Genomic DNA, 115,343 nt, shown 5'->3' with positions numbered 1-115,343 from the left:
ATTTGAGCTTCTAAACAAAAAAATGGAGCAGATTGAAGATGTTCTGGCCAATGTAGAAGATCGCGACAACAACATATATAGGTTGTATTTTGAGGCGAACCCTATTCCTGATGAGCAGCGACGTGCAGGTTTTGGTGGGGTAAACAGGTATAAGGCACTAGAAGGCTTCAATAATTCGGAAATGGTCATTGCCACGACCAAAAGAATGGATATCATCAAAAAACAACTGGCCATACAATCAAAGTCTTTGGACGAGATTACCAAATTGGCCGAGGAGAAAGAAAAATTGTTGGCAGCCATACCGGCGATTCAACCAGTGAACAACGAAGATCTTACCCGAATGGCTTCTGGCTATGGGTGGCGAACCGACCCTTTTACAAAGGCACGTAAAAAACATTGGGGAATGGATTTCACCGCCCCGAAAGGAACTCCCATTTATGCTTCGGGAGATGGTACGGTCACTAGGGCGGACAATAATTCTTCGGGTTACGGGAAGCACATTCGTATTGATCACGGCTATGGCTATTTAAGCCTATATGCACATATGAGTCAATACAACGTAAAGAAAGGGCAGAAAGTAAAACGAGGAGATCTTATTGGATTCGTTGGTAACACCGGACGATCACAAGGACCCCATTTACATTATGAGGTCTGGAAGGACAACGAAAGAATAAATCCTATCAACTTCTATTATGGCAGTTTAACCCCCGAGGAATTCAAGAACATGTTGAAATACGCCAATCAAGAAAACCAATCCTTGGATTAATGCATATAGACTTGCCCGAGAAAAGATATTATGGTATTGGCGAGGTTGCCAAGGCATTCGGTGTAAATACCTCCTTAATACGTTTTTGGGAAAAAGAATTCGATGCTTTAAAGCCTAAAAAGAACGCTAAAGGCAATCGTAAATTCACTCCACAGGATATAAAAAACCTTCAATTGATCTATCATTTGGTGAAAGAAAGGGGATTTACGCTTGAAGGGGCCAAAACACATTTGAAAGAGGAAAAACAAAAAACCTTATCTAGTTTTGAAATCATCCAAAAATTGGAACGGGTAAAAAGTGAGCTTATAAAAATTAAAGATCAACTATAAATAACTATAAACACAAACGAACATGAAAAAATGGTTAATTCCCTTGATTATACTGGCCGTAGTAGCCTTTGGACTGTACCAATGGGGTGTAGGTTTTAACAATACAGCCATAAAACTGAAAGAAACATCGACAAAAACCTGGGCCAATGTAGAAAGTGCCTACCAACGTAGAAATGACCTTATAGACAATTTGGTGAAAACGGTACAAGGAGCAGCGGATTTTGAAAGAGGAACACTAACAGATGTTATCGAAGCTAGGGCTAAAGCTACATCGGTATCTATAGACCCAACCAATATCACCCCTGAGCAATTGGCAAAATTCAATGAGGTGCAAGGAGGATTAAGTGGAGCTTTAAAAAGTCTCTTGGTTACCGTTGAAAGGTATCCCGACTTAAAGGCCAACCAAAACTTTTTGGAATTGCAATCCCAGCTAGAAGGAACTGAAAACCGAATCAATGTTGCTCGGGACCGTTTCAATGCCACGGTTGAACCCTATAACAATCACATAAAGACCTTCCCCAATTCCTTATTGGCAGGGTTATTCAATTTTGAAGAACTATCTTACTTCAAATCAGAAGCGGGGGCAGAACAAGCACCAGACGTGAATTTCGATTTTAAATAGACCTTACCATGTCTAAAGTAGAAGATTTATTAACGGCGGAAGAAGAGCAGGAAATTATCCAGGCCATTGTAGATGCCGAAAAGAAAACTTCTGGGGAAATTCGTGTTCATTTGGAATCCAGAACGAAAATCGATCTACTTGACCGTGCCAAGGAGGTATTCCATTTACTGAAGATGGATAACACCAAGGAAGAAAACGGAGTACTTATTTATGTTGCGGTAAATGACAAAAAGTTTGCCATCTATGGCGACCGTGGCATAAACAATGCTGTTCCTGAGGATTTCTGGAAATCTACAAAGGATATAATTGAGGCCCATTTTAAAAACGGAAGATTCAAAGAAGGGCTTATAGAAGGTATAACAAAAGCAGGAAAGGAGTTGGAAGTACATTTTCCATGGCATCATGGAGATGTAAATGAACTGAGCAATGAAATATCTAAAAACTAGTTTACTTGTATTGTTTTTGTTCTGGGGATTGGGTTCTTACTGCCAATTCCAGATACCCGAAAAACCTAAAAAAGAAACGAGTGTTTACGACTACATAGGTCTTTTAGGTGAAAACCAAAAAAATAACCTAGAACAAAAACTCATACGATATTCAGATAGTACCTCGACCCAAATAGTCGTAGCCATTATCAGTTCTACCGAAGGTGAGGAAATAAAATACTTGGCAACACAATGGGGACATTCCTGGGGAATTGGTCAAAAAGGCAAGGACAACGGTATTTTTATTTTATTAGCTAAAGACGATAGACATATAACCATACAAACAGGTTATGGGGTTGAAGGTTCATTGACAGATGCCATGTCTAGAAGAATCATAGAAAATGTCATTATACCCCAATTTAAACAAAATGATTTTTACGGTGGACTGAACAACGGGGCCGATGCCATTTTTCAGGTTTTGAGTGGAGAATTCAAAGAAGAACGAACCTTAAACGACAACCCGGGCATACCGTTTGATACCTTTTTACCCATCATCATTTTCATAGTGATCATGATCATACTTTCCAGTCGTAACCGAAGAAACGGAGGTGGCAAAGGTGGTGGCAGAAAATCCGGACTCGACCTATGGGATGTTATCATCCTTAGTAATATGGGGCGCGGAGGCAGTTCCAGTGGCGGATTTGGTTCAGGTGGTGGCTTTGGTAGTGGTGGTGGTTTCAGTGGTGGCTTCGGCGGAGGCGGCTTTGGCGGAGGCGGGGCTTCTGGTGGTTGGTAATCAAAACTTTTGTTTTTTCCTTAAGGATGAAAAGCAACCCTTTCCTCATTTGTTTATCTTCTCAATAAAAATACATATGGTTTTAAAGAAGATTTTTATTGGTTTCCTCTTTTTATATTTTATATTTTCTTGTGAGGACGAGAAAACCGATTGTTCCGCAGTTTTATGTTTAGGCACTCCTTCTATAGGTTTTGATATTCTGGCTGATGGCACTACTATTTTTTCCAATGGAGATTATACTTTAGATAATATCACCATTGAGGGAGAAACAGCCTTGGAAACGAATATTTTCCTTGAGTCGGATTTAGATTCTACCCAAAATCCCATTCTTTTTATTCAAAATCCTAATTGGACCGAAAGCGAATATGAATATACCGTGCACTTAGGAAATGAAGAACTATTTCAAATGAAAGCAACCTTCATTGAATCAGAGGCCCAAAACAATTCTTGCTGTGGTAATGTGGCAATAGTACAAAGTCTGGAGATTAACGGAAGTCCACTTGAAAAATCCAACGGATTCTACATTATTTCCCTAGACTAAAGTTGATTTGACTACTTTTTTCTCATAAAGACCTTGATCGGTACTCCAGAGAAATCAAAATTCTCCCTCAGTTTATTCTCCAAATACCTCTTATAAGGCTCACGCACGTATTGCGGTAGATTGCAAAAAAATGCAAATTGCGGATATGGCGTTGGCAATTGGGTACAAAACTTGATTTTCACGAACTTTCCTTTATACGCAGGAGGCGGATAATTTTCAATGATTGGCAGCATAATATCATTGAACTTACGGGTGGGTATTTTTGTATTTCTATTATTATACACCTGCACCGCTGTTTCTATTGCCTTATAAATACGCTGTTTGGTCAGTGCAGAAATAAAAAGAATAGGAACATCTGTAAAAGGTTCAATAGCCTTTTTTATCTTTTCAGTGTACTGTTTCATGGTATTGGTCTCTTTATCCTCTACCAAATCCCATTTATTGACCAATATCACTATACCTTTATTATTTCTATGAGCCAACCAAAAGATATTAGCGACCTGACCGTCAAAACCCCTTGTAGCATCCATGACCAACAGGCAAACATCACTATGCTCAATGGCCCGAACGGAACGCATGACCGAGTAGAACTCAAGATCTTCCTTTACTTTGGATTTTCTACGGATGCCGGCAGTATCGACCAAATTGAATTCAAATCCAAAACGATTGTATTTAGTATCGATACTATCACGTGTAGTACCTGCTATATCGGTAACAATATAACGTTCTTCCCCGATCAACGCATTTATAAATGAAGATTTACCTGCATTGGGCCTACCTACCACAGCAAATCTTGGCAATTCACTTTCTTCCTCCTCAATTTCCGGTAACACCTCAACCAACGCATCCAATAACTCACCTGTGCCACTACCATTGATACTCGATAGCGGATAATATTCCCCTAATCCCAGTCCATAAAATTCTACGGCATCTTCTGCCCTTTTGGCGTTATCAACCTTATTCACGGCTAAAAAAACCGGTTTTTTCACCCTACGTAATAATTTGGCGACATCTTCGTCCATACCGGTGACACCTGTCTCCACATCGACCATAAAGATTAAGGCATCGGCCTCCTCAATAGCCAATTCAACCTGTTTATCTATTTGTTGTTCAAAGATATCATCACTACCTACCACGTAACCACCGGTATCGATCAATGAGAACTCTTTGCCGTTCCAATCGCTCTTACCATAATGTCTGTCACGAGTTACGCCACTTACAGCATCAACAATAGCTTCCCTCCTTTGGATCAAACGATTAAAAAAGGTAGATTTCCCAACATTTGGCCTTCCAACAATAGCGACTATAGCACTCATACAACTTTATTTTGGCGCAAAGGTAATATTAATTAATATGCCAAAAAGTATAACTTAGGCCAAAAGGTATTAGATGTCAGTAGATTGATGAAGAAGCTGATCAACCAAAACTACTTACAATTGATTTTACAACAGGATATGGAATTTTAAATTTTCCAAATATGCGTGGATTTAATTGATTCAAATCAATAAGGCAAATGATTGGTTTCACCTGAATAAAAAGGCATGATTGAAGTGCCACCAAAATATGACGCATTGATATCAGCCTTCATTAGCTACAACACGAAGAATATTCCTGCACTATCTTTCTAACGAACTTAGCTGGATTTCCAACCCACAGTTCTCCGTCAGGTATATTTTTAGAAACAACACTACCTGCCCCTATCATGGCATTTTCACCAATAGTTATTCCCCCTAGGACAGTAGCATTTGCACCAATTGATGCTCCTTTCTTTATTATGGTTTCCTGGAACTTCTTTGGATAACTCTTTGACCTAGGATATTTATCGTTCGTAAAAGTAACATTAGGTCCAATGAAGACATCATCTTCAATCCTCATTCCGTCCCAAAGATAAACTCCACATTTAACCGTAACATTATCCCCTACAACAACATTATTTTCAATAAAGGTATGACTATTAATATTGCAATTTTCTCCAATTCGGGCATTCTTTAGAATTACACTGAATTGCCATACTTTGGTTTTGATACCAATATTACTGGTCTGCACATCGGCCAATCTGTGTATAAAAATCTTATTTTCAAGTGTTTGACCTTTGAATGAATGGAGATAATCATTTTGCACTACCATTCTACCATTACTTACCGACAAATTTCTTTCTGTACTCAATGTTGGCAGATAAGAGGATATAAAATTAAAATCGGGGATAATCTTTAAGACCCTGTCAACGACCATACTTTTCTCCCGATCGTCTTTAATTGCTACTATTCCTCCATAAATATTATGCTTATCAATAAGATAAGGAAGATCTGATTCATTCCCAAGAACAGGGAATCCATTATGCTTTCTACCTTTTTTTTTAAAAGAATCTACATAGCCAATAAATTCGTAATTCTCTTTACCAACTACAGAATCCAAAACTCTACAATGCTCTCCTGATGCTCCAATTATGACAATATTTTTCATTCCAAATGGGGGTTTTGGTATTTCAACGATGATATTAACCACTTAATCGATTACTCAAATATAGAAAAAAAAGGGCATAAGCAGTATCTTTTGGCTTTTTTTGTTAAATTCCAGAATACTTAAAAGTCATACATGAGCATTTTACCGAATGAGATAGTCCTGCGTCCTAGGTTTCAAATTGAAGTGGCCAAATCCAAAGATTCAATTTTAAATTCCTTTGAAAAAGCAGACCTACCACCCTTTTTGGTGAAGCGAATAGATGACCACGTATTCATAAAGTTCAATAGGAAAAAAGTCCATTTTTGGTCACCACAATTACATTTGGAAATAAATGAATCCGATCAAGGTGGCAGTAAAATTTATGGCCTGTTTGGGCCAAACCCTACGCTATGGACCTTTTTTATGTTCCTTCATTTTGGGGTAGCCACTATTTTTATAGGATTAGGTGTTTGGGCCTATTCAAGTGCCTCATTAGGTAGGCCATTGACCCTTCAAATCGGATTAATGGTTTTTATGGTTGTACTCTGGTTTGTTTTATACGCCTTTGGAAGGGCCGGAAGAAGCAAAGGAAAACCTCAGATGCATGAATTACACCAGTTTATGAATCGTATTTTGGAAATATGACCTTTATTTTTTATTGTAACCAAAACGTTTCAATTGTCGGGCATCATTTCTCCAATTCTTATTTACCTTAACATACAACTCTAAATGTACCTGTTTGCCGAAAAACTTTTCCAAATCCTTACGGGCCTCAATTCCGACCCGTTTTAGCGCACTACCTTTATGGCCGATAATGATTCCTTTTTGGGACTCACGCTCAACCATAATTACTGCTCTCATGCGAATGATTTCAGGCTCTTCAAAAAATTCCTCGGTTTCTATTTCAACGGAATATGGAATTTCTTTCTTATAAAAAAGAAGTATTTTTTCCCGTATGGTCTCATTTACGAAAAACCGCTCAGGCTTATCGGTAAGTTGATCCTTGGGGTAATAGGCCGGAGATACGGGAAGTAATTCAAGAATACGTTCAAACACCCCCTTAACGTTAAAGTTGTTCAATGCCGAAATTGGATGTATCTCAACTGATGGCAATTGTTCTTGCCAATATTGCACCTGTTCTTCCAGTTCTTCTTGGGTGGAAGCATCGATTTTATTCAACAATAGCAAAACAGGTATTTTACTGTTTTCTATTTTCTTGAAGAACTGCTCATCTTTTAATGCCTTTTCCCCTATTTCGACCATATATAGTAATACATCCGCATCTTCAAAGGCCGACTTTACAAAATCCATCATGGACGATTGTAATTCGTAGGCTGGTTTTATGATTCCAGGTGTATCGGATAAAATCATTTGAAAATCGTCTCCGTTCACAATACCCAAGATGCGATGACGGGTAGTCTGTGCTTTAGAGGTGATAATGGAAAGCTTCTCACCAACGAATGCATTCATTAATGTAGATTTACCCACATTGGGGTTTCCTATTATATTTACGAATCCTGCTTTATGCTCCTCCATTCTTCAACTTTTTAAAATATTCATTTGCAGCCTTATTCACTTTTGGTGCCAACAATAAGACTGCTATCATATTGGGAATCACCATTAAAGCATACGATAAATCGATAAGGTTCTTTACCAATTCCAACGAGGCAACCGCTGCGAATACAATCATGACCACAAAGTACCAATTATAGAATTTACCGATTTTCGCATTGGTAAGAAACGACAAACACTTAACACCATAATACGAATAGGTGAATAATGTAGATAGCGCAAATGCGGTTACGATCAACATCAATAAATCATCACCAAAACCATAAAGCGTCTTTTCAAAAGCGGAAAGCGTCATTACAATACCACTTTGATCTTCAAGATACGCTCCACTAAGAATAATAACAACAGCGGTAAAGGTACAAACCATAATCGTATCTATAAAAGGCCCCAACATAGCGACAAGCCCTTCCTTTATCGGGTTATCCGTTTTTGATTGCCCGTGGTACATTGGCGCACTACCTAGACCGGCCTCATTCGAGAACATGGCCCTACGAACTCCTATAATCACCAACCCCCAAAAACCTCCGGTTACTATGGTATTAAAATTCCAGGCTTCAGTTATTATCATTTTTAGAGCAGGCATAATCTCAGAGGCATTCAATGCCATTACCACAACTACTGCTATCAAATAAACCGCCACCATAAAAGGTACTATGGCAGAAGCCACTTTGGCTATTTTGGTTAAACCCCCGAAAATCACAATAGAGGTTATCCCTGCCAATACAAAGCCTATAGTCCATTTCCAATTAACATCACTCATCGCATAAATCGTCTGTGATGGCTCTATGACACTCATAAAAGTTTCAGTAAATTGATTGGCCGTAAAAACCCCCAAAAAACCAAAAAGTCCGCAAATAGCAAAAAATATAGCCAAGGGCCTTGCTTTTTCACCCAAACCTTTGGTAATATAATACATAGGGCCACCTTGCAGATTACCATCGGCATCGGTTCCCCTGAACATTATTGATAGACTACAGGAATAAAATTTGATGCACATTCCTATAAGAGCGGTCATCCAAATCCAAAAAACCACGCCTGGCCCACCATCGTGAATGGCAATAGCAACTCCAGAAATATTACCTAAACCCACAGTGGCCGCTACCGCGGCAGAAAGGGCCTGAAAGGAACTCACATCCCCTTTAGCATCTTTCTTATCATGTTTGCCCATAGTGATGGCTATGGCATGACCAAAATAGCGGTAAGGCAAAAGTTTGGAATAAAAAACAAGAAAAAGTCCGCCTAAAATAAGTAGAATGAACATGGGCCATTCTGTATAAGGTAACATTTTTGCAATAAAATCATTGATAAGGTCCATGGGCTATAAAAATTCGAAGATATGGAATTTTAAGAGTTTTAACTTAAGTGGGTTCTTAAAAAGATTATCGCAACAAGTTTTGATTATACCAAGAAACCGTTGTATATTTGTCGCCCGTTACAAATAGTAGCGCTCATCTTGTCAGGGTAATGAACTGAAGTTTCACAACAAGAAAGATGAAACCCATATCGCGGGGTAGAGCAGTAGGTAGCTCGTCGGGCTCATAACCCGAAGGTCGCTGGTTCGAGTCCAGTCCCCGCTACTAAAAAAGCCTTTCAAAAATGAAAGGCTTTTTTTATGGAGTATACCGAATAACAAGAAACTCTTATTCTGAATACATTTTATCGATCAGTTCTTTATATTTTTTCTGTATTATTTTCCTTTTCAATTTCAAGGTTGCGGTAATTTCCCCGGCCTCCATACTGAACTCCTTGGGGAGTAAAGTGAATTTCTTGATTTTTTCAAACTTGGAGAACTCTTTCTGCAGCTCTTCGAATCTTTTTTCAAAAAGTTCTATAATCTGATTGTGGGCAATTAATTCTTCAACATCCTTAAAAGTGATCTTATGCTCCAAGGCGTATTTTTTCAAATTCTCAAAACTAGGGACGGCCAATGCCGTTACATATTTTTGTTGGTCACCTATTACCGCGATCTGTTCAATAAACGAATCATTGATCAAAGCAGTTTCCAATTTTTGAGGGGCAATATATTTTCCGCCGGAAGTTTTCATTAAATCCTTGATCCTATCTGTAATCACTAAGTTGCCTTTTTCATCTATTCTTCCGGCATCACCTGTATAAAACCATCCATCTTTAATGACTTTGGCCGTCTCTTCCGGTTTTTTATAATATCCCTTCATAACACCAGGGCCTTTAACCATAATCTCGTTGTTATCCCCGATTTTAATCTGGGTTCCTTCAATAGTCTTCCCTGCTGAATTAAATTCAAAATGTGAGTCCCCGAACAAAGTAACCGTTGCCGTGGTCTCGGTTAATCCATATCCGCATTTAATATTGAGTCCAAAAGAATGAAAAAACGAAACCATATCAGCCGCCAAAGGCGCACCTCCGCATGGCATGAACTTTATACGTCCCCCAAAAACGTCCCGTAATTTACTGAGGACCAATTTGTCTGCAATTTTATATTTTAATTTTAGCGCAAAGGGTACTTTATTTTCAAGCCGTTTGTGCTTGTTATAATAATTGTTGCCTATGCCCAAGGCCCAACTTGCCAATTTCATCTTAGTTGGTGAGGCCTCTTTTCTTTTATCTTGTATGGCCGCAAAAATCTTCTCGAAAATACGGGGAACGGTGCACATTAATGTCGGCTTCACTTCTTTCAGGACATCAGCTATCTTTTTAGGATCTTGATTAAAATAAATTTCTATTCCCTTATAAAGACAAAAGAATACCCAGCTACGTTCGTAAACATGGCTAAGCGGCAAAAAACTTAAGGAAACATCCTTTTCGGAAACGTTCAGTTCAAAATCATGCGCAACCAAGGAAGACCCGAAATTTGTATAGTCTAACATAACCCCTTTGGGTTCGCCCGTAGTACCGGATGTATAGATGATGCTTGCTAAATCGTTTATATCGCGCTCGTAATACCTTTTCTGTAGCTCCGTTTCTATTTGTCCATTAGGTTCTATTGTTACAAAATCTTCTAAATAAACCGAATTTTCCGAAGATCGCAATTCTATTGTATTCGTTAAAGCGACGATTAGCTTTAAGCAGGCGGAGGTTTCCAGAAGCTCATAAGCCTTATCATACTCATTTTGATTACCTACGAAAAGAAGACTGACCTCCGCATCATTTATCACATATTCCGCTTCTTTTTTTGAGTTTGTGGCATAAATCGGAATCGATACTGCCCTAACACCCATAATTGCAAGATCCGCAATTATCCAGTTTGGCATATTTTCAGCAAAAATCGCAACGTTTTGTTGTTCCGATATTCCAAAATGCAATAGTGCCTTTGACAGTTTTTCTATCCGATTCCCAAAATCGGTCCAAGAAATACCTACCCATTCATTGAGCGTGTTATCTTTATAATAAATGGCGTTTTTACTTTTAAAACGCTGGGCATTTTGTATTATACTTTCTACTAAGTGCTTATAATCCATACACTATTATTGGTTCCAAATTAATATAGGAACATGTCCTGATCCAAACAAACGAAGTTACGAATAATTGCCCTCTTATTCTTAAAATGAAGGTTTTTACAATTTAATTATGACAGCTATTTACCATGCTAGAAAATCATTTATTCTGGCCTATGATCGGGAAAATTCCATGCCATATTAATTCCGCAATCAAAATTCATGGAGTATTGTAGCAAAGGAACCAAATCCTTACCTTTCCAAATTATTAAATACCAACCATATAACTATATGAAGAGTTTATTTTTAACCGCTTTAACAATTGGCCTAACTTATATCTGTACCGCACAAACAAATCCGAAATGGGCACGTTACCCTTCCATTTCCCCTGATGGTAAAACCATTGCTTTCACCTATAAAGGAAATTTGTTTTCGGTCTTGGCCGATGGCGGTGTTGCAAAACAACTGACTTTCCATTCTGCCCACGATTACGCACCTGTATGGAGTAAAAATGGCCAACAATTGGCATTTGCTTCCAATAGATACGGTAATTTCGATATTTATGTGATGGATGCCCAAGGAGGACCGGCCAAAAGATTGACCTATCATAGTAGTAACGAAACTCCCTATAGTTTTTCTGCGGATGACACCCGAGTTTTGTTCGGGGCCAGTAGATTGGATGATTTCTCCCACAGACAATACCCTACCAGTACGCAACCTGAGTTATATAGCGTACCAACAATTGGCGGTAGGGTAGACCAGTTATTGACCGTACCTGCCCAAGATGTCCAAATAAATAGTGATGGCACAAAATTGGTTTACCATGATAAAAAAGGGTATGAAAATCGTTTTAGAAAACACCACGTATCCGCTATTACAAGGGATATTTGGTCGTACGACCCAACCACTGGAAAACACCTGAAACTAACAGCTTTCAAAGGAGAAGACCGTAACCCGGTATTCGCAAAGGATGATAATACCATTTACTTTTTAAGTGAACGGGAAGGAAGTTTCAATGTCTTTTCAATGTCACTGGACAACACTTCGGAAACAAAGGCCCTCACACATTTTAAAACCCACCCCGTACGCTCTTTGAGTATGGGCAACGGCAAATTGGCTTTTAGCTATGACGGGGAAATTTACACTCTCATACCTGGTGAAGAAGCAAAGAAAGTCGACATCATAATCAGAACCCAGGAAGACCATAATTCAATAAAACATATTTCAGTAAATGGCGATGTACTAGAAATGGATATAGCTCCCAACGGAAAAGAAATTGCATTCATTAGTAGAGGGGAAGTTTTCGTCACCTCTGTAGACGGTTCGCTAACAAAACGAATTACCAATACACCGGAACAAGAACGTTTTGTCAAATTCACTCCGGATGGTAAATCGGTTGCCTATGCCAGTGAACGCAGTGGTAAATGGTCAATTTTCAAATCTTCAAAAGTGCGTTCACAAGAACCTTATTTCTTTGCGGCAACACTTTTCAAGGAAGACTCTTTAATTACTGCCAAAACGGATGTTTACCTACCCGAATTTTCACCGGATAGCACCTATATCGCTTATATCGAAGATAGAAGAACACTGAAAGTCAAAAACCTCAAAAATAATGAGGTGCATACCTTATTGACGCCTAAAGAACTAATTCATATGGAAGATGGCGACCAATATTTTCAATGGAGCCCAGATAGCAAATGGCTCTTGGTAAACTGGCGCGTATCTTTAAGTAATTCTGAGGTTTTATTAATTTCGAAAGACGGAAAACAACGTAAGAACCTAACACAAAGTGGATACTCCGATATTCTACCGAAATGGGTGAACGATGGCAATCAAATCTTATATTTTACCAATCGTGACGGATTAAAAAGCTACGCGACCAGTGGAAAGACTGAGATGGATGTGTATACCATGTTCTTGAACCAAAAGGCATGGGACAAGTTCAATATCTCAAAGGAAGAATATGAGTTAACGCAAATGATAGAAGAGGCTGCGAAGGAGAAAGAAGAAGAAAATTCTGATGACAAAAAGAATAAGAAGGAAAAAAAAGAACCCAAAAAGGTAAAAAACCTGAAATTTGATTTAGAAGACATTGAGCGAAGAAAGTCACGGTTAACCATACACTCTTCGTTACTTGCCGATGCCGTTCTTTCTAAAGATGGGGAAAAACTGTATTACCTCACCCGTTTTGAAAAAGATTTAAATCTCTGGGAAACCGAAATCAGAACAAAGAACACGAAAATGCTCATTTCTTTGGATGCAAAAACAGGAAGCCTACAATGGGATGCCAAAAAGGAAAATCTATTTCTATTGGCTGATGGTAAAATAGCCAAAGTTGACCTTACCATGGCCAAAACAGAACCTGTTGAACTAAGTTCAGAAATGTTATTGGATGCCGATGCGGAACGCAAATATATGTTCGACCATATTTGGCTTCGTACCAAGGGTATTTTCTACACTTCAACTTTTCACGGTGTAGATTGGAATGCCATGCGTACTGAATATGAAAAGTATTTGCCACATATCGGAAATGACTACGAATTTGCAGAAATGATATCTGAAATGCTTGGTGAACTGAATGTGAGCCATGCAGGAGGTGGTTTTTCCGACAATATCGAGAACGGCGATAAAACGGCTTCGTTGGGTATATTTTTCGATTATGGTTATAAAGGTAACGGCTTTAAAATTACCGAAATAATCAAAGGCGGCCCCTTGGATAAGGCCGATTTCAATGTTAAACCCGGAATGGTAATCGACAAAATCAATAGCAAGACCATTGACAATTCAATAGATGCAGCATTTTACCTAAACCGGATTGAAGGAGAATTCACCTTATTGGATGTTTTGGATGAAGCCGGAAAGCGAAAACAAATCACCGTAAAACCCATTAACTTAGGCGAAGAAGGTGCTTTGTTATATAAGCGTTGGGTAAAGAACAATGAAAAGGAGGTCTTGAAAAAAAGCAACGGAACCTTGGGTTATGTGCATATTCCAGGTATGAGCGATGAACCCTACCGTTCCATTTATGATGAAATGCTAGGCAAATTCAATGACAAAAAAGGTGTAATCGTAGACACCCGATTCAATGGAGGTGGTGATTTAGTCGCGGATTTGGCCATGTTCTTTACCGGTGTACCATTTTTATCCTATGAAACTGAAGATAGGGTTGTGGGTGGAGAACCTACCTCCCGATGGACAAAGCCTACTCTGGCAATTTTCAATGAATCAATGTACAGTGACGGCTCCTGTTTCGCAAGTGGTTATGTAGATTTGAAAATAGGTAAAACTGTAGGTATGCCCGTACCCGGAACCTGTAGTTGGGCCGGTTGGGAAAGATTACCAAACGGTGGGCGTTGGGGTGTTGTGCCCATAAGCTCAAAGAACAAAGCTGGGGAATGGATGGAAAACAATGAAACGAATCCGGAAATACTTGTCAAAAATCAACCTGAGGTAATTGCCAAGGGTATAGATGAACAATTGGAAAAATCCATTGAGGTATTGATGAAAGAAGTTGAATAGGTGTTCAAATAGATAGAATAAAGACCAGAATACTTAAATGAATATGGCTTTACTATTCACTTCTACCCATTAATTCTTTCAATTTTTCTTTCCAGTTAGTTTAAAAGATTTAAATTTGCCGAAATATTGATAAAACGCAGTATGTTCTGTCGTACATGGTTTTATTTTTTTTGCTTTAATGTGAAAAATGGTCGCGTAGCTCAGCTGGATAGAGCATCTGCCTTCTAAGCAGACGGTCATAGGTTCGAATCCTATCGCGATCACTACAATTAACCCCTTGATTTTCAAGGGGTTTTATATTTAATCCTTCTTCATTATCACAATAATCAGAATCTCTATTTACTTCATTTTTAGTCAATATTTATCATTTTAAGGCAAATATTATGCAAATATTATGAGCTTTTTTTACCTTTAAAATAAATAAGAAGTTGTGTATAGTGTATCGTTATACTTAGATAATCGAAAGAAGTCAAAGAAAGGCTTCCCAATAAAAGTAGTACTTTACGATTCAAAATTACAAAAACAAAGACAGTTTAGTATAGGGTCCTACTCAAATAGCAAAGTCTTGCGCATGACTACTGAACTGAATAAAAAACTTAAAATTTACCAGGAAAGAGAGGCTTATTGCAACGAACATCAGCTTTCTCCCGAACAAGCTATTAATGTAATTAAAAACGGTTACGAAGGTGATGACCTGCAGGAAATCGAGTTCTTAAAACGTCGTTTAGCCCTATTGGAGAAGAGACAGCCTACAGAATTCTTCGGTTTTGTCCAAAAACTAATAGAAGAAAAGAGACTTAGCGGGAAATCCATTAGACACTTTGAAGAGGCCCAAACCCAGGTAATCAATTACTTCGGAGAATCAACCTTAGATATTAACGATATTAATTATGAATTTTTAAGAGGTTTTGAAGCCTTCAAGCGAAAGACTACCAAAACTAATGGTACAATGATAAAAAAAACCATTAGAACGCTTAGAACAATATATAATGAAGCAAGAAGGCGAGGTAAAATTCATAACGAAAATATTGACCCCTTTGACGGGCTAGACATTCAAATTTCGAAAAAAGACCCTGAAGAAAATTGGAAAGTAGAAGATTTAAAAAAGCTGTTCAATTTTGAACCCAAGAAATCTACATCCAAAGCAAGTAGAACGAATATGCTTAGGGTAATTGATATGTTTTTCTTTCAAATAGCTATTGGAGGTCATGATTTGGCAGATATTGCCAATTTAAAATGGGCCTGCATTAAAGATCAAAGGTTGAAATTCCAACGTTTTAAATTAAGAAGCCAAACTTCAAGATTATGGACCAATAACATGATTTCACCATTCGCCCAGTCAATTATTGACAAACATGGAGACAAGCATAGTGAGAGGATTTTCACATATTATGCAGACCCAACTACAGAAAAGTATCGAATGCAGAATGGTTACCACTTGAAAACCCTAAATAGAATAACCACAACATTGAACATTCCAAGAATCAAAACCAAATCCCCACGCTATATTTTCAGAAGTTTGGGAGGAAAAACAGGTGTAAATGACTTGCTACTTATGCAAATTATGGCACATAAACCAAGTAGTGTTTCACACAGATATCAAAAGGATTTAAGTTTAGAAGCACAGGATGAAGCACATATGAAAATATTGGATATACTTTTTGATTAATACGCATGAAAATCGAATAGATTTAATAGGTTGCTGCTCTATTCCGCAAAAGTTAGCCCATAACTTCCACCACCCCGTCCAAAAGGACCTTGTTAAAAAAAGAGAGGAGTTTTATTGTAAGTGTATGATTTGGCTAACTAATAGAGTCCATTTTAAACACAGTTTCTATATCAAGGAACTGGACAACCTTAGTTTTAGATTGAAAGTTAAACATGACAAAACGGAAAACCACTTAGGGAGAAAGCGATACGTTTTATAATCAGGCCCGAAAGAGTTGGTTTGTGGCAATGAGGCCTGTTCTTATTGATTTTGGACAGAATACCTTGTTCTGAGTCAAAGAGGGAATGGAACAATGCACAGGAATGGATTGTTTTTCATAAAGGCCGTTTTACATATAAATACGGGGAAGACTTCGGACAGTTTAGTGAAAATTTTTAAAGGTGAAAACAAAATTCACCTTTTGATGAAGGTTTGAATTCAGATAACTTAATAGAACTTGAAAGGCTTATTTTACTTGATGAAAAGTTTATTTCCCTAGGAGTAGTTGAGAAAGCAATTGAGTTCGTTAATACTGTGGCAAATTCTTTTAAAGTTGGGGATGTCATAAATAATTATCAATCGAAAAATATTATTTAACATTATACTTTCTACTACTTTGTTGTAGATACTCTTATCTTTAGTTTTTGCAAAAAAACGAAACAATTTTAAATGGAACCAATAACTACAGGATGGATGATGGCGACTCTGCTGAGTGGCTGGATTGGTAATAGAGGAGATTTTTGGCTTTGTCAAGGATTTAACAAACTCAACCAAAAGATTGGTGAAAATATTAATGAACCTGTCAATCATCATATCCATCGCGCTATTCGAAAATCCTATTTGAATGCTACGTTGCTAGCTGTAATACATATCCAAAAAAAAAGGAGTTGGTTCTCACTAACAAGTAGAAGTTGGGAGAATCTAAATGATATTAAAAACTTCATTAAAAATGAAATTGAAAGCACTAAAAAGGGAAAAATATATGTACCTAATTCTACTTTAGATAGTGAATATCGAGATATCCTTTTTCCAAAAGAAGGAACTACGGCCGAAGAAAGAATACCTGAACTCATTAAACAACTCAAAGACAGTATCATCCACGAACTTGAAGGCAATGGACTACTAGTTGAATCAGAGCTAACAATTTGTATATACGATGGTTGGAAAGAAGGCAGTAAGGATATGGATTTTTACAAGATAGTCTGTGCATTTTTCACACAAGAACTCAAAGACAATTCTCAACTCTCAACCTTTATTCAGACAGAGTACTTAGATCATATTGCGAATGACGTTGGCGATGTTGGCCTAGAAATTCATAGTCTTAAGGAAAGTCTGCGTTCTCATTATGAAGCATACAAGGACCTTGTAGCTAAAACTAACGAAATACTCGAAGGACAAAAAGAGATATTGAAATCAATAGATGAAGTTAAAGACAACCTTTTCGCGACTTCGGCAAAAACTGCTCAATTAGTAATACAAAGCATTGAGAATAATATTATTACCTATAAGGAAATAACGGTTTCTGAAGAATACAAAAGAAAATTAGAGGCTCTTAAACAGATAGACATTGAAATGGTCGCTTTGCAATCTCAAATAGGCGGCATACATGATGCCATCTCCCAAGTAGATGAAAGCACTAAAAACATTTTACAAAAAAATAGCTCCAATCTCGAAATTCAAATTCTAGCACTAGGAGTTGAAAAAAATAAACAAGAAACTGGACTTACAGAGTTTGTAAATAACGTTATAAATCTTGCAAAGCAGCTCCGCTCATCTAAAGATTTTAATTCTGATAGATTGAATAAATCGAGGGCATTATTTGCTCAGGCCAGATATGATGAACTAATCCACACACTCAATGAAAATGATATTGACAAAGATATTGCGCTTTATAAAGAACGAGGGGAAGTCTTAGCAAGCGAGCTTATTATAAAAGCACAAACCATTATATTAAGAATAAAAACCGATAGGTTTGAAGAAGTTAATCGGCTCTACCACAAAGCTATGATCTTAGTAGAAAACTACGATACAACATTTTATTATGCTTTATTTTTACAAGAAAACAAACAAATTTACAAAGCTACAGACTTGTATGAAAAAGCTTTGCTTCATTGTTCTAGTGATGAAGAAAAAGCAATTACACTGAACAATTTAGGGCTTTTGCAACAGAAAAAAAATGAATTTGAGAAGGGTGAAAAATCGTTTCAAGATGCATTAGAGATATTACGAAAATTGGCTGAAGACAACCCTAATACTTATCAACCTATAGTTGCAACTGCTTTAAATAATTTGGCAATGAATCAGCAAAAAATGAACAATTACATAGGTTCCGAGAAATATCTAAAAGAGGCGTTAGATATTAGAAGAATATTAGTAAAAGACAATCCTCAAGTTCATTTGTTCGACTTATCCACAAGCTTAAATAATTTGGGGATTTTGCATCAGAAAAAAAATAAATTTGATAAGGGTGAAAAATCGTTCCAAGAAGCATTGGAGATTTTAGGAAAATTAGCAATGGATAACCCACAGAAGTTTTCACCATACCGAGCAACTACTTTAAATAATTTAGGGACTCTGTATTACGACAAAACCGAATATGAAAAAGCAGAAGAATCCTTGTTAAAAGCCTTAAAAATTAGAAGAAAATTGGCGCAAGTTAATCCTCAAAAACATTTGCCTGACATTGCTTCTAGCCTGAACAATCTGGCAGTTATATACGAAGAAACAAATGATTACGAAGAAGGAGAAAAATCAATTCAAGAAGCATTGGAGATATCAAGAAAATTAGCGATAGACAATCCCCAAACTTATTTGCATGGAGTAGCCACTAATCTGAACAATTTGGGGCTGTTACAGGTTGCCGAAAATAAATTTAAAAAAGCAGAGGAGTCCTATAAGGAAGCATTGGGTATATCCAGAAAATTAGCGGAGGACAATCCCCAAACATATTTATCAACTTTAGCCACGAATTTAAACAATTTGGGAAGTTTTCAGTCGTCTCGCAAGAAACATAAAAAAGCAGAAAAAGCCTATGAAGAAGGGTTGGGGATTTTATATAAGTTAGCAGAAGATAGCCCCGAAATTTACCTAAAATATTATGGAGAGGCTTGTATTAATTTAGCTCTATTTTATCGAAATAGTAGAATTGACAAAAACAAATCAATATCGAGTGCCAAAAATGCGCTTAATGCTTATAGAGAATTACCGCCAAATACCATCAATGCTGAGAAATACATTAGTGTAGCTGAATACATTTTGACATATTGGGAAGAAAATACATAGAAAATACCATTGCCAGTACACCACAGAAGTAATCGTTGCACAAGCCCTTGAACAGAAAAAAAAGACCTCTTTTAAGCCCATTTTAGGGGCTTTTTGTTTTTAGGACACTGGGTAATCTCGATTCTATTGGAAACTTAGAAGTGACTTTTCAACTTCATATAGCCTATTTTTCAAATAAAGTGATATTTTAAATTTCTTTAATTATGAATAAACAGTATTGATTATCTTTGGATGAATAATCATTTGAATGTAGAGATTATGGCTACTTGGTTAGTGCTGCACAAGAAACATTCTGGATATGGGGATATAGTCGGTGAGACCTATGAATATCCCGTAGGTATCGCGAACTCCCTACAAATAAAGGCTGGTGACTATATAGTATTTTGCCTTACTAAAAAATCTGCCAATAATGACAAACGTCTGCTTGGATACGGCAGGATAAAAGAACTGGAGCCGAAACCACCTTTAGAAGACGATCCAAAAAGAAGGGGTAGGCTAGCCGCGCACTTAGAGGATTACCATAAATTCGACCCTCCCCTTTCATTTGATGATATTGGTGGCGACCCACGGACGAACTTCACCAATTCAATATCCAGAATTGAATTTGACTTTGGGAAATTCACCAGCATTGAGATAGCCGCACCGATTAATGACGACTTCAATGAAAAACAATACTTTGCCCGAACCATCAGAAGAGGGCAACCGAAACTCAGGGAAAGTCTTTTGAAAGCTTATAATCATAAATGCGCTATTAGTGGCCATGGACCAGAAAGTGTACTGGAAGCATGTCATATAGAGCCTCATAGCATATCTGGGAACAACCAGCTAGAGAATGGGTTGTTATTAAGATCTGATATACATTGCTTGTTTGATGATGCCCTCATAAAAATCAACCCGAAGACTTATATGATTGAAGTTGATGATTCCATAATAGACTCCCCATACGGAAGATTCCACGGTCAGGAATTACATAAAAGGATTGATGGAACATTTCCGTCCAAAAAGTATCTTAATACGAGGTATAAAGGTTAACTATTATCAAGGCCCATAGGATATATTTCTTACGTTTATATTTGGTGATTCTTATTTTTGTCCTTTCTCACAATAATCCAATTCATTGCGTTAAGCTGCTTCAACACCTTTGCTTTCATGAAGTTCAGGGACAGCCGCTTTTAAGGATTCCCAATACCTTTTAACAGTTGAACGGCTAACCCCCGCCATTTCCCATAATTGCTTCTGGGTCATCCCTTTTTTATAATAAGATTGTAGTAATTCAAAAGTCTTATTCTTGCTTTGTTTACCATTGTATTGATTGAAAATTAGGCTTTTCTGTTCACTAGTAAAGTCATAATCAGGATTCCAGATGATATTAGTCGTTACAAACCTGCCTTTGATAGGTCTAGGTTCATTGACGACCTTATTAATAATCTTATCTATCTTATTGAAAGATTCATTACGGTATTTATTCCCTATAACCTGCACTTTTTTAGGAGCATAGTGGTGAAAAAGCTCATTTGACAATTCCTTCAAACAGCCATAGCCTGGTTTTCTGCATACATTATACCCATTCAGGATAGCTGGTAGAATTCTATAAAAATCAACAAGGGTCGATAATCTATTTTGTGGTAACAAAACTTGTTCATATCCAAAGGTTCCCTTTAAGAATGGATCGCCATTAAAATCATACTCTTCGATAACATTATCCAAACTATCGCAAATTACATTGTTATAAGGTTTAGTAAAATTGTTTTTAGTAAATGGTATAAACTCAATGCTTGAATTTGGCATTGTCTTACCCTGTTCAAACAAACTCTTAACATTTTTCAAGTCATCGACATGAGTTGATGGGTCTTTTGATTTTTGTGATGCTACTGTAATCTTGGTATATAGGGGTCTATTAAGGTAGTAGGGACTTTTGGAATCATTAAGTTTAGAATCTATTTTCTTTAAATATGACTTGACATTCTCAACTTCGCTTAGTTCACTTTTAAGTAGTGCCCTTACTTTGTCCTGTTGTATAATATTTAAACTCATTAATTGCTTTTTAGCCAAATCATTGAACCACCTTATTAATGAGATAACAGGTTGGCACCCTTTAGAGGGATTCTATAGATTTATAAATGTTAATTTATAATTTTAATTAGTTTATTACAAAATAATATTTTAATTTTGCAATTCTTATCATCATTTTGCAATATTACGTATTATTTTCTTAACATCCAAGTGTATTAACTATTTTTTTGTGCCGACTCTTTTGATGGTTGTATTAAAAACTACATAATGTTATATTTAAAACATTATGTTATTTTAAAATGTTAAAAAATAGGTTTTATCGCTTTATTAACATTATGTAGGGTGGATGAACCCTTGCAAGGATGCTTCTAACTGATATGACAAACACAAATTTAGTTTTGGAACTCTATACGCCCTTCGGGCAGTTAGGAAATTCGATATAAAAGTAGGATTGACTTTACGCCCTTCGGGCAGTTTGGGATTGTACTTAATCTAGTTGTACGAATAATAAAGCTATAATTTAAGCTTATTGTGAAACAAAAACTTATTGCAGGATAGTCTATAATACTTTTCTTTAAACTTTAAAAAAGATCTATTACCTACTGTAAGCAGTCGTTCAGCAACAAATAGTTAAGATTAATAGCTTAAAGAATTTTAACAATGGTTTCTTATTGTTTAACAAAAAGCCTAATAGCCCCTAAAAAGTAATAGACTATTCGCATCCAGATTAAGAGGTCCTTTCACTAAAAAAAATGAGTCAAATAAGGTATTATAGGCTATTAAATCTTTAAAATATATCGGTAGTCAAGATTTTCAAACCATATAAGCTTAAAAGGACAAAGTAAATATCATTTTCAGCTATTCCAACTTAAGGCATATAGATTGGCACATTAGAAAAAATTATAATTAGCTATAAAAATCGGACAAATACTGAATTTAATATTGGGATTGTTTCATTTTAGCTTGGAGGCCAAACTATTTGTTCCCGCCACATGTATTAGAGGAAAACGATATTATACACTCAATGGGCTGTATCAGAAACGTTATGCCAGGGAAAGGGGAATAATAGACTAATAGTGTCTTTATAAAAAAATAATCAAAAGACAAACGATAAGTAAAAACGAAACTGAGATTAAAACATATAAATATTGCTTTTCCCTGGTCTTAAAAATTTGTTCCAATTTCTCCTTGTCCTTTTGTCCCCTCAGTATCTCTTCCTTAATGGAATTCTCCGCCTTTAGTAGTCTTTCCTCCCTATCCTTGGATACTAAAGCTAAGTCTTTCTCCAGGACGGTTATTCTTTCATTCAGAGTGGTACGGTCCTTTATTTGATTTCTGTATCTGTTATTTGATTTCTGTATCTGTCCACTAGGTTCTGCAGAAATGAGCCGAATGCAGTAGGGGTACCAAAACCTTTATCAGCACATTTTTCTAGCAAGGTAACGTCCTCCTTGTGCCCAATAGCAGTAACAAATGGCATAGAGCATTCCAATGAAGCTTTACATAAAGCTACGTCGTTGAATATCTCCAGTCCACTTCCACCACCTCTCATAACAATTAGCATATCCGACTCTACTTTTGATAAGAGTTTGATCTTTTTACTAATCTCTTGACTGTTCGAAAGGTTAACCTGGTGCTCGTTTATAGTGTAAAATTCAGAATCAGTTAACTGACCTCTATAATCTTCGCCAACTATAGAAGTAGAACCTGTTATAATGTTTATCACGGGCTTCTGATTGCTTAAAATCTTTTCTAACAGTAGTTGGTCCAAAAAGGGAATTGGGCGTTTAAACCGCTCCTGTACTACACTGAATTCAGCCTTGGTAATGAATTGAAATTCGTCCTTTCTACCTTTAACCTTAGTGGCCTTGAACTGTAGTTTGATGATACCGTCATTAAAGTTGTTCGTAGTTTTATTAAGATGACCTTCAAAAACATAATATTGTTTGGAGACTAGGTCCTCCCTTAACTTTGCAGGTACTACCAGGGTGAATTTACTAAGCTTATTTTCATCATGTAAAACATCATAATAGACGCCACCATATTTCTTGTTGTTTCCTGGCGAATAAAAACCCTCTAGTTTTATGATTCTCTCCTCTATTGGAGATGTAAAAGTGTTCTTGCAAATTTCGGTTAGTGAATCTACAGTAAAGGATAAGTCCTGCATTTATCGAATTTTAAACACTAAGTTAAAACGTTTTTAACTAATTATTATTTCTTAAACCATCCAGAACTGGCATTGCAATTGAAAATGTTGATGATCTCACCGTTATTTACTTCGAAGACATAGGCGAACCTCGGGGTTGGTCCATCACTGTAGAATTCACTCGTGCGATGTCCTTTCACGCACATCTCACACCTTCCCTCCTTAATGATCATTCTCTTTATGCCGCTTTCCCTGGCAGAATCGAATTGGGACTTGAGAAACGCCAGAAATCGATATTTGTCAAGATCATCGAAGTACTGATCGTCATGTATATATGGCTCTATCCTTGAGGCATCTAAAAAAACACACGCCTCTACAAATTTTTTCACTATGATTATTGCCTGTTCCCCACTAGTGTTCTCTGTTTTCAATTTAAGCTTGATTACTTCCATTATCGATTTTTTAAGTTTGAACACAAAACTTACATTTACTTAAATAGGATCCAAACCTAGGCGGTCATTTTCGATCAATGGAAGGTTAACTACGATCAAAGGAAATTTTATCGTGCATTATGGGATATTTTATACTGTATTGCTGTATTATAGGATAGTTTATACTATATATAAAATATTTAATAATGTATTATCTAATAGTTTATGTTTTGTTATGGGATAATAAGCTATATAATTGTTTTTATGTTCATGTTTCATCTTTTAAGGGGTATACCCATTGACCCTTTTAGTCCAAAAATTCTCTTCCGACGGAAATATGCGACATAAGACGTATTGTAATTTTGATGTATCAACGAAAAGGATGTGTCTTACACTTTCATGGTACCCCATCACTTCAATTCTCACTTCTCCCTACCCCCCCCTTTTGATAGAGGAATCTTTATATTAGGATTTACCTACCAAGACTCTACTAACTATAATCCCTTTTTAAACCTTACCTATCAACTAACATTTTATATGTAATAAACAATATTTGATGGGCCTTACTTTAGCTGGATGATTTTACCCGAAATAATTCAGTCTTAATTCCTCTTTTAAAGTGTTCTAATAGAGTTGTTTTTGTTAATTATTTGTTAATTTAATAACACATTCTAGTTGATTGACAACCTAGTCTAATTAAAGTTGTATTTAACCTACTCATTACTAACATTTTAAATTATCATCCTTTTTCACATTAGTTTAATTAAACTACATTGACTTGTTACCCCGTTAGTTCCCTTGTGTAATATATTTATTTTTCATACATTTACAATGTAACAGCGATTAATTTCAGCTTTACTCAAATAAAAGTTCAATCTGAATCTGTAGAGTTTCTCTTTTATAGAGAACGCCAACCTAGCGATTAGCATGCCAAGGTGGTCCAATGATTCGCCTAACAAGGAAAACAAAATGCTAAACAATCCTTTTAATTTATCCGAAGTAATTGATTTAAATGGCATGCAGTGCTATTTGATCACAAAAGAAGTGCTTGATGAACTTATCTTCCTTAAGGAATCATCAAGAAGGAAAAACACTGCCCGAAAGCTAATGCCGAAGTCTGAAGTTTTGGAGCTACTGGGTTGTTCGGAATCTACCCTATATCGCAGAATGCGAAAGAAGGATTGTAAGATTCGCAGGGGAAGTGTCAATGGCACATTTATTACCCAATCCGTACTGGACGAATTGAATTCCTCATGACCGTCAATCAAAGCCTTAAATAAGCACTAAGGTAAAATCACAAACCATTTACCAAATATGCTTTTCAAAGGGGCCCTAAAAGCCTCCATGGCACACCCTTGCCAAATTCCAGCTGGGAAGGAAATAGAAAAAACCAATAATTAAACAAAATCTTCCTAAAGTAGCATGATAACTGGAAGACATAAAAATTACAAAAACAAAAATAGTGTAGGGCCCTAGCACTAATTTTAGGGTCAAGACAAAAATTAAATATTATGAAAAACATTGAATTTAAAACAGTAAACGGAAAAGCAAACAATATTATTACAATGGGAGTATTCCTTAAAGAAGGTCAACCATTCGCATATGGTCATTTTGACAATAACGAAACGAACAGTGATTTGTGCTTGGCGTTTCCTGAAGATTACGCAAACACAATTGATATTTCCTCATTTGTGCTGGCCGTCCATAAGGAAACTGGTTTATTTAAAGGACTCTATTGTTCTAGGGTTACTTACAACGATATTATTGTCAACAGTACAATTTCAGCTTACATGGAACAAAAAAAATCAACTGAAATGATCTCGTAGGCTTAAATAATCGTAAAGATTATAACATGGTAAATTTAACCCTGACATTTATGTTGGGGTTTTTTACTTGCGGCCAGTATTCTATTTATACAGTTACCTAGGATATTATAAAAGGCCCATTTGCTGGGAACAAATCACCAAACGTAATTTAAACCAATCTATCAAAGGATCAATCACCAAAAGTACAATTAACCCTCTTATTGACAATCATGCAGTAGATGGCCTTAAAAACGGTTCAGTTAGCTTATTGACCAATTAGAATATTAAGGTTTGGGAATTATATTAGTTAGATATCGTAATCCCGTTTGTGCTTTCTATTAAAGTTTATCATGCTACAATATGCTCCATCCTCGGGTATTGTAATTTTGATACATCAAAGGCCAGGAGGATATTTATATTTTTAAATAATATATTGGGATATATTCCATATTTTTGGATTATGTCCACGATAAAATATAGAAATTATGACTTAAAGGTCATTAAGGAGCTCCTAAAAGAGATAGGAAAACATCGTTATGAACAGGCGCTGGAGCATATGCAGGTTAAACAAAAACCTTTAGGGATGAAAGGATGGTACCTGGAAGCTACCAATAACTATCTAAGGCTATGCTATAAATACCCAAGTAGATACGTTCTAATGCTAATGGACGTTGATCGATACCACAACATTCCTGTAAAGGGATGGGAGAGAATAAAAGTGAATGAATTATATATAAATGTAAAGCTATAGCTAAGGGCTTATCAAAGTATAGTCCTATGACCGTTTCAATATTGACAAATTTCTATCGTTTATAGTGTTTTGATGGAAGGAGATTTTCAAAATTAATTAAGCTTATAAACTATCGGATTCATAAACAGCAATCAACATTTCGGCCTCATATAGCCTTTCCTTCAATTCGTTATTCTCTTTTTTAATATCAATCTTAAGCTGTTGTAGTTCCCTTTCCAATTGCTTTAATTTATTCCTGTCCTCTAAAATATTTACATCAAAAGGTGGTTTTGGACTAGAGAATATTGAGATAGCCCCTAGAAACGTACTCATGATAATTGCCCCTATTGCTATCCCAATAGAATAATTGGATTGTTTACTTGCCTGTTTTGCAGCTATTCGGGATTCTTGTAATTCTTGGTAATCTAAATATTGTTTTGCAGCATTACCATTTAAAAACCATTTTACATTTTTTATTCTTTTACTTATTGATTGAGCTTTTTCCCGCTTAGACATATTCATGGGAACTACCATGTGCTTCAAATCGAGGTAAGTCTGAAAATCTGATTTCCATTCAATTGATAGTTTTATCTCATAATTTTGGGTCGAGTAATTATCTACAAACCAAAAATAAAAAGTCGCTTCAGTAGCAGCCTCCATGGAATAACCTAATGCTTCTTCCAACTCTTCAACTAAATCAAAATAAGAAATACCGTCTTTTTCATTGGCTAATCCAATTTCCATAGCCTTAATGTATCTATTCATATTCACCGAGTTGATTTTATTAACGTCAATAATCCGATATCTGACATGTAACTTGTTTCTCCATATAGCATGGAATATTTTTATTACTTGCAAATAAGAAATATACGTACATTGGTATATCATTTAAATTGTTGGCAATAATAAAAAAAATGACACTAAATAAAGAACAGTTAGAAAAAGTTAATGAAGGAATTAAAGCCCTTTTTGATTTTTGTCCAATAATTGGTGAAGATAATGAGGAGTTAATTTTTTCAGATGAGAGAATTAAAGAAATTATCGAAGAAAAAGAAGATATTAAAGGGCTCGATATTTGGTTTCCAGGAGAAGTAGATTATATTTTTTTTGAAATTGACGATTTCATTGATCTGGTTGACGAAATTAAAACCATTGAAATAGTTAATAGTTCTTATATAAAAACTAAACTAAGAAGATATTACTTAGTAGCTGCTAGTGAATTTACAGATGAACATATTTTAACTTATCATTCAACTCATACAAAGGTAAAAGGTATAACCTTAAATCTAATTCACGAATCAATTATTGTTGGAATGGCTTCCACGAAACTTGATGAATATGAAAAAGATGATTGGGGGGCTATCTCTCCTTATATGACAATTGAAATAGAGTATGAAACTGAAAAAGATGTTTTAAGTAAAGAAGAAGAAGAAAGTTTAATTAACTCATACATTTTCGAAATTGCAGACACTACCAATATAGCCATAACATTCTCTGAAATACGAAATCCAATTTATGATTTATACAAAATAACTGGAGAAATAGGAGAAGGAGATATAGCAGATTTAAGAGAATTAGAACCTTATAATATTGGTATGGAATTTTTTGTTGCTGCTATACAAATTAATGACCCTGAATTAAAATTTTTAAATTTCTATAAAGTTTTAGAGCATTTTTCGCCAATTGCCGTAAACATTGAAGCTAATGAATTAATGAGGAAGAAACTTGATGCGCCAAAAAGTTCTTTTGAGGATGGTGATTATATCAGGTCTATATTTGAATTGGCAAATTCTATGCGTGATAGGTTCAACGATGAAGATTTAATTAAGGCGTCTTTTAATACTTGTTTTGATATAGTTAGTTTATTTAATAAGCTTCCTGAATCAATAAAGAAGAAAATAAAAAAGCATATTGGTGCAACTGAATTAACTTATTCAACTGATAAGCAAAAAATTACAACATCTTGCAACATTGCTAGTAAAATAATTTATAAAACTCGTAACAAAGTAGTTCACGCTAAATCTAATTTCACATTAACTGGAGAAGAAATAACCTCTTCTGAATTTAATGAATTGAATGGTTTTATGAAAGAAGCTAGTTCCCAAGCAATTCGTTGGTATTCAAGACAACCGAATCATTTGAAACTTGAAATAATAAAATAACTACTGCCAATATCGGTAACCGTTGCACAAGCCCATGAACCCTTGACAGAGACTCCATTAACCGCATTTTATGTGTTTTTGCTTTTTAGTTTTAAATGGGATTTTTTGACACAACTCCCCACCTGCTAAAAAATAATACCAACCTTACAGATATCCGTAATGCCGCTCAAAATTTTATTACGATATTTATCTAGTTAAGCCCTAACGTTGAACCTAGTACATAGACCCCAAACCTTTTATCGGGTATTTTTAAGGTTTATCTAATTAGTCTTAGCTACCTAATTAATAATAGGAAATTTAAAGTATGTAAATAACATAAATATATACACTAGTGTTTATATACAATGTTGCGCATAATGCGAAAATCGAATTAAAAATTAACATTTGAACTAAAAAAGCCAGCCACACAAATAGCACATTTGGTTTTTTGCTAACAAATAAGCCAACGCTCAAAGACCAACTGAAAAGAGAATGAAAGACTTAATTAAATATTTAGAAGTACTTGATCAATTTTCCAAAAAAAAGTTAAAAGAACACTTTAAAATAAGAAAGTTAGAACTTGAGTCTTTTGAAACAATAAACTCTTATTTGATTTACCAAACTATTAGAGATTATAAGAACAATACGCTTCTCTATATACCCGATAAAGAAACCAAATCACAATTCTACATTCCTGCAATATTTACTCTTGCACTTTACAATTTCATTGACAATTTTATTGACGATACGACTGTTTATGAAATTGGAGATGTATTACAAAAAAGCGGAAATAGATATCAAATAATACGCAAGAGTGAAACAAACTTCACTTTGAGAGGTAAAAATGCAGAAATCACTCTAAAGAATTCTCAAATAAAGAAGTACATAATTACCACCGCAAACTTGAAAAACAGACAAGTAAAACTCAAGTTCAACTCGTACAAGGAATTTTTTAAAGATATTTTAAATTTAAATGAAAGCGAATTACCTTCAAAATTCAAATATAAATCTGTCATTGTTACCGATAAAAGCATCGTGTCCGAACTAAAAGCACATAAAATAAATGGTGAACAAATACATAAAGCTTTTCCCTTTCAATATGTAACAAAATCTGGCAAACAGACAGATAATATACCTATTGACCCAATGCTTTTTGTAGTTAATGATTATGAAACAGTTCGTAATCATATTTTAACACAAAACATCACAATACGAAATATAACTTTCATTGGAGAAAATAAATATAAAGAACATCATCTTGAAATTACAGAAGATTTAAATAATGGTAAAATCGAGAATTGTCTGCTAATTGGAAGTACAGACCTTTCTAATAATTCGATTCCGAACTTGCTTAAATGGAAATGGACTTTAGCTGAATTAGATTACTTTAATTATTTTACAACTTATCCAATCAATAAAATAATAACAGAAAATAGCCAGTTTACACTCGCTTTAAATGATTTCAATAATTCAATTAAACAAATTGAAGAAGAATATGGCATTAACTTAGATGAGTTGTACAAATATGTACGAAATATATTGCCAATAATAATCCCATCATCTAACAGCAGACTACTCACGCAATTGGATAATGCATTAATCTACTTTGAAAAAGAAGGAGAAGACATTGTAGAAACAATATTGTCTGATATAGGAGAATATGATTATGATGACATTTGGAACGAAATATCAGATAAGTTTTTAGCTCTAATTAATTCTAAAAAAACGGCTCATTACAAATTTCAAAAGATAAAAGATTTTCAAAAAATTGACTATTTAATTGCACCAAAAGAATATTTAGAAATTTGGCAGGAAGAAATAGATTTCTATAAAGTGAAAAATGTTATTTCATTCAAAGAGTTTAATTCTTTAACTGTCAAAAACAAAACAATCGTCTTTTTGGGCTTTTTCGGTTACAATCATTTAAAGTCAATGATGTATAGTTCTAACAAGATAAATATTCTTTTATATCCACAAGAAGAAATCCATTTCAATAACTGTGAAAACAAATTAAACAAGGAAACATATAACGAACTAAAAAGTGCAGACAGAAAGGCTATATCTGGTATTTCATTTAAAGAAATAGAACATATAGAAAATATTGACGAACTAATAAACCGACTTTTTAGTCAAGACGATGAAGCAAAAATAAATCCTGACTATTCAGAAAGTTTTGCTACGAATATTATTCGTGAGTTAACTTTTGAAAACGAAACTGAGAAGTTAGAATTAGACGAAAACAAAACTGTATTGCTAAAAATAAAACACCAAGAACGCTTCGAAAAAGTTAAAAACCTTAAAACAGGCGATAAAATTAGAATTTATGATAATTCGTCTAAAGAAGAATTATATCAAGTAGCGTTAGAATTTGATGTTAATGGAGAGTTCACCAAAATCGAAGAATTTTCTAAGCTGTGGAAATCAGAACTAGAATCATTTTATAAGGAGTATAACTCTCTGAACGAATTACACCAATTACTTGTAAAAAACGGTCTTTCAATTAAGAATCCTCTCACATTAAATAATTGGATAAAACCAGATAGTAATGTGAAATTTCCACAAAAGAAAAAGGATTTATCGGTAATAAAGAAAACAATAAACTCTGAATTATTAAACCATTATTACAATGATATTTTTAAATACAGAATTGGTTACAATCGTATAATGAAATCATTAGGGAGAAAGTTCAGCTCTGAAATATCAGATTACATACAACATAAAAGAAAAGGTAAATTACTAAAGCAGTTTACAGCAAAACAAATACAACAATTTGTTGACCAAAACGCAAAAGAAAGAATCATTAAAACAATAAAGGCAATTGATTATGAGCAGTAATCACGATACTATAGCACGAGATATTTTTCAAGAAAAAATCAAAAAAGGTCTGTTAGGTCCTGGTTCAGATATTTTTGTGGATGAAAAAGATAAAAATGAAGAGATTATATCAGATTATCCTTTACAAAGGTATTATACAGGTGTTTTATTTCCTGAACAAATAAAAAAAGATACTGCTGAGAGTGAAGTCGCACTGGAAACAGAAAGGGATGATGAACTAATTGAAATTGAACCAACGGAAGAAATCATAACAACAGATAAAAATTATTCCACTTCTAAAAAAGGAGATAGTAAAGATGACGAACTAAAAATATCTCAAAACACATTTTTCCCATCCAATATTGGTTTAACATTTTGCGTTGGCAATGGAGTTAAAGAACTTGATATTGAATTTAGTTTTGGTCTATATTCTCAAGTAACAAGTGATGTGAAAATCAAAATATCGAAAAGAGAATTTGATGAATTTGACAACCATCCTTCTTTTCCTTTTAAAAAGATTATAAGCTACGAAGATGGCTATATGATTTTGAAACCCGAATTAAGTGGAAAAAAGTTAAGAGGAAATAGCCGAAGTCCAAGAACAGAAGATTATGCAAAATTAGATGATTTTAAAAAGTCTGACGGTTTTAAGGATAGTACACTTCCACCGATTTTCCATAATTTTGAAAAGCTAATAGGTAGAACGTGGAAAAGAGAAAATATTGTTATTAATGAAAAAATACCTGTTTCAGATATTTCAAAGCCACGTACAATATTTGAACAAAATCTAAAAAAGAAAACAAGTGATTATTTAAGGGTTTCATATACAGTTAAAACATACCACATAAAGCAAAACCCTGAAAATACTTATGTCAAAATACAGTTAGCAAATACTTCAGACAAGCATCCATCAAACCAGTTTTCAAATGCAAAAGCGCTTTTAAACCAAAAATGTATTTTTCAAGCTAAAGTCAAAGCAAAGTCAAATGAATTAAGTCCTTACAAATCATACATAGAATTAAATCCTTTAGATAAGGAAGCCGAAGTATTAAATTACTTGTATAAAGATAAGTTAAGCTATGGAATTGGTCATAACTGCTCTGTAATTTGGGATAATGATAAAAGTACAATCCAAACTTCATTTTTACCGCAATATGACGTAAAAGACACAAAAAACAGTTTTTCCGAAGAAGATTTTAAAGACAACCCAAATGACTTTAATTTACTTAATAAAAGTTTGGACATTTATAGTCTTTCGCATTTTTCAAATGAAAAGAAAAACGAAGTAATCATAAGATTAAAAACCTTTGTCAATTTATATGGGAATTGGATTTCCGAACAAAAGAAAACAAACTCATCAAATAAAGAAAAAGAAATTGAAAACCATATATATAAGAATTTAGACTACAACCTTAACAGGCTAAAGTCAAATATTGAATTGCTAAATGATATTAAAATCTTCAGAGCATTTCAATTGGCAAATTCAGCAATGCTAATACAAATTATCATATCTAATGATGATGATTTCTCTGGGAAAGAAAAAGACTTATCAGAATTAAGCAATACAATTGATTACGATAATATTGACTATTTCAAAAATTACAATTTCGATAAACTTTCTTTTGGAAAACCTAAATACAGACCATTTCAATTAGCTTTTCTACTGCTTAATATAGACAGCATAACAGATTTGAAGTCAGAATCAAGAAACAAAGTAGTTGACCTAATCTGGTTTCCTACTGGTGGTGGTAAAACCGAAGCGTATCTATCCGTTGGTGCTTTTACAATAATCTATCGCAGATTAATGAATAAGACAGGATATGATGGAACTTCTGTAATAATGCGTTACACATTAAGGTTACTTACAGCCCAACAGTTTGAAAGAGCTTCAAGGTTAATTGTTTCGTTAGAATTTCTAAGAAAGCAATTTGAACAAGAATTAAGAGAAGAACCAATTACAATTGGAATGTGGGTTGGAATGTCCTCTACACCGAATTCGTTAAAAGAAGCAAAAGAAAAAGTTGAGGATATTAATGAAGAGTGTAATAGAAAAGATGGAATTCCTGATAACAAAAACGTGTTTCAAATCAGTTCTTGTTCTTGGTGCGGAACAAAACTCATAACAAAAAACGAACTAAGTAATTGGACGTTTGGTTTTAAAATTGAAGGAAAGAAAAAAGACACTAAGTTTAAAATACGATGCGTAAACAAAAAATGTCATTTCCATAATGAACTACCTATCCAAGTAGTTGATGAAATGCTTTATGAGAAACCACCTACGTTGCTTTTTGGAACAGTAGATAAATTTGCATTGTTAGCTTGGAAATCACAAGGAAACAGTTTTTTCAATTCATTAAATGACAGTTTACCACCTGACCTAATTATTCAAGATGAATTACACTTGTTAACAGGTCCATTAGGAACAATTACAGGGATTTTTGAAAGTGTTATTGAAATACTCTGCTCTAAAGATGGCAGAAAACCAAAAATAATTTCTTCAACTGCAACTACTCGGAATACGAATGAACAAATAAAAGCATTGTATGGTAATGATAAAATTGTGAATGTTTTTCCACCTTCTGGCTTGAGTTATTCAGATAGTTTTTTCGCAAAAGTTTCTACAACAAAAAGTAAAAGAAGGTATATTGGTTTTATTCCCACAGGAAAATCATCTATTGATACACAACTGCAAATGTTAGCCAATTTGTTCGTAGCACGATTAGAAGTTTACAAAAAATTGATTTTAAACGGAGTAAATGATTATGAAATATTTGATAAATATTGGACACTTATTTCATATTACAGCAGCCTAAAAGATGTAGGTAAAATTCATAATAAGGTTGGAGATGAAATTTCAACATTTACTTCTGCCTTACAAAAAAAGTTATATGGAGACAATCCGAACAACAAATTTAACCACGCTTACTTATACAATCGTGATGAAGAACTCACAAGTAGAATTGATAGCACAAAAATTAAACAAACGTTAAAACGCTTAGAAGAAAATACTTTTGATAAAGAAACCATTCAGAAGTCACAAAACGGAAATACCTATGTAAAAACAGGGATTATTGATTTGGTCTTAGCTACAAATATGATTTCAGTCGGTATTGATATTGAACGATTCAATGTGATACTTATGAATAGCCAGCCTAAAAACGTGGCAGAATATATTCAAGCTTCAAGTAGAGTTGGTAGAAAACACAAAGGTTTAGTAATTGATTTATTAGATGCAAATAGAGCAAGAGATAAATCTCATTTTGAACATTTCATCCCATTTCATCAAGCATTTTACAAAAGCGTAGAACCTGTAAGTTTAACACCGTTTACTGAAAACACCCTTGAAAAAATGCTTGCAAGCATTATGGTAACTTATGTTAGGCATAAAGTTACAGGAATGGCATCAAATAATTCTGCTCAATATTTTCAACCAGAAATGTTAGATGGATTAAAAACCGAAATGAAGAAACGATATTCAACTGATGCTAAAGTATATCAATTATTTGAGCGTAAATTAAAAGAACTTTCGGATGATTGGTTATTTAAAATAAATGACCCTGATATTGCCTTAAAATTTTATGAACATAAAACTGAACCTCATTTACTTTTGAAACCAGCAGAAAAGAGTTTTGACAATAACAATGACTTATGGTCTGTTATGCAATCAATGAGAGAAATAGATACAAATTCATTTATTAAAGTTGGATTACCAAATAGACGAAGAAATGGCTAAATACACAGAATTACAAACAAGAAAATTAATTAGTTCTTATGGTGGTGTTGGTTCAATAATTGAAACAATAGACGGTGCTTTAATGATTAAGGATTTTGATAAATGGAAATACTTCTTTTTAATTGAAAAAGGCACAATTGAAGTTGAAGACAATGAAATTATAAATGATGACCGATTACTTAAACGCTTAAAATTTTATTTCCCTGAGTTGAATCAAATAGTTAAGGTTCCTGCAAATACCTCAATGTTTAATTCTCAATTTCCCGATAAGAAAAACCACATCATTGATGCTGAATATTTTCCTAAATGGATGTATTGTAATAAATGTAATAGTATTAAGCATATTGATGATTGGTACAAAGGTTGGAAAAATGTTTTTTACAGTAAGGATATTAATAAAGCTAATGACGCTTTTACACCACCAAAATGCTACAAATGTTATAATAATGCGAAAAAGAATAAAGAAAAAAGAAGATATTATGTTTTAGAACAAGTAAGGTTTATAATGACCGCACCTAATGGAAATATAAAAGACATTCCTTGGCAAAATTGGACAAATTTAACAAGAGAAAAAGATGAAAACGGTCAGAAAAAAATCACTTTCAATGGAAAATGTTGCAATAAACAAGATTTAAGATATCTAAAAGATGGTAGAAATCCAGATTTTACAGGAGTACGAATACAATGTAAGAATCCTGAATGTAAAACAAATGCAAAACAAGAACCTTTAGGAGGTTTAATGGGTTTAAGAGTTCCCGATTTTAACGAAAATGGAGAAATAAAAACGATAGTAGATGCTGATGGAAATCCAGTTTTAGATGTTAAGGGTAACGAACAAAAAGTTATGTTTAAAGCTGTTATTCGAACAAGTAATAGTGTTTATTATCCACTAATTACTAATAGTTTGTATTTACCAACTATTGTAATCAAGAAAGATATTAAGGATAAAATTAAAACACTTTATGAAGATGCTGAATTTTCAGCAGAAAAAATACAAGGGAAAATTAATAATGAACAGCTTCAACTTACAATAAGTCAGATTGAAGAAATAATGTTTCCCGAAAATCAAGATTTTATTAAAGAAGTCGATTATAGATTAAGGGAATATCAATATTTAACAACTAATGATAGTCCTGACGACAAGAACCTTGTTTTTGAAGAAGTTAACTCAAACCTGTTAGGCGATTTTGGAATTAATAAATTACTAAAAATTAATAGGTTAAAACTAACATCAGTACAAACAGGTTACAGTCGTCAAGACCCAATCGATAAAGACCTTTTTGCGAACAAAACTATGGATGACTACATTCCAGTTAGTCAACACGCAGTAAAAGCTAAATACACAACTTCCAAAGGGAAAAACACAAAATTATTACCTGGAATAGAAAGCTTTGGAGAAGGAATTTTTATTGACTTTGATAAGGGAAAAATCAATAGTTGGTTTAAAAATTGTTCTAAAAACGAATCTTTTAAAAAAAGAATTGAAACATTAAAAAACAATGCGGAAACTTCCAATTTCACACCATCCGAAGAGAAACAAAAAATGCTTAATAATTTAGAGTATTTAACAACTTTTCTCTTCATACATACTTTTTCCCATATTCTAATTAAAGAATTGGAATTTTTAACGGGTTACCCAGCAACATCACTTTCGGAAAGACTTTATGTGAATGAAGAAGAAATGCAAGGCGTATTGATTTACACAATGGCAGGAGCCGAAGGAAGTTTTGGAGGTTTAGTTTCTCAAGCAAATCCTGAGAGGTTTTCGAAAATATTATATTCATCTTTGGCACGAGCTAAAGACTGTGCATCTGACCCAATCTGCTATCATTCCGAAGGACAAGGTGTAGGTGGACTGAATCTCGCTTCGTGTTATTCTTGTGGTTTACTTCCTGAAACATCTTGTGAGGAGTTTAATAGCTATTTAGATAGGGCAATTTTAATAGACGATGAATTTGGGTTTTATAAGGATAATTAGATAAAAGGAATACAAAAAGTCAACGTTCTAGCCAAAAATTGCAAAAGAGTATGGCTTACCAACGCTCACATTTGAACTAAATAACCAACATCGGCAAACCAAACTGAATGTGAAAAGCAATATGTACGATAAAAACTGAAGTAAAAAACAAATAAATTCTTCTTTAACCCGAGTTATTATCATTCTAGGCCCATCGATTCAAAATTAGATTCTTTGGACTTTTCCATTGTTTTTTTCTTAATCCAAACTGTTGTTTATATCTATACTACCAGCGTACCTATCCAATAATTTGCCAGTTTTAAAATGATTCTTACCAATGATCTTGTCCGTCCTGCAGTGAAGTTCAACCTCCACAAAGAAATCATAGAGGGCATATAAAGCATACTTCTTGTCAGCTTCTATATGGTGGGTAAGGAAAGTACCGTTCTCCCAAAGGTCGCTCCATTGCTCGGTATCGGATAACATCATGTACTCATATAATCCCATGAGTCAAATTTAATGATATTCCAAATTATCATAATTGAATGTGTTACACTTTCTAAAGGTACCCTGGGCAAGATCCAGGGATAAATTGGTTTTTTGGGGGCACCCCCCTTGTTTGATTACGAAAACCCCTCCAAATAAAATGCCTTACTTCTTCAAAATAAAAAACTTTGACGATATTAGAATTGACTTTACCCCTACCTCATTTTACGACTCAACTCTTTTAAATGTTATATAGATACCAAAAAGAAAAGATAATCGATTATTTGTCACACGCATGACCTTATTTTGGATTCTATAGATAAACAACCTGGACAGGAAAACAAGTATTGTTGTTTTCTATTCTCAGAGTTGAATTAATTTTCAACTTAAGTTGCGGTCACATTGCTGATGATATCATTCTTTGTGTTTGGTATAAGACTAAATTATGATTGAATGAATGAATAGGCTTTAGAATTAAAGTACGGTGGCCCAATACAGCCCCGTAGGATAGTTGATATAATGTAGTTAAGGACATATGGGTTGGTCAACTCAAAGTATCAGAGAAATTTTATACTTTGGTAGTATGGTATCTTTAGAAGACCTGATCAACCAAAATATTAAAAGGGAACAATTAACGGAGCGGATTGAGTTCTGTCAGCAGCATTTCGATGAATGTATCTCGAATGATTCCCCTCTGGCCGCTAAATACAAAGCTAAAGGAATGCTTGAGGCGGCTAAGGAAGCATTAATATCATATGACAAGTACTGGGGAATCACAACCCTTTAAAGCTGTTTATTCAATTAATATCTAGTCATTGATAAGACAAATGTTCATACCCCTGTCGTATAGATTAATTAATCTCTTTCCAACCTTGTTGCTTATAGATAAACCCTTCCCATGAAAATTGATTTTCGTAACCAAATATCAACAGGAAATTCTCTAAGTCGGAGTTAGTCTTAGAATTTCTATTTCCTTTGATTATTTCATGAAGTGAATTCAATGTTCCTATTGGTGTATCAGAAGGAGGGTAAGCTACCAACACTCTAAGATCACAATTTGTAATCAAAAGATGAGAGACTTCTTGGTAAAGCTTATTGTTGAAACTATTCTCATGTTCAAACGCTATTCGTATGTCCCTGAACCAGAAATTACCTTCTGCTAGATGAGGAACTAAATCTTCTTGCTTATAGAATACCGTATCTATAGAATAATAGTCCTGCTCATAGGTTTTTAAATCCATTTTATGACCGATTTGACTTATAATTGAGTTATCACTTCCCTTAATATAATATGTGAATTCGGTTGGATTTCTCCAAAGACCAAGTAATTCAGCCTTATTTTCAGTAACAGTATCTATCCATAACCTATAAAAGTCCCGTGCGCTGATATTTTCCATTTTTAGTTTAATTTATTTTTGTCACCTCCCAATAAGTTGACGAAATTAAATTTTTAAAGTCTATTCCATATTTATTATATAAGGCTTGTCGCGTTGCTTCCTTCTCCTTTGATGGTCCTAAAGGATTATTATGAGAAACTATTTCAACACTCATTCCCTTCTCCATTCTCTTACCGCCCCAACTTCCAGTCTTCTTTGCTGTAATTTTATATAATCCCATGATTTTTATTTCAAATCTATCAAATATAATTTTCATTCGTTTACGGCTTTCCGTAATTGACTTAAAATTTATTCTATTATACAGATTCTTTCTTTAGAGTGAATTTTACCTTCTGGACCGTTCCCAAGGAGACGTCGCAAAGCTTAGCGGTATTTCTTAAGCTCTGACCTTCCTTTAGTCGTTTGATTACTGTGGGATACTTGGCCAGAATTTGCTCCCTGGATTCCTTTGAGCCCCTAACCCTGCCTTTGTACTTCCCTTTGGCCTTCGCTATATCGATGCCCTCCCGCTGGCGTTCCAACATCGTATTACGTTCCATTTCGGCAATGTTGGCCAGTACCGACACAATCAACTTAAAGGCTGGGTTGGGTTTTCCGTCAACCAATGATTCAATGCCCAGGTTCTCTACCTTTAGTTTAATCCCATGATCATCAAAGTGCTGGAGTGTCATTAATATATCCAGGAGGTTTCGTCCCAGTCGATCTATTGCATGTACCGATACATAGTTTAGATCCATATCTTTTAAAAGCCTTTGCCCTTCTGCCCGTTCATTGAAGGGTATGGAGCCACTACATATATCTATGAAGAGCTTTTCCCCTGTGTGTTGCTTTATAAGCTGTCTTTCCAATTTCTGGTCTGGTGTGGATATTCTTATGTATCGTGCTTTCATAAAAGAAAGATCCGAAGAATATTCAAGTGGATCAAATTTAGGGAGGGTATAATTGATACATTTCGATCAACTGCAAATAGCTTGGATCAACTACCTAAATCTGTACCACAGTTAGAGCATGGTCTATTTTTGCAATAAATGCTTACAAACGTATTTTACATGTATTATAGTTTGATATATGTCTGACCCTCAATAAAGATGGAATACCCATATTACCTGTAAATAAGAAATATGCGTACCTTAGTAATCATATACAATTGTTGGCAACAAGCTACGAACCCAATGACTATTATGAACATAAATGTTAATATCTTGTTGCTTACTTTGCAAGTAAAGTCCATACTATTTCCTGAAAATCAGTTAAATTTGTCAAAAAAATAAACCTACAGGTTGATTTAATGAAAATAATTAATACATTTGCAATAGTAAAAGACAGTTTATATTCAGTTCAATATGATACTGAATTGTTAAATGAATTTGCAAAATGTTTTGAATTATGGAACGATCCAATCTATTTAAGAGAGTTTTTTGAAGAGCATAAGGAAGATCTAAACAACAAGTTCTGGAATGGCATAACTATTGAAGAAGCTATTATTAAAACAAAGGAAGACGCTAGACTTTTCGAAGAAGAATTATTATACATAGCAGAAACTGGAAAAACTGAACGACTTGAAACATTATCTGCATTATTTGAACCCTTATCAGAAGGAGTTATTGAGGAAAATCTTGAAAAAGACAAAGCCAAAGGAATAAAACGACCTAGTTGGCTTCGGATTTACGCAATAAGAATTGAAGCCAATCTATTTGTTGTTTGTGGTGGTGCAATCAAACTTACACGTACAATGAATGAAAGAGACCATTTAATTTTGGAATTAGACAAACTAGAATTCACACGCAAATATCTACAAGATGAAGATGGTGAAAATTTAGAATTTGTCGAATTAAATTAAAACAACCTAATAAATACCAATGAGTATTAACAACATAAAAAACAGACTTAAAGAATCTTCCAAACAAGACAATACTTGGATTGAAAGAGCAAAATATCGCAAAGAAAATAAAGCTTGGCTTGATATTTCTTTTGGTATTGCTGTAAAAATAATGTCTACTCTTAAAGCAAACAAAACTGCTAATATCTTTCCTAAAACTCAAAAAGAATTAGCAAAAGCCATGCTTTGCTCACCACAATATGTTAATAAACTATTGAAAGGTACTGAAAACCTTCAATTGGAAACTATTACTAATCTTGAGCAAATCTTAAATATAAGCTTAATTCAAGTACCTGAATTTCAAACAACAATTCAAGTTCAAGTTGAGAAATATATCAAGTATATTAAATCTGATGAATTAGTGAACGTTGAGAGTAGTCTTTCAAGTTATGAATCACTTTTTGGAGCATTTTCTTACGAAAATGAACCTGACTGCCTTCTCAAATTAGTTGCATAATGGCTGAAGAAAAAAATAAAATTGGATTTGCATTAAAAAAAATAACAACTGAACAGTTTGCTATTATTGAATCAGCCTACAAAGAAGGAGGTTTAGTAGATTTAAAAGCTGGATTAAGGTTTGGAATTAATTTTGAAAACAATATTATCTCTGTAGTTTTTTCTACAAATCTTATTCAAGAAAAGTCCCCTTTTTTAATAATAGAGGTTGGTTGTCATTTCAATATAACTACAGAAGCTTGGTCAAGTTTCTACAATGAATCTAAAACTGAATTAATAGTTCCTAAAGGATTTATAGGTCATTTAGTTATGTTAACCATAGGTACTACAAGAGGAGTTCTACACAGCAAAACAGAGAATACACCATTTAATAGTTTTTTACTTCCAACATTAAACGTTAATGAATTGGTCAAAAAGGATGTTATTTTTAAAGTCGAATTAGACAAAAAAGAATCTAAATAAAATACAAAAGCCAATTGCCAATCGAGTGGATGGCTCCGCCATCAAATGACGGAGTGCACCCCTCACACCACCGTACGTACGGGTCTCGTATACGGCGGTTCGTAAATCATCATACCAAGGCTCTTTTGACCCTTGGCACTATCTTCTAATTTAGGCATAGGCTACAACATGTGCTCCTATGCGAATTTTGAAGAGAATTACGTTCGGTCCTTCCTTACTCGTGAAACCTCTAGGGTTCTGCCCTAGCTCATTGCCCGTAAGTACTATGACCTCTGCTGACTTCTCCATGTAGCTACACGTAACTTTGGAGACCTCCCCAGGTAAGAACATCTTCTTTCGCTCTATCCCTGCCGTATCTACATATCTACCCTTTTGGTGTTCTTAGGGCGTTACAATGATGTGCTTGCTTACCCAAGTAAATATGCCTCTGTAAACGGTTCCTGTTCGTCAGTACCGAGTTTTGTAGTCCCGCTTTCTTCAGATGTAACCTCACGGTTAGCAACCTGCAGCTTACTAATGGTTCAAGGTGTTACCCCTGCCCATAAGGGACTTGAACCCTCTAGATTAATTAACTACTTTTCTGTAATTAAAAAGATGCCCATGCTGGGCACACACGCAACCTATAAACACTACGGGCTTAGGCTTTAAACTCTTAAGTCTGTGTATATTTATAATGTCGCTAAATCTTTGGGATTTCGCTTTGACACAAAAAAAGAAAAAACAAAACCAAAAGATTTCGCTATGTGCGTGGCGGAAAGCAAACGCTAATTTGCTCCCGTACTGTTCCTAGCTCAACCGTTAGCCACAAGCTCTGAAAAGCCAACGCACGTTCAAGCACATTTCCTGCTCCTTACCTCCGCAGCAAAAGAGCTTTCTCTTCCCCATCACTAGTCTATTAAATATTTCAAACGTTTTATATCACGAAATACGATGTATCTTATCTAAATTATTAAATTAGTTCTTAAAATTCTGAAACGAGATGAACAAAATAAAAGAAGTACTTGAAGACAAAGGAATCAAACAGACTTGGTTGGCTGAAAAACTTGGGAAAAGCTACAATATGGTCAATGGTTATGTACAGAATAGACAGCAACCAAGACTAGAGGTTTTGTATCAAATTGCAGAAATATTGGACGTTGACATTGCCGAGCTTCTAGTTTCAACTACAAATAAGAAATAATATATGGCTAAAAAAAAGCAAAAAACAACAGATACACTAAACCTAGAATCAATCTTACTTAATTGCAGAGAGTATTTACGAAGTAATGCATCACTAAACGATAAAAGAGACTTGCTATTAACGCTAGTTTTTATGCGTTTCATTGGTGAGAAGTTTGAAAATACACAGAAAGACATGAGGCAAGAATGTCTCGATAATGGTATTACAGACGAAGAAACAATAAAGTCTTTCCTTGACAGCCCAAGCAGATATAAAGGGATTGCATTTGTTCCTGAAGCTGCGCGTTGGTCTACGATTATGGAAAAGTCTGGGACTAAGTTAAATGCTGCACTGGATGATGCTATTCAAGAACTTGAAAATAGTGGTGATGAGTTAAAAGGCTGTATTCGTATAGGTTTGTTTACTTCAATCAATCTTGAAGCTAATGTGATTAAAAAGATTGTAGACGAAGTAAATAAAATCTCTCACAAGACTTTTGGTAAGGAGAAAGATTTAATTGGTCGTGTATATGAATATTTCCTAAAATCGTTTGCAGTAAATGCAACCAAAGAAGAGGGCGAATTTTACACGCCACACGATATTGTTGAGCTGATAGCTGCTTTTATTGAGCCTTATGATGGAACACTTTACGACCCTTGTTGCGGTTCAGGTGGTATGTTTATTCAGTGTGCAAAGTATGTAGAAGCTAAACAAGGCAATATAGAAAAGGTAAATGTGTATGGGCAAGAACGAGACCCAGCAACTTATCGTCTTGCAAAAATGAACCTAGCTATGCGTGGTATCTCACATCATCTTGGTGAGCAAAATGCCGATACATTATCTAACGACCTACATAAAGGGTTAAGTTTTGATTTTATTATGGCAAATCCGCCATTTAACCTAAAAAAATGGTACAACCCAAATTTAAGTAACGATAGTCGTTGGGCAGACTATGCCACACCACCTGCAGGCAATGCAAACTATGCTTGGATATTGCATATGCTGTCTAAATTAAATGCAGGCAAAGGTATAGCAGGTTTCCTACTTGCTAATGGTGCTTTAGGTGATGATGATGCTATTGCGATTCGTCAAAAACTCATTGAAAATGACAAAATTGAAGCTATTGTGGTATTACCTCGAGAACTTTTCTATACTACCGATATATCTGTAACGCTTTGGATATTAAACGAAAATAAAAAAGGTGGTACTTGGCACGACCGTAAACAGCGTAATAGAGAAAATGAGATTCTATTAATGGATTTACGCTCGTGGACTGAAAACCCAATAAAAAAAGAACAGAAAAAGAAGATAGAACTGAAAGCCGACCAAATTAAACGAGCTGCCAACATATATTTTAACTGGCAGAGTGAGGGCACTAACGGTACAAACTATGCCGAACCAGAACTATACCGTTCTGTTGGGCTAAAAGAATTAACCGAAAAGGGCTACTCACTTGTACCAAGCCGATATATTGAATTTGTTGACCGTGATTCTAAAATCAACTATCACAAAGTACTCACCGAAACAGCAACAACAGTTTCTACTCTATTAAATCGTCAAGAAAAGAATGATAAAACACTACGTAATGCACTAAAACAGTTAGGCTATGAGTGTGAATAAAGTACAGACTAAAATGGTTAGACTTGGAGATTACATAGAGGTTTACGACTTAAAGAATATTAACACTCTAGACTTACCATTTTTCGGCATAAATAAGGACAAAGCCTTTATGCCGACAGTCGCAAACACAACAGGTCTAGATAAATCTAAATATAAAATTGTTGAAAAAGAAGTTTTCGTATTTAGTGGTATGCAAACAGGTCGTGATGTTTGTATTCGTTTAGCTCTGTATGAAAAAGATGATTCTATATTAATATCACCAGCATATACTACATTCATCGTAAAAGACAAATCAGTATTATTACCACAATATCTATTCATTCAGTTTAATCGTTTTCAAATGGATAGGTATGGATGGTTTCTTAGTGACGGAAGTGTTCGGTCTAACCTTGATTGGAATATATTTTGTGACATTCAAATCCCGCTACCCGACATCAACACACAACAAGAATTAGTCAATACTTACAATGGACTAAAAGCATTAGCAGAGCAGAACGAAAATTTAATACAACCACTTACTCAAGCTTGTCAAGCTTATATTATTAACTGCAAAAAGAAATACCCAGAAGTGGTACTTGGAAAGTATATAGAACAGACAGAAAATCGAAATTCGGAATTACTTTATGGTGTTAATGATGTTGTTGGTATGACTATAACAAAACAGATTATACCAACAAAAGCAGATGTTAGGAATACAGATTTATCAAAATTCTTAATTGTTACACCTCGTGAATTTGTTTACAATCCTAGGACTCACGGCAAAAAAATTGGTTTGGGATTTAACAATGAAGAGAAAACAGTAATGATAAGTTGGAACAACATCTCTTTCAAAGTACAAGATGCAAAACTTGATGTATCTATTATGCCTGAATATTTATATCTGCTTTTTTGCAGAGAGGAATGGGATAGAGAAGCTTGCTTTCGTTCTTTAGGAAGTTCAACAGAGGTGTTTTCTTGGACTGAAATGTGTGGAATGAAAATTCCGTTACCACCACCTGAAGAACAACAAGCCATAGTTAATCTATACAACTGTGCCGAAGAGGCTAAGAAAATAGCAACTGAAGCTCGTGAAAAAATGAAAACACTTTGCCCTGCATTGGTGCAAAAAGCTATAAACGGATAGAGATATGTCACAAGAAGAAGCTATATTAGAAGAAACACACCAAACTACGGCATCATTAGAAGAAGCTATTAAAAAAGAGGCTGATGATCAGTTGGCGGAAACAATGTGGGGCAAACCTGCTAACGATATAATTACAGGCATTGCCAACAATAGTAGTGTACCTTCCAATCGCGCCATTTGGGAATTGGTACAAAATGCTCGTGATGTATCAAAAGTAGAAGAGCGTGCAAAGGTACTTTTTATTCGCAGGCCCAACGAATTTGTTTTCAAACACAACGGCCAACCATTTGACAGAAAATCAATACAATCTTTGATATTGCAAACCAGTAGCAAAGTGCGTAATGACATAGTGCAGGTTGGCCAATATGGAACAGGATTTTTAACTACACACAAATTTGGGTTGCAGTTTCACCTACAAAGTTCATTAGATTTAAAGCAAGGCAACTATTTTTATAACTTCGGTGGTGAAAAAGAATTTCTTATCGATCGTAGTTCTAAGGATAAAATTGTACTTAGTAAGGCTATTAAAGAGGCCATAGATATTTCGCAAAAGTGGGGTACTGATGGAAGTTGTTGGAGTTCAACACCTTTGAACAATACTGTATTTACCTATAAACACAATCATCAAATAGAAAAAGATAATGTTACTGAGGCTTTTAAAAAATCTGTGGCGTTAGTCCCTTCTGTTTTATCACTTAATCCACTAATACAGAGTATTACATTTGCCGATGAGGTGGACCATATCACAGATATATATGAGCATATTTCTACTATTCATCAAGCTGATTTTGGCAATACGCAAATGGAGAAGGTTACTATCCATCGAAATTGTAATGGAACAGAATCTACTATTCAATTTTTGCTATTAAAGAGTAAAAGTCAATTAACAGAAAACACCCTTGAGAGTGAAGTTACTGTTATTCTCCCTTGCGTCTCTATTGATGGCACGGAAAACGTTATTCCGCTCTCCGATGATAAGCCACAACTATATCTATATCTTCCACTTTTAGGAACAGAAAACTGGGGTTGGAACTTTATTGTACACGCTCCTTCATTTACCTGCGATAAAGATACTCGTGACTCTTTATTATTTGTAGGTAACGGACAGAATAATGATGACCAAGCCGAAAATAACAAGCAATTAATTCAATTGGCAGGTGGACTTATAAAGGAGTTTATAACACACCAACTCACTAATTATACTGATAGAAAACATTTCGGGCGTGTAAATTTTTTAGCCGATGGAAGCGAGAAGTTGAAAGCGTATTACACCCAACTACAAACTGAGTGGGTGACCTATTTCGAAAGCCAACCATTGGTAAAAAAAGGAGATGAGTATATATCAGTCAGCGCTATCAAGGTATTAGATAAAGAGCTTTACGAAGCCTGTGAAAAAGATTCAGAACTATTGGATGCTCTTTACACATTGCTTTCAAAAGAGAAACATAACATAACATTACCAGAACAATCGGATTTGATTTATTGGAGCCGCTGTACAGATGAATGGTACAGAGGTAATGATAATCCTTATGTGCTTACTTTATCACAAATTTGCCATATAGTAGAAAATACTACCATCAAAGATGAAGATATAGTATGGCTATTGAAACTATGTTCGTATCTGAAAGCTCATCCTCATTCTGATATTGACTTGAAAAAGTTGGTGCCAAACGAACAGTTAAAATTATCGCAAGCAGAGTTGGTAAAGCCAACAGATTTTAACTCAACCTATCGAACAGCACTGCAAACGCTTGTACCACAAGAGGTGGAGAAATTTATACACAATAGTTTCTATTTAGTTTTAGACGATGCCAAGAAATATGGTTTTGAAGATGCAAAAAATGCAATTACCGTCTATCTTACAAGCTTAGATAGCAAAAATGTAGCACTTAAAAATGTCATTTTAGCTAACGCAAGTTGGCATAAAAAGGATTATGAAAATGTCTATCTTAATCCAGCACAAATTAAAGCTATATTGGATATTTATAAAATGTTGTTGCCTTTAGATGGTGATGGGTTTACGACAAAAACATTCAACTTGCTGTCACAGTTTTATGAATATACACCTTCGGTTAATGAGCGTTTAGATAAAGAACTGTTTGATATTCGCACCTGTTATACGGCACTTTTAAATGATGCCTTGTATAAATTTACACTACTGGAAGATAAGAGTTCCTGGAGTACTTGGAATTTACAAATGGTGAAAGTATTATATGATTTCAAAGAAGCAAACAGCTTTTTGCGTAATTATTTGATATATCCCAATCAAATGGGCAAGCATTGTTATGCAAGTGAGTTAAAGAGAGAAAGGACAATGCCCTTGCGCTTGAAAGAACTCTATAATACTATTTGTCGTGGTGTAACAGATGAAGATAAATCAAAAAGCATTTGTCACGAATTAGTGGCAAAGGAATATGAGAACTTTTTTGTTGAGACAGGAGAACTTTATGGCTCAGTCTTGGCAGGTGAAATTCAACTTCCTTTTGCTCAGAATGAAGTGCGTACTATTGGGAATCATCCTCATCAGAAACTTATTATTGAGATAATTGAGCTACTAAACGATAAGAACGAAGGATCAATTTGGCGTACGTTATTTGACACAATAAATAGTATTAAAGCACAACTGATGCTCAGTGTTATCAATAGCCCACAAAAACGCGAGAGTATTTTTCAAATAATGAAAGTGCAAGATGAAAAAAAATTGAATGCTATTGCAGAGCTGAGTAAATTAGAAAATTTTGAACGCATTATCGAATTGGGTAAAATGGAACTTGATAATGAAATTCAAGAAAAAAATGATTTTGCGTTTAAGAAGCAGTTAGGTTTATATGTTGAAGATTTTCTATTATTACAACTACAAGAGATTTTAACCAAAAAGTCTCTAAAAGTAAGAGTGGCAGATATTCAAGGTGGGCAAGATTTAATTGTTTCCCTAAATGACCAACCTATTTACTATATAGAAGTTAAATCACGATGGCATAAAGATAGAAGTGTATTGATGAGTACTTTGCAACACACAACCTCTTATGAACAAAAAGATAATTATGCGCTTTGTGCTGTTGATATGTCTGATTATGATCGGGAGTTAGCCAAGCAACATCAATATCCAACGGATATACAACAAATTCTAAAACGAATAAAAGTCTTAGGAAATATTGGTATTCTCAATGAACGACTAAAAGATGCAGTAGAAGATAAGGGCAATGAAAAGGTGCATATTGCAGGAGGATATCAGGTGTTGATACCCCAAAAAATTATAGGAGATCACGGAGTAAATTTTGAAAAGTTTGTTGACACCCTTAAACAATACATAAACTCAAAAATTCAAACTCTAAGTTAACCATACTATGAATAAAAAGGAGCAACATTTATTGATTATGTCACCTTAGAAATTACACCTATAACAGATTTGCAATAATATTGAAAATAGAAAACGAACAACAAGTCATATCAAACATGATGAAAGGAAAGTTTTACGAAAGCGACTACGAAGAGGCTCTTATTGATTTACTTGAGCAGCAAGGTTGGACCTATACTTATGGTGGCAATATCGCTCGCAATAATAGAGAAGTTTTACTAAGCAATGATTTAAGCACTTATTTCAAAGAACGTTACGATGATTTAACTGATTCGGATATTGAAGAGATTACAAACCACTTGCGTTTCACCAGTGGGCAAACACATTTTGAGTTGCTTCGTAATACATTTCATCTTATCCGTGATGGTTATCGTTATACACGTAAAAGTGATGGTAAAATTTTCGATATTGAATATCTAGATTTTGAGTTCGGTAACACAAATAATATTTACAGTTGTGTCAATCAATTTGAAGTTGGTTATGGGTTAAAAGCCGATATTCGTATTCCAGATGTTTTACTTTTTATAAATGGTATCCCTCTTTGCATCTTTGAGCTAAAAAATCCTACCGATGCCAATGCAACTATTGCCAGTGCTTATGAACAAATACATAACCGATACAAAAGAGATATTCCGCACCTATTGCGTTACTGCCCACTATCGTGCATAAGTGATGCAACATTGAACAATACCAAGTTAGGAACTACTTGCACACCATATAATCACTATTATGCTTGGAAAAAAGTAAATAATGAAGATGAATCAGCTAAAAAAGGTATAGACCAAATAAAAACCATAGTAGCTGGTGTGTATGAACCTAATCGGTTTTTAGAGATTATTCGTGACTACGTTTACTTTCCCGACAAGAAATCAGATAAAGAAGAAGAGATAGTTTGTCGTTATCCTCAGTTTTTTGCCACTCGACTGTTAACAGAAAGTGTACTAAAAGCACATTCAGCCGATAGTCGTAAAGGTGGTACATACTTTGGTGCAACAGGTTGTGGTAAAACTTATACAATGATGTTTTTGGCTCGTCAGTTATCCTTGCGGTGCAGTGAACTTGGGTCACCCACTATTGTAATGATTGTGGATAGAGACGACCTACAAACACAAGCAGGAAAATTATTCCTTCGCTCAGAAGAGTTTTTATCCTTGGGAGCAGCCAAAATAATAGCTGATAGACAAGACCTTAAAACAGAAATGTCCATTAGAAAATCTGGTGGTTTCTTTATCTGTACAATTCAAAAGTTTTGTGAAGAGATAGGTGAATTGAATACTCGTAAAAACATTATTTGCTTTTCCGATGAGGCTCATCGTACACAAGTAAAATTGAATAAGCAACTAAAAATAAAGGATAAAAAACCAGAAACTAAAACAAAAAATTCTTCAGAAAATTTATCAAAAATCATAGATGAAAAGGAGACACCTCTAGGAGCATTTGTAACCAAACCCTATGCGGAGCATCTACGCATTGCATTCCCTAACGCCACATTTGTGGGCTTTACAGGTACACCAATAGAAGAAACGATACAAGTTTTTGGTGAAGTGGTGGATAGCTATACAATGCAACAATCGGTAGATGATGAAATTACGGTTGGATTAAAATATATTCCTCGCATAGCAAATGTTACCCTAGATAGTCAAAAAGCAAAAGAAATAGACGCTTATTACAAACAGTGTGCTGATGAAGGTGCTACCGAAGACGATGTTGCAGCTAGTAAAAAGGCAATGAGTGCTATGGAGGTAATTCTTGGTGATGACGAACGTTTAGAGCGTTTAGCTAAAGATATTACAACACATTACACCAATGCTTGCGAAAACAAAGTGGATGTCGTGCAAAAAGCAATGATTGTATGTAGTAAACGGAAAATTGCCTACCGTTTAATACAAAAGTTTAGAGCACAAAATCCTGAATGGTTTCAAGAGAAGAAATCACCAGACGATAGCAAGTTAACAAAGGAAGAACTTAAGAAACTTCCAAAAATGCCAACCATTGCAATGGTTGCTACTCGTGGTCCAAATGACTCAGCGGATATGTATAAATACATCGGTGATAAAGCTAGAATTAAAAAGCTAGATGACGCCTTTAAAATGGAGCATTCAAACTTCCGTATTGTTATAGTTGTAGATATGTGGATTACTGGATTTGACGTTCCTAGTTTAACATACCTATATAATGATAAGCCACTTCAAAAACAGACGCTTATTCAAACCATTAGTCGTGTAAACCGTAAATACATAGGCAAAGAGTTTGGATATGTCATTGACTACATTGGTATTCGTGAAAATATGATGAAGGCAATGCGTAGGTTTGGAGGTGATTCATTTGGTCCGAGTGAAGATGATGTACAACAAGCTTTGGAAGCTCTAATTATTGAGTTGAAAATAATTAGTGAAGTGTTTACTGATTTTGACATAACGCCATTTACGGATTCAAAAACAACACCATTGGAGCGATTGGAATGCTTATCTTCAGCAGCAGACTACATAATCACACTTACTGAACAACTAAATCTTAGCAACGAAAAAGATAAACCAAAAACAGTTAGCGTAAAGACGTTTTTTATGGCTCATATAAGACGATTAAGGACAGCTTATGATATTTGCCAACCATCAAATGTGCTTACAGGCGAACAACTTTCCTTATCCCAGTGTTTTATGGCTGTAGCTTCTTATATCAGAAAGACATCAGGGGATAAACACGATGCCGAAAGTATGAACCGTGTGGTTGAAAGAATGGTTGCAGAAGCCTTAAAATGTAACTCAGTCGTAGATATTCTAGATACTGATGTTGAAGAGAATATATTTAGTCCTGAGTTTGTGGAGCAGTTAGACAATATAAAACTTCCAGCTACCAAACTCGAAGTGTTAATTAAAATGCTTCGCAAGTCAATACAAGAATACAAAGACACGAATAAAATAGCAGCAGAAAAATATGAGGAGTTACTAAACAAAACACTTGATGAATACCACAATAGAAGAGCAAGTTTATCTTCCGAGGAAGCCACCTCTACGCAGTCCGAAGCTGTAGATTCTATTATCAGAAATGCTACTCAACAGGCATTAGATTTAATGTCGAAATTAGGAGAGGATAAAGATAGCTTTAGAAAATTAGGTTTAACTTTTGAGGAAAAAGCATTTTACGATATTCTTATGCACCTACGAGACAAATATAACTTTGAGTTTGGAAAGGATAAAAAAGTGGGTAACCTAATTATAAACGATAAATGTAAACTCTTGGCACAGAAAATTAAAGAGTTAATTGATATGCAATCTTCGTTTACTGATTGGCTAAACAATAGTAATGTGAGAGCAGACTTGAATCAAAAAATATTCTTCTGTCTACATAAAAATGGCTACCCACCCCAACATAACGATGAGGTGTTCGACCAAGTAATGGAACAGGTTGAAAATTTTAAACATAAAAATTAATTACTAATAGAATAAGACAACGCAAGTTCAAGCACATTTAAAGTTTGCTCGAACCTCTCTAATTTTAAAAGAGCTTAAACGCCATCGCTAGTAAATTTGCGGAATAAAGCCAGTGGCCAACAAAAAACCGAGCTAAAAAACAAACAAATTCTTCCCTAATCTGATACATTTATATTCCAGGCCCATAGGTTCAAAAAAATATACAAACAGGCTTGCTTCATTAAAAAAACACACCCAATATTATGCAATTTTTATGCATTTTCAATAACAAATAGCTTAAATGCCCATATTTTAATAATATTAACTATCTGCCTTCTAAGCAGACGGTCGAAGGTTCGAATCCTTCCGCGATCACAACACTCAGAAAACCATGCTCACAAGGGCATGGTTCTTTGTTTTTGGAAAAAACAAAACGAAGTTTTAGGTTTTGGAAAAAACAATGGACTAGGGCGACAGCCCATGGTTTTCTATTTGCATCATTGATAAAAAAGGAACACCGGAGGTAATCCTTCCGCGATCACAACACTCTCAAAACCACGCTATTTGGCATGGTTCTTTGTTTTATGGAAAGTCCGAACGCAGTTCGAGGACTTGGAATAAAATAAAGAAACGACAGCAACAGCTGTTTGGTTTTGAATTTGCACTTTTGATAAGAAAGGAACATCGGAGGTAATCCTTCCGCGATCACAACACTCTAAAAACCACGCTATTTGGCGTGGTTCTTTGTTTTATGGAAAGTCCGAACGCAGTTCGAGGACTTGGAATAAAATAAAGAAACGACAGCGAGAGCTGTTTGGCCTACAAAACATGTGTCCCTTCTCAAAAGCATAAACTATAGTTTAAAGCGATTCAATAAATGGTCGATAACTAATATTCCTTCAATTAAGAATTATTAATTATCCAATGTATTGAATGGGTATTCACCAAAAAGTATAATTATCAATTGCTCATTTTATAATAGTGCCCAAAATATTATAGATAACCCCTTATAAGATATTGGTAATTCCTAATTTAAAGGCAGATTGAAGACGCAAACAACATCTATACGCACCGAGATTTTAGCCGGGATAAGTTCCTTCTTGGCAACTTTTTACATCGTAATCGTAAATCCGTCTATATTATCAGAAGCAGGTATGCCATTTTCCGCAGTGGTTACCGCAACTGTGTTGGTAAGTGCTTTCGGTAGTACTACAATGGGTATTTATGCAAAAAACCCATTCGTGATTGCACCGGGAATGGGATTAAACGCGTTTTTTACATATACAGCGGTTAAGGGTCTTGGTCTTAGCTATGAAGCGGCTTTAGGGGCCGTTTTTTGGGCAGGTGTGTTATTCTTGATTCTAAGTGTTCTGAAGGCCAGGGACAAAATAGTGCAAGCCATACCACATACTTTACGATATGCAATTGCTGCAGGAATTGGACTTTTCATTTGTTTTATAGGTTTTCAGAATGCCCACTTTATTATTGATGACCCTGTAACCCTAGTTAAATTGGGAAATTTGAAAGACCCTATTTGTTTAACCTTTTTACTGGGTTTGGCTGCAACGGCCATATTGGTTGTTAAAAAAATTCCAGGAGCTATGATTATCGGCATAATACTTACGACCCTTATGGCTTGGCCCATTGGAAGATGGTGGGGAGATGCGTCTGTAATCAATTTCGGCTCTTCTACCCTAGTGAATTATAACGGCCTTATTTCCATGCCCGATTTCAGCCTTTTTTTGAAGGCCGACCTCATCGGCTCCCTTCAATATGCGTTTTTACCGGTTATTTTCGTTTTTGCATTTACCGATCTGTTCGATAGTATCTCAACCTTTGTTGGGCTAGCTGAAGCATCCGGGTTCAAAGACAATGACGGAAACCCCAGAAACCTTAAGAAATCACTATTGGTCGATTCTATCACCACCATTTTTTCAGGTCTTATCGGCAGCAGCTCAGGTACGGCCTATATAGAATCTGCCGTAGGTATTCGGGAAGGTGGTAAAACAGGACTAACGGCCATTACAGCCGGACTTTTATTTCTACCTTTTCTGTTCTTCTCCCCATTATTGTCCATAGTCCCAAGTATCGCCACATCCATTGCGCTAGTATTGGTGGGTTCTTTCATGATGATGCCTTTGGCGAAAGTGGACTGGAAATCCTTGGATGAAGCCATCCCCGCATTTTTGACCATGGTGCTTATGCCACTAACCTACAGTATATCGACAGGTATTATTTTTGGATTCCTCAGTTATACATTATTGAAACTGTTTTCTGGCAAAAAACAAGAGATCAATCCCGTAATCATAATCATCAACCTATTAGCGCTGGTATTTCTATGGATTTAAAAAAAATCTTACTTTTCATTTTAATCATGGGGTTCTGTACCCTATCTGCCCAACGAATTGCAATTATGGGGGCAATGGATGAAGAGATATCCATGCTTTTAGATTCCTTGAAAAACAAAAAGGTGATCACTAAGGAAGGAATCACCTTTTACACCGGAAAACTTAAAGGGCAAAAAGTAGTACTATTGAAAGTAGGGATAGGAAAAGTGAACGCAGCATACAGCACGGCTATATTGGCAACTAATTTTAAACTGAAGTCAATAATATTTACTGGTGTTGCAGGAGGTTTGGCCCCCGAAATAAATCCCGGTGACATTGTAATATCTGATAATCTGGTCCAATATGATTTTGGCGAGTTAAAGGCTGGGGCATTCAAAACATGGCCCACTAAAAATTTAGCCCAAAACAACGACCGAAATCCTTTGTACATACCCGTAGACCCTTATTTATTGGATTTGGGCAAAGAAGTTTCCGAACATATAGAACTAAGACCTTTTGAAGGTAAGACCCCTAAGTTTTTCGTTGGTACCATAGCAACCGGAGACACCTTTCTGAGCGACACAACAAAAGCCAAAGAACTGTATTCCAATTTCAATGCCCTTGCAACTGAGATGGAAGGTGCTGCCGTTGCCCAAATTTGTACAATGCTGAAGGTGCCTTTTATTGTTATTCGAAGCTGTAGCGACAATGCCAACACCCAAGCCCATACCGATTATTTTAAATTTGTAAAGGTAGCGGCCTTCAATTCAGCCCATATGGTGCTAGAGGTCTTAGAGAATTATAAACGTCCATAACCCAACATAAGAAATGCATTGCACTTATATGCGTACCGTTTGAACAAACCCATGGCTAACATAAAATACCTTTTTAAGAGGTAAAGAAAAAAGTTCCCAACCTTTGCTCAGTTCTCGTTCGATGGTTTACCAATAGTCGCCAAAATACCCCCATCAACATATAAAATATGTCCGTTTACAAAATCACTGGCTTTCGATGCCAAGAAAATCGCGGCTCCCATCAATTCATCTGGATCACCCCATTTTGCAGCTGGGGTACGGTTAATGATAAAATCATTGAACGGATGACCCCCTACTCGAATAGGGGCCGTTTGTGAAGTGGCAAAATAACCAGGCCCGATTCCGTTGGTCTGGATATTATGTTTGGCCCATTCCGTTGCCATATTTTTTGTCAGCATTTTAAGTCCGCCCTTGGCTGCTGCATATGCACCCACCGAATCCCTGCCAAGTTCACTCATCATGGAACAGATATTGATGATCTTACCTTGTTTACGGACAATCATTGATTTTACAACATGCTTTGATACGATGAACGGACTTACCAAATCTATATCGATGACCTGCCTAAAATCTGCCACTTCCATTTCTTCAAGAGGGGTCCGCTTTATAATCCCCGCATTATTTACTAGAATATCTATGGGTCCGACTTCTTTTTGGATCTTATCAATGGCCTCTATGACCTGAACCTCATCTGTTACATTGAATTTATAACCAAAGGCTTTTATTCCTTCTCTTCCATATTCCTTAATCGCTTTATCAATCTTTTGCTGGGATGAGTTCCCATTAACGACCAAAGTGGCTCCTGCTTTTCCCAAGCCCATGGCCATGGACATACCCAATCCGTGGGTACTTCCGGTTACAAGGGCTATTTTTCCTTTAAGATCGAATAATTCTAGAGACATAATGTTTATTTTAAATCAGTTATTTTGGCAACATCCATATCGCCATAATCCAAGTTTTCACCCGCCATACCCCAAATAAAGGTGTAATTAGACGTTCCCGATCCACAGTGAATAGACCATGGTGGGGAAATAACCGCTTCATGGTTCTGCATCCAAATATGGCGTGTTTCTTGTGGTTGTCCCATAAAATGGCAGACCGATTGCCCTTCAGGTACATCTAAATAGAAATATACTTCCATTCTACGGTCATGCACATGTGCTGGCATGGTATTCCAAACGCTTCCGGTCTTCAGTTCGGTCATTCCCATTTGTAATTGACACGTGGTAACCACACCACCAATTATCATTTGATTGACTGTCCTATGATTTGCAGTCTCCAAAGACCCCAATTCCAACTTATTTGCTTCAGCAAGACTCACTTTTTTAGTAGGATAATGAGTATGGGCGGGAGCGGAATTCAAATAAAATTTGGCGGGTTTATCGGCCTCATCACTTTTAAAAATTACTTCTTTAGCTCCTCTTCCGATATATAGGGCGTCTTTATGCCCTAAAACATACGTGGTACCATCTACCTCAACTGCCCCATTAGCCCCTACATTGATAATACCCAGTTCGCGTCTTTCTAAAAAATATTCAGCTTTCAAAGGATCTATGGTTTCCAACTTCAATGGCTTTTCAGGAACCGCCGACCCCGCGATATACCGATCATAATGCGTGTAGGTCAGATTGACCTTCCCTTTTTGCATCAAATTGGAAATAAGGAATTCATTGCGCAATTCGGCTGTGTCATACTTTTTCACGGCTTCAGGACTTGAAGCATACCTAGTTTCGACTAAAGTTGTCATTTTACTATTTTTCTTTGACTGTTCTATAAAAATTATTCGTTAAAGAGGGCTTTACGTATACCCCATTCGAGTCCGCGCAGTTCTGCCAATCCCCTTAAACGGCCAATCCCCGAATATCCCGGGTTGGTCTTTTTTCGAAGGTCATCGAGCATCTTGTGACCATGATCGGGACGCATTGGCATACGCAAGTCTTTTCTACCAGATGATTTTCGTTTTTCGTGTTCTGCGATCAAGGCCTTCATAACATTGTACATATCAACATCACCTTCTAAATGATTTGCCTCATGAAAATTTCCATTGGCATCCCTTTGTGTACTACGAAGGTGAATAAAGTGAATACGACTACCCAAACGTTCAACCATTCCCGGTAGATCGTTATCCTTTCGAACGCCGAATGACCCAGTACAGAAGGTAAGTCCGTTATTCGGGCTATCAACAGCCTTATAAAGCTCAACAATATCCTGTTCGGTGCTTACCACTCTTGGTAAACCTAAAATGGGATAAGGAGGATCATCGGGATGTATGCACATTAAAACCCCTGCTTTTTCAGCCGTTGGAATGATATGCCCTAAAAACTCGAACAAATGTTTCTTTAATTTCACCCCATCAATAGCATCATAAGTAGCCAAAATAGAATTGAACTCCTCTAAGGAATATCCTTCTTCAGCACCTGGAAGCCCTGCTATGATATTATTTGATAATTGTTGTTTTCCTTCTTCGGACAAACCATCATAATATTTTTTAGCAGCAGCAACTTCTTCTTCTGAATATGTTTTTTCCGCTCCGGGACGTTTCAACAAAAACAATTCAAATGCAGCAAAAGCAGCAGCTTCGAACCGTAATGCCTTGGAACCGTCTTCTACCTGGAACTCAAGATCGGTTCTTGTCCAATCCAAAACAGGCATAAAATTATAGCAAACGATATCGATACCACATTTGCCTAAATTAGCCAAGGTTTCCTTATAATTTTCAACGTACTGCAAATAACCTTCTGCTTGGGTTTTAATTGCTTCATGTATCGGTACGCTTTCAACGACCGACCATGTAAGCCCAGCAGCTTCAACTTCTTTTTTCCTTTTAGTAATTTCTGAAACGGTCCAAACCTCTCCGTTCGGAATATGATGTAAGGCGGTAACCACTCCGGTAGCACCTGCCTGTCTAATATCTGAAAGGGATACAGGGTCATTTGGCCCATACCATCTCCAAGTCTGTTCTAAAGTCATACTCATTATAATTCACAATTATTAAACACCACTGAAAGCACTAAAACCACCATCTATAGGCACTACTACACCGGTAACGAAAGCGGCGCCCTTATCACTTAGCCATAAGGCCGTGCTTATTAAATCCTCTGGTTCACCAAAACGCCCCATGGGTGTCTGACCGATAATCGTATTCCCTCTTGGGGTCAACTCACCATCTTCACCTAACAACAAAGCCCTGTTTTGATCGGTTAGGAAAAATCCAGGCGCCAAGGCATTAACACGTATTCCTACTTTTGAGAAATGCACTGCCAACCATTGGGTGAAATTGGAAACAGCAGCTTTTGCACCACTATAAGCCGGTATCTTGGTCAAAGGCGTAAAGGCATTCATGGAAGATATATTCAAAATACTGCAATCCTTTCTACCGACCATATCCTGCGCAAAAATCTGGGTAGGTAAAAGCGTACCGATAAAATTAAGATTAAAGGTGAATTGGATACCATTGATGTCCAAATCGAAAAAAGTTTTAAACCCTTCTGTGGTCTTCTTTAGGTCCTCCATTTCCAAATACGGGTTGCTTGTTGTTCCCAAGGGATGATTGCCCCCAGCTCCATTCACCAAAATATCGCATGGCCCCAATTGACTATTGACTTCCTTTTTGGCAGATATAAGGGAATCTTTCTCCAAAACATTGGCAACCACACTTATGGCAGTACCACCATGGGAGTTTATATCTTCAGCCACCTTATCAGCGGCCTCCTTTTTTAGGTCCAAAACGGCTATTTTATGACCTTCTTTAGCAAAGGCCTTGGCCAATGCGCTGATTAGAACCCCACCAGCCCCCGTTAACACTATTACTTTTTTATCCATTTCCAGATTCGTTAAATTTTAATTTTTATGGGCAACAACTATATGAATCTATAGCACTTCTTCAAATTTCTGGGTTTTATGCCAAATGAACTAACCAACCAACTAAACAATTGTACATAAAGGGTCTAATCACGTTCATTTTTGTGACCTTAAAGTTACGCATTGCCTTTGTTCTATCCATCCTGTAATATCTTGTTTCTTGTTAGAAAAATTATAAAACATATTATAAGGTTATTTAAGAAAAAAGATAATCGCAGTACTTGTAGTTTTTGCTATTAATAATCCAAGTTTTAAACAAAAGGCATCTACCCTATTAAACGCTTCAGGATTTACCAAATCCTGAATTCAAGTTATAGCTCTGGAGAATTGAATGCCCAAATTCTTCATTGGACATTATGTAGTCGCGGTAATTAAATAATCATAGAAGATTATTTTCTAAAGTAACAGCTAAAGAAATTTGAAAAAAGAATTCTAGGGGCTATTTCAATAATATTGTACTTCTTATAAAAAGCTACGAACAATACAAATTAATTCTAACGTATTAGTTGTTCATAGCATAAATTATTCTTATTGGATTTTGTTTTGAACAAGTAAAAAAGATCAAAACAAAACCCAATAAAATCAAAAAGAAACTATTTCTGTAATTTTAAGAAATAATCAAAGATTTCAGGAACATTACCACTACCCATATCCGCATCAAAAGCAGCCTGAAGGTTAGACGAAGTAGCCTCCGCAATCTTGGAAACCGTACCTAGATCTTTCATCATATGTACGAAATAACCTAAATCTTTATTGGCATTGGCAATCGAGAATCCCAAATCACTTACGTTATCCACGGCATAGTTTTTACAGAATTTCATGAACGGCGAATTCGATGGTCCGGCAGACATGATATCAAACAATTGTTGTCCATCGACTCCAGCTAGTTTCGCTGCTGCGAATGCTTGTGACATAGCTACCACGGTAGTCATACCCATAAAATTATTAATCAACTTTGTGGTATGACCGGCACTCAAGGCTCCTAAATGGAATATGTTCTCACCTTGCTCTTCCAAAACAGGTTTTACTTTCTCGAAAGTTTCTTTATCCCCGGCTGCCATAATATTTAGCAGTCCGTCTTTAGCGTGCGCAGGTGTACGACCTAGGGGAGCATCTATCATACCGGCACCTTTATCGGCAAGATCTTTACCGATCTTACGGGTAGACGAAGGAATCGATGTTCCAAAATCAATCAAAACCGCGCCTTCCTTTATTCCTGCCAGTATACCATCATCGCCATAAACGATCTTCTCCACAACAGCGGAAGTAGTCAGGCAGAGCATTACGATATCACTTTTTTCAGCCAATTCTTTTGGCGAGACCGCTTCACTGGCATTACCACGAGCGACAACGGTGGCGACTGCTTCCTTATCTAAGTCTATAACGGATAGTTGATAACCTCTATTCTGTAGATTTTCAACCATGTTAGCTCCCATAAGGCCAAGGCCGATAAATCCTATTGAGGGTTTTTTCATGTTCATTGTTTTCAATTAATAAATGTTGGCACAAAGATATGCATTTGCATACTTCCGTACCTGATCGGATCCAATTCCAAAATTTCAAAAATATAGTGGGTAAGACCTACTTCTTATGAAAAAAACAAATGGTATCACTATGGTAAATTGGTATTTTCCTGATTCTTGTCAAAAAAACAACGCTCTTTTGATGTTTATGATAAAAATGCTTTTTGCCAATGATAGCCTTACTGATTATCTACGTTTTCATGGAAGCAAGACCCATGATAATAAAATCTATATCCGGAGCAAGCAATTATGGTCAAATCAATTACTTGCTCTGGTTCTTGTACTATTACTTTCTTACTGTTTTTATAGTTTCCAAAGCTTCGCGAACTGCTTTTTCCAGACCTTTATAATCTTTATTGGCGAGTACATCCTTACTGATCAATTGCGATCCCATGCCTACACAAGTAACACCAGCCTCGAACCAACCTTTAAGGTTGGAAGTTTCGGTTGAAACACCACCAGTTGGCATAACACTTGTCCATGGTTGAGGACCTTTTATTGCCTTTACAAATCCAGGACCATAGGTTGATCCCGGGAATAATTTCACTATCTCACATCCCAATTCCTCTGCCCTATTGATCTCGGTCAAAGAACCACAGCCCGGTGACCACAACACTTTTCTACGGTTACAGGCTATCGCTATATCTTCACGTAATGAAGGGGTAACAATGAAATTCGCACCTAATTGCATGTATAAAGAAGCTGCCCCTGCATCGGTAATTGAACCAACGCCCAAAATCATTCCGGGAAGTTCCGCAATGGCATATTTGTTCAATTCACCAAAAATCTCAAAGGCGAAATCACCCCGACTTGTAAACTCCATTAATCTGGCTCCACCGTCATAACAAGCTTTCAATACTTTTTTACCCAATTCAATATCCGGATGATAAAACAAAGGCACCATGCCTGTTTCTTTCATCACGTTTGCCACTTCAATTCTTGAATATTGTGCCATATACTTATTTTTTGTTTAATATTTTTTTAAAATCGTATGCTGAAGGTTCATTTACATACTTCCTAGCAGCTTCGTAATCGTTCTCTTTTAAATAATCTAAATTTTGAAAACATAGATGTGCAAATTCGGATTCTATATCGACCAATCTTGGGGGTATTTTACCGCTCACATCTTGCATATCGGTTAAGAACATTGGGGTTATTTCCCCTCTGGAGTTTGCGCTCACCATACAACCACTAAGTCCTTGGTCATAAAGCTTCTTTACCCCGATGCCCAATAAGGTACATAGCGTAAGATCAAACCCTATCGGTCTGCAACAACGCAGTTCATAACCCAACTCTACCGGCCTACTTTTTACATTCAACCCTAATTTCCCCAATTCTTTTTGGAGAAGTACATTGAGTATATGAGATTTACTAACATTACCCAATTCAGGATGGCCATGGTCATCATAAGTGAAATTAATACCTATTTTGTCCAATTCGGATTTTGGCATGGAATGAAAAACACCTTCACTCACCATTGCCACACCATACTTGATTCCCTTAACTTTTCTCTTGACTATTGAAGAAATTATAAGACGAATTACCTTATCAAGGGTAAGATCTGTATTATTGAACATTTCTGGGATAACCATCATTGGAAAATGACAGCTTGTAGCAATACCAAATGCCAAATGACCAGCTGATCTACCCATGGCACACATAACAAACCAATTATGGCTCGTACGCGCATCTTCGTAAGTTGTATTTCCGATCCGTACGCCTTCATCCTTGGCAGAATGGAACCCGAATGTGGGATTCCTGTCCGGCAAAGGCAAGTCATTATCAATTGTTTTTGGAACGTGGATATTGGATATAAAAATGTTTTCCTTTTCAAGGTAGGTAGTAATTCTATTGGCAGTAGAGGCGGTATCATCACCACCAATACTGACCAATAGTTTTACATCGTTATCTAAAAACAGGTTAGTGTTTAGACTTTCGTTTTTAGGTTTGAACCTACTCATGACCAAGGTTGAACCACCTCGGCTAAAAATTCTATCAGCATGATCAAAATCAAATTCCTTTATTTCCGGATTCTCACTGAAAATGCCTTTAAACCCTTCGTGCAATCCTAAAACCCTATAACCATCCTTTAAAAAAACCTTGGCCACCGTGCTGATCACTGAATTGATTCCAGGTGCGGGCCCTCCCCCACAAATAATCAATACCGATTTACTATTGGCCATTTTAAAACGAATCGTTTAAAGTCATAGAATCATATGTGCTGTTTATCTGGCCACACGACCAGATGCATCACCACCCATTAGTTTTTCTACCTCGGCCACTGTCACCAAGTTGGCATCACCTTTAATAGTGTGTTTTAAACAGGAAGCTGCTACGGCAAAATCCAAGGCATTTTGATCATCTTCAGGATATTTCAACAATCCGTAAATCAGACCACCCATGAACGAATCTCCGCCACCTACACGATCTACGATATCAGTAATCTGATATTGACGGGTCTCATACATTTTCTTACCATCATATAAAACTCCTGCCCAAGTGTTATGTGACGCCGAAATAGATCCACGAAGTGTGGTAATCACTTTTTTGGCACGTGGAAATTTCTCCATCATCTGCTTACATACAGACAAAAAGGCTTCCGCTTTTACATCATGACCTTGGGTCTGAACCGTAATACCTTCTGGTTTAATTCCGAAATGCATTTCAGCATCCTCCTCGTTTCCTAGAATAATATCACAATATGAAGTCAACTCGGTCATGATCGTTTCACGATCACCGCCATATTTCCATAATTTAGCACGATAATTCAAATCTGTGGAGATGGTTATCCCTTTTTCACTAGCAACCTTAACGGCCTCAAGGCAAACATCGGCTGCCCCTTGTGAAATTGCCGGTGTAATACCTGTCCAATGGAACCATTCTACCCCGTCGAATACAGCATCCCAATCGATCATTCCTGATTTTATTTCACTAATAGCGGAATGGGCCCTGTCATAGACCACTTTACTACCCCTACTAACGGCTCCTGTTTCCAAAAAATAGATTCCTAGACGATCACCACCATAAACGATCTTATCGACCCCAACACCACGCTTGCGCATTTCCATTAGGGCGCATTCCCCAATATCATTTTTTGGAAGGCGTGTTACGAAATCTACGGGTACACCATAATTTGCTAAAGAGACCGCTACATTGGATTCCCCTCCTCCATAAACCACATCAAAACTGTTGGCTTGGGAAAACCTTAAAAATCCTGGAGGTGCCAATCTTAGCATTATCTCTCCGAAAGTGACTACTTTTTTCATATAAAATCGGATTATTTTATTCTTTTTTTAAACTGAATTTAATTTCTCTATTCTAAATTTAAATTCCTAAGCCTTGGCCCCCACCTACTTGAATGGTCTCAGCCGTTAGGAAAGAAGCGTCATCACTAACCAAAAATGAAATCACCGAAGCTACTTCTTCAGGTTGTCCTAATCTACCCAACAAAATATTGTTTTTCCATGAAGCGAAAACTTCCGGTTTGGTTGATTTGATCTGCGCATGGAAAGGTGTATCGATAGTACCTGGAGATACTGCATTAACCCTAATTCCATATTCTGCCAAATCTTTTGCTAAAGCCCTTGTAATAGCATGTACAGCAGCTTTGGACGTACCATAGATACCAGCACCTGGCCCTCCAGCATTCCATCCAGCGATAGAAGTATAGTTTATAATTGAGGCATTCTCCCCTTTTTTAAGGAATGGAATGGCCGCTCTTGAAGCGAAAAACGCTGAGTCAAGGTTCAATGCCATGACAAATCTGTAAAATTCTGTAGTCATTTCTTCAAATCTTGATCTTCCGCCCAAACCACCGGCATTATTTACCAACACGTCAATTTTACCGTATTTTTCACCGATTTTAGTGATGTTAGATGTAACTTCTTCTTCTTTTGTAACATCAAAACCATAGTACTCAGCAGTAATACCTTCAGCCTTAAGCTCTTCTATTCTTTTGGCTCCTTCCTCATCTTCAATACCATTAAGGACAACGGTATACCCGTCTTTTCCCAATCTTTTCGCTACTTGGAAACCAATACCACCGGTTGCTCCTGTAATTACTGCTACTTTTCCTTCTGACTTGCTCATTTTTTTTAAAATTTATTATTTTATAATTCTGTTATTTTTCTACTGATTCGATTTTTCTTGCGAAGTAATAAATGGCACCAACACCTAGCGGGACAAATATTCCGATTACAACAAAAATGGGTGTATAAGAGTAGTTATCTACAATTACCGGAACCAAGAAGTTCATGATAATAACGGATAAAACACCGATCATTCCTCCTAATCCCGCTAACGACCCCACAGATTTTCCACTAAAGAAATCACTTGGTAATGTTTGAACGTTACTAATGGCAAATTGGAACCCGAACAATACAAAAAATACAATCGCTACAAATTTTTCGGCGGTATCCCCTATAAGTACGGTCGCAATTAATCCGGCAAGCATAATTACACCACCAATTAGAATCGTCGTTTTTCTTCCTTTATCTATTGAGTTCGTTTTCGCAATGATTTTACCTGAAACATATCCTCCGATAATACTTCCCAATGCGGCACCGACATAAGGCAACCAAAGGAACATACCTACTTCCTTGACGTTAAATCCATAAATATCGAAAAGATAAATGGGCATCCAAGTGACAAAAATCCACCAAATAGGTTCTAAAAAGAATCGACCGACTACTACGGCCCAAGACTCTTTGAATGAAAGAATTTCCTTTAAGCTTTTACCTTTAGTATCCTCTGTTGCATTTTGATCGGCTAAACTTTGACCTTCAAGAATAAAATCTTGCTCTTCTTTTGTAATCCAAGGGTGTTTTTTCGGACCCGCTTTATTAATTAGCAACCATGGAATAATCCAAAGTATCCCAAAAGAACCTACTACCATAAACGTAATTCTCCACCCAAAAGCAACGAACAATGTCGCAATAAACGGTGGGGCTATGACGGATCCAATAGAAGCTCCGGCATTGAATAATCCTTGAGCAATTGCCCGTTCCTTAATTGGAAACCATTCAGCATTACTTTTTACACCTCCTGGCCAATTTCCAGCTTCAGATAACCCTAAAGTGGTTCTGAAAAAAGCAAGGGAAAAGAATCCTCTAACCGTAGAGTGTAAAAAAGAGGATATACCCCAAACCCCTATACTGATCACATAACCAATTCTGGTTCCTACTTTGTCAAATAATTTACCGGAGAAAAGTTGACCTAAAGCATAAGCGACCATAAATACATTGGAAATTAATCCATAATGATACTTTGTAAGACCAAGAGATTGAGCAATTGAGCCCTCTACATCTTCACCTCCCCACATAATTGAAAGTGCACTTCGGTCAATATAATTAATAACCGTGGCCAAAAATATCAGCCCAATAATCACCCATCTTAATCCCTTTACTTTCATATTCTATTATTTTATTTTTTGAGTATCTATTTAATCGCGGAGTCCTATTAAGCCAGAAACTGACTTAGCAACTAAAACTGATCTAAATTATTTACCTTCCCAGTTTGTTTAAACTTAAAAAAGATAAAAGTGCGAGATTCTATCTTTTTCCTTAGACAAGTTTTCATTCAATATTATAACAATACTGATACAACATTTTAAAGTGTACTTTCATTTTTTCTTTGGCCAATTTTGGGTCTTGTTTTTTAATCGCCTCATAAATATCATTATGTTCCTGTATACCTAATGCCGCCCTATTCACATTACACACATGGTATTTCTCGAAATTAGTGATAATCTCAGGCGTTATGATCAACATAAACGTATTCATTGTACTGTTACCACTCGCTTTCGCTATGGATAAATGAAACAATAAATCTTCTTGAACAGCATCCTCTCCATTTTCTACCTTTGCGGCATAAGCATCCAATGCAATTTTCATTTGCGCCAAATCTTCATCGGTTCGTCTTAAAGCTGCCAATCTACAGGTTTTCAACTCCAATAAAATTCGTGTCTCAACGAGGGATTTAAAATCCGGGGTTTCCAATTCAAGAATATCCTTAAGCATTCCTTTCATGGCGATGGGCCCAATATCGGCAATAAATGTGCCGCTCTGAGGTCTGGATTTCAATAGCCCATAGAACTCCAATCTTTGTATGGTTTCCCTTAAACTACTTCTACTTACCCCAAATTTTTCCGCTAACATTCGTTCTGACGGAAGCTTATCACCTGGCTCCAAGTTTTTAAAGGCAATCAAGTCACGAATTTTCGTGATAATATCTTTTTGAACTTCCCTGTTTTCTGCTTTTGTAAGTACTTCTAACTTCATATAATCATTTTAACAAAATTGGTTAACCAGATTGGTTTGTTAAAATTAAACAATTAATCCAACATAAATAGAACACTAAGGGTTCAAAAAAATCTGTTGTTAATCTTAAAATTTGGAGTACTGGTCCAAAAAAGGACCAGCACTGCCAAAAACTCAAACTAACTCAACTACTAATCAAAACTTATACTTTTTCGACTTAACATTTTCAATTAACTTAATGCTTTACTTCCAAATCATAAAACTTGACCTTTGCAAAAGACCCTTGATCTCTAGATTGGAAATAATTACCAGCTTTAAAATAGTTCTCGAATACTCCCCATTTTTTAATATTCCTGTCGTCATATACAGCAAACTCATTATTATTTAAGGATACTACCATTTTACCATCGCTAACCGTGACATTTATTGTAAATTTCCTAAAACCAACTTCCTCTTCGAAAGTAAAACCTTTATCATCGGTCCAAGCTTCTTCATATAGTAAGCCTTCTTCCGTGGTAACGTCAGGATATTTCAAAACTTTGGTCTTTACCCTAATTTTACCATTTTGCCAATATATCTTCAACATTGGGGGAGCATTATTGTCTTTTTGCCCAATTAAATTTCGCTGTTCATTGGTTAAACGACCATGAATCTGTAGTATAATTACCTTATGATACTTTCCGTCCTTATCCTTAGAAACCTCATCCATTGCAATTTTAGCCTTCAAAATTCCGCCTTGACCAAAAGTCCAATTTACATTATCATCCCCTGGAACCATTTGCTCCCGAAGTTCAGATCTTGAGTACTTCGTATTTGCAGTTGTTGCTTCTGTTGGGTAAGCATGAAAAACCAAAGCCCCTGAAGATGAGTCATTATACATAAAAGGCTTCAAAACTTCATTGGTCGCATACTCCAAAATATCTGGTGGTTCTACACTTATTGCACCACCTTTACCATTACCCTCGGGAATGGTTACTTTCCAATGGGACAAATCAATTTTTGATAACTTATATTTTTTTTTCTTCACTCTCCTTTCTTTTTTGACTTCATTTTCTACAACGTTGCTAGCCGTTTGGCAAGCAACGTTTGTAGAAGTCAATGTGAAAATGAGAATGATTAATATAGGATTTAAAGTAATCTTCATTTATTTACTTATTCTGAAGGATACACTTTTACATTATCAACGTATAATTCATCATTCGTTATGGCATAAATCCATATGGACACTTGTCCTGTAGCATTAGAGGTAAATTGACCGGTCATTATTTTAAAATCCCCTTTTCCATTAGCAACATCACCAACAACCTGAACAAGTGCACCGGCTTCAGAACTTGCTACTGCATCAACCCCATCACTGAATTGACCATCAAGTATCTCTACAATTACCCTGTCTCCTCCTTCTATATCGTCCTTATCAGTCTTAATCGCATGGCTATATTCAATAACATAATCCGTATTCGGAGTAACCGTGATAGCTTGGTATGCATATCTTGTTGCCTCACTAACTGAAGGACCTGCAGATGTAGAGCTTGTCCATTTAGCCCCAGGAGTTTTGGTCGAACCTGAATCGGACCCATCATAATTTAACGGATCACCATCACTACTTGCATTGAAAGCACTAGTTGTTCCACCAGTAAACGCGGCAATTTTCCAATCATCCTGACCAGCGGAGAAATCACCATTCAGAATTTCAGGATCAATTGCGGGTGGTTCTTCTGGTTCAACCACTGTAATGGTTTCTGAATATGTACTGGTTACGTTCAACTTATCTGTTGCTGTTAAAGTAATCGTATAAGTACCCTCGGCAGGATATGTGTTCATCCCATCAACATCGGTAGAAGTATTACCGTCGCCAAAATCCCAAAAATAATCCGTTGCACTAGATGAAGAATTTGCAAAAGTATATGTCAAATAATCATCCGTTACCGTTGATGAAAAACTAGCACTCGGCGGTGTTTCATCAGTTTTTGAATTTGATTCCGCCAAGTCATATTCCAATGAAGAAATAGTGGGGTCACAAGAAATCACAGAAAGTGAAATTATAGTTGTCAAGACCATCAATACCGAAGTATTGAATGGTCTTTTTATTAGCTTATTATATTTCATAATCATTATTTTAAATTAATTGAATGCTTTTAATATCCTGGATTTTGTGTTAGCACACCTTTGCCCAAGTTAATCTCATTCTGAGGTAATGGCAACAACAAATCAGAAGATGAATACCCATAATTATTTGCAGCCGAGAAAGCTGATAAAACAGATTCTGCCTGTCCAAACCTCACCAAATCAAAAAATCTTTGGTTTTCAAAAGCCAGTTCAACCCTTCTCTCATCCAATAAATCTTGTTTTGTTATGAGACCTACAGTCTCGGTCAAACCTGCACGGTCCCTAACTTTCTGGAAAGAAGCCAAAGCATCAGCATCGTTCGTTTGGTCAGCACCAGCCATAATTGCTTCTACATGCATCAACAAAACATCTGCCAGTCGAAGAACAATCCAATCATTACCTGCCAACGTAGGATCTGAAGACACAGGATCTATACCAAGGTCTTCATCCCCATTAGGTAAATATTTTACCACTTGGTATTGTCCGGCCTGACTTGGGTCTGGTCTATATGAATATGCTGTTCTGTTACCTCCCAATAAGTCCAAAGCAGCTACAGCTTCATCAGTAACATAATTTACCCCACTGGTTCTACCAACCGCATTCAACCATTCTGCTGAAAAATTTTGGCTATCCCCATCTAAATCCGATATATAACCAACGGAGAATATAACCTCTGAATTGGTTTCATTATAAAATACATCCTTAAAATTGTCTTCCAATTCATACCCACTTCCAATTACGTCCTCACACAAAGAACGTGCCTGGGTATAATTTCCCAATGTTAGATAAACTTTTGCCAACAATCCTTGGGCAGCAGCTCTTGACGCCCTTGTTCTATAAGTATTATCCAATGTTTCAACTGCCGTTAATAAATCACTAACTATCAATTCGTAAATAGTAGCCGATGCAACCCTTGTAAATTGCACATCGGTTTCTAAGGGAGAGATTACTCTATCAATCAAAGGAATATCTCCGTACAATCTAACTAAGTTAAAATAGGCATAGGCCCTAACAAACTTAGCCTCTCCTTCATAAGCCGAAGAAATACCAGCATCTTCAATTACATCCAAATTATCCAAAACTACATTGGCCCTATAAATGATATTATAAAAACTGGAATAATAATCCTTCACAATACCATTGGTTGCCTGAACGTTATAACTCTCAAATTGAGCTGATTCCCCCTCACTACTTTTAGTACGTGTATTATCACTTCGCATTTCGGTAAGATAAAACTCATACATAACACTGTGGTTATCATCTGTGTCAGTTGAATTTGTCCCTTGAATACCATCATACATATTTATTACCGCGGTATATACCTCATCAGCATCGCTAAAATAACTATCAGCGGTTGTACCGGAAGAGGGTACTGGCTCTAAATAATCACTTTCACAGGATGAAACAGCTACTCCTAATAAAAGCAATACTATAATCTTTATTTGTTTCATAATATTTGTATTATTTATTATTGTTTTAATTAGAAATCAAGATTTAGACCTATTGAAATGGTTCGATATATTGGCGAACCAGCCCTTTGGTAACCATAGGTCGTAGGACTTGTTCTATCAATTGATTCTGGATTAAAACCGGTATAATCATCAGCAGTTTTATACATAAGGTTCTGTCCTGCAGCGTATATCCTAAGTTTGGATATTCCGTACTTAGAAACAAAATCACTTGGAAAAGTAAACCCGACATTAACATTACGAAGTGCGATATATGAAGCATCTTGAATGATGTCATCGGTAAATATTTTCTCTTTTATGAATTCCTGATCCGGAGTTATATCTGGATCAAAATCTTGGGAGCTATTGAAATGGTTGAAGATGTATTGATCTCCCATATTTCTAACTTCCGCTCCGTGTGACCCTTGGAACATAAAGCTTAAATCGAAATCCCCGATTTTAAAATCATTCGTAAAACTCCAAACCAACTCTGGGTAAGGATCACCTAATGCCGCCTTATCTTCATCATCTATAATACCATCACCATTTAAATCCTTAACATATACGTCTTGAGCCTCACCTCCAACGGGGTGAAAAGGGTCTACGATATACTCCAACGGTATATCACTTTTTACCACCCATCCATAGAAGGTCGAAATAGGCTGACCTTCCAAATTGATCCATTCAGCAGCCCTTTTACTATCCACATTTGTTATTTGACCATTTGAATCCGCAAAATCGACCAATGTGTTTTTGTTAGTAGTAGCGATCAAGGTTGACGACCATCTGAAATTCTCTTGTGTGATATTTCGAGTACGAAGTTCAAGTTCAAAACCTTCATTCTGGACTTCTCCAAGGTTGACCAATGCACTATCAAAACCAGTTGTTACAGAAACAGGGTTATCCAACAGTAATTGATCACTAGTTCTTTTGTAATAATCAAGGGAACCTGAAATTGCATTTTTAAAGAATCCGAAATCAACACCAGGGTTAAATTCTATCAATCGTTCCCACTGAAGATCTGCATTGGCAATGTTTAAAGCATTGAACCCTCCTGTTAAATTACCATCTACAACCGCAGTTGTCGCCCCCAATAAAGCAAGGGAAGGATAATAATCGACAAGTACATTACCTGTACTTAAATTACTAGTACTACTGCTACTATCAGGATCCACACTACCAGTATTTAACCTATCGTTACCGGTTACACCGTAACTGGCCCTTAATTTAAGACTACTTACAACTTCACTGTTAGCAAGAAAATCTTCATTAGCAACATTCCAACCAATGGAAGCTGCTGGGAAGTTACCATATTTAAAATCCTTACCAAAAATAGAACTACCATCTCGTCTTAAACTCAAAGATGCCAAATACTTATTGTCATAGGCATAATTGAACCTAGAAACATAACCAATTGTATTTTTCTCCCATTCAAAAGCGTCAGCATCCGATATTGTAGTGGCATTTACAATTTGCTTCACATCGTCAGAAGTATATCCCGTACCTGTAATGGTTGAAAAAGACCATTTTCTAGTTTCTGCGGATACACCCAAGATGGCACTGAAATCATGTTTACCGAAAGATTTGTTATATGAGAAGAAATTATCAGAGATAAGATAAATTTCCCTTTGACCGATTTCATTCATTGAGGCCGCGGAAGCACCATTTCTGTTAGATTCAACACCCTGCCACCTAGTTCTCTTGGTATCTTGGTAAGAACCAGAAAGTGTAGTTTTAAAGTTCAAGCCATCAATTATCTCATAGTCTCCATAAACACTACCGAATAACTTGAATTTTTTATCTCTTCTATCACGTTCCAAAACCTTCGCCGCAGGATTGGTATTTGAAGTATTACTGATGTCAGTACCACTTACAACAGGGGTTCCTGTAACCAAATCATAATCATCGAAATGACGTTGCAAGGCATAATCTCCGATTTGAACATCGGCATACACCCCTCCATCTCTGACCCTATTCAGGAATTGAATCGTATTGGCATCATGATAAACAGGTAGCCAATTCGTCTGTCTTAAAATATCATGGGTTGAACCGTCAAAACGTCTTCTATTAGTATAAGAAGGTGAAAAGTTCGCTCCTACAGTAATCTTATCATTTATTTTTGTGTCTACCTTAAGTCGAAGTCCATACTTCTTAAAATCATCTGTTAATAAAACACCTTCATCATGACTATAATTTAAACCAGTACTGAATTTTGTTTTATCATTTCCACCTCTTGCGGTTAAGGAATGACTGGTAATAGTACCTCCATCAAAAATAACATCTTGCCATGAGCGATCAACACCGATCAATTGCTTATATCTGGTTCTATCAGAAAGCGTTCCTGTTGCTACCAATTCATCTGCAGCGGTTTCTGCAATTGAAAATGTATACGCGTCACTATGCCTAGCTTCTTTATAACCTGTGAAAGTACTGTAATTGATTCTTGTCTTGCCTTCCAAACCAGATTTAGTAGAAATCATGATAATACCATTAGCTCCTTTTGACCCATAAATGGCTGAAGAAGCGGCATCTTTAAGAATTTCAAAAGATTGTACATCGTTCATATTCAATGAACCCAAGAAATCCGCATCAACAATAACACCATCAACAACAACCAAAGGAGTAGAATCACCGGCCATTGAGCCAACACCCCTTATACTGATAGTAGGAGCAGAACCAGCTTCACCATCAGTCGCTTGGATATTAACACCCGATACCTGACCAACAAGTGCATCATCGACCCTTGCCAATGCTATTTGATCCAAATCATCATTTACAACTTTAGAAATGGAACCCGTAGTATGACTTTTCTTTTGAGTACCATAACCAATAACTACAACCTCCTCTAATTGAGCGGCATCTTCTTTTAAAATAACGTCCAATTTCTTTTGGTCAGAAATAATGACAGTTTCGGTAACATAACCTAAATACGAAAACTGTAATACATCCCCACTACTTACACCAATTTGGTACAACCCATCAAAATCGGTTGCCGTTCCCCTTGTTGTGTTCAATATTACAACGTTTACACCTGGGATGGGAACATTGGCCTCATCGGTTACCGTACCTGAAAGCTCATAGCTATCCTGTGCGAATAATGTAGCATTGAAAAGCAACACTACCATTAAGATTAATCTTGATTTTAAATTCATTTGTGATCTTATTAAGTTCATAATTTTTATTAACCAATACTTTAAACAGTATTGATAAATGAGATGATTAAATCTCAAAGCCCTTACTTTACTTTAGCATGACGCTACTGAAAAATCCATGAATTTTGGTTAATTTTGCAGAAATCATGTTTTGTGAAGCATTACATGTTCTAACGATTTACTTCTATCTGAAAAGAAGTGACCATTTAGAAAGGGATAGGCTGGCACCTATCCTTTTTTTGTTTTATCTATCCAGTTTCATTGAAAATTGATTTTGTGTGAGTTAGTAATAATTTTATCTAGTTTTTTGGTTATCCAAACTGGTTGACCAATTTGGATAACCAAATATATGTTATTAATGTGTTAAAAAAAAATCCGAACCCAAATTAAATGTTAAAATTTAATTTGGATTGGATTTTAGCCCCTTCTATTTTACGAAATACGTAAAACAATCCGGTAAAATAAGTTATTCCATAAAATCTACTCGAATAAGAATAGCAGGTTTTTATTATATGTTAAGACTCTTTATCACCAAAATAAGATACCGCACCACCACTCAAGAAATCTTCCCTTACAGGGCTAAAGGTGTCAATCAGCATTCCTTCTTCCAAACAAACCGCACTATGTAATAAATTTGGCTCTATATAAACCCCATCGCCTGCTTCCACAATTTTCTTCTCCCCATCAATTTCAAACTCAAATTTACCCGAAACACAGTAGGTAGCTTGTGTGTGAAAATGTTGGTGCGGCGCTCCTAATGCCCCTTTTTCAAATTTTACTTTTACCATCATGATCTGGTTATCGTAACCTAAGAACTTTCTTGACACTCCTCCTCCAAGTTCTTCCCATTCCAATTCTTTAGAAATGACGTATTTCTCACTAAATCGCTTCATTTTTTTATTTTTTTATGATTAATTTAATTGTAATAATAAGAACCCACCCAAGTGTAATTCTTTTCATTTATTTTCAATGTATGTTTCGCTTCTTTAGAAGCGTTCGTATTTGCAATAATAAATAGTTTAGTATTTCCTTTTATAGTAGTAATTGAAATAGCTGTATAGTCCACTGTATCCAACACCACTTTCAACGCTGCAATATTACTATTGGAATTCACAGCAGATTCCGATACAGGGCTATAACTACCATGTGCTTCAACCACCGAAACAAAAAGACTGTTTTGAACTTCTTTTCTCCGAATTAGAAAACCTGCTTCTCTTCTAAGGTTAAATTCAGGGTCATTCGCTCCTATTCTAACAAACCTTAGTTCATCATTTTTCAATGTCGCCGACGTTAAGGTGTAGAACCTCCCTTTATCCAACCAGCTTAATTTGGTGTTTTCCCCTATTGGGTGCCCACTGCCTTCCGACCATAAATGTTGATATCCATTTTCTTTCCCTAAAGGCTCAAGTATTTGCGGAACCTCGTATTCAAAATTCGTTTTTAATACTTGCCCCATAAAATAAAAGGGTAGGTCATATTGATTTACACTATCTGATTTTACTTTGAATATATCAAGTAAGAATGGCTTTTCAAATCCTTCTTCCTTAATAATGGCCATGGTCCTATGCATTTCCGTTCCGGGATAGGCATTTGTTTCCTTAGCACTTACCAATTGTATCTCGGGTTTAGAAACATCAAAAAGGTACAAATCTGGATGATACTTGCTTCCAATATCAAAATTACCCTGATAGTGGGACTTCCCATTCTGCACCAACGTATTATGGGCAATAGTCTGTTTGGCCCATGTTTCATTTTCCTTTAAATAGTTGCCACCACCTTTTTGTTCAATATTTACAAAACGTGCCAATCCGTAATCCTGTAATACTTCATCCCCTTTTTCATAGAACGAAAAGGACAATTTATCATAATGACCATGACTTGAACCTTGGGCTGCATATTTAAAAACAAGTTCTAAATCTTCACTTCGTAAAATACCGACACCTCCCTGCTTTCCATCCGGACCATCGGTTAAGTTGATTGATTTTTTGTCGAACGGCTTGGCTTTTCCATTTTTTATACCAAGTGCAACTGCCAAACCAGAATCATCTAACAAGACTTTGTTTTGTTTTGCAGCAATGCTTAACAAGCCTGGATCTTGATTTCCGAAATAATAAGAAATATCAACGGCTGTAACCAAAGCATCATTATAATAAGACATTCCTTTTTGTCCGTCGTTAAGCGGAAAAAAATCCCCATCTGCATCAGATAAATTCAACAGCGCGTTGATCGATTTTAAAAGAACACCATCTTTATATTCAAAAATTTTCAATTCAGGTTTTACGTTGTGTAGCCCTTCAGCAAAAATCAAAAATGGATACATTGCATAACGTTGATAATACGGACCTTCATTATAATAGCCATCTGGTGAAAAAGGTTCTTCTATATTGGCTAAAAAACCAGCTTTTCCATCTTTATTCAAAAAACCACCATCATCATCTTTGGCTGTTTTGTCCAAATTCACTCCTTTGATACCATATAAGGCCCGATCAATCAACTCTTTATCATTCATTACCAAACCAATCATACCAACAGCTGCATTACCCCATGTACTATGGTTATGGACTCTTTGGTAAAACTGCGGACTGTCCACAGAAATATGATCTGCAAATGGTCTAAAAAGATTCTTTTCTAGTTTCTTTCTTTCGGCTTTACTTAAATAATTATAAATACAATCGTAAGCCTGGCTAACATAAACCAACCAATTGGAATCGTTTAGGCATTGCCAAAACAATTTACCCCTGGCGTACGACCTTGTTTTAGGATGCAACGGTAATGTTCTATACATTCCTTCATATTGCATTAGCATGTCTTTTACGTACTTAGCATATTTTTCGTCATCCAAAATTTGGTATAAAACACCTGCTTTTTGCATGACTACCATATTACGCTTGTGTCTTACATGTGTGTAACCACCTGAATAATCCTTTGGGATTGGCGTATCAATGCCAAGAGCTATTTCGGCATCAACCTCTTCTTTCACTTGTTCCAAGGTTGCGTCAAAAATGGGAATACTACCCAATTCGGCCCTGATTTTTTCTACCCCTGCTTTGGTTAAAATCAGATTTGGATGCTCTTGAGCTTGATTAAGAATAGGGCATAGGCTTATTAGTAAGCATGTCACCGATATTAGCACCCTATTTATTCTTTTTATATGCATTCTTTTCATTTACTTTTCATAAGTATTTTACGAACTATTTCTTTTATCCTGCAAACTGTCTCCCGAAAACAAATGAGTTATTCTGACCCTTGTTTTCAATATGGATCAATACATTAACTTCAACTTCAAATTCTCTTCAACTTTAATCTCACCCGAGTTTGAAATTTTATTATCAGATGCTACATTGTTCTTTGCTCCCCACAATAAAGCAACCAATTCTACCTTGTTATCAGTAAATGTGTTCTTATTGATATTGACATTCACAATCCCCCTATGGTTCAATAAAATCCTATTCTTTTCTTTACTTCCACAATTTGTAAAAGTGCTATTGGTGACCAACAGATTACCTCCGATCGTAGATTCATCATATCCACCCCTATAATAATCGATGACATTTTGGTTTACGTTGGTGAACGAACAGTTATCAATGGTTAAATACTCGACATTATAATCTCCTTTATCATTTGTCTCCTCTGATAATTCTATTCCATTCTCACAATCGGAAATACTTGTGTTCTTAAATGTAATTTCTTCTGCAAATGTCTGCTTGTACGCTTTTAAAACATAGTTAAAGTTGTTAATATCACAACCTGAAACCGTTAATCCGAAGTGATTTGACATATTTTCCTTTAAGTTGGAAAAAGCTTGTTGTTTACCGTTCCCTGTAAGCGACACATTCTTAATATATAAGATTCCGTAAGGATTCAATTCGAACACAGGAGTATTGTCCGCTCCCGTAAATATGATTTCCGCTTTTTCATTTTCCTTTGATTGGATCGTTATGGTTTTATTGATTATTATCGATTTTGACACATTATATTGTCCCGGACCCAAAGAGATAATGTCCCCTGCTTTGGCAGCAGCTATTTTTTCTTCTAATTCTCCCTTAGCAGAAGTAACTGCAATAACACTAGGCTCTTGGGCTTCAATACTATTAGAAAACCAATCAGCCCCGTATTTAGTTTTGTCCAAAATGTTAGGATCTTTAAATTCCCCTTGAACCGTTGCCCCGATCGAGTTCTTGTCCTCTCTTGAATTTCCAAACAGATCATTTGTTATTTTATCAAACCCAAAACCTTGATAAATATCAAATTCGCTTGATAATTCAGGTAAATAAATATACTCACCAACTTTCGTCAATTCAAATTCAGTTGCCTTGATTCTTGTAGTATCACCAAAATCAACTCCTTGGTTATTGATAATGTTATTTTTAAATTTTACCCCATCAGCCTTGTCATGCTCAATAATCACATTTTTATCCCCTATCTTATTGTAAATGATATTATTGGCAACCTCTGTTCTAAGTGCCCTTGCAGAACGTATTTCCGATTTAGGAAGCACATCAGCCTGCGCTATATTGGTTCCCACTCCAAATTGCCATGGCGATTTACAATCAACATAGGTGTTATATGCTACTACAACATCAGTAACTTGATTATATCTATTTAATGGCGATTTTGGAATTCCGTTCATAACCGCTAAAGGACTCCTGAAGTTTTCACCGATAATATTATAGAAATAATTATTGATAACCCAATGCCCTGTATTTACAAGTCGTATTCCCCCAAAGTTTTTGTTTACACCATCACCGATGAAATAATTACCATCTATAACAGCGTAATTACCATGACGTGTTACGACAGAACCTTCACTTTTGTAGAATACATTGTTTCTAATCTCATTAAAGTTGGTTTTACTGGAAATAATTTCAACTTCCCCATTACACTCTTCAAATAAATTATTGGCTATGGTCGTATTACTTGGCGACATAGAGGTAAAACTACTACCCAATTGAATAGTTTCGCCTCTGGCACCACCTTTTCTAGGTCTTGGCCCAAAATGGTTATTCACGATTTGATGATAATTCCTTATGCTTTGGTTTCCTTTTAAATCTACCCTGACTGTTGGGCCACCATTGGTTTTACCTGCAAGATAACAATGATCCATTGTATTATGTGTACCATAAAACTGAACCCAAAGATCATCTTTATCACGCTGTAACTGGTTGTAATCCAGAATTACACAATTAGTAACCCTAGAGTGGTTGGCTACTTTTTCTTCACTTGTTCTAAATGCAATTACATTACCGGTCGGTGTATGGCCATTTCTAAAAAACAAGCCTTTAACGACCAAATAATTTCCGGAAATTTCCAAATTGGAAACACCTTCAATAAATACTTTACCTGGAGTTTCTGCCTTTATAGTAATCGGTTTGTCTTTGGTTCCTTCTCCTATAAATTTTAATTGAACATCTTTCCAGTCGCCATTGGCCAGAACTATTTCAGTTCCAGGTTCGGCTTCTAGAACAGCTTTATCAAATTCCGCAAGGTTATGGACCAAAACATCGGTCACCGCTCTTTCCGAGCATGAAATTGTCAAGACTAAAATTAGTAAGGGGAAAACCTGTTTGAGGATATTGAAGTTCATTGGAATAGATTAAATTGGTTAACCAGTTTGGTTTACCAAATATATGTATATTTGTGGAGCTAACAAATTTTTAGCCTATAATTCCTAATCCAATAATTTTAAATACGACATTATATTAAAATGGAAACACCCTCTTAAATGAGACTATCAATTACCGTTATGAATATTCCATTTCCAAAGCATTTCAAGTAAAACAGGTAACCTTAAAAATAAGGAAGTTCATCACCAAGATAGCATAATTTAGAAGGAAGACGACATACACAAAGTACAACCTAAAACCGGAACTTATGAAACGCACTAGAAGACAATTCCTTAAACAATCAACTCTTGCAGGTTCTGCCATGATACTTCCTTTATCGGGGATTGCCGGCCATTTAATTGAAAAACCTAAAATTAATGAAGCCGGACCAAACATATTCTTGTTTTCGAAACACCTTCAATTTTTGGACTACGATGCCATGTCGGCAGCAACCGCTGAGATGGGTTTTAATGGGGTTGACTTAACAGTAAGGCCAAATGGCCATGTATCCCCGGAAAAAGTGATCGATGATCTGCCAAAAGCTGTAGAGGCGATGAAAAAGAACAATTTACTTCCGGTAATGATGACCACGAATGTTCTTGATGCCCGTAACAAAGAGACCTCATCTGTTTTAAAAACAGCTGGCGCTTTAGGTTTCTCCCACTACCGTACAGGATGGCTTTCATATCCTGAAGATAGATCTATTGATGAAAGCCAAGCCATATACGCCCAACAATTTAAAGAATTGGAGATTATTAATAAAAAATATGGTTTAGTAGGATGTTATCAAAACCATGCCGGCAATCATGTGGGAGCACCAATTTGGGACCTACCTCCTATCCTAGGCCAAACACAAAACGAACACATGGGTTGCCAATACGATATAAGACACGCTATGGTAGAAGGCGGAAACTGTTGGGAACTTGGATTAAGGCGCATACAACCTTATATAAAATCCATCGTAATCAAGGATTTTAAATGGGGTAAAGTGAACGGAAAATGGCAACCCGTAAACACTCCTCTCGGAGAAGGGATGGTTGATTTTGAACACTATTTCACATTACTGAAAAAGTATAACATCAACGTACCGATTTCCCTGCATTTGGAATATGATCTTGGCGGTGCCCAACGTGGAGCATCCAAAATATCGATTCCCCAGAAAGAGGTCTTTAAACAGATGAAAAAAGATTTAACCTATTTAAAAGAAACGTGGCAAAAAGTAAATCAACAATAAACTTTCTAACATCAAATCATGGCCCGAGCATTAAAATCAACCAAGGAAAAACTAAAAACAGTCAGTACGGCAACTATTGCGACTTGTCTTTTTAAACGAGGATTGAAAAATCAATTCATACAAGATGTCAAACCTTTAAAATTGAACAAACCTACGATGGTCGGTGAGGCATATACATTAAGGTATATTCCTGCCAGGGAAGACCTAAACCCAATAGAAATATTCAGGGACGCCAAACACCTTCAGAGAATAGCGGTTGAAGAATGCCCCGAAGGTGCGGTTTTGGTCATCGACAGTAGAAAAGATGCCCGGGCAGCATCGGCTGGTTCAATTTTAGCCACCAGATTGATGGTTAGAGGTGCAGCCGGCCTCGTTACCGATGGCGGGTTCCGTGATTCTGCTGAAATTGCCGAATTGGATTTACCTTCTTACCATAATCGCCCCTCAGCCCCCACCAACTTAACCCTTCACCAAGCGATAGCTATCAACGAGCCGATAGGTTGTGGGGATGTTGCCGTATTTCCTGGTGACATTTTAGTTGGGGATGACGATGGGGTAATGGTAATCCCGGCCAACATTGCCGATGAAGTTGCGGACGAATGTGTTCACATGACCTTGTATGAAGAATTCGTAATGGAACAAGTAAATAATGGTCATGCGGTCATAGGCCTTTATCCCCTTGTTGACGAAAACATTAAAAAAGAGTTTGAGCTATGGAAGAATATGAAGACTGACAATCATTAATATACTACCATAATAATTTGAATTTTAATAAGGGGCGAAATGATGAATTTCGCCCCTTATTTTTTTAAGAAAAACTCTTTAGAATCATTCTAAAGAACTAAAAACCACTCGTTCATGCAGCAAATCCTGACATATGTCATGTTCTTACCTAACCATTAAACTTAACTTTATAACCTCTAAAAATGAGATAAACAACCATTTGAAAATGGAATCGAACCTATCAAGTAAAGATGTATACACACACTCCGGTGTTGTTTCCAAAAAAGACAATGGTTCACTGGTTGTTTCTTTAGATGAAAACGTTCATTGTGAATCTTGTCGGGCCAAAAGTACTTGTGGCATTTCAGAATCCGGTTCCAAAGAAGTAGAAATAAGCACTCCAAACGAAACCTTTAATATAAACGAGCATGTAAATGTTGTCCTAAGGAAAGGATTGGGTCTAAAAGCTGTTTTCTGGGCTTATATTTTCCCTTTTCTACTCATGGTATTCACTTTAGGGGTTTCATCATTATTCCTAAAAGAATGGATGGCAGGTGTATTATCCCTATTGATTTTGATTCCTTATTACCTAACACTCTATGCCTTAAGGAACGTCTTTAAAAAAACATTTAAAATTTCTGTCGTAAAAATATAGCCAATAATGAACGAATCTATATTAAATAGTGTCCTTTTACTAGTTTCTTTAGGAGCTGTCACGGCCTTGGTCCTGTATGTAGTCTCAAAAAAATTCTATGTATACGAGGATCCGTTGATTGCAGAGGTGGAAGACCTTTTGCCAGGGGCCAATTGCGCTGGCTGTGGTTCCCCTGGATGCAAATCATTTGCTGAAAAACTGGTAGGAACTGAAGATATATCGGATTTATTTTGCCCTGTAGGAGGAAATGACACCATGAAATTGGTAGCTGAAGCCTTAGGCAAGGAAGTCGCTGAAAAAGACCCAACGGTCGCCGTAGTCCGCTGTCAAGGATCCTGTGAGGTTCGGCCAAAAACAACCGAATACCAAGGACCGAAATCCTGCGCCATATCGGCCATGATCTATAGTGGTGAAACTGATTGCCAATACGGTTGTCTTGGTGATGGGGACTGCGTAACAGCCTGTAAGTTCGATGCCATGTTCATGGATGAAACTACCGGACTCCCCATTGTGATAACCGACAAATGTACATCTTGTGGTATGTGTGTTGAAGCTTGTCCTCGTGACATTATCGAGATGCGACCCAAAAACAAGAGGGACTTAAAAGTTTATGTAGGCTGTTTAAATGAGGAAAAAGGTGGTATTGCCAAAAAAGCCTGCTCAGTGGCCTGTATAGGATGTTCAAAATGTGTAGATGCTTGCCCGAAAGAAGCTATAACCATGGTCAACAACTTGGCCTATATAGATCCCGAATATTGTACATTATGTAGAAAATGTGTTCCTGTATGTCCTACGCACTCCATTATTGAAACAAATTTCCCTCCACCAAAAGTAAAAAAGGTAGTGGAGAAAAAGGTAGAAGCTGACCCCTCAGGCGAAGTTAAATCGGTAAACCTTGTAAAAGATGCTTAAAACATTCTCAAAGGGAGGTATTCATCCTCCCGAAAATAAACTGACCTCCTCAAAGAACATTAAGCGACTGTCAGCGCCCAAAGTCGTGTATGTACCTATAGCCCAACACATTGGTATTCCTGCCGAAATCGTTGTTGACAGAAAAGACAAGGTAGAAATTGGTCAGGTCATTGCTAAATCCGGTGGTTTCGTTTCTTCGAACATACATTCCCCCGTTGCCGGTACCGTTACCAAATTGGATATGGTCATCGATTCCAGTGGATACAAAAAACAATGTATTGTTATACGTACAGATGCAAAGAACGAAGCCAACTTTCAGGAAGTTGATTATCCCCTTAAAAAGGAAATAACCCTTGAACCCGCGGAAATCGTAAAACGAATTTCCGATTTCGGAATCGTTGGTTTAGGCGGTGCTACTTTCCCTTCCCATGTAAAACTCAACGTCAAGGAAGATAAAAAGATGGATCGTCTTATTATCAATGGTGTCGAATGTGAACCTTATTTAACGGCAGATCATAGGTTGATGCTCGAAAAAGGGGAAGAAATAGTCGTAGGCATAAAAATCTTAATGAAGGCCCTTCATGTAAATAAAGCTGTCATTGGTATCGAGGACAATAAACACGATGCGGTTGAATTATTCAAACGATTAACTGCCGACGAAAAAGAAATACAAGTAGCTGCCTTACAGGTTAAATATCCCCAAGGTGGTGAAAAGCAATTGATAAGTGCCATTTTGAATCGTGAGGTTCCAAAAAACGGTCTACCTATGGATGTAGGTGTGGTCGTGAATAATGTTGGGACGGTTTTCGCTATTTATGAGGCCATTCAGCATAACAAACCATTGATCGAAAGGGTCGTAACCGTAACCGGAAAAAAATTGGACAACCCCTCTAACTTTTGGGTTAAGATAGGCACTCCGATCAAAGACCTTATCGAGGAAGTAGGTGGTATGCCGGAAGGTACCCGAAAAATAATAAATGGTGGACCCATGATGGGTAAAGCCATTAAAAATACGGACGTACCTGTTACCAAAGGCACCTCGGGCATCCTTATCGTCAATGAGGATGAAGCTTGTAGGGGCGAAGTCAAAAATTGTATCCGTTGCGGCGAATGCGTCAATGTTTGCCCCATGGGACTTGAACCCCACCTTTTAATGAACCTAACAGAGAAAGGCATGTATGAAAAAGCAGCCCAAGAAGATATAATGACATGTATCGAATGTGGCTCCTGTAGTTATGTATGCCCTTCAAACCGTCCTTTATTGGATTATATCAGGTTTGGAAAAAATATTACTAAAAATTTAGCATCTTCTAAAAATTAAATACATAATGGATAGCCCCCCAATTGTTATTTCGGCCTCCCCACACCTTCATTCTGAAAGAACTTCAAAAAAAATAATGTATGATGTGGTCATAGCATTGGTACCCGCATTTTTGGTATCATTGTACATATTTGGCTTTAACGCATTGATAACAAACTCAATAGCCATTATTTCATGTTTGCTGTTCGAATATCTGATTCAAAAATATCTCATGAAGACCGAGGTGACCATAACCGATGGTTCGGCTCTGTTAACAGGACTACTTTTGGCCTTTAACGTACCTGCCGGACTGCCCATTTGGATGATCATCGTAGGTAGTTTAGTGGCAATCGGTATCGCAAAACTTTCATTCGGTGGACTTGGTTTCAACGTGTTCAATCCTGCTCTTGTCGGTAGGGTTTTCCTTTTGGTCTGTTTTCCCGTTCAAATGACACTTTGGCCAATGGCAGTGGTAAACAACACTACGATTGCAGATGCCGTTTCCGGTGCTACAACTTTAGGTATCATAAAAGAAGGTTTACAATTTGGAGGAACAATGACCGAGTTAAGTGCCAAGATTCCTTCAAGTGTTGATATGCTTTTAGGTATCACAGGAGGTTCCCTAGGGGAAATGTCGGCTATTGCCCTTCTACTTGGAGGTTTATATCTTATGATTCGTAAAGTCATCTCATGGCATATTCCAGTAACGGTATTACTGACCATGGGTATTATGACAGGTATTTTCTGGTCAATAGACCCCGAGCATTATGCCAATCCGGTTATACATTTATTATCTGGTGGAGCTATTCTCGGAGCTTTCTTTATGGCCACGGATATGGTTACAAGTCCCATGACCAAAAAAGGGATGGTTATTTTCGCGATAGGCATCGGTTTAATTACCGTTATCATTCGTTTTTACGGAGCTTATCCAGAAGGCATCTCTTTTGCCATATTGATTATGAATGCTTTTGTACCCCTAATCAACAGCTTTTTTAAACCACGCAGGTTCGGTTCTAAGATCAAAGCCAAAATTATGTAGTTATGAGTAAGAAGGAATCAACATTTTTGAACATGGCCCTGGCACTTATCGTGATAACCTTAGTGGCCGGATTCTCTTTGGGTTTTGTCAATGACCTGACCATGGGACCAAAGGCAGAAGCCAAATTGGCCAAAAAAGTCAATGCTCTTAAGGCCGTACTACCGGAATTTGACAATGACCTTGTATCCGAAGTAGTTAAGATAAAAACCCCAATAGCAAAGGATAGTGTAGAAGTTTACCCAGCTTTTAAAAGTGGAAAATTCGTAGGAGCCGCCGTTATCGGTGCTTCGGAAAAAGGCTTTAGTGGCTTGGTGAAAATCATGGTAGGATTTAAACCTGACGGAGGCATACAAAATATCGTCGTACTTGAGCAGAAAGAAACCCCTGGACTTGGTACCAAGATGAAAGAAGAAAAATTCTTGGGACAATTTCGGGATAAAAATCCAACAGACTATGACCTAAAAGTCTCCAAAGATGGTGGAGAGGTCGATGCCTTGACCGGAGCTACGATCAGTTCAAGGGCCTTTACCGAAGCTGCCCAAAGCGCCTATGATGAATATATGAAAATCAAGGATTCTTTAACCAAATCGAACAACTAGAAATTATGGCCAATACCATTGATCAAAAGCAAAATTTCTTAAAAGGTATCGTCAAGGAGAACCCCATCTTTGTAATGCTTCTGGGCATGTGTCCTACTTTGGGAGTTACTTCATCGGCATTTAACGGATTCGGTATGGGAGTTGCCACCTTATTCGTACTCTTAATGTCCAATACGGTCGTTTCCCTTGTCAAATCACAAATACCGAGTAAGGTCAGGATTCCTGCCTTTATCATCATAATCGCTTCTTTCGTGACCATAGTTGAAATGGTCTTAGAAGCTTTTATCCCCTTTCTTTACGAGCAACTGGGCATCTTTATCCCCTTAATCGTGGTAAACTGTCTCATTCTAGGAAGGGCCGAGGCCTTTGCCTCGAAAAATGATTTAAAATCCTCGGTGTTGGATGCACTTGGCATGGGACTGGGTTTTGTACTTGCGCTTACCGTTTTGGGTATAACCCGAGAAATTCTGGGTAATGGAAGTATTTTCGATTATAAATTCGTTTCAGAGGATGCGAATACGTTCATCCTTTTCATTCTACCTCCAGGAGCATTCATAGCCTTGGCCTATCTATCAATCTTGTTTAATAAACTAACCGCTAAAACAGCTTAGAATGGACTATATCGTAATACTCATAGCCGCTGTATTCGTCAACAATATTGTACTATCGCAATTTTTGGGCATCTGCCCCTTTTTAGGCGTTTCCAACAAAATATCGACTTCGGTGGGTATGGCAGGTGCCGTAATGTTCGTAATGACCATAGCGACTACCGCAACCTATCTATTGCACAATTATATTCTACTTCCTGCAGGGTTGGATTATCTACGGACCATAACCTTTATCCTGGTAATTGCCGCTTTGGTGCAAATGGTAGAGATTATCCTTAAAAAAGTGAGTCCACCTTTATACCAGGCTTTGGGGGTTTTTCTTCCACTGATTACCACGAATTGTGCAGTCCTTGGTGTTGCTATCCTAGCTTTGGGTCTCGAAAACAGCAGCCTCTTAAAGGCCGTTTTCTTCGCTTTCTCCAATTCTCTTGGATTTGGTTTGGCTTTGATCGTCTTTGCCAGTATTCGCGAATATCTGGAACTCGCCAATATACCTGAAGGCATGAAAGGTGTACCGATCAATTTGTTGGTAGCCGGACTATTATCCTTGGCCTTTTTAGGGTTCACAGGATTGGTATAATCGAAAAATGTGACCAAAAACAAGCCATAATAGCACAGCCATTATAAGTTGAAAACCAAAATCCAGCAACCTGGGTCTTGGGTCAGTTTATTTGTTAAATACCTACCTTAAAAACAAATCAATATACGCTATGGTAGACTGAAACCAATGGTGATACAAACAAAATGAATGAGTCGCATCCTTAAATTCATGAACCTCTGAATAATCCTGTTCTTATTACGGATTATGGTATTCCAACCCCCGGGGTAATTACCAAAATAACCCAAAAACCTTTTGAATCGACTTCATGGTTTCAGCATACCCACCAATGGAAGTCCTAAGGATCTTAGCTCATCTACGACCAATCTTGAAACCGACAATGCCCCTTTTTTGGACAAATGTGTATTGTCCTCCTTTCCGTTTGGATAGTACGGATGCTCCCCAGGTTTAAAGTGAAGGTGTAGTTTTTTGGACCCTTCGGGGCCACAGGAGATTTCCAACTCCTCGGTTAAATATTGAAGGTCAACAAATGGAACCTTTAATTCCTGGGCCACCAATCGTACTTCCATAGGATATTCGCCGTGTGTATCGACCAAAGTCCCAAATTCATTGAAATTTCTTCTTGCAATGGATGAAAAAAGTATTGGGATTGCCCCCTTTTCCCTTGTTTCCTTGACAAATCGAATCAAATTATAACGATAGGCAGTATGTGGATTGGTATAACGGGTCGAATCCTTTATCTTTTGATCGTTATGTCCAAACTGGATGAACACATAATCATTTGGTTTTAATACTTTGCAAACCGAATCCCATCTTTTCTCATTGATAAAACTTTTTGAACTCCGACCATTAACGGCCCTATTGTCTATCTTCACTTCCTTGGTAAAAAAAAGTGGCAAAACCTGCGCCCAACCACGTTCTGGATTTTCATTGGGATTATCCTTGTTCGCCATTGTCGAATCCCCAATACAATAAATCGTTGTCTCCTGTGCATTGCCGATTGCACCTAGGAACACGAAAACCATCAAAAATACTTTTACTTTCATTTCCTGAAATTCAAATACCATGGTTTACCCTCTTTTTTTTGATTCCCAAGAATATTCCCAACTGTGTATTTTTTAGCTTCCGATTTTTTTATCTGATAGGACCACCCCACCCGTTTACCGGGTTGAAATCCTGGCCCGCTGCAATTATATTCCGCGTAGAACGTCTCACCCATGGCTTTCTCGTTAGACCAATTATCCCATCCCTCTGGGATGATATGATCTCCCATAAAACAATTGATAAAAACGGTTTTTGCATACGTTCGCCATGGTCTGCCTAAGTATACTTTACCCAATCCCGGAGTGCCCGTAAGTTTACAACCCTTGAAAACATAGCCGAATTCCATATTTTTTGAGGTAGAGGCAGCCGTGATAAAGGAATCTGATTTACTGTGGATTACACTATTCTGAAAAAGTGCTGTCGCCTGTCCAAAAATAAAGTCGGTCGTTCCTTCGATATAGCAATCCTTATAGTATTGCCTAAAACCTTCCCCTGTGGTATATAAGGTATCTTGATTTCCTTTGATTTTACAATTCTCAATTAAAACGCGGTCCGCATTTACCGCTAGGGCCACAGCTTGTCCTTTTTGGCCGGCAGTATTTTGAAAGGTAAGGTTTTCGGCATAAAAGTCATTGCCCTGCACCAAGAATGTAGGGGTATGGAAGGTACTGTTTCTTCCCAGATTCAATCTTTCAAAATAATCATCATAAGTAATGATGGTCTTATCCTTATCCTCCCCAATGATCGACATATGTGTATTCCATTCATAAACCTCAACTTTTTCCTTATAAATTCCATTTTTTATCTTGATGGTTACGCGCCTGTCAGGAAATCCCTTGGCACTATTGATGGCCTCTTGGATTGAGGTGAAATCTCCTGTGCCATCCTTGGCCACAACCATATTGTAGATATCGATATCCCCTTTTGTTTTGGCCTTTCCCATGATTTTAGCCTTCCACTTCGGATATTTTACCAATACCTCCAGAGGTTCATCGGTATACCATTTATAACCATTTCTACGCTCTTCCCCTATTTCTTCTATGCTTTCTTTTTTAATGCCATCACGATCACAGAAAAAAGGTCTGTTATCCTCTAATTCCATAAACCTGGCCCAAAGGGGTTTGGCCCCAGCGTCAGGCACCATTATTTTTTTTATCAATTTACCGTTGTCATTGTAGACACGCTCTTCCCGTAACCCTTCAATTTTTGTTTCCTTAAACCATTTCACGGCGGATTCAATCGCTGCTACAACCCCGTCTGAAGGGTTTTCAACACTTAAAAGAAGTAAAACGATCTTTGCGGATTCACTCCCACTTAATGAAGGCAACTCATATGATCTTGCTTTAGCAGGAAGTAAGGTGTTTTCATCATGTTGGGCACACCACACGGTCAACTTTCCGTTTTGCACATATTGTGTTTTCAGAATGCAATCAATACCTTTTTCAAAGGCCAGTCTAGCCTTCTTGACTTTTTCGACAGGTATATCGAGATGTACGAATCCCTTTGAACCGGCAATATCCTTTAGGATACGAAGCACATTTACCATGGCGTCATCATTATAGGTTATGTGCGTATAATAGCCCTTGCGCAAAGGGTAGAATTGCGGCCACCCCCCATTTTCGTACTGGGCATCCAAGAGATAATCCAAACCCTTTAAAAAGGCCGTTCTATATTGCCCATTTTTGGTTTGTTGGTACATTTTGGACAGGAATATCATTTCTTGGGTAGTAGCCCCATTGTCTATGGTACATCCTCGAGGTATCGATTTCAGTTCATTCAATTCACGCTTTTTCCCTTCAGAAAAGGGCTTGTGCATTTGAATGTTCTTTGGCCACCCCCCAATATCCCTTTGAAACAACAAAACATTCCCTGCTACCGCCTTAGCCTCAATTGTAGCAAACCAAGAACTGTCTTTCAAGTGGGTAATTTCTTTCCACGAAGCAACCAACACCTGTGTCTGTGCATAGGTGATGTTGGTTAGTATAAAAAACAGGCTACATCTTAAAAAATTGAACATATATAAAAATTTAATCAGGGCGTAAAACGAATCCAATCAATATCTAAATACCCCGCATTATTGGTTATACCTTTCCTTTGGGCAAAATACCCGATCTTGGCTCCGATCCACTTCCCTTCCCGGGCTACGAATCCTTCCCCAACATTTTTAAAAGTTTTACCGTCCTCACTAAAACTAAATAGACACTTTCCCCCTTTATTGACCACTATTCTTAAATACAGTTCATTGGACTTTACCTTATAGGATTTTCCCACTGTTTCAATACCTTTCAAATCGGCATTATCACAGATTACCTGAGAGACATACAATTCATCTTTCTCCTGTTTAACTTCGAGGTAAGCATAAGATCTTCCCATTATCAAAAAGCCTGCTTTCTCACCATCTTCATGAGCGCGGAAAGCTACCTTTGTTGTTGCTGTGAATGTTTCGGAGGGCCATTTTTGTAATAACAAATTCGGAACATCCCATAAATTAGTTACCCCTTCAGGAATTGCTTGGCAAAACAGTCTAAAATATCCGTTGGAGGTCGGAAATCCCCAATACAACTTCGGGTTTGCATGCCATTGCCATTGCAATTCGAGTGAAGTTGTATCAAACCCATCTGAATCCGGAGGGGTTACTTTAGGATACATTTTACCTACATTGGGTTTTTTATACCCCAATACAGGCACACCAATACCATTGCCCTGATCCTTACCGATAATGGGCCAATCGTTTTTCCATTTCATTGGTTGTAAATGAACAACACGGCCATAAGCCCCTTTATCCTGAAAATGGATAAACCAATCCTCACCCGTAATCGTATCGACCCAAGCACCTTGATGTGGGCCGTTTATAGGTGTTGCACCTTGCTCCATCACAATTTTTTCTTCATAGGGCCCTAAGACATTTTTTGACCGCAATACCAATTGCCAACCAGTAGAAACACCTCCTGCCGGTGCAAAAAGATAATAGTATCCATTTCTTTTATAAAATTTAGGACCTTCGATCGTGGGTTGTTTTTCATGACCATCAAACACCAAAACATCATTTTCCACAGTTCTGGTAGCATCAGGTGACATGGCACAAACCATCAGCATGCTCTTTATTCCCGCCCTGCTTCCTGCGAAGGCATAAGCTAAATATGCTTTTCCGTCTTCATCCCATAAGGGAGCAGGATCAATCAACCCTTTTCCACTTTTTATCAATTGGGGTTCTGACCAATTGGTATTGGGATCATTTGTCTTGATCATGTAAATACCAAAATCCGGATCTGGATAAAATATATAATACATGCCTTCATGAAATCGAATACAAGGTGCCCATACCCCATTACCATGCTGCGGCATATCAAAAACATCCAAAGGCACTTGTTTTGGCAAAGCATGGTTTACCAACTGCCAGTTGACAAGATCTTTCGAATGAAGAATAGGTAATCCCGGGATACAATTGAAGGAAGATGCAGTCATATAATAATCCTCCCCTACCCGAACTACATCTGGGTCGGAATAATCAGCATGCAAAATCGGGTTGACATACGTACCATCACCTTGATCGGATTGCCATACTTCCGATATAGACTGTTGGGTTTGTCCTAAGAGCCATATTGGGGCCATAAGGAATAAAAAACAATTCTTTGTAACAAAAATCCCATATGGCACCAATGCACTTTTACTTCTACGTACCATAATTAATCCGTCTCAGTAATTCTTAGAGCTATATAGGGTTTTAAGGGTAAACGAACTTCTTTCATATCCTTATCAAAAACACGATACCCGTCTACTTTCCTGGTCTCAAAAATCTGTGGATCTGCTGTAATGGTCATATCCCAAGCATCAATAATGTCTACCTTGAATTTGGCACCGGGTTGTAATCGTTTTTTATCCCCATTTTTTATAGGAAGGGAGAATATCCAGGACTCGTTCATTTCTTCCCCGAAGTAGACCAGATAATATCCCTTACCTGCTGATGATGTTTTTAGATCCCGACTGATATCGGACATGATCAAGGGCCCTGGAGCGTCTTCCAAAATATTTCGTAAAAACGAAATCCGTTTCCAGCTACTTCCTTTTAAAGAACCTCCATCTGCCCAAAAAATAGTATCCTTTTCGCCACCATACATGTAGGTCTCCCCATGGGTTACGTAACCCCCTGAGATAACTCCGTTCCAAACCATATTTGTCATTTTCTCTGGGCTCAACCTTCCCCACCGTTGCGATAAATTACCTTCATAACCCACTTCATCCAACACAATAGGTTTCTTATAGATATTCCTTAAAGTTGCCGTGGAATAGGAGTTGAGGACCGGGGCCTCATCCTGAATACTGACATGGGTCAACCCTGGTTTTGTATAATCATAATATACCGACGTAGGACCATGAATAGAACACAAGTGACCGTATGGGTCGTTCTTACCCACTGTTTCTATTAGGGCATCCCAATCGGCAACAGACTTTGATTTTAGGAATTTCCATTCATTCGCAATCGACCACCATACATTTTTAAAGGAAGCCAAACGGGTCGTAATATATTCCAGATATCGAACATCCATTTTTTCTGACATTGAATCAAAACCCCAACGTCCTTTGTCATAGGGATGGAATAGGATCAGATCGGCCTGTATTCCCTGTGCGGACAATTCGTCGATTCTTTTTTCCAAATGCTGAAAGAACTCCGGGTCAAAACGTTCAAAATCCCATAAAAAAACTTTATTACCCTCTTCGTCCTGTGTCATTTTCTTTATCTTAAATGGATAACGAAGTGGTTCTTCATGCACCAATTTGTAACTCTTTGGAAACACACACATCCTTACTTTATTAAAGCCTGATTTTTTTAAAGTCTCAAGTGTTATTTCTTGAAGTTCCTCTCCCATGTGGATCCATGCATAGGCCGTGGTACCGAAAGGGTAATACTGCTTGCCATCGGCATATTTGAAATGATACGTATCGGCAACCCTTACTATACCGTGGTTTTCACCTGTGGCCCTTACACATTCAATATATCCTTTCTTATTGTCGAATTCCTTGATATTACTAGTAATCGTATAGTTCCACCTACCAATTTCTTGAGGCATAAAACGAATCTTGTACGTATTATCCCCATCGTAAAAACCATTTATTAAAAACGTGGTGTCGGCATTATAGAACTTGGCCCTAAGTTCTACATCAGTAAACCCATTACCTTGTATACGATGGTTTAAACCAATCTCAAAACGGTTCCATTGTTCAACCTTTTCCTGTGAAAAAACAGCTGTTTCACTTAGGACAAACAGCAGACCGGCAATCAGTATTTTGGAAATTTTCATAAATCAATTGTTTTCTTTTCTATATTGCTTTTCTGGGCAGCCTCAATAACCATAATTACATGCATAGCCTCTGTTGCCGTGATGTTTAACGGTTTATTGTTTCGAATTGCCTCGTATATTCCTTTATAATATTCCATATAATCACCGCCCAGTGTCGGAATCTTTTTCTTAACAATCGCCCCTTCAATTTCAGTATGCAATAGTCCTTCTTGACTTTTAGGCTCAAGGCCCCAATCCTTTGTACCCGGTATTTTACCGGCTTGTAACTCTGCTTCTTGAACGTCGCCCTTGGGTTTTATAAACGACCCCTTGGTACCGTGAATGACAATTCCCGGTAATGCCTCTTTCACATAATAACTCGACTTTAAGGTTACCCTATGCGAAGCGTAGAACAGTTTAACATCAAAATAATCTACTACCCTTGAATTAGGGCGTAACGAATCCAAGTCAGCAAATACTGCCTTTGGCACCCCAAACAAATGAATGGCTTGATCAATTAAGTGGGAACCCAAGTCGTACAAGCTCCCTACACCCTCGGTAGGTATTTCTTTGTGTGTTTTATAACTCAGTTCCGGATCAAAACGGTCATAACGGATTTCCGCATCCACAACTTTTCCCAGCAAACCATCCTTTAGCACCTTTTCGACCGTTTTACAGTCGCTGTCATATCTTCTATTATGATAAACGGATAGTTTAACACCCTCCTTTTTGGCTAACCCGATCAATTCCCTCGCTTGGGATGATGTGGCCGTAAAAGGTTTTTCCACGATGAGATGCTTCCCTGATGTTATCACCTTTTTGGCATAATCATAATGGGTAACACTAGGGGTATTCACAACAACCAATTCTATGTTGTCATCTGCCAATAATTCTTCCAAACTTCTAAAAGTCTTAATGTCGGGGTATCTTTTCCGTGCATTGTTTTTGGTCCGCTCCCAAACCCCATACAACTCAAAATTTGGATTTACGGAAATAAACGGGGCATGAAAAACCGAACCACTAATACCAAAGGAGCATATTGCTGTTTTTATAGGTTTCATAAATTGGTTTTATTATTAGCTAAAAGTGATCCTTATTTTTTGATACTTTTTATTCTCTTGGCCTGAGGAACCAAATCGGTTAGTTCCCCTATTTTGATCGGATTCCCCGTCTCAATACTATTTCGCGCACCAATTCCGATAAGTATGGACATGATACCATCCCTGATCCCTGCTGATCTGGCATAAGGATCTTCTGTTTCCGGGGTTTTGAATATTTTATCATGCAAACGTTTATCCCCTCCTCCATGGCCACCTTTCTCAGTAGAAACCGTTATAGTGTCAAAATCATTCCAAAGTTTATGTACGATTATGTTTTCTGACATCGCCTCTTCCACGGCATTTTGCTCCATTTCCTTGGCATGCATTTCTGCTTGGTCAACGTTGGTATTTATGTTATAGGGTATATCCAAGGATGCTTCAATCCTACCTTTTGTTCCGTTAAAGGCTATCCTCCAACCTTCAAAAGGTGAATAGGTGGTTAATGAATAATTTACGGTAACATCATTGGCATATTTGATCTGTGCCGACATTTTATCATAAATATCTATTTCGTCCCTAAACAAACAATTATCCCTAATATAACCATCGTGGTTTTCGTTGGCCACATATAGATCCATTAATCTTTGGTTCTTGGTGATATCGAAATAATACTCACAATTTGCCTTGTGCTCACAGGTTCTACAACTTGCACCCTTAAATGGTCCATTTGAACCATAATGTTCCAAATTACCATATGCGAATACCTCACTTGGGTCTGCATTCAACCACCAGTTCAGAAGATCAAAGTGGTGCGTGGCCTTATGTACCCATAGGGAACCTCCTTTATCCTTTAAGCCATGCCATCTCCGAAAATAAGAAGCCCCATGATAGGTGTTCAAATACCAATGAAAATCAACCGACGTTATATCCCCAATCGTATTGTTCATCAATAGCTCCTTGATTTTGGTATTATATGGACTCCATCGATAATTGAACCCGACGATTAGGTTTTTTCCTGATTTTCTTTCTGCATCCAGTATTTTTTGGGCCTTGTCCGCATCGGTTGTAAGTGGTTTTTCCGTTAATACATCACAACCATTTTCCAATCCCTTGATAATGAACTCATGATGGGTGGCATCAACCGTGGTCACGATAACCAAATCCGGTTTGGTCTTCTTCAGCATTTCATCAAAATTGGTGAACAAGGGACATGTAACGCCAATATATTTCTTAGCATAGTTCAATCTACCCGAATTCACATCACTTAAACCTACAAACTCCAAGATATCGGAATACTCATCCACCAATCTTTTACCCCAAAAACTCGTGCCACGGATACCGGTCCCAACAAGTACGACCTTAAGTTTCCTTGATTCTCCAAAACCAAAAGATTGAACTGGAAAAGCACTGGCTGCTGCCAACATGCTTATTGATGTCAAAAATTTTCTTCTAGAATTTCTCATGTGGCTATATTTTATTTATCAAGTTCCAATGCTGCGAATATAAATGGACCGGTACCCTTGGGGTCGTTCGAACGAATGATCTCATTAATATAGTAGTCAAAGCTACCGTCCCTGTACGGATCTCCACCTAAACCAGCCACACCGCAACATTTATTCAGGTTAATGACCCCATTGTCCTCAATGGTGATAAATTGCTCTATAATGCCCTCAAAACCTTTCTTGGCATACTCGAGATATTTTGGAGGGATATACCCCTTATTGGCGGCTTTTGCCAAGGTATAGGTAAACATAGAGGTACCCGTTGCCTCTAAATAATTTCCTTCTTTTTCGGGCATATCAAGTACTTGATACCAAGCACCTGTCTTATCCTGATACTTTACAATGGCCTCAGCATACCCATTTAAATACCCAATAATACGATCCCGGCCAGGATGGTTCTCTGGAAGGTAATCCAAGACATCTACCAATGCCATACCGTACCAACCCATACCCCGTGACCAAAAATTTTCTGAAAGTCCGGTTTCCTTATCTGCCCATCTCTGCGCTTTACTTTCATCCCATCCGTGGTAATACAGTCCCGTTTTAAGGTCTTTATTATATTTCTCAATAAGATCGAACTGCAATACTATTTTATCCAAAACTTTTTCGGCTTCAGATCCGTCCATAAACTCCATCGCATAGTTCGCATGAAATGGTTCCGCCATAAAAACACCGTCTAACCACATTTGATAAGGATAGCGTTTTTTATGCCAATAACCACCTTCCGAATTAGTTGGCTGACCTTCTAACTGAAGATGTAGGGAATCCATCGCCGCTTTAAATCTCGGTTCTTTGGTTTTTTGATACAAGTAGAAAGTGACATCCCCGGACTTGATCATATCTAAATTGTAATTACTTAATTTATAGGTTTTTATACTACCATCACTATTGATCATACGATTACCATAATCATAGATATAGTCATATAGTTTTTCGTTCTTTGTCTGAGTATATACCCTTGACATGGCCTGTAGGACCAAACCGTTAGTATAGCTCCATCTTGATTTCTCTTGGAAATCGAGTAGGGTTGGATCCGGAAAACGATGTATTTCCGAAAGAGCCATACGTTCTGACCATTTTAGATTGGTCGGGACCGACATTTCCACGGATGTGTTTTTTGAATCCTTACTTTTTGAAGCTTCCTTGCAGTTGCAAAAGAAGAAGAGAAGAATAACGATTGGAAGATAAATTTTGTTCATTTAGATGTGTGTTTTTTGTCTAAAATATTATTGGTCTAGTGAGAGTGCTGCTAAAATGAAAGGGCCGGTACCATGCAGATTATCAGTCTTTATCGTCTCACCAACGTAGTATTCAAAAGAGCCGTCACGATATGGATTACCTCCCAGGCCTGCACTACCGCAAATTTGGGTCAAATGAATTTCACCATCTTCTTCTATTTTCACCAATTCACCAACAATGCCATTAAATGCTTTCTGGGCCAAGGAATAATACTTTTCAGGGAGATAACCCTTTGTATGCCCTTTCGCAAATGCATAAACGAACATACATGAAGCAGAGGCCTCCAAATAATTACCTTCTTTATTTGGTAGGTCGGTAACTTGGTACCAAAGACCCGTATTATGCTGATGCTTGGCCAAAGCCCCCGATAGCTTATTTAAATAACCTATGATTTCATCGCGTCCTGGATGTTCCTCAGGAATAAAATCAAGTACATCTACCATGGCCATCATGTACCAACCCATTGATCTTGACCAAAAACCTGGGGATTTACCCGTTAGTTTATCCGCCCATTCCATTTGTTTACTTTCGTCCCACGCATGGTAGAGCAAACCGGTTTCTTGGTCATAGGTATTTTGGTACACCAACCTGAATTGTTTAACGATGTCATCAATTTTATCGGCATTCTCAAAACGAGTGTTATAAGCCGCGTAAAATGGGGCTCCCATATACAACCCATCCAACCACATCTGATTGGGATATATCTTTTTGTGCCAAAATCCACCAGATTTTGTCCGGGGATGTCCCTTTAATTGTTGTCTAAGGGTCGTTAAGGCATGTAGATAACGCTCGTCATTCGTTTTATCATAAAGGTAAAAAAGCATTTTACCCGAATTGATCATGTCTATATTATAATCCTTCAACCGGTAATTCAGGATTTGACCAGAACTATCAATGACTTTTTGGGAATACGCCTCCACATAATCACTGTATTTTATATTTCCGGTTTTCTTCAAGAGCTCTTCGAATGATGTACATAGTAGTCCTATCTTGTAATTCCATTTTACAACCGAATCATTTTCTGTCTGCCATGCCTCTGGATGACGTTTTATTACCGAAAGTGCCATACGTTCAGACCACGGCAAACTATCTGAAATGACCATAGGATTCAAAGGTTCCTGCTCATTGGGTGCCTTAACTGATTGCTTACAGCCAAAAGACAACAATAAGAACAGAACCAATCCGACGATTTCAAATCCAACCTTCATAAACTTATGGCTAAAAGCATTCATTCTAATCCCTGTTATATTTTTTAATGACTAAATACTTTAATTGCGTATCACCAACATTTCGTATCCCATGCATTATATTCGGAGGACAGTATAAGCTCGTATACGGTGGAACGGTAACCGTTTTTCCATCTAGAAAAAACTCCGCCGATCCTTCCAAAATGAAAAAAAACTCATCCTCTAGGTGTTTGTGTGGCGCATGTGTTGCCTTATTAGGTTCAACAACACTCATTTTCAACGTTCTGCCATCCAAAAAATCCTTATCGGCGAACCAATATTGGTAACCGACTTCAGTCGTGTGTTTTTTGTCCAAATCAAAAGTGTTCACACAATTCTCGATAGTGAACACTTTTTCTTGGGCTGTTAATGTCTGTATCAATAAGAATACAAACATGAAGCATGTAAAAGAATGGTTAATCGTAATAAAAAAGTGCTTAGTATGTGTCATAAATGTTTTATTGGCTTAGTAAGGTCAACGATTCATCTAGATAAGTGAAAAATTCGGTTTTATTTTTCAAACCGTCCTTTTCCTTTTCCCATGCCGCGGCAAAATAATAGGTAATCGGTTCGTTAGTAGGATTAAAAACCACCAAATGGTCAAACTCGGAATCGGATATTTTTTCAACATCATCGACTTTATAAAAAATGGCCATTCCCAATTGATCGGGAACCAAGGTCTGTTCGCCATATGTAGCTATATAGCCCCATTTCCCATTTTTACTTTCCTTTTTGACAAGGTCTATATCTTCAAACTTTACGATTCCGGTACTAAGACCCAAAGTACTCTTTGAAGGGGTTAAAGTAGCCTTCGTCATTCGTGAATCAGGTTCAATGAAAAGTTCCGCTTTTAGGTCCATGGTGTTATCCATAACGGTCCATCCGTAATAATCGACAACAACACCGGATCCTTCTTCCGTATTCATTATCCTAGCCGTAGTGGAATCTACCTTATTGAAATGGGCCACATTATTATCCCCATCAAAAAGACCATACGACCCTATACCCAAGGATTTACCGGCCTTAAGGATATCTTGCCCCCACTCACTGTCCTCATGATACGAATCATAATTATCCAAACCTACTTTGGATAGCACCATGGTATCAACCTTTTTTCCGAAAATATCAATGGCATTTCTCCAATCCAAGTACAAACGGTACCCAACCTTATTACTTTCCCATCCAGGACCTTCATAACGAACATAGTATGAATGATCCGTAAGACTGTCCGGTGCTTTCAGGTAATCAACATTTTTGAACGTAAAGGCCTCACCAACATATTTTTTCCCTTCCCATTGACCACCCTCTTTAATGGATATCTCTGCATAGGTTTTTGCTCCCATTTTATTTTGGGTAGTTTCCTTTGAAAGAACCTTGGTTTTAGGCTCTTCCTTACAAGCAAATAATATCATTAAAAATAGAAATAAAAGAAGTGCTGTTTTTTTCATGCTATTGAATATTTTTTAATCTGGACACATATGCACTATGAATCCGAAATTGACAAATAGAACAGGTCTTTAAGGTATGCTCCTATTTAAGTTAAATAAGGGATCTGATAAAATCACTTTCACCAAATCCCTGAATTAAACTAACTCAAACGATAATTCTAATTATAAGCGGGATTTTGAGCAAAATCTTTATTTAAATTTAAATCCAAGGCCTTTTGGGGAATTGGCCTTAAAATCTTAAGTTCCCCTCCGGCTCCTGCAAAATTGCCTTCTTGAATCAAATAATGATGAAGTGAAGCCCTTTCCACTAATTTTCCAGTACGTTTTAGATCAAACCATCTATGATATTCCCCTAGAAGTTCACGAGCTCTTTCATCCAAAATATAATCAATATCCAAATCACCGATTTCCGCTGGAGCGACACCTGCACGTTGCCTGACAACATTGAGCCTGTTCAAAGCAGTTGTTGGATCTGATGCTTGCAAATAGGCTTCCGCAGCTATTAAGTAAGTATCCCCAAGTCTTGAGAGAATAATATCCCGAGTGCTTGTTTCTTCACCGAATTGTGCTTCTGGATCATCGAATTTCTTAACTGGGATAGTTTCATAATCCAAACTTACCACTTGTGCGGAATGCGTACCATAGGAATGATATTCGAAATCCTGAGTTAAAGCATGGGTTGTAACGTAAGCCAAGCTGTCAGCTGTTGTGAACCATTGTGGTTCATAAAAATCGGTAATGGGCAAACCGCTGTCTGGACCTTCATCGTAATAGTCGAAATACCTCTCAAACACCTCATTCATAAAAGTGGCTTCCCAGCGGGTATCATCTTCGGTGTACAAGCTTAAGGCAAAATCAGTTGGACAAAGGTTATACGTTCTAAATGGTGCATCACCTGCCACTTCGGAACCTCCTAAATAAGGTCCAAAATAAGATGCTTGGCGATTACCCAAAACTGTGGGATCAGTGCTTATTGATGACCCATCATACTGCACGGAGAATATCACTTCTTCATTCTTGTCATTCTTTGGTGTCCAAAGTTCCTCGAAGGTCAAATTCAATGCTTGCCCGTTAATAGCATCATCAGCATAATCTGCCGCAGTGGAAAAATCCGTGGAAGATCCAAATGATTCATATCCTTTAGTCAAATATACTTTAGCCAGTAAGTGTTGAACGGCCCTTTGGTTCACCCTTCCGCTAAAATCTCCAGAGGAGACCGAACCTAAGGCTTCGGTCAAATCGGTAATAATCAAATCATAAACCTCTTCTGCCGAACTCCTGTCAAATTCCAAAACGGGACTATCTATAAAATCCGTTACTATACCAACCCCACCATAGGTCTGAACCAATAAGAAATAGGCATTTGCCCTTAAATACTTGATTTCACCGATCCGGGCCGCTAAATTTGTAGTCTGTTCGGTCTGTTCCGAATAATACAAAGCGGTATTGGCAGTTTGAATGGCTTTATATGCCGTTCTATAAATGTGATCAACACCTTCAGATGAAGCGTTTAACTGGGTGTATTGACTTAACCCAGGTGGTTCTTCGGTCCTACCTGGAGCATAGAGATCGGTACCGGAACAAAACATGAAAGCTTCCTCCCCATAAATTTCCCTAAGTTGGGCATAATTGGCATTGACCAAACTTTCAAAGCCCGATTCTGTCAAATAAAAAGTCTCTGCCGTTGCATTTGCTAGGTTTTCCTCTTCCAGATAATCGCTACAAGAGGTAAGGATCAATCCTAAAAATCCTAAAATGGTTATTATTTTTTTCATCGTTTTTTTTTTAAAGTTTTACACTTAGCCCTAATTGGTATGTGATTGAACTGACCCTACCTATTTCGTAACCTGCAGAAGCCCATTCTGGATCGTAACCATCATAATCCGTAAATACAAATGGATTTAGGACATTAGCATAAATCCTTATTGATTTTAATCCCAATCTATCCAAGGTGTTCTTCTCAAAAGTATAGCCTAGGGCGATATTCTTGACCTTAACAAAGGAAGCATCCCTATAATACCCTACTTGATCATTCCTCCAGTACTGACCAGCATTCCTAGCTTGCGGATAACTATTCGAGTACTGCGCTGGAATATCTGCTCCATTTGCAGGAATGTACCAGTCCGCTATGTCTAATTTTTGACGTCCCCTATCCCGAACATCAGTGAAATTTTGGTGGAACTCACTATAGACAAAAACACCTTGATTGGTAATTGCCGAAGCTGAAACATCAAAATTACCTACACGTAGTCTCGTAAATACACTACCCGACCATTTAGGATCTGATGAACCTAAAACCACGCGATCATTATCTATTCCTAGTTTACCTTCCCCTGGACTAATTACACCGTCCCCATTGAAATCAACGACTTTCGCTTGACCTTCGCCTTGACCGTAAGACTCGGCCTGGGCAACTTCATCGGCCTGCCATATACCATCGAATTTATAATTATACTGGGCATCCAATGACTCCCCGATGATTCTCCAAACCCTTGATTCGTCGGTTGCGAAAACCAAACCTGATTCATCTTGACCTTGAAAGGATTCTAAAGTATTGGTATTCTTGGTGAACGTAAATGATGTTTCCCAAGAAATATTCTCTGTATCAACATTGAGTGTTCTAAGGGCAACTTCCACCCCCTTATTACTCACTGACCCCGTATTCGAAGTAATCACGGAATATCCCGTTTCCAAAGGCAACGCTAGATCTTCCAATAAATCTTTTGACAATCTATCATAAACATCCACACTACCCGATATCCTATTTCTCAAGAAGCCGAAATCAACACCTACATTCAATTCCCTAGTTCGTTCCCAACCTAAATAGGCATTAGCTAATGAAGAAGGTAAAAAACCGTTTGCGGCACTACCTCCAAAATCATAATAAGTAGATTGATCCAAAATGTTCTTTGTTTTATAAGCATCTATGTTATTGTTCCCGGTATAACCGAAACTGGCCCTCAACTTTAAATTGGAAACTGTTCCTTGTTCTTTCATAAAAGATTCCTCGCTGATTCTCCAGGCTACAGCGGCCGATGGGAAAGAATCCCATCTCTTACTTTCAGAGAGCAACGAAGAGCCATCCCATCTATTGGATAGGGTCAACAAATACTTATTATCATAGGAATAGTTTAACCTAACAGCATAAGAACTCAAGGTTTGCTTTACAAAATCTGAATTGAGGTTGAACGTGCTTTGTTCCCCAGAACCCAAATTATAAAAACCAGTATCAAAAGGTTGTTTTCTTGAGCTCGAAAATGAACTTTCGTAACGATCGGAATATAAACTCTGAAGTCCCAATAACTTAACATTGTGCTTTTCATTAAAGGTATAATCGATATTGAATTGATTATCCCAACTATAATTGAAGCTTTCTTCTTTTGTCAATTCAGAAGATGGCAAATTATCGTTACCAATACCTGTATTGGTCATGGCTCCCCATGCCCTACCCCTACGTTCTGTATTCAAACCTGCGGAATACGTAGTCTTAAAGCTCAACCATTCCAAAGGACTGTATTGAAAAAACACGTTACCTATACCGTTCCACCTTCTATACTCATCGGTTGAGTTCTCGATTTCCAATAGCGGGTTATAAGTACTTGTTTTATTAATGGCATAATCTCCACTGGTTGGAAACACCAATTTACCCGGCTGTGGAAAAAGCTCGTTGGTTTCATTTCCATTGTCATCAATGGCGTAAGGGGTTAAGAACGGGTTTAATCTAAATGCCTCACGCATAGCCAAATCACTTCCGTCATTTTGAATGGTATGTGCCATTGTCAAATTGATACCAGTAGAAAATTTATCACTGATTCGATGATTAACCCCTACTTTAAAGGTATACTTGTCCAACTCCTCATTTTCAATGTTTCCTGTTTCATTTTGAAGTCCAAAACCAATATTATAAGAAAGTCCGTTATCGGCCCTTCCAGAAATATTCAAATAGTTATTCTGCTGGATCCCAGTCTTTAAAACCGCATCGTACCAGTCAAATACCTGACCATTGTCCGCACGTTGTTTTAAAACTGAATTGGCAGTTCCAACGACTTTCTCCTGTAACAGTTCGGGTGATATGGTCATAGGATCACTAGCAGTTGTTGCCAAATAAGCAGATTGGTGGTAATACCACCATTTCTCACCACCCATCATTTTAGGTAAACGGGCCGTTTCCTTAACCCCTAAATATGAATCAAAGGAAATATTAATCCCTCCTTTCGCAGAAGTACCACTTTTTGTAGTTACTATAACCACTCCATTTGTACCTCTTGAACCGTAAATAGCCGTAGAAGAAGCATCTTTCAAAATATCTATTTGGGCAATATCCTGAGGGTTTAAAAAGTCGATACCATCCGTTGGCACGCCATCAACTACATATAAGGGTTCTGAATCCCCTGTTGTAGAATTCTTACCCCTGATCACAATGTCGAAACCATCTCCGATACGACCCGTAGAGGATGATATTTGAACCCCGGCCACATTACCTTGGATAGCTTCTAAAGGACTTGTAGTATTTCGCTCGGTAAGAGCCTCGGTACCAACCGAAGTAATTGCACCAGTAAGGTCGGACTTTTTTTGTGTACCGTACCCTACAACAACCACTTCTTCAAGGGCCTGGGTATCTTCCTGTAAGGTTACGCTCACCTGGGTTCTTCCGTCAACGCTGACCTCTTGGGTCGAATAACCCAGATAACTCAATACCAATACAGCATTGTCCGTTGTTAAGGTAATTGAATAATTACCATCAAAATCTGTTTGAGTACCATTAGTAGTACCCTTTTCCACGATATTAACCCCTGGAAGCGGGCCTTGTGTTCCGGCTTCGGTTATTAAACCGCTAACCTTTTCCCCCTGTTGCGCCTGTACATTCCCTACGACCAGTAGAAAAAGAAAAAGGGCACTTGCAGAAATCCATTTAAAGGATTTTCCTTTTGATAAGTTAATTTTCATAATTGTTAATTAGTTAAGTTAATCTTTAAGTTAGTCACTAAGAGTTTTCATTAATTTTCCATTGATTATTGTATTGATAAAGTTTAAATTAGTTACGTTTTCAACTGAGTATGCCGAGTCCACTTTTTTGATCGTAACATTCTTCAATGTTATGTCCTTAATCGGCACCTCTTTATATCCCTTAGCCAAAACACCATACTCCCCGCCATCTTCAACAGTTATATTCTCAAGATTTATATTTTGGATCCTAGGTATGAAATCCCCTTCTTGAGCTCCATATATTCCATAGAAAAGATTGATTTTCAGAACAGCCTCCTTTACTTCCCCTACTTTGATGTTTCGCACATAAACATCCTCGACAAAGCCCCCTCTTTTGGTGTTGGTCTTGATCCTGATGGCCCTATCTAAATTCGGACTGTCCATTATACAATCCTCTACAAAGATGTTTCTTACCCCTGCCGAGATCTCACTGCCCATGACCACACCTCCATGGCCATCTATCATTCTACAGTTTTGTACTATGATATTCTCACTGACTATACCCACTCTTCTTCCATCCTCATTTCTTCCAGATTTAATGGCAATACAATCATCCCCCGTATTGAAGACAGCATTTTTTATCAAGACATTTTTCGAATATTCCGGGTCACAACCATCATTGTTTGGACCATGGCTCTCAACAACAACTCCGTCAATCGTAACATTAATAGATTTGATAGGGTGTATAACCCAGAAAGGGGCATTAATTATCTTTACCCCTTGTACAAGTACATTCTCACAAGAAAAAGGCTCAATGAACGATGGCCTAAGAAATTCACCTTTTCCAAATATCCTTTGATTCACAGGAACATCGACCTCTGACATTTCCTCCTTTAATTTTTTTAAGGAAGAATGCTGTTTTGGATCGCCTTCTTGCCAACCATAACTATCTTTTCCACACCATGGCCACCAAAAATCATTACCTGCTTGACCATTTAACACCCCTTTACCAGTGATGGCGATGTTCTTTTTTTCGTAAGCGTAAATCAATGGTGAGAAATTCATTAGTTCAGTACCTTCATAAGACGTATGGACAAGAGGGTAATAGTCATCCAAATTTTTACTGAATAATATTTCAGATCCTGCTTCCAAGTGCAAATTGACATTATCTTCTAAATGTATGGGTCCTGTCAAAAATTTTCCTTTTGGGACCAACACTATGCCACCACCCGCTTCGGAGCAAGCACCCATTACTTTTTTGAAAGCATCCGTATTGTCATAAACCCCGTCAGCAACAGCTCCAAAATCTAGAATACTAAGGGTATCGCCCTTAAAAACAGGTAGTGTTATGGAATCAACTATCTGGGCCATTTGCTTCCATGGATCCGATGTTCGACTTTCATTTTGCCTACACGAAACGACAAACAAAACAATACCTAACAAAACCAAACCCTTAACCCAATGCAACTTATAGAATGTATTTTGTGACATAGAATTTATTCTAAAAAATTATTGCACTACGTGCAATCGATTGCACAATACTAAGAAATAATTTGGCATTTAACAAAATATTTGGATGTAAAAATGTGTTTTTAACAAAATAACACCCTATATATTCTTTATTTAATGATTCAAAGTTGTCCTAAATGAAATACAACCCATTGCTAAACACTATTTATTCAATAAATACCGTACATTTATACAACAAATACTTATATTGTAATCGATAACACATTTTTGATTTATTTTAACTGTATTATGCCTTTCTTTGACCAAAAAATAAATGAGTAAGAAAACCACCATATACGATATCGCCAAAGCATTGAATATTACTGCCGCAACGGTATCCAGAGCACTAAACAACAATCCTAGGATAAGTGACGATACCAAAAGGATGGTATTGGAGACTGCTGCGGAGTTAAATTACAAGCCCAACAGGTTGGCTATGGCCCTAAAAAGTGGAAAGAGCAAGAATGTTGGAGTAGTATTACCCTATATAAACCGAACTTTTTTTTCCAATGTCATACATGGCATCGAGGAAGAATTGAATCCTATGGGATATAATGTTATTATTTGTCAAACCCATGAGGATGAGAAAAAGGAAGCAGATGTTATTCAAAACCTTTTAAATGCTCAGGTAGACGGGATTCTCATATCCGTATCCCGAGAAACAAAGAATACGGATCATTTTAACCAAATATTGAAAAAAAACATTCCGCTTATATTCTACGATCGTAAAATCAATGTTAAAGGAGCAAGTTCGGTAACATTGGATGACTACCAAGGAGCATACGAAGCGACCAAACATTTAATTGACCAAGGTTGCAAGAAAATCGCTCATTTTACCGTTGACCGATCCTTGGAAATATATGAAAATAGAATTCAAGGCTATAAACAGGCTTTGAAAGATGGAGGAATCAAATTCAACATGAACCATGTAGTAACCATTGAAAGTGACATTGAAGCTGGTAAGGAAGCGACCAAAAAGCTAATGGAGCTTGCGAATCCGCCAGATGCTATCTTCTCGGCAAGTGACCCTTGCGCCTTAGGGGCGATTCAACATTTAAAATCTATCAATGTACGTATTCCCGAAGACTTTTGTGTAGTAGGTTTCAGTAATGACCCGTTTACCCAATTCATGGAATTAACGATAAGTTCTGTTGATCAATCTCCCTTGCTAATGGGCAGAACAGCGGCAAAAGTCTTCTTGGAACAAATTAATGAGGATGATATAAAGATTGAAAAGCAAGTAGTGTTAACCCCTAGCCTCAAAATACGTAAATCATCGATGAAATTAGATTCTGATTTATAAGGAAACCCCTCTTTTCCATGGGATAAAATCATCCTGGCCCAAAGAATCGGCCTTTGACACGATTTCGCCACTTGCCACTTTAATGACATACTCCAAAATCTCTTCTCCCATTTCGGAAATTGATTTTTCCCCACTAATTACCCCTCCTGTATCTATATCGATAATATCGGGCATACGTTCTGCCAAAGTGCTATTTGAAGCAATTTTCAACACAGGGGCTATCGGGTTGCCAGTTGGTGTTCCCAGACCGGTAGTAAACAAAACGATATTAGCTCCTGAACCAACTAAGCCGGTAGTACTTTCAACATCATTACCCGGAGTACATAGTAAATTAAGACCTGGTTTAGTAACATATTCCGTATAATCCAAAACCGCTTCTACAGGAGAAGTACCCCCTTTCTTCGCTGCTCCCGCAGATTTCATCGCATCGGTAATGAGACCATCTTTTATATTTCCGGGAGACGGATTCATATCAAAACCAGACCCCGCATTCACCACCGATTTTTCATAATCATGCATCAATTGCATAAATCGTTGGCCGTCCGCTTCGTTTACACATCGATTCACCAGTTCTTGCTCAACCCCGCACAATTCGGGAAATTCGGAAAGTATGGGAGAGCCCCCCAATGCCGCCAAAATATCGGAGGCATAGCCCAATGCCGGATTGGCGGATATGCCCGAAAATCCATCAGAACCACCACACTCCAATCCCATCTTCAATTTAGAAAGGGGAGCAGGTCTTCGTTCTATTCCATTTGCCGTTTTTATGGCCTCGAAAGACTCCTTTATAATCGTATTCAACATATGGTCAACAGTTCCCATTTGTTGCTGTTCATAAATAAGTACGGGCTTTTCTAAATCAGGATCAATACTAGACAATGCTTTTTTAAAGATATCGACCTGAAGGTTTTGACACCCTAAACTCAATACCGTTGCCCCGGCTACATTCGGGTTCTTCACATAACCTGCCAATAATTTGGCCAAAGTCTCCGAATCTTGACGGATTCCACCACATCCTCCTTGATGGGTAATGAACTTGATCTTGATGTTTTCCAGATTAATAGCTTTTTGCCCACCTTCATATACAGGAACATCAGCGGTATTACCGCGAATAAGGTCTCGCAACAACTGTTGTTGCTTACTGACTTTACTTATTGAAAGTTCTTTCTCAAAAATATCTTTTAGGACCTCGATATTCCTGTTTTCACAAAACACCAACGGAAAAAACAACCAAACATTCTCGGTACCCACCTGCCCATCGGGCCGATGATACCCCATAAAAGTCCTATCCTTCCATTTTTCAATAGATGGTGCCGTCCACGAAACGCTAGTAGTCTTTTCCTTTACAGGGTTGGTTTGGTGTTTGACATTCCCAACCGTCAACAATCCTCCCTTATCTATATGGGTGACTGCCCTACCTACTAGGACGCCGTACATGTAGATGTTATCATTAGGTTGTAGTTCGACCAAGGAAATTTTGTGCTTGGCTTTGGTATTTTCTAAAATTACAAGCTCATCACCCTCAAAACGTAATTTCTCCCCTTGCTTTAAATCAACAAGAGCGACTGCTACATTATCTTCATTCTGAACCTTGATCAACTTTCGCATAAATGATTATTTACATGTTCTTAAATGCAATAAAACTTTCTTTTATGCCATTCTCATCGATAAGTTGCAATGCTTTTGCAATATGATTTTTCAAATCATTAACCTGTGTAAGATCCTCTCCCCAGTATTCAGCTTTAGACAATACTTTTTCCGCAATGGTATTATAATTTCCAGACTGCCAAATACCTTTCATTTCGGCAACGATTTCAGGGTCATCATTGACAGGTAATTCCTTGCCCTCGAAATTCCCTTTATAAAAACGGATCAGACATGCAAAGGCAAAAACCAAATGCACAGGCAAGCTGTTCTTTCTCTTTACAAACTCCAATAAACTTGGCAGTACCCTTACTTTGAATTTTGAAATGGAATTCAAAGCTATACTTGACAACTGATGCTTTATAAACGGATTTCTAAAACGATCGAATACCGCCTCTGCAAAAGCTTCCAATTCTTTCTTGTCCATATCCAATGTTGGTATAATTTCATCGAATACCACTGATTGAATGAATGGTCCGGTGAATTTTTCATCAACACTTTCCTTTACGGTCTGGTTACCGTACAATATTGAGAAAGGTACCATTGCCGTATGTGCACCATTTAATATGCGCACCTTACGGGTTCTGAAAGGCTGCATATCCTTTACAATTTTGACATCTAGGTCCGTTTTATGAAAAGGCAATTTTTCTTTTAACCTTTCATCACCTTCAATAACCCACAAAAAGAAAGTTTCAGCACTCACGAGTAACTTATCCTCATAATCCAATTGAGCGTTATAAGCTTCTATTTGATCTCGAGGATAACCTGGCACAATACGGTCTACCAAAGTATTGTGAAAGGTACAGGCATTTAAAACCCAATTTTTAAAACCTTCCCCAAGCTTCCATAGATCAATATAATCGAGTATGATCTTTTTTAAAGTATCCGAATTAAAGTTGATCAACTCACATGGGATAATAGTAAGCCCTTTCTCTTCTGCCCCATTAAAATACTGATAACGCTCATGCAGTAACACAGTAAGTTTGGCAGGATACGAACTTGGAGGTGTCATATCCCTAGCATCCGATGCTACATATGCTATACCTGCTTCAGTAGTGTTCGATATTATAAATTGAAGTTGCTCCTCTTTGGCCAAATCCAAAAAATCTTGAAAATGGGTATATGGATCTATCCCTTTTACAATATTCGTAATAAGTTCTTTTTTCTCAACTTCCCGGCCATCCTTGATTCCTTTTGTAAAAAGGGTATAAAGACCATCTTGATCATTCAGCATGGTTACCATTCCCCTATCAATAGGTTGAACTACAGCTATACCTGCATCGAAGTCCACTTCTTGATTCAATTTCTGAACAGCATAATCCACAAAAGCCCTTAGAAAATTTCCCTCACCAAACTGAACAATTTTGATAGGGTGCTTTTCTTCTAAACCAAGATTTGCCCTATTTAATACTATCATTTACTTTTTATTAAACTCTTACACCAAAAAATATTATTCCTTAATAAGATTTAAATTTTCATCCAACGGCCTCATTTTGGGCATTAACAAGTGCACAAAACCTAATAGGATCAAATAACTGGAACCAGCAATCAAAAATGCCCAAAAGTACCCGGTATTACCGGCCTGATCCAATACCGACCCCAAGGCCTTATCAGCAACGATGCCGGCGACAGCACCTATCATACCCCCAATACCGACAACCGAAGCTGTCGCTTTTTTTGGAAATACATCAGAAACCAGGGTGAAAATATTGGCCGACCAAGCTTGATGCCCTGCCGCACCAAGACCAATTAAAAATATAGCTATCCACTTACTTTCCGTAATCGCGACAAAACTCACGGGAAGGATAATCAAGGCACATATAAGTAGTGTAATCTTTCTAGCCTTATTAACGGTCCATCCTTTTCTCATGAACGCCCCGGAAAGATATCCTCCAAAAATACTACCACCATCAGCCAAAATATAGATTACGAAGAACGGTAACGCAATATTTTTAATATTCACATCAAAAGTGGCAGCTAAGAATTTGGCTCCCCAGAAAAGATAAAACCACCATACGGCATCGGTTAATTTAGCCAAGCCAAATGCCCATGTCTGACGTTTTCCCAGAACACTTTTCCAAGGTAATTTCTCATTGTTTTCTGCAACGGAATCGCTCTGAATATAAGCTAGCTCCTCTTTGGAAACCTTAGGATGAACTTCCGGTTTCTTATACATTTTCAGCCATAATCCTACCCAAATGGCACTTAGGGCACCTGTAAGTAAAAATGGAACCTGCCAGTTTTGTCCATTTTCGTGAACGATCCAACCGATAACAAAAGGAGCGGCTATAGCACCAATACTTGTTGCAGCATTAAAAAGCCCGGTAGCAAAAGCCCTGTCTTTTTTAGGGAACCACTCCGCAGTTGTTTTAATGGCTGCCGGAAAGTTCCCAGCTTCACCAAATCCTAAACCAAAACGGGCAGCGGCGAATCCGATCACGCTGAAACCCGGACGTACCAAGGCATGCAACATTCCGAATATACTCCAAATAGCGATAGATAATGTGTATCCCTTTTTGGTGCCCAAACGATCGATCAAACCTCCCATCGAAAGCAACCCAACAGCATAAGCCACCTTAAATGAAATCATTATGTTCGCATAATCACTGTTGGTCCAGTGAAACATTTTTTCCAGGGTAGGCGCCATTACACCGATAATACTCCTATCAAAGTAGTTAATGGTCGTTGCGAACATCAACAGCGCTAAAATCCTATAGCGATAGGTTCCTATTTTTTGAGGGTTGTCTTTCATTTCTTTCCTGTTTGGTTTTATCTTTATTATTGAACTACTTTTTAAAACATTCTTTTGCAAAATATTAAATCCTTATTCTACTTTCTCAAATCCTTAATTAAATCTAGGGCAGCTTTCACATTAGCCGTTAGTAGTTGATAATTTTTGGTTTCCAATATTTCTTTAGAAATCAATTGCGACCCCATTCCCACACATGTTACTCCGGCTCCGAACCAACCTTTAAGGTTACTTTCCTCTGTACTAACCCCTCCAGTAGGCATAATGCTTGTCCATGGTTGTGGCCCTTTAATCGCTTTTACGAAGCCTGGACCATAAGTAGAACCAGGAAATAACTTAATGATCTCACAGCCAAGTTCTTCTGCGCGGTTAATTTCGGTCAATGACCCACATCCAGGAGACCAAAGTACTTTTCTTCTATTACAAGCGATAGCAATATCTTCCCTTAATGAAGGTGTTACTATAAAATTGGCCCCCATCTGCATAAACATACTGGCCGCACCAGCGTCGGTAATGGAACCAACTCCCATGATCATTCCTGGTAATTCCTTAATAGCGTATTTGTTCAATTCTGAAAATACCTCGAAAGCGAAATCGCCCCTTGCCGTAAACTCCATTAAACGGGCTCCCCCGTCATAACAGGCCTTTAGTACTTTTTTTCCCAATTCGATATCGGAATGGTAAAACAAAGGAATCATCCCTGTTTCTTCCATCACTTTTGCAACATGTAATCTTGAGTATTGTGCCATAATGTTTGTTTTCTTTTATTAACGTGCTACCCTACCTGAGGCATCACCTCCCATTAATTTTTCAACTTCATCCACAGTTACTAAATTCGCATCACCTTTTATAGTATGCTTTAAACAAGAAGCCGCTACGGCAAAGTCCAACGCATTTTGATCGTCATCAGGATATTGTAAAAGACCGTAGATCAATCCTCCCATAAAAGAATCCCCACCACCGACGCGGTCCACGATATCGGTTATTTGGTATTGGCGGGTCTCATACATTTTCTTACCATCGTAGAGAACACCTGCCCAAGTGTTATGGGATGCCGATATTGACCCTCTTAAAGTAGTGATTACTTTTTTTGCTTTGGGGAATTTTTTCATCATTTGTTCACAAACAGAAAGAAAAGCCTCTGCCTTTACATCATGACCGTCTTTATGCACATCCAAACCTTCCGGATGAATTCCAAAATGCTTTTCGGCATCTTCCTCATTACCTAAAATAATATCACAATAGGAAGTAAGTTCGGTCATGATGGCCTCACGATCACCACCGTAATTCCATAATTTGGCCCTATAATTCAAATCTGTAGATATAGTGATTCCCATTTCACTGGCCACTTTAACAGCTTCAAGACAAACATCCGCAGCACCTTGGGAAATTGCCGGGGTTATACCTGTCCAATGAAACCAACCGGCACCATCAAATACTTTTTCCCAATCGATCATTCCCGGTTTGATCTCACAAATGGCCGAGTGTGCACGGTCATAAACCACCTTACTACCTCGGCTTACCGCACCGGTTTCTAAAAAATAAATCCCTAAACGATCACCACCAAAAACAATGTTCTGTGTATTCACTCCTCTTTTTCTCATCTCCATAAGAGCACACTCCCCGATGTCATTTTTAGGAAGGCGTGTAACAAAATCAACAGGCACTCCGTAATTCGCCAAAGAAACGGCAACGTTAGACTCACCCCCACCATATACTACATCAAAACTATTGGTTTGTGAGAACCTTAAAAATCCCGGAGGGGACAATCGAAGCATGATTTCACCGAATGTTACTACTTTTTTCATACTGTTTAGTTGGATTATGATTTTTTAAAAATTGAAATATTCTTTTGCATTGTGATATGAGATATCCTGAATAATCTTCCCTACCCATTCCATATCATTTGGCAATTGCCCATTTTGGATCTCGGCACCAAAAAGATTGCATAAAACACGTCTAAAATACTCATGCCTAGGAAATGAAAGGAAACTACGGGAATCTGTAAGCATTCCTATAAAACAGCTTATCAATCCCATATTCGAAAGAGCGTTCATTTGCTTGGTCATCCCGTCTTTTTGATCCAAAAACCACCAACCGGACCCAAACTGCACTTTACCCTTTATACTTCCATCGTTGAAATTACCGATCATACTAGCCATAACCTCATTATCGGCCGGATTCAGGTTGTAAATGATGGTCTTAACCAATTTATCCTTACTATCCAATGTATTCAAGAAAGCGGATAACTTTTCGGCCTGGGGAAAATCCCCGATGGAATCCCAACCGGTATCAGGGCCAAGTAACCTATGCATACGTGCATTGTTGTTCCTTAATGCCCCTAAGTGGAATTGTTGTACCCACCCGTAATTATGGTAGGTTTCTGACAGGAACAATAAAATAGCACTTTGAAATTTTGAGGTCTCTTCACCCGTAAGTTCCTTACCACTTCTTTTCTTGGCGAAAATCGCCAATATTTCAGACTCGGTATATGACTCAAAATACATTTTATCCAATCCGTGATCACAAAGCTTACAACCGTTTTTATCGAAATAGGCTATTCTATTTTCCAGTGCCTCGCACAATTCACCATAGGTATTGATCTCTTGGCCAGAAGCTTTGGCCAAAGCATCTATGTAATCGTTATACCCATCGTGGGAAATAAAAATGGCCTTATCAGGCCTAAAAGCCGTACTCACTTTAAAATCCAAGTCTTTTTTAGCTATTGCCTGATGGTGTTCCAAGCTATCCGTGGGGTCCTCGGTCGTACAAACGACCTCAACGTTGGCCTTTCTCAAGAGGTTTTGACAGCTATATGCCTGGGAGCCTAATTTCTCAGCTGTTTCTGCATATATTTTCTCAGCGGAATTTTCATTTAGAAGATCATAGATGTCAAAATATCTGGCCAATTCCAAATGTGTCCAATGATATAGTGGGTTACGCATGGTATAAGGCACGGTTTTGGCCCAATGCATGAATTTTTCCTTATCGGACCCATCACCTGTAATGAATTTTTCCTTTATACCCAATGTACGCATGGCCCGCCACTTATAGTGATCGCCATTGATCCATACTTTGGTCATATTACCGAAAACCCTGTCATCTGAAATCTCGTTAGGCGGCAGGTGGTTGTGGTAGTCTATTATAGGTTGATCCTTGGCATAGGTATGATAAAGTT

General features: G+C 37.1%; 90 protein-coding genes, 2 tRNA genes and 2 riboswitches (2 of these 94 running past the window's edge). Of the genes, 41 read left to right on the top strand and 51 right to left on the bottom strand.

Features of this window, described 5'->3' with window-relative positions; genetic code table 11:
• The 6 genes from R3X28_RS05225 to R3X28_RS05200 form a co-directional block, all read left to right on the top strand.
• On the top strand, positions 1-766 hold the 3' portion of the coding sequence (locus R3X28_RS05225) for a M23 family metallopeptidase (RefSeq protein WP_154362564.1). 212 nt of this gene lie to the left of the window's left edge; only the last 766 of its 978 coding nucleotides appear in the window; its start codon lies beyond the left edge, outside the window; it ends in the stop codon at positions 764-766.
• A complete protein-coding gene (locus tag R3X28_RS05220) occupies positions 766-1,095 on the top strand; it encodes a MerR family transcriptional regulator (RefSeq protein WP_154362566.1) in 330 nt (109 codons plus the stop codon). Before R3X28_RS05225 ends, R3X28_RS05220 begins: the two co-directional genes overlap by 1 nt.
• A 22-nt stretch (positions 1,096-1,117) precedes the next feature.
• Complete coding sequence (locus R3X28_RS05215; RefSeq protein ID WP_282053350.1) at positions 1,118-1,717, top strand: LemA family protein; 600 nt, start codon at positions 1,118-1,120, stop codon at positions 1,715-1,717.
• Between the two features lie 8 nt (positions 1,718-1,725).
• Positions 1,726-2,163, top strand: coding sequence for a TPM domain-containing protein (locus tag R3X28_RS05210; protein ID WP_154362569.1), 438 nt, complete (start codon positions 1,726-1,728; stop codon positions 2,161-2,163).
• On the top strand, positions 2,144-2,938 hold the full coding sequence (locus tag R3X28_RS05205) for a TPM domain-containing protein (RefSeq protein ID WP_317662962.1): 795 nt from the start codon (positions 2,144-2,146) through the stop codon (positions 2,936-2,938). Before R3X28_RS05210 ends, R3X28_RS05205 begins: the two co-directional genes overlap by 20 nt.
• Before the next feature lie 76 nt (positions 2,939-3,014).
• Complete coding sequence (locus R3X28_RS05200) at positions 3,015-3,479, top strand: hypothetical protein (RefSeq protein ID WP_317662960.1); 465 nt, start codon at positions 3,015-3,017, stop codon at positions 3,477-3,479.
• Between the two features lie 11 nt (positions 3,480-3,490).
• On the opposite strand, the gene der is transcribed toward R3X28_RS05200, so the two are convergent.
• Together der and R3X28_RS05190 are read right to left on the bottom strand one after the other, a co-directional pair.
• Entirely contained in the window at positions 3,491-4,795 is a 1,305-nt protein-coding gene (gene der, locus R3X28_RS05195) for a ribosome biogenesis GTPase Der (RefSeq protein WP_154362575.1), read from the bottom strand.
• A gap of 271 nt (positions 4,796-5,066) precedes the next feature.
• Complete coding sequence (locus R3X28_RS05190; protein ID WP_317662958.1) at positions 5,067-5,942, bottom strand: DapH/DapD/GlmU-related protein; 876 nt, start codon at positions 5,940-5,942, stop codon at positions 5,067-5,069.
• 132 nt (positions 5,943-6,074) lie between these two features.
• Between R3X28_RS05190 and R3X28_RS05185 the strand changes: the two genes are divergently transcribed.
• Positions 6,075-6,566 (top strand): GTP-binding protein, encoded by a 492-nt coding sequence (locus tag R3X28_RS05185; protein ID WP_317662956.1) that lies wholly within the window; start codon positions 6,075-6,077, stop codon positions 6,564-6,566.
• 3 nt (positions 6,567-6,569) lie between these two features.
• Here the strand turns inward: R3X28_RS05185 and era are convergent, their stop codons facing one another.
• Entirely contained in the window at positions 6,570-7,457 is an 888-nt protein-coding gene (era, locus tag R3X28_RS05180) for a GTPase Era (RefSeq protein WP_154362576.1), read from the bottom strand.
• Positions 7,444-8,808, bottom strand: coding sequence for an alanine/glycine:cation symporter family protein (locus R3X28_RS05175; protein ID WP_317662953.1), 1,365 nt, complete (start codon positions 8,806-8,808; stop codon positions 7,444-7,446). The genes era and R3X28_RS05175 overlap by 14 nt, the downstream gene beginning before the upstream one ends.
• Before the next feature lie 189 nt (positions 8,809-8,997).
• On the opposite strand from R3X28_RS05175, the gene R3X28_RS05170 reads away from it, so the two are divergent.
• A tRNA-Met gene (locus R3X28_RS05170) sits at positions 8,998-9,070 on the top strand.
• Between the two features lie 63 nt (positions 9,071-9,133).
• On the opposite strand, the gene R3X28_RS05165 is transcribed toward R3X28_RS05170, so the two are convergent.
• Positions 9,134-10,930: a long-chain fatty acid--CoA ligase gene (locus R3X28_RS05165; RefSeq protein WP_317662951.1), complete on the bottom strand. Its 1,797-nt coding sequence runs from the start codon at positions 10,928-10,930 to the stop codon at positions 9,134-9,136.
• Between the two features lie 267 nt (positions 10,931-11,197).
• On the opposite strand from R3X28_RS05165, the gene R3X28_RS05160 reads away from it, so the two are divergent.
• The 5 genes from R3X28_RS05160 to R3X28_RS05140 all read left to right on the top strand — a co-directional run bounded on the left by R3X28_RS05160 (position 11,198) and on the right by R3X28_RS05140 (position 20,447).
• Positions 11,198-14,425: a S41 family peptidase gene (locus tag R3X28_RS05160; protein WP_317662949.1), complete on the top strand. Its 3,228-nt coding sequence runs from the start codon at positions 11,198-11,200 to the stop codon at positions 14,423-14,425.
• A gap of 189 nt (positions 14,426-14,614) precedes the next feature.
• Positions 14,615-14,688, top strand: a tRNA-Arg gene (locus R3X28_RS05155).
• A gap of 308 nt (positions 14,689-14,996) precedes the next feature.
• Positions 14,997-16,094, top strand: coding sequence for a phage integrase SAM-like domain-containing protein (locus tag R3X28_RS05150; RefSeq protein ID WP_317662947.1), 1,098 nt, complete (start codon positions 14,997-14,999; stop codon positions 16,092-16,094).
• 708 nt (positions 16,095-16,802) lie between these two features.
• Positions 16,803-19,415, top strand: coding sequence for a tetratricopeptide repeat protein (locus tag R3X28_RS05145; RefSeq protein WP_317662945.1), 2,613 nt, complete (start codon positions 16,803-16,805; stop codon positions 19,413-19,415).
• Positions 19,416-19,646: 231 nt separating this feature from the next.
• Positions 19,647-20,447 (top strand): HNH endonuclease, encoded by an 801-nt coding sequence (locus R3X28_RS05140; protein WP_317662943.1) that lies wholly within the window; start codon positions 19,647-19,649, stop codon positions 20,445-20,447.
• 90 nt (positions 20,448-20,537) lie between these two features.
• On the opposite strand, the gene R3X28_RS05135 is transcribed toward R3X28_RS05140, so the two are convergent.
• The 3 genes from R3X28_RS05135 to R3X28_RS05125 all read right to left on the bottom strand — a co-directional run bounded on the left by R3X28_RS05135 (position 20,538) and on the right by R3X28_RS05125 (position 24,026).
• The gene (locus R3X28_RS05135; RefSeq protein ID WP_317662941.1) at positions 20,538-21,449 is read right to left on the bottom strand and encodes a helix-turn-helix transcriptional regulator; all 912 of its coding nucleotides are present in this window, start codon (positions 21,447-21,449) and stop codon (positions 20,538-20,540) included.
• A riboswitch (SAM-I-IV-variant riboswitch) is annotated at positions 21,439-21,536 on the bottom strand. (Overlaps the previous gene by 11 nt.)
• A 1,216-nt stretch (positions 21,537-22,752) precedes the next feature.
• On the bottom strand, positions 22,753-23,595 hold the full coding sequence (locus R3X28_RS05130) for an exodeoxyribonuclease VII large subunit (protein WP_317662939.1): 843 nt from the start codon (positions 23,593-23,595) through the stop codon (positions 22,753-22,755).
• A gap of 44 nt (positions 23,596-23,639) precedes the next feature.
• Positions 23,640-24,026: a hypothetical protein gene (locus tag R3X28_RS05125; protein ID WP_317662937.1), complete on the bottom strand. Its 387-nt coding sequence runs from the start codon at positions 24,024-24,026 to the stop codon at positions 23,640-23,642.
• Positions 24,027-24,878: 852 nt separating this feature from the next.
• Positions 24,879-24,982: riboswitch (SAM-I-IV-variant riboswitch) on the top strand.
• Between R3X28_RS05125 and R3X28_RS05120 the strand changes: the two genes are divergently transcribed.
• The 3 genes from R3X28_RS05120 to R3X28_RS05110 all read left to right on the top strand — a co-directional run bounded on the left by R3X28_RS05120 (position 24,975) and on the right by R3X28_RS05110 (position 26,561).
• Positions 24,975-25,262, top strand: a complete 288-nt coding sequence (locus R3X28_RS05120) for a hypothetical protein (RefSeq protein WP_317662935.1) — start codon at positions 24,975-24,977, stop codon at positions 25,260-25,262. It overlaps the preceding riboswitch by 8 nt.
• 254 nt (positions 25,263-25,516) lie before the next feature.
• Positions 25,517-25,831 carry a hypothetical protein gene (locus R3X28_RS05115; protein ID WP_317662933.1) on the top strand — a complete coding sequence of 105 codons (315 nt, stop codon included), beginning with the start codon at positions 25,517-25,519 and terminating at the stop codon, positions 25,829-25,831.
• 439 nt (positions 25,832-26,270) lie between these two features.
• Positions 26,271-26,561, top strand: coding sequence for a hypothetical protein (locus R3X28_RS05110; protein ID WP_317662931.1), 291 nt, complete (start codon positions 26,271-26,273; stop codon positions 26,559-26,561).
• A gap of 102 nt (positions 26,562-26,663) precedes the next feature.
• Here the strand turns inward: R3X28_RS05110 and R3X28_RS05105 are convergent, their stop codons facing one another.
• Entirely contained in the window at positions 26,664-27,305 is a 642-nt protein-coding gene (locus R3X28_RS05105; protein ID WP_317662929.1) for a hypothetical protein, read from the bottom strand.
• A 149-nt stretch (positions 27,306-27,454) separates the two neighbouring features.
• Between R3X28_RS05105 and R3X28_RS05100 the strand changes: the two genes are divergently transcribed.
• From R3X28_RS05100 to drmB, 4 genes are all read left to right on the top strand, one after another.
• On the top strand, positions 27,455-28,702 hold the full coding sequence (locus R3X28_RS05100) for a hypothetical protein (RefSeq protein WP_317662927.1): 1,248 nt from the start codon (positions 27,455-27,457) through the stop codon (positions 28,700-28,702).
• Between the two features lie 471 nt (positions 28,703-29,173).
• Positions 29,174-31,516, top strand: a complete 2,343-nt coding sequence (locus R3X28_RS05095) for a DrmE family protein (RefSeq protein ID WP_317662925.1) — start codon at positions 29,174-29,176, stop codon at positions 31,514-31,516.
• A complete protein-coding gene (locus tag R3X28_RS05090) occupies positions 31,506-35,228 on the top strand; it encodes a helicase-related protein (RefSeq protein WP_317662923.1) in 3,723 nt (1,240 codons plus the stop codon). The genes R3X28_RS05095 and R3X28_RS05090 overlap by 11 nt, the downstream gene beginning before the upstream one ends.
• The gene (gene drmB, locus R3X28_RS05085) at positions 35,221-37,206 is read left to right on the top strand and encodes a DrmB family protein (RefSeq protein WP_317662921.1); all 1,986 of its coding nucleotides are present in this window, start codon (positions 35,221-35,223) and stop codon (positions 37,204-37,206) included. The genes R3X28_RS05090 and drmB overlap by 8 nt, the downstream gene beginning before the upstream one ends.
• A gap of 237 nt (positions 37,207-37,443) precedes the next feature.
• Here drmB and R3X28_RS05080 read toward each other — a convergent pair whose 3' ends face one another.
• The gene (locus tag R3X28_RS05080) at positions 37,444-37,692 is read right to left on the bottom strand and encodes a hypothetical protein (protein ID WP_317662919.1); all 249 of its coding nucleotides are present in this window, start codon (positions 37,690-37,692) and stop codon (positions 37,444-37,446) included.
• A gap of 562 nt (positions 37,693-38,254) precedes the next feature.
• Between R3X28_RS05080 and R3X28_RS05075 the strand changes: the two genes are divergently transcribed.
• Positions 38,255-38,458 (top strand): hypothetical protein, encoded by a 204-nt coding sequence (locus R3X28_RS05075; RefSeq protein ID WP_317662917.1) that lies wholly within the window; start codon positions 38,255-38,257, stop codon positions 38,456-38,458.
• Positions 38,459-38,522: 64 nt separating this feature from the next.
• Here R3X28_RS05075 and R3X28_RS05070 read toward each other — a convergent pair whose 3' ends face one another.
• Genes R3X28_RS05070 through R3X28_RS05060 form a run of 3 tightly spaced genes read right to left on the bottom strand, consistent with a single transcriptional unit; the run spans position 38,523 to position 39,958 of the window.
• Positions 38,523-39,068 carry a hypothetical protein gene (locus tag R3X28_RS05070; RefSeq protein WP_317662915.1) on the bottom strand — a complete coding sequence of 182 codons (546 nt, stop codon included), beginning with the start codon at positions 39,066-39,068 and terminating at the stop codon, positions 38,523-38,525.
• A 7-nt stretch (positions 39,069-39,075) separates the two neighbouring features.
• Positions 39,076-39,324, bottom strand: coding sequence for a DUF6140 family protein (locus tag R3X28_RS05065; protein WP_317662913.1), 249 nt, complete (start codon positions 39,322-39,324; stop codon positions 39,076-39,078).
• A gap of 40 nt (positions 39,325-39,364) precedes the next feature.
• On the bottom strand, positions 39,365-39,958 hold the full coding sequence (locus R3X28_RS05060) for a recombinase family protein (protein WP_317662911.1): 594 nt from the start codon (positions 39,956-39,958) through the stop codon (positions 39,365-39,367).
• 398 nt (positions 39,959-40,356) lie between these two features.
• Here R3X28_RS05060 and R3X28_RS05055 point away from each other — a divergent pair, with 398 nt between their 5' ends.
• From R3X28_RS05055 to R3X28_RS05045, 3 genes are read left to right on the top strand one after another with little or no spacing between them, the layout of a single operon-like run.
• Positions 40,357-40,908, top strand: coding sequence for a hypothetical protein (locus tag R3X28_RS05055; protein WP_317662909.1), 552 nt, complete (start codon positions 40,357-40,359; stop codon positions 40,906-40,908).
• 19 nt (positions 40,909-40,927) lie between these two features.
• Complete coding sequence (locus tag R3X28_RS05050) at positions 40,928-41,404, top strand: helix-turn-helix transcriptional regulator (protein ID WP_317662908.1); 477 nt, start codon at positions 40,928-40,930, stop codon at positions 41,402-41,404.
• Complete coding sequence (locus R3X28_RS05045) at positions 41,404-41,865, top strand: hypothetical protein (RefSeq protein WP_317662906.1); 462 nt, start codon at positions 41,404-41,406, stop codon at positions 41,863-41,865. The genes R3X28_RS05050 and R3X28_RS05045 overlap by 1 nt, the downstream gene beginning before the upstream one ends.
• Positions 41,866-42,015: 150 nt before the next feature.
• Here R3X28_RS05045 and R3X28_RS05040 read toward each other — a convergent pair whose 3' ends face one another.
• Complete coding sequence (locus R3X28_RS05040; RefSeq protein WP_317662904.1) at positions 42,016-42,153, bottom strand: hypothetical protein; 138 nt, start codon at positions 42,151-42,153, stop codon at positions 42,016-42,018.
• Positions 42,154-42,844: 691 nt separating this feature from the next.
• Here R3X28_RS05040 and R3X28_RS05035 point away from each other — a divergent pair.
• The 7 genes from R3X28_RS05035 (at position 42,845) to R3X28_RS05005 (ending at position 55,677) form a co-directional block, all read left to right on the top strand.
• Positions 42,845-43,045, top strand: a complete 201-nt coding sequence (locus tag R3X28_RS05035) for a helix-turn-helix transcriptional regulator (RefSeq protein WP_317662902.1) — start codon at positions 42,845-42,847, stop codon at positions 43,043-43,045.
• A gap of 3 nt (positions 43,046-43,048) precedes the next feature.
• Positions 43,049-44,644 carry a class I SAM-dependent DNA methyltransferase gene (locus R3X28_RS05030; RefSeq protein ID WP_317662900.1) on the top strand — a complete coding sequence of 532 codons (1,596 nt, stop codon included), beginning with the start codon at positions 43,049-43,051 and terminating at the stop codon, positions 44,642-44,644.
• Positions 44,631-45,767 (top strand): restriction endonuclease subunit S, encoded by a 1,137-nt coding sequence (locus R3X28_RS05025; RefSeq protein ID WP_317662898.1) that lies wholly within the window; start codon positions 44,631-44,633, stop codon positions 45,765-45,767. Before R3X28_RS05030 ends, R3X28_RS05025 begins: the two co-directional genes overlap by 14 nt.
• Before the next feature lie 4 nt (positions 45,768-45,771).
• Positions 45,772-49,107: a sacsin N-terminal ATP-binding-like domain-containing protein gene (locus R3X28_RS05020; protein ID WP_317662896.1), complete on the top strand. Its 3,336-nt coding sequence runs from the start codon at positions 45,772-45,774 to the stop codon at positions 49,105-49,107.
• A 116-nt stretch (positions 49,108-49,223) separates the two neighbouring features.
• Entirely contained in the window at positions 49,224-52,556 is a 3,333-nt protein-coding gene (locus R3X28_RS05015; RefSeq protein ID WP_317662894.1) for an HsdR family type I site-specific deoxyribonuclease, read from the top strand.
• A gap of 1,022 nt (positions 52,557-53,578) precedes the next feature.
• Positions 53,579-54,883 carry an NCS2 family permease gene (locus R3X28_RS05010; RefSeq protein WP_317662892.1) on the top strand — a complete coding sequence of 435 codons (1,305 nt, stop codon included), beginning with the start codon at positions 53,579-53,581 and terminating at the stop codon, positions 54,881-54,883.
• Complete coding sequence (locus R3X28_RS05005) at positions 54,874-55,677, top strand: 5'-methylthioadenosine/adenosylhomocysteine nucleosidase (protein WP_317662890.1); 804 nt, start codon at positions 54,874-54,876, stop codon at positions 55,675-55,677. Before R3X28_RS05010 ends, R3X28_RS05005 begins: the two co-directional genes overlap by 10 nt.
• A gap of 107 nt (positions 55,678-55,784) precedes the next feature.
• Here the strand turns inward: R3X28_RS05005 and R3X28_RS05000 are convergent, their stop codons facing one another.
• From R3X28_RS05000 to R3X28_RS04915, 18 genes are all read right to left on the bottom strand, one after another.
• Positions 55,785-56,579, bottom strand: coding sequence for a gluconate 5-dehydrogenase (locus tag R3X28_RS05000; protein WP_154362638.1), 795 nt, complete (start codon positions 56,577-56,579; stop codon positions 55,785-55,787).
• 5 nt (positions 56,580-56,584) lie between these two features.
• On the bottom strand, positions 56,585-57,424 hold the full coding sequence (kduI, locus tag R3X28_RS04995; protein ID WP_317662886.1) for a 5-dehydro-4-deoxy-D-glucuronate isomerase: 840 nt from the start codon (positions 57,422-57,424) through the stop codon (positions 56,585-56,587).
• Between the two features lie 32 nt (positions 57,425-57,456).
• The gene (uxuA, locus tag R3X28_RS04990) at positions 57,457-58,647 is read right to left on the bottom strand and encodes a mannonate dehydratase (RefSeq protein ID WP_317663064.1); all 1,191 of its coding nucleotides are present in this window, start codon (positions 58,645-58,647) and stop codon (positions 57,457-57,459) included.
• Positions 58,648-58,668: 21 nt separating this feature from the next.
• The gene (locus tag R3X28_RS04985; protein ID WP_282053458.1) at positions 58,669-59,499 is read right to left on the bottom strand and encodes an SDR family oxidoreductase; all 831 of its coding nucleotides are present in this window, start codon (positions 59,497-59,499) and stop codon (positions 58,669-58,671) included.
• A gap of 632 nt (positions 59,500-60,131) precedes the next feature.
• A complete protein-coding gene (locus tag R3X28_RS04980) occupies positions 60,132-61,013 on the bottom strand; it encodes an NAD(P)-dependent oxidoreductase (protein WP_317662884.1) in 882 nt (293 codons plus the stop codon).
• Positions 61,014-61,347: 334 nt separating this feature from the next.
• On the bottom strand, positions 61,348-62,016 hold the full coding sequence (locus R3X28_RS04975) for a bifunctional 4-hydroxy-2-oxoglutarate aldolase/2-dehydro-3-deoxy-phosphogluconate aldolase (protein WP_154362647.1): 669 nt from the start codon (positions 62,014-62,016) through the stop codon (positions 61,348-61,350).
• Between the two features lie 4 nt (positions 62,017-62,020).
• On the bottom strand, positions 62,021-63,244 hold the full coding sequence (locus tag R3X28_RS04970; protein ID WP_282053459.1) for a 6-phosphofructokinase: 1,224 nt from the start codon (positions 63,242-63,244) through the stop codon (positions 62,021-62,023).
• Positions 63,245-63,286: 42 nt separating this feature from the next.
• Entirely contained in the window at positions 63,287-64,327 is a 1,041-nt protein-coding gene (locus tag R3X28_RS04965) for a sugar kinase (protein WP_154362651.1), read from the bottom strand.
• 58 nt (positions 64,328-64,385) lie between these two features.
• Positions 64,386-65,150 carry an SDR family NAD(P)-dependent oxidoreductase gene (locus R3X28_RS04960; protein ID WP_317662879.1) on the bottom strand — a complete coding sequence of 255 codons (765 nt, stop codon included), beginning with the start codon at positions 65,148-65,150 and terminating at the stop codon, positions 64,386-64,388.
• Between the two features lie 31 nt (positions 65,151-65,181).
• Complete coding sequence (locus R3X28_RS04955; RefSeq protein ID WP_154362655.1) at positions 65,182-66,471, bottom strand: MFS transporter; 1,290 nt, start codon at positions 66,469-66,471, stop codon at positions 65,182-65,184.
• Between the two features lie 163 nt (positions 66,472-66,634).
• Positions 66,635-67,339 carry a FadR/GntR family transcriptional regulator gene (locus tag R3X28_RS04950; protein WP_317662877.1) on the bottom strand — a complete coding sequence of 235 codons (705 nt, stop codon included), beginning with the start codon at positions 67,337-67,339 and terminating at the stop codon, positions 66,635-66,637.
• A gap of 214 nt (positions 67,340-67,553) precedes the next feature.
• Positions 67,554-68,462, bottom strand: a complete 909-nt coding sequence (locus R3X28_RS04945) for a polysaccharide lyase family 7 protein (protein WP_317662875.1) — start codon at positions 68,460-68,462, stop codon at positions 67,554-67,556.
• A gap of 8 nt (positions 68,463-68,470) precedes the next feature.
• A complete protein-coding gene (locus tag R3X28_RS04940) occupies positions 68,471-69,424 on the bottom strand; it encodes a PKD domain-containing protein (RefSeq protein WP_282053462.1) in 954 nt (317 codons plus the stop codon).
• A gap of 29 nt (positions 69,425-69,453) precedes the next feature.
• Positions 69,454-70,875 (bottom strand): RagB/SusD family nutrient uptake outer membrane protein, encoded by a 1,422-nt coding sequence (locus R3X28_RS04935; protein WP_154362663.1) that lies wholly within the window; start codon positions 70,873-70,875, stop codon positions 69,454-69,456.
• 29 nt (positions 70,876-70,904) lie between these two features.
• Positions 70,905-74,024, bottom strand: coding sequence for a TonB-dependent receptor (locus tag R3X28_RS04930; RefSeq protein WP_317663062.1), 3,120 nt, complete (start codon positions 74,022-74,024; stop codon positions 70,905-70,907).
• A 515-nt stretch (positions 74,025-74,539) separates the two neighbouring features.
• On the bottom strand, positions 74,540-74,917 hold the full coding sequence (locus tag R3X28_RS04925; protein WP_154362667.1) for a cupin domain-containing protein: 378 nt from the start codon (positions 74,915-74,917) through the stop codon (positions 74,540-74,542).
• A gap of 23 nt (positions 74,918-74,940) precedes the next feature.
• The gene (locus R3X28_RS04920; RefSeq protein ID WP_317662871.1) at positions 74,941-77,181 is read right to left on the bottom strand and encodes an alginate lyase family protein; all 2,241 of its coding nucleotides are present in this window, start codon (positions 77,179-77,181) and stop codon (positions 74,941-74,943) included.
• A 105-nt stretch (positions 77,182-77,286) separates the two neighbouring features.
• Positions 77,287-79,608 (bottom strand): chondroitinase-B domain-containing protein, encoded by a 2,322-nt coding sequence (locus R3X28_RS04915; RefSeq protein ID WP_317662869.1) that lies wholly within the window; start codon positions 79,606-79,608, stop codon positions 77,287-77,289.
• 287 nt (positions 79,609-79,895) lie between these two features.
• Here R3X28_RS04915 and R3X28_RS04910 point away from each other — a divergent pair, with 287 nt between their 5' ends.
• From R3X28_RS04910 to R3X28_RS04870, 9 genes are all read left to right on the top strand, one after another.
• Positions 79,896-80,861, top strand: a complete 966-nt coding sequence (locus tag R3X28_RS04910) for a sugar phosphate isomerase/epimerase family protein (protein ID WP_154362673.1) — start codon at positions 79,896-79,898, stop codon at positions 80,859-80,861.
• A gap of 18 nt (positions 80,862-80,879) precedes the next feature.
• On the top strand, positions 80,880-81,605 hold the full coding sequence (locus R3X28_RS04905) for a ribonuclease activity regulator RraA (RefSeq protein ID WP_317662865.1): 726 nt from the start codon (positions 80,880-80,882) through the stop codon (positions 81,603-81,605).
• A gap of 205 nt (positions 81,606-81,810) precedes the next feature.
• On the top strand, positions 81,811-82,239 hold the full coding sequence (locus R3X28_RS04900; RefSeq protein WP_282053467.1) for a SoxR reducing system RseC family protein: 429 nt from the start codon (positions 81,811-81,813) through the stop codon (positions 82,237-82,239).
• Between the two features lie 6 nt (positions 82,240-82,245).
• The gene (locus tag R3X28_RS04895) at positions 82,246-83,151 is read left to right on the top strand and encodes a Fe-S cluster domain-containing protein (protein WP_317662862.1); all 906 of its coding nucleotides are present in this window, start codon (positions 82,246-82,248) and stop codon (positions 83,149-83,151) included.
• A complete protein-coding gene (rsxC, locus tag R3X28_RS04890; protein ID WP_317662860.1) occupies positions 83,144-84,472 on the top strand; it encodes an electron transport complex subunit RsxC in 1,329 nt (442 codons plus the stop codon). Before R3X28_RS04895 ends, rsxC begins: the two co-directional genes overlap by 8 nt.
• A 7-nt stretch (positions 84,473-84,479) precedes the next feature.
• Positions 84,480-85,490 (top strand): RnfABCDGE type electron transport complex subunit D, encoded by a 1,011-nt coding sequence (locus tag R3X28_RS04885; RefSeq protein WP_317662858.1) that lies wholly within the window; start codon positions 84,480-84,482, stop codon positions 85,488-85,490.
• A 2-nt stretch (positions 85,491-85,492) separates the two neighbouring features.
• On the top strand, positions 85,493-86,089 hold the full coding sequence (locus R3X28_RS04880) for an RnfABCDGE type electron transport complex subunit G (RefSeq protein ID WP_317662857.1): 597 nt from the start codon (positions 85,493-85,495) through the stop codon (positions 86,087-86,089).
• Between the two features lie 5 nt (positions 86,090-86,094).
• Complete coding sequence (locus R3X28_RS04875) at positions 86,095-86,700, top strand: RnfABCDGE type electron transport complex subunit E (RefSeq protein ID WP_154362688.1); 606 nt, start codon at positions 86,095-86,097, stop codon at positions 86,698-86,700.
• A gap of 1 nt (position 86,701) precedes the next feature.
• The gene (locus R3X28_RS04870; RefSeq protein WP_109648965.1) at positions 86,702-87,277 is read left to right on the top strand and encodes an electron transport complex protein RnfA; all 576 of its coding nucleotides are present in this window, start codon (positions 86,702-86,704) and stop codon (positions 87,275-87,277) included.
• Positions 87,278-87,561: 284 nt separating this feature from the next.
• On the opposite strand, the gene R3X28_RS04865 is transcribed toward R3X28_RS04870, so the two are convergent.
• The 13 genes from R3X28_RS04865 to R3X28_RS04805 form a co-directional block, all read right to left on the bottom strand.
• Positions 87,562-88,302 carry a rhamnogalacturonan acetylesterase gene (locus R3X28_RS04865; RefSeq protein WP_154362690.1) on the bottom strand — a complete coding sequence of 247 codons (741 nt, stop codon included), beginning with the start codon at positions 88,300-88,302 and terminating at the stop codon, positions 87,562-87,564.
• Positions 88,299-90,317: a pectate lyase gene (gene pelA, locus R3X28_RS04860; RefSeq protein WP_317662852.1), complete on the bottom strand. Its 2,019-nt coding sequence runs from the start codon at positions 90,315-90,317 to the stop codon at positions 88,299-88,301. Before pelA ends, R3X28_RS04865 begins: the two co-directional genes overlap by 4 nt.
• A 14-nt stretch (positions 90,318-90,331) precedes the next feature.
• The gene (locus R3X28_RS04855; protein WP_317662850.1) at positions 90,332-91,984 is read right to left on the bottom strand and encodes a glycoside hydrolase 43 family protein; all 1,653 of its coding nucleotides are present in this window, start codon (positions 91,982-91,984) and stop codon (positions 90,332-90,334) included.
• 2 nt (positions 91,985-91,986) lie between these two features.
• Entirely contained in the window at positions 91,987-93,600 is a 1,614-nt protein-coding gene (locus R3X28_RS04850) for a DUF5060 domain-containing protein (RefSeq protein ID WP_317662848.1), read from the bottom strand.
• Positions 93,597-94,640, bottom strand: a complete 1,044-nt coding sequence (locus tag R3X28_RS04845) for a Gfo/Idh/MocA family oxidoreductase (RefSeq protein ID WP_317662846.1) — start codon at positions 94,638-94,640, stop codon at positions 93,597-93,599. The genes R3X28_RS04850 and R3X28_RS04845 overlap by 4 nt, the downstream gene beginning before the upstream one ends.
• Before the next feature lie 32 nt (positions 94,641-94,672).
• Complete coding sequence (locus R3X28_RS04840) at positions 94,673-96,082, bottom strand: Gfo/Idh/MocA family protein (RefSeq protein WP_154362698.1); 1,410 nt, start codon at positions 96,080-96,082, stop codon at positions 94,673-94,675.
• An 11-nt stretch (positions 96,083-96,093) separates the two neighbouring features.
• Positions 96,094-97,320, bottom strand: coding sequence for a glycoside hydrolase family 88 protein (locus R3X28_RS04835; RefSeq protein ID WP_317662844.1), 1,227 nt, complete (start codon positions 97,318-97,320; stop codon positions 96,094-96,096).
• Positions 97,321-97,347: 27 nt separating this feature from the next.
• Positions 97,348-98,568: a glycoside hydrolase family 105 protein gene (locus tag R3X28_RS04830; protein WP_154362702.1), complete on the bottom strand. Its 1,221-nt coding sequence runs from the start codon at positions 98,566-98,568 to the stop codon at positions 97,348-97,350.
• 25 nt (positions 98,569-98,593) lie between these two features.
• Entirely contained in the window at positions 98,594-98,983 is a 390-nt protein-coding gene (locus R3X28_RS04825; RefSeq protein ID WP_317662840.1) for a cupin domain-containing protein, read from the bottom strand.
• Between the two features lie 61 nt (positions 98,984-99,044).
• Positions 99,045-100,034, bottom strand: coding sequence for a DUF4861 family protein (locus R3X28_RS04820; RefSeq protein WP_317662838.1), 990 nt, complete (start codon positions 100,032-100,034; stop codon positions 99,045-99,047).
• A gap of 158 nt (positions 100,035-100,192) precedes the next feature.
• A complete protein-coding gene (locus R3X28_RS04815) occupies positions 100,193-101,809 on the bottom strand; it encodes a RagB/SusD family nutrient uptake outer membrane protein (RefSeq protein ID WP_154362708.1) in 1,617 nt (538 codons plus the stop codon).
• A gap of 10 nt (positions 101,810-101,819) precedes the next feature.
• Positions 101,820-104,981 (bottom strand): TonB-dependent receptor, encoded by a 3,162-nt coding sequence (locus tag R3X28_RS04810; RefSeq protein ID WP_317662835.1) that lies wholly within the window; start codon positions 104,979-104,981, stop codon positions 101,820-101,822.
• 30 nt (positions 104,982-105,011) lie between these two features.
• Complete coding sequence (locus tag R3X28_RS04805; protein ID WP_154362712.1) at positions 105,012-106,451, bottom strand: glycoside hydrolase family 28 protein; 1,440 nt, start codon at positions 106,449-106,451, stop codon at positions 105,012-105,014.
• A 292-nt stretch (positions 106,452-106,743) separates the two neighbouring features.
• Here R3X28_RS04805 and R3X28_RS04800 point away from each other — a divergent pair, with 292 nt between their 5' ends.
• Positions 106,744-107,772 (top strand): LacI family DNA-binding transcriptional regulator, encoded by a 1,029-nt coding sequence (locus tag R3X28_RS04800; protein WP_317662833.1) that lies wholly within the window; start codon positions 106,744-106,746, stop codon positions 107,770-107,772.
• On the opposite strand, the gene R3X28_RS04795 is transcribed toward R3X28_RS04800, so the two are convergent.
• The 6 genes from R3X28_RS04795 to uxaC all read right to left on the bottom strand — a co-directional run.
• Positions 107,767-109,380 (bottom strand): altronate dehydratase family protein, encoded by a 1,614-nt coding sequence (locus tag R3X28_RS04795; protein ID WP_317662832.1) that lies wholly within the window; start codon positions 109,378-109,380, stop codon positions 107,767-107,769. The two genes, R3X28_RS04800 and R3X28_RS04795, sit on opposite strands and share 6 nt — an antisense overlap.
• A gap of 10 nt (positions 109,381-109,390) precedes the next feature.
• A complete protein-coding gene (locus R3X28_RS04790) occupies positions 109,391-110,833 on the bottom strand; it encodes a tagaturonate reductase (RefSeq protein ID WP_317662830.1) in 1,443 nt (480 codons plus the stop codon).
• A 33-nt stretch (positions 110,834-110,866) separates the two neighbouring features.
• On the bottom strand, positions 110,867-112,168 hold the full coding sequence (locus R3X28_RS04785; RefSeq protein WP_154362720.1) for an MFS transporter: 1,302 nt from the start codon (positions 112,166-112,168) through the stop codon (positions 110,867-110,869).
• Between the two features lie 77 nt (positions 112,169-112,245).
• The gene (locus R3X28_RS04780) at positions 112,246-112,914 is read right to left on the bottom strand and encodes a bifunctional 4-hydroxy-2-oxoglutarate aldolase/2-dehydro-3-deoxy-phosphogluconate aldolase (protein ID WP_154362722.1); all 669 of its coding nucleotides are present in this window, start codon (positions 112,912-112,914) and stop codon (positions 112,246-112,248) included.
• A gap of 18 nt (positions 112,915-112,932) precedes the next feature.
• On the bottom strand, positions 112,933-113,973 hold the full coding sequence (locus R3X28_RS04775) for a sugar kinase (protein ID WP_154362724.1): 1,041 nt from the start codon (positions 113,971-113,973) through the stop codon (positions 112,933-112,935).
• Positions 113,974-113,997: 24 nt separating this feature from the next.
• Positions 113,998-115,343 carry the 3' portion of a glucuronate isomerase gene (uxaC, locus tag R3X28_RS04770; protein ID WP_317662824.1) on the bottom strand. It continues 61 nt past the right edge of the window, so the window shows 1,346 of its 1,407 coding nt (coding positions 62-1,407); its start codon lies off the right edge, out of view — the gene reads right to left on this strand; the stop codon is at positions 113,998-114,000.

Source organism: Maribacter sp. TH_r10 (assembly GCF_033101095.1).
Classification (GTDB): domain Bacteria; phylum Bacteroidota; class Bacteroidia; order Flavobacteriales; family Flavobacteriaceae; genus Maribacter_A; species Maribacter_A luteus.
This window is presented reverse-complemented; position numbering and strand designations above follow the sequence as displayed.

Coding starts and splice junctions, on each gene's coding strand:
- R3X28_RS05140 (WP_317662943.1), top strand. CDS start 19,647: ATGAATAATCATTTGAATGTAGAGATTATGGCTACTTGGTTAGTGCTG.
- R3X28_RS04935 (WP_154362663.1), bottom strand. CDS start 70,875: ATGAAACAAATAAAGATTATAGTATTGCTTTTATTAGGAGTAGCTGTT.
- R3X28_RS05150 (WP_317662947.1), top strand. CDS start 14,997: ATGACTACTGAACTGAATAAAAAACTTAAAATTTACCAGGAAAGAGAG.
- R3X28_RS04895 (WP_317662862.1), top strand. CDS start 82,246: ATGAACGAATCTATATTAAATAGTGTCCTTTTACTAGTTTCTTTAGGA.
- R3X28_RS05175 (WP_317662953.1), bottom strand. CDS start 8,808: ATGGACCTTATCAATGATTTTATTGCAAAAATGTTACCTTATACAGAA.
- R3X28_RS04775 (WP_154362724.1), bottom strand. CDS start 113,973: ATGAAAAAAGTAGTAACATTCGGTGAAATCATGCTTCGATTGTCCCCT.
- R3X28_RS05075 (WP_317662917.1), top strand. CDS start 38,255: ATGGTATCTTTAGAAGACCTGATCAACCAAAATATTAAAAGGGAACAA.
- R3X28_RS05040 (WP_317662904.1), bottom strand. CDS start 42,153: ATGGAGAAGTCAGCAGAGGTCATAGTACTTACGGGCAATGAGCTAGGG.
- rsxC (WP_317662860.1), top strand. CDS start 83,144: ATGCTTAAAACATTCTCAAAGGGAGGTATTCATCCTCCCGAAAATAAA.
- R3X28_RS05080 (WP_317662919.1), bottom strand. CDS start 37,692: ATGGGATTATATGAGTACATGATGTTATCCGATACCGAGCAATGGAGC.
- R3X28_RS05045 (WP_317662906.1), top strand. CDS start 41,404: ATGGCTGAAGAAAAAAATAAAATTGGATTTGCATTAAAAAAAATAACA.
- R3X28_RS05100 (WP_317662927.1), top strand. CDS start 27,455: ATGACACTAAATAAAGAACAGTTAGAAAAAGTTAATGAAGGAATTAAA.
- R3X28_RS04855 (WP_317662850.1), bottom strand. CDS start 91,984: ATGGTACGTAGAAGTAAAAGTGCATTGGTGCCATATGGGATTTTTGTT.
- R3X28_RS05005 (WP_317662890.1), top strand. CDS start 54,874: ATGGATTTAAAAAAAATCTTACTTTTCATTTTAATCATGGGGTTCTGT.
- der (WP_154362575.1), bottom strand. CDS start 4,795: ATGAGTGCTATAGTCGCTATTGTTGGAAGGCCAAATGTTGGGAAATCT.
- R3X28_RS05115 (WP_317662933.1), top strand. CDS start 25,517: ATGAAAAACATTGAATTTAAAACAGTAAACGGAAAAGCAAACAATATT.
- R3X28_RS05160 (WP_317662949.1), top strand. CDS start 11,198: ATGAAGAGTTTATTTTTAACCGCTTTAACAATTGGCCTAACTTATATC.
- R3X28_RS04815 (WP_154362708.1), bottom strand. CDS start 101,809: ATGAAAAAAATAATAACCATTTTAGGATTTTTAGGATTGATCCTTACC.
- R3X28_RS04910 (WP_154362673.1), top strand. CDS start 79,896: ATGAAACGCACTAGAAGACAATTCCTTAAACAATCAACTCTTGCAGGT.
- R3X28_RS05090 (WP_317662923.1), top strand. CDS start 31,506: ATGAGCAGTAATCACGATACTATAGCACGAGATATTTTTCAAGAAAAA.
- R3X28_RS04985 (WP_282053458.1), bottom strand. CDS start 59,499: ATGGATAAAAAAGTAATAGTGTTAACGGGGGCTGGTGGGGTTCTAATC.
- R3X28_RS05145 (WP_317662945.1), top strand. CDS start 16,803: ATGGAACCAATAACTACAGGATGGATGATGGCGACTCTGCTGAGTGGC.
- R3X28_RS05035 (WP_317662902.1), top strand. CDS start 42,845: ATGAACAAAATAAAAGAAGTACTTGAAGACAAAGGAATCAAACAGACT.
- drmB (WP_317662921.1), top strand. CDS start 35,221: ATGGCTAAATACACAGAATTACAAACAAGAAAATTAATTAGTTCTTAT.
- R3X28_RS05130 (WP_317662939.1), bottom strand. CDS start 23,595: ATGCAGGACTTATCCTTTACTGTAGATTCACTAACCGAAATTTGCAAG.
- R3X28_RS04880 (WP_317662857.1), top strand. CDS start 85,493: ATGAGTAAGAAGGAATCAACATTTTTGAACATGGCCCTGGCACTTATC.
- R3X28_RS05050 (WP_317662908.1), top strand. CDS start 40,928: ATGAGTATTAACAACATAAAAAACAGACTTAAAGAATCTTCCAAACAA.
- R3X28_RS05025 (WP_317662898.1), top strand. CDS start 44,631: ATGAGTGTGAATAAAGTACAGACTAAAATGGTTAGACTTGGAGATTAC.
- era (WP_154362576.1), bottom strand. CDS start 7,457: ATGGAGGAGCATAAAGCAGGATTCGTAAATATAATAGGAAACCCCAAT.
- R3X28_RS04980 (WP_317662884.1), bottom strand. CDS start 61,013: ATGAAAAAACCCTCAATAGGATTTATCGGCCTTGGCCTTATGGGAGCT.
- R3X28_RS04830 (WP_154362702.1), bottom strand. CDS start 98,568: ATGAAGGTTGGATTTGAAATCGTCGGATTGGTTCTGTTCTTATTGTTG.
- R3X28_RS05060 (WP_317662911.1), bottom strand. CDS start 39,958: ATGAAAGCACGATACATAAGAATATCCACACCAGACCAGAAATTGGAA.
- R3X28_RS05200 (WP_317662960.1), top strand. CDS start 3,015: ATGGTTTTAAAGAAGATTTTTATTGGTTTCCTCTTTTTATATTTTATA.
- R3X28_RS04820 (WP_317662838.1), bottom strand. CDS start 100,034: ATGAAAAAAACAGCACTTCTTTTATTTCTATTTTTAATGATATTATTT.
- R3X28_RS04960 (WP_317662879.1), bottom strand. CDS start 65,150: ATGAGCAAGTCAGAAGGAAAAGTAGCAGTAATTACAGGAGCAACCGGT.
- R3X28_RS04805 (WP_154362712.1), bottom strand. CDS start 106,451: ATGTCACAAAATACATTCTATAAGTTGCATTGGGTTAAGGGTTTGGTT.
- R3X28_RS04915 (WP_317662869.1), bottom strand. CDS start 79,608: ATGAACTTCAATATCCTCAAACAGGTTTTCCCCTTACTAATTTTAGTC.
- R3X28_RS05185 (WP_317662956.1), top strand. CDS start 6,075: ATGAGCATTTTACCGAATGAGATAGTCCTGCGTCCTAGGTTTCAAATT.
- R3X28_RS04945 (WP_317662875.1), bottom strand. CDS start 68,462: ATGAAGATTACTTTAAATCCTATATTAATCATTCTCATTTTCACATTG.
- R3X28_RS05215 (WP_282053350.1), top strand. CDS start 1,118: ATGAAAAAATGGTTAATTCCCTTGATTATACTGGCCGTAGTAGCCTTT.
- R3X28_RS04840 (WP_154362698.1), bottom strand. CDS start 96,082: ATGAGAAATTCTAGAAGAAAATTTTTGACATCAATAAGCATGTTGGCA.
- R3X28_RS04965 (WP_154362651.1), bottom strand. CDS start 64,327: ATGAAAAAAGTAGTCACTTTCGGAGAGATAATGCTAAGATTGGCACCT.
- kduI (WP_317662886.1), bottom strand. CDS start 57,424: ATGACAACTTTAGTCGAAACTAGGTATGCTTCAAGTCCTGAAGCCGTG.
- R3X28_RS04970 (WP_282053459.1), bottom strand. CDS start 63,244: ATGGCCAATAGTAAATCGGTATTGATTATTTGTGGGGGAGGGCCCGCA.
- R3X28_RS05120 (WP_317662935.1), top strand. CDS start 24,975: ATGCTAAACAATCCTTTTAATTTATCCGAAGTAATTGATTTAAATGGC.
- R3X28_RS04950 (WP_317662877.1), bottom strand. CDS start 67,339: ATGAAGTTAGAAGTACTTACAAAAGCAGAAAACAGGGAAGTTCAAAAA.
- R3X28_RS05030 (WP_317662900.1), top strand. CDS start 43,049: ATGGCTAAAAAAAAGCAAAAAACAACAGATACACTAAACCTAGAATCA.
- R3X28_RS04905 (WP_317662865.1), top strand. CDS start 80,880: ATGGCCCGAGCATTAAAATCAACCAAGGAAAAACTAAAAACAGTCAGT.
- R3X28_RS05020 (WP_317662896.1), top strand. CDS start 45,772: ATGTCACAAGAAGAAGCTATATTAGAAGAAACACACCAAACTACGGCA.
- R3X28_RS05055 (WP_317662909.1), top strand. CDS start 40,357: ATGAAAATAATTAATACATTTGCAATAGTAAAAGACAGTTTATATTCA.
- R3X28_RS04850 (WP_317662848.1), bottom strand. CDS start 93,600: ATGAAAATTTCCAAAATACTGATTGCCGGTCTGCTGTTTGTCCTAAGT.
- R3X28_RS05190 (WP_317662958.1), bottom strand. CDS start 5,942: ATGAAAAATATTGTCATAATTGGAGCATCAGGAGAGCATTGTAGAGTT.
- R3X28_RS05110 (WP_317662931.1), top strand. CDS start 26,271: ATGTCCACGATAAAATATAGAAATTATGACTTAAAGGTCATTAAGGAG.
- R3X28_RS04835 (WP_317662844.1), bottom strand. CDS start 97,320: ATGAACAAAATTTATCTTCCAATCGTTATTCTTCTCTTCTTCTTTTGC.
- R3X28_RS04800 (WP_317662833.1), top strand. CDS start 106,744: ATGAGTAAGAAAACCACCATATACGATATCGCCAAAGCATTGAATATT.
- R3X28_RS04920 (WP_317662871.1), bottom strand. CDS start 77,181: ATGCATATAAAAAGAATAAATAGGGTGCTAATATCGGTGACATGCTTA.
- R3X28_RS04810 (WP_317662835.1), bottom strand. CDS start 104,981: ATGAAAATTAACTTATCAAAAGGAAAATCCTTTAAATGGATTTCTGCA.
- R3X28_RS05095 (WP_317662925.1), top strand. CDS start 29,174: ATGAAAGACTTAATTAAATATTTAGAAGTACTTGATCAATTTTCCAAA.
- R3X28_RS04900 (WP_282053467.1), top strand. CDS start 81,811: ATGGAATCGAACCTATCAAGTAAAGATGTATACACACACTCCGGTGTT.
- R3X28_RS04875 (WP_154362688.1), top strand. CDS start 86,095: ATGGCCAATACCATTGATCAAAAGCAAAATTTCTTAAAAGGTATCGTC.
- R3X28_RS04885 (WP_317662858.1), top strand. CDS start 84,480: ATGGATAGCCCCCCAATTGTTATTTCGGCCTCCCCACACCTTCATTCT.
- R3X28_RS04940 (WP_282053462.1), bottom strand. CDS start 69,424: ATGAAATATAATAAGCTAATAAAAAGACCATTCAATACTTCGGTATTG.
- R3X28_RS04790 (WP_317662830.1), bottom strand. CDS start 110,833: ATGATAGTATTAAATAGGGCAAATCTTGGTTTAGAAGAAAAGCACCCT.
- R3X28_RS04785 (WP_154362720.1), bottom strand. CDS start 112,168: ATGAAAGACAACCCTCAAAAAATAGGAACCTATCGCTATAGGATTTTA.
- R3X28_RS04795 (WP_317662832.1), bottom strand. CDS start 109,380: ATGCGAAAGTTGATCAAGGTTCAGAATGAAGATAATGTAGCAGTCGCT.
- R3X28_RS05000 (WP_154362638.1), bottom strand. CDS start 56,579: ATGTCTCTAGAATTATTCGATCTTAAAGGAAAAATAGCCCTTGTAACC.
- R3X28_RS05210 (WP_154362569.1), top strand. CDS start 1,726: ATGTCTAAAGTAGAAGATTTATTAACGGCGGAAGAAGAGCAGGAAATT.
- R3X28_RS05070 (WP_317662915.1), bottom strand. CDS start 39,068: ATGGAAAATATCAGCGCACGGGACTTTTATAGGTTATGGATAGATACT.
- R3X28_RS05015 (WP_317662894.1), top strand. CDS start 49,224: ATGATGAAAGGAAAGTTTTACGAAAGCGACTACGAAGAGGCTCTTATT.
- R3X28_RS04780 (WP_154362722.1), bottom strand. CDS start 112,914: ATGGCACAATACTCAAGATTACATGTTGCAAAAGTGATGGAAGAAACA.
- R3X28_RS05220 (WP_154362566.1), top strand. CDS start 766: ATGCATATAGACTTGCCCGAGAAAAGATATTATGGTATTGGCGAGGTT.
- R3X28_RS04825 (WP_317662840.1), bottom strand. CDS start 98,983: ATGTTTGTATTCTTATTGATACAGACATTAACAGCCCAAGAAAAAGTG.
- R3X28_RS04930 (WP_317663062.1), bottom strand. CDS start 74,024: ATGAATTTAAAATCAAGATTAATCTTAATGGTAGTGTTGCTTTTCAAT.
- R3X28_RS04865 (WP_154362690.1), bottom strand. CDS start 88,302: ATGAAAGTAAAAGTATTTTTGATGGTTTTCGTGTTCCTAGGTGCAATC.
- pelA (WP_317662852.1), bottom strand. CDS start 90,317: ATGTTCAATTTTTTAAGATGTAGCCTGTTTTTTATACTAACCAACATC.
- R3X28_RS04925 (WP_154362667.1), bottom strand. CDS start 74,917: ATGAAGCGATTTAGTGAGAAATACGTCATTTCTAAAGAATTGGAATGG.
- R3X28_RS05105 (WP_317662929.1), bottom strand. CDS start 27,305: ATGAATAGATACATTAAGGCTATGGAAATTGGATTAGCCAATGAAAAA.
- R3X28_RS05205 (WP_317662962.1), top strand. CDS start 2,144: ATGAAATATCTAAAAACTAGTTTACTTGTATTGTTTTTGTTCTGGGGA.
- R3X28_RS04870 (WP_109648965.1), top strand. CDS start 86,702: ATGGACTATATCGTAATACTCATAGCCGCTGTATTCGTCAACAATATT.
- R3X28_RS05135 (WP_317662941.1), bottom strand. CDS start 21,449: ATGAGTTTAAATATTATACAACAGGACAAAGTAAGGGCACTACTTAAA.
- R3X28_RS04845 (WP_317662846.1), bottom strand. CDS start 94,640: ATGAAACCTATAAAAACAGCAATATGCTCCTTTGGTATTAGTGGTTCG.
- R3X28_RS05065 (WP_317662913.1), bottom strand. CDS start 39,324: ATGAAAATTATATTTGATAGATTTGAAATAAAAATCATGGGATTATAT.
- R3X28_RS05125 (WP_317662937.1), bottom strand. CDS start 24,026: ATGGAAGTAATCAAGCTTAAATTGAAAACAGAGAACACTAGTGGGGAA.
- R3X28_RS04975 (WP_154362647.1), bottom strand. CDS start 62,016: ATGGCACAATATTCAAGAATTGAAGTGGCAAACGTGATGAAAGAAACA.
- R3X28_RS05165 (WP_317662951.1), bottom strand. CDS start 10,930: ATGGATTATAAGCACTTAGTAGAAAGTATAATACAAAATGCCCAGCGT.
- R3X28_RS04955 (WP_154362655.1), bottom strand. CDS start 66,471: ATGAAAGTAAAGGGATTAAGATGGGTGATTATTGGGCTGATATTTTTG.
- uxuA (WP_317663064.1), bottom strand. CDS start 58,647: ATGACTTTAGAACAGACTTGGAGATGGTATGGGCCAAATGACCCTGTA.